Source organism: Polynucleobacter sp. MG-27-Goln-C1, assembly GCF_018881905.1.
Taxonomy (GTDB): domain Bacteria; phylum Pseudomonadota; class Gammaproteobacteria; order Burkholderiales; family Burkholderiaceae; genus Polynucleobacter.
Map to the genome: position 1 here is coordinate 112,774 of NZ_JACVPM010000002.1, position 115,343 is coordinate 228,116.

General features: G+C 47.6%; 101 protein-coding genes (1 of these 101 running past the window's edge). 58 read left to right on the forward strand and 43 right to left on the reverse strand.

Features of this window, described 5'->3' with window-relative positions; all coding sequences use genetic code 11:
* Positions 1-23: 23 nt before the first annotated feature.
* Entirely contained in the window at positions 24-236 is a 213-nt protein-coding gene (gene rpsU / locus ICN14_RS04650) for a 30S ribosomal protein S21 (RefSeq protein WP_011903537.1), read from the reverse strand.
* A 77-nt stretch (positions 237-313) separates the two neighbouring features.
* Between rpsU and tsaD the strand changes: the two genes are divergently transcribed.
* A complete protein-coding gene (gene tsaD / locus ICN14_RS04655) occupies positions 314-1,387 on the forward strand; it encodes a tRNA (adenosine(37)-N6)-threonylcarbamoyltransferase complex transferase subunit TsaD (RefSeq protein ID WP_216225263.1) in 1,074 nt (357 codons plus the stop codon).
* 22 nt (positions 1,388-1,409) lie between these two features.
* On the opposite strand, the gene folE2 is transcribed toward tsaD, so the two are convergent.
* The 4 genes from folE2 to xseB are packed head-to-tail and all read right to left on the reverse strand — an operon-like array spanning position 1,410 to position 5,342.
* The gene (gene folE2 / locus ICN14_RS04660; RefSeq protein ID WP_216225264.1) at positions 1,410-2,237 is read right to left on the reverse strand and encodes a GTP cyclohydrolase FolE2; all 828 of its coding nucleotides are present in this window, start codon (positions 2,235-2,237) and stop codon (positions 1,410-1,412) included.
* A gap of 25 nt (positions 2,238-2,262) precedes the next feature.
* Positions 2,263-4,167, reverse strand: a complete 1,905-nt coding sequence (dxs, locus tag ICN14_RS04665) for a 1-deoxy-D-xylulose-5-phosphate synthase (protein WP_216225266.1) — start codon at positions 4,165-4,167, stop codon at positions 2,263-2,265.
* A 16-nt stretch (positions 4,168-4,183) separates the two neighbouring features.
* On the reverse strand, positions 4,184-5,086 hold the full coding sequence (locus ICN14_RS04670; protein WP_216225269.1) for a polyprenyl synthetase family protein: 903 nt from the start codon (positions 5,084-5,086) through the stop codon (positions 4,184-4,186).
* A 22-nt stretch (positions 5,087-5,108) separates the two neighbouring features.
* Complete coding sequence (gene xseB, locus ICN14_RS04675) at positions 5,109-5,342, reverse strand: exodeoxyribonuclease VII small subunit (RefSeq protein WP_015421852.1); 234 nt, start codon at positions 5,340-5,342, stop codon at positions 5,109-5,111.
* 162 nt (positions 5,343-5,504) lie between these two features.
* On the opposite strand from xseB, the gene ICN14_RS04680 reads away from it, so the two are divergent.
* Both ICN14_RS04680 and ICN14_RS04685 read left to right on the forward strand, forming a co-directional pair.
* A complete protein-coding gene (locus ICN14_RS04680) occupies positions 5,505-6,611 on the forward strand; it encodes an aromatic ring-hydroxylating dioxygenase subunit alpha (RefSeq protein ID WP_216225270.1) in 1,107 nt (368 codons plus the stop codon).
* A 36-nt stretch (positions 6,612-6,647) separates the two neighbouring features.
* Positions 6,648-7,478 carry a sulfurtransferase gene (locus tag ICN14_RS04685; RefSeq protein WP_216225272.1) on the forward strand — a complete coding sequence of 277 codons (831 nt, stop codon included), beginning with the start codon at positions 6,648-6,650 and terminating at the stop codon, positions 7,476-7,478.
* Here the strand turns inward: ICN14_RS04685 and ICN14_RS04690 are convergent.
* Genes ICN14_RS04690 through polA form a run of 3 tightly spaced genes read right to left on the reverse strand, consistent with a single transcriptional unit; the run spans position 7,475 to position 11,995 of the window.
* Positions 7,475-8,248: a ZIP family metal transporter gene (locus tag ICN14_RS04690; protein WP_216225273.1), complete on the reverse strand. Its 774-nt coding sequence runs from the start codon at positions 8,246-8,248 to the stop codon at positions 7,475-7,477. The two genes, ICN14_RS04685 and ICN14_RS04690, sit on opposite strands and share 4 nt — an antisense overlap.
* A gap of 5 nt (positions 8,249-8,253) precedes the next feature.
* Positions 8,254-9,150, reverse strand: coding sequence for a dienelactone hydrolase family protein (locus ICN14_RS04695; protein ID WP_216225275.1), 897 nt, complete (start codon positions 9,148-9,150; stop codon positions 8,254-8,256).
* 16 nt (positions 9,151-9,166) lie between these two features.
* Positions 9,167-11,995, reverse strand: coding sequence for a DNA polymerase I (gene polA / locus ICN14_RS04700; RefSeq protein ID WP_216225277.1), 2,829 nt, complete (start codon positions 11,993-11,995; stop codon positions 9,167-9,169).
* An 81-nt stretch (positions 11,996-12,076) separates the two neighbouring features.
* On the opposite strand from polA, the gene ICN14_RS04705 reads away from it, so the two are divergent.
* Genes ICN14_RS04705 through ICN14_RS04715 form a run of 3 tightly spaced genes read left to right on the forward strand, consistent with a single transcriptional unit; the run spans position 12,077 to position 14,250 of the window.
* Positions 12,077-12,484, forward strand: coding sequence for a hypothetical protein (locus tag ICN14_RS04705; RefSeq protein ID WP_255535969.1), 408 nt, complete (start codon positions 12,077-12,079; stop codon positions 12,482-12,484).
* Between the two features lie 9 nt (positions 12,485-12,493).
* The gene (locus tag ICN14_RS04710) at positions 12,494-13,471 is read left to right on the forward strand and encodes a homoserine kinase (protein ID WP_216225278.1); all 978 of its coding nucleotides are present in this window, start codon (positions 12,494-12,496) and stop codon (positions 13,469-13,471) included.
* A complete protein-coding gene (locus tag ICN14_RS04715) occupies positions 13,468-14,250 on the forward strand; it encodes a BPSS1780 family membrane protein (protein ID WP_216225281.1) in 783 nt (260 codons plus the stop codon). The genes ICN14_RS04710 and ICN14_RS04715 overlap by 4 nt, the downstream gene beginning before the upstream one ends.
* Here ICN14_RS04715 and ICN14_RS04720 read toward each other — a convergent pair.
* Complete coding sequence (locus tag ICN14_RS04720; RefSeq protein ID WP_216225925.1) at positions 14,247-16,634, reverse strand: UvrD-helicase domain-containing protein; 2,388 nt, start codon at positions 16,632-16,634, stop codon at positions 14,247-14,249. The two genes, ICN14_RS04715 and ICN14_RS04720, sit on opposite strands and share 4 nt — an antisense overlap.
* A gap of 24 nt (positions 16,635-16,658) precedes the next feature.
* Here ICN14_RS04720 and ICN14_RS04725 point away from each other — a divergent pair, with 24 nt between their 5' ends.
* Positions 16,659-19,559: a valine--tRNA ligase gene (locus ICN14_RS04725; protein WP_216225283.1), complete on the forward strand. Its 2,901-nt coding sequence runs from the start codon at positions 16,659-16,661 to the stop codon at positions 19,557-19,559.
* 13 nt (positions 19,560-19,572) lie between these two features.
* Entirely contained in the window at positions 19,573-20,463 is an 891-nt protein-coding gene (galU, locus tag ICN14_RS04730; RefSeq protein WP_216225285.1) for a UTP--glucose-1-phosphate uridylyltransferase GalU, read from the forward strand.
* Between the two features lie 75 nt (positions 20,464-20,538).
* Here the strand turns inward: galU and ICN14_RS04735 are convergent, their stop codons facing one another.
* Positions 20,539-20,766: a sulfurtransferase TusA family protein gene (locus ICN14_RS04735; protein ID WP_216225926.1), complete on the reverse strand. Its 228-nt coding sequence runs from the start codon at positions 20,764-20,766 to the stop codon at positions 20,539-20,541.
* An 8-nt stretch (positions 20,767-20,774) separates the two neighbouring features.
* Positions 20,775-23,399: an alanine--tRNA ligase gene (gene alaS, locus ICN14_RS04740; protein ID WP_216225287.1), complete on the reverse strand. Its 2,625-nt coding sequence runs from the start codon at positions 23,397-23,399 to the stop codon at positions 20,775-20,777.
* A gap of 123 nt (positions 23,400-23,522) precedes the next feature.
* Between alaS and ICN14_RS04745 the strand changes: the two genes are divergently transcribed.
* The 3 genes from ICN14_RS04745 (at position 23,523) to ICN14_RS04755 (ending at position 27,360) form a co-directional block, all read left to right on the forward strand.
* Positions 23,523-23,981: a tripartite tricarboxylate transporter TctB family protein gene (locus ICN14_RS04745; RefSeq protein WP_216225289.1), complete on the forward strand. Its 459-nt coding sequence runs from the start codon at positions 23,523-23,525 to the stop codon at positions 23,979-23,981.
* Between the two features lie 19 nt (positions 23,982-24,000).
* Positions 24,001-25,503 (forward strand): tripartite tricarboxylate transporter permease, encoded by a 1,503-nt coding sequence (locus ICN14_RS04750; RefSeq protein ID WP_216225291.1) that lies wholly within the window; start codon positions 24,001-24,003, stop codon positions 25,501-25,503.
* A gap of 84 nt (positions 25,504-25,587) precedes the next feature.
* Positions 25,588-27,360, forward strand: a complete 1,773-nt coding sequence (locus ICN14_RS04755; protein WP_216225293.1) for a glutamine--tRNA ligase/YqeY domain fusion protein — start codon at positions 25,588-25,590, stop codon at positions 27,358-27,360.
* On the opposite strand, the gene ICN14_RS04760 is transcribed toward ICN14_RS04755, so the two are convergent.
* Complete coding sequence (locus tag ICN14_RS04760) at positions 27,341-28,228, reverse strand: SDR family oxidoreductase (protein WP_216225294.1); 888 nt, start codon at positions 28,226-28,228, stop codon at positions 27,341-27,343. The two genes, ICN14_RS04755 and ICN14_RS04760, sit on opposite strands and share 20 nt — an antisense overlap.
* 36 nt (positions 28,229-28,264) lie before the next feature.
* Between ICN14_RS04760 and ICN14_RS04765 the strand changes: the two genes are divergently transcribed.
* On the forward strand, positions 28,265-29,305 hold the full coding sequence (locus tag ICN14_RS04765) for a 2Fe-2S iron-sulfur cluster-binding protein (RefSeq protein ID WP_216225296.1): 1,041 nt from the start codon (positions 28,265-28,267) through the stop codon (positions 29,303-29,305).
* 51 nt (positions 29,306-29,356) lie between these two features.
* Positions 29,357-30,550: an acetylornithine transaminase gene (locus ICN14_RS04770; protein WP_216225298.1), complete on the forward strand. Its 1,194-nt coding sequence runs from the start codon at positions 29,357-29,359 to the stop codon at positions 30,548-30,550.
* Positions 30,551-30,604: 54 nt separating this feature from the next.
* On the opposite strand, the gene ispH is transcribed toward ICN14_RS04770, so the two are convergent.
* Both ispH and ICN14_RS04780 read right to left on the reverse strand, forming a co-directional pair.
* Positions 30,605-31,546, reverse strand: coding sequence for a 4-hydroxy-3-methylbut-2-enyl diphosphate reductase (gene ispH / locus ICN14_RS04775; RefSeq protein ID WP_216225300.1), 942 nt, complete (start codon positions 31,544-31,546; stop codon positions 30,605-30,607).
* Between the two features lie 3 nt (positions 31,547-31,549).
* Positions 31,550-31,996 (reverse strand): peptidylprolyl isomerase, encoded by a 447-nt coding sequence (locus ICN14_RS04780; protein WP_216225302.1) that lies wholly within the window; start codon positions 31,994-31,996, stop codon positions 31,550-31,552.
* Between the two features lie 42 nt (positions 31,997-32,038).
* Here ICN14_RS04780 and radC point away from each other — a divergent pair, with 42 nt between their 5' ends.
* The 3 genes from radC to rpmG all read left to right on the forward strand — a co-directional run bounded on the left by radC (position 32,039) and on the right by rpmG (position 33,279).
* The gene (radC, locus tag ICN14_RS04785; RefSeq protein ID WP_370624824.1) at positions 32,039-32,722 is read left to right on the forward strand and encodes a DNA repair protein RadC; all 684 of its coding nucleotides are present in this window, start codon (positions 32,039-32,041) and stop codon (positions 32,720-32,722) included.
* A gap of 144 nt (positions 32,723-32,866) precedes the next feature.
* Positions 32,867-33,100, forward strand: coding sequence for a 50S ribosomal protein L28 (rpmB, locus tag ICN14_RS04790; RefSeq protein WP_011903570.1), 234 nt, complete (start codon positions 32,867-32,869; stop codon positions 33,098-33,100).
* Positions 33,101-33,111: 11 nt separating this feature from the next.
* Positions 33,112-33,279 carry a 50S ribosomal protein L33 gene (gene rpmG / locus ICN14_RS04795; protein ID WP_015421876.1) on the forward strand — a complete coding sequence of 56 codons (168 nt, stop codon included), beginning with the start codon at positions 33,112-33,114 and terminating at the stop codon, positions 33,277-33,279.
* Positions 33,280-33,357: 78 nt separating this feature from the next.
* Here rpmG and ICN14_RS04800 read toward each other — a convergent pair whose 3' ends face one another.
* The 3 genes from ICN14_RS04800 to purN are packed head-to-tail and all read right to left on the reverse strand — an operon-like array spanning position 33,358 to position 36,795.
* On the reverse strand, positions 33,358-34,551 hold the full coding sequence (locus tag ICN14_RS04800) for an acyl-CoA desaturase (RefSeq protein WP_216225307.1): 1,194 nt from the start codon (positions 34,549-34,551) through the stop codon (positions 33,358-33,360).
* A gap of 28 nt (positions 34,552-34,579) precedes the next feature.
* The gene (locus tag ICN14_RS04805) at positions 34,580-36,169 is read right to left on the reverse strand and encodes an RsmB/NOP family class I SAM-dependent RNA methyltransferase (RefSeq protein WP_216225312.1); all 1,590 of its coding nucleotides are present in this window, start codon (positions 36,167-36,169) and stop codon (positions 34,580-34,582) included.
* Positions 36,166-36,795, reverse strand: coding sequence for a phosphoribosylglycinamide formyltransferase (gene purN, locus ICN14_RS04810; protein WP_216225314.1), 630 nt, complete (start codon positions 36,793-36,795; stop codon positions 36,166-36,168). Before purN ends, ICN14_RS04805 begins: the two co-directional genes overlap by 4 nt.
* 51 nt (positions 36,796-36,846) lie before the next feature.
* On the opposite strand from purN, the gene ICN14_RS04815 reads away from it, so the two are divergent.
* Genes ICN14_RS04815 through dut form a run of 5 tightly spaced genes read left to right on the forward strand, consistent with a single transcriptional unit; the run spans position 36,847 to position 42,896 of the window.
* Positions 36,847-37,797 (forward strand): bifunctional riboflavin kinase/FAD synthetase, encoded by a 951-nt coding sequence (locus ICN14_RS04815; protein ID WP_216225316.1) that lies wholly within the window; start codon positions 36,847-36,849, stop codon positions 37,795-37,797.
* Complete coding sequence (gene ileS / locus ICN14_RS04820) at positions 37,772-40,651, forward strand: isoleucine--tRNA ligase (protein WP_370624825.1); 2,880 nt, start codon at positions 37,772-37,774, stop codon at positions 40,649-40,651. The genes ICN14_RS04815 and ileS overlap by 26 nt, the downstream gene beginning before the upstream one ends.
* Before the next feature lie 29 nt (positions 40,652-40,680).
* Entirely contained in the window at positions 40,681-41,175 is a 495-nt protein-coding gene (lspA, locus tag ICN14_RS04825) for a signal peptidase II (RefSeq protein ID WP_216225318.1), read from the forward strand.
* Positions 41,176-41,184: 9 nt separating this feature from the next.
* Positions 41,185-42,396, forward strand: coding sequence for a bifunctional phosphopantothenoylcysteine decarboxylase/phosphopantothenate--cysteine ligase CoaBC (gene coaBC, locus ICN14_RS04830; protein WP_216225319.1), 1,212 nt, complete (start codon positions 41,185-41,187; stop codon positions 42,394-42,396).
* Between the two features lie 50 nt (positions 42,397-42,446).
* Positions 42,447-42,896 (forward strand): dUTP diphosphatase, encoded by a 450-nt coding sequence (gene dut, locus ICN14_RS04835; RefSeq protein ID WP_216225320.1) that lies wholly within the window; start codon positions 42,447-42,449, stop codon positions 42,894-42,896.
* Here dut and ICN14_RS04840 read toward each other — a convergent pair whose 3' ends face one another.
* The 3 genes from ICN14_RS04840 to clpS all read right to left on the reverse strand — a co-directional run bounded on the left by ICN14_RS04840 (position 42,897) and on the right by clpS (position 46,642).
* Positions 42,897-43,691, reverse strand: coding sequence for a hypothetical protein (locus ICN14_RS04840; RefSeq protein ID WP_216225321.1), 795 nt, complete (start codon positions 43,689-43,691; stop codon positions 42,897-42,899).
* Between the two features lie 291 nt (positions 43,692-43,982).
* A complete protein-coding gene (gene clpA, locus ICN14_RS04845; protein ID WP_216225322.1) occupies positions 43,983-46,289 on the reverse strand; it encodes an ATP-dependent Clp protease ATP-binding subunit ClpA in 2,307 nt (768 codons plus the stop codon).
* Positions 46,286-46,642 (reverse strand): ATP-dependent Clp protease adapter ClpS, encoded by a 357-nt coding sequence (gene clpS / locus ICN14_RS04850; protein ID WP_062310600.1) that lies wholly within the window; start codon positions 46,640-46,642, stop codon positions 46,286-46,288. The genes clpA and clpS overlap by 4 nt, the downstream gene beginning before the upstream one ends.
* Before the next feature lie 275 nt (positions 46,643-46,917).
* On the opposite strand from clpS, the gene ICN14_RS04855 reads away from it, so the two are divergent.
* Positions 46,918-47,121, forward strand: a complete 204-nt coding sequence (locus tag ICN14_RS04855) for a cold-shock protein (protein ID WP_011903586.1) — start codon at positions 46,918-46,920, stop codon at positions 47,119-47,121.
* A gap of 158 nt (positions 47,122-47,279) precedes the next feature.
* On the forward strand, positions 47,280-47,699 hold the full coding sequence (locus ICN14_RS04860) for a DUF192 domain-containing protein (RefSeq protein ID WP_216225927.1): 420 nt from the start codon (positions 47,280-47,282) through the stop codon (positions 47,697-47,699).
* Between the two features lie 93 nt (positions 47,700-47,792).
* Here the strand turns inward: ICN14_RS04860 and ICN14_RS04865 are convergent, their stop codons facing one another.
* Genes ICN14_RS04865 through argF form a run of 3 tightly spaced genes read right to left on the reverse strand, consistent with a single transcriptional unit; the run spans position 47,793 to position 50,367 of the window.
* Entirely contained in the window at positions 47,793-48,098 is a 306-nt protein-coding gene (locus ICN14_RS04865; protein WP_216225323.1) for a pyrimidine/purine nucleoside phosphorylase, read from the reverse strand.
* Positions 48,099-48,143: 45 nt separating this feature from the next.
* On the reverse strand, positions 48,144-49,373 hold the full coding sequence (locus ICN14_RS04870; protein WP_015421890.1) for an argininosuccinate synthase: 1,230 nt from the start codon (positions 49,371-49,373) through the stop codon (positions 48,144-48,146).
* A 46-nt stretch (positions 49,374-49,419) separates the two neighbouring features.
* Entirely contained in the window at positions 49,420-50,367 is a 948-nt protein-coding gene (gene argF, locus ICN14_RS04875) for an ornithine carbamoyltransferase (protein ID WP_216225324.1), read from the reverse strand.
* 153 nt (positions 50,368-50,520) lie between these two features.
* Here argF and ICN14_RS04880 point away from each other — a divergent pair, with 153 nt between their 5' ends.
* Positions 50,521-50,835: a DUF3579 domain-containing protein gene (locus ICN14_RS04880; protein WP_216225326.1), complete on the forward strand. Its 315-nt coding sequence runs from the start codon at positions 50,521-50,523 to the stop codon at positions 50,833-50,835.
* A 75-nt stretch (positions 50,836-50,910) separates the two neighbouring features.
* Here the strand turns inward: ICN14_RS04880 and rpsT are convergent, their stop codons facing one another.
* On the reverse strand, positions 50,911-51,177 hold the full coding sequence (gene rpsT, locus ICN14_RS04885) for a 30S ribosomal protein S20 (RefSeq protein ID WP_015421893.1): 267 nt from the start codon (positions 51,175-51,177) through the stop codon (positions 50,911-50,913).
* 153 nt (positions 51,178-51,330) lie between these two features.
* On the opposite strand from rpsT, the gene murJ reads away from it, so the two are divergent.
* Complete coding sequence (gene murJ / locus ICN14_RS04890) at positions 51,331-52,884, forward strand: murein biosynthesis integral membrane protein MurJ (RefSeq protein WP_216225329.1); 1,554 nt, start codon at positions 51,331-51,333, stop codon at positions 52,882-52,884.
* A 5-nt stretch (positions 52,885-52,889) separates the two neighbouring features.
* Positions 52,890-53,732 carry a SirB1 family protein gene (locus ICN14_RS04895; protein ID WP_216225331.1) on the forward strand — a complete coding sequence of 281 codons (843 nt, stop codon included), beginning with the start codon at positions 52,890-52,892 and terminating at the stop codon, positions 53,730-53,732.
* Between the two features lie 19 nt (positions 53,733-53,751).
* Here ICN14_RS04895 and ICN14_RS04900 read toward each other — a convergent pair whose 3' ends face one another.
* Positions 53,752-54,396 (reverse strand): DedA family protein, encoded by a 645-nt coding sequence (locus tag ICN14_RS04900; protein ID WP_216225928.1) that lies wholly within the window; start codon positions 54,394-54,396, stop codon positions 53,752-53,754.
* 82 nt (positions 54,397-54,478) lie between these two features.
* Here ICN14_RS04900 and miaA point away from each other — a divergent pair, with 82 nt between their 5' ends.
* Positions 54,479-55,483 carry a tRNA (adenosine(37)-N6)-dimethylallyltransferase MiaA gene (miaA, locus tag ICN14_RS04905; RefSeq protein ID WP_216225332.1) on the forward strand — a complete coding sequence of 335 codons (1,005 nt, stop codon included), beginning with the start codon at positions 54,479-54,481 and terminating at the stop codon, positions 55,481-55,483.
* 14 nt (positions 55,484-55,497) lie between these two features.
* Here the strand turns inward: miaA and purM are convergent, their stop codons facing one another.
* Positions 55,498-56,550, reverse strand: coding sequence for a phosphoribosylformylglycinamidine cyclo-ligase (gene purM / locus ICN14_RS04910; protein WP_216225334.1), 1,053 nt, complete (start codon positions 56,548-56,550; stop codon positions 55,498-55,500).
* A gap of 73 nt (positions 56,551-56,623) precedes the next feature.
* On the opposite strand from purM, the gene ICN14_RS04915 reads away from it, so the two are divergent.
* From ICN14_RS04915 to panB, 6 genes are all read left to right on the forward strand, one after another.
* The gene (locus ICN14_RS04915) at positions 56,624-57,613 is read left to right on the forward strand and encodes an AI-2E family transporter (protein WP_216225336.1); all 990 of its coding nucleotides are present in this window, start codon (positions 56,624-56,626) and stop codon (positions 57,611-57,613) included.
* Positions 57,614-57,625: 12 nt separating this feature from the next.
* Entirely contained in the window at positions 57,626-58,384 is a 759-nt protein-coding gene (gene hda, locus ICN14_RS04920; protein WP_216225338.1) for a DnaA regulatory inactivator Hda, read from the forward strand.
* 5 nt (positions 58,385-58,389) lie between these two features.
* The gene (locus ICN14_RS04925; RefSeq protein ID WP_216225341.1) at positions 58,390-59,070 is read left to right on the forward strand and encodes an HAD family phosphatase; all 681 of its coding nucleotides are present in this window, start codon (positions 58,390-58,392) and stop codon (positions 59,068-59,070) included.
* Positions 59,067-60,467: a polynucleotide adenylyltransferase PcnB gene (pcnB, locus tag ICN14_RS04930; protein ID WP_216225346.1), complete on the forward strand. Its 1,401-nt coding sequence runs from the start codon at positions 59,067-59,069 to the stop codon at positions 60,465-60,467. The genes ICN14_RS04925 and pcnB overlap by 4 nt, the downstream gene beginning before the upstream one ends.
* 70 nt (positions 60,468-60,537) lie before the next feature.
* Positions 60,538-61,065 carry a 2-amino-4-hydroxy-6-hydroxymethyldihydropteridine diphosphokinase gene (gene folK / locus ICN14_RS04935; protein ID WP_216225348.1) on the forward strand — a complete coding sequence of 176 codons (528 nt, stop codon included), beginning with the start codon at positions 60,538-60,540 and terminating at the stop codon, positions 61,063-61,065.
* 17 nt (positions 61,066-61,082) lie between these two features.
* Positions 61,083-61,898, forward strand: a complete 816-nt coding sequence (panB, locus tag ICN14_RS04940; RefSeq protein WP_216225350.1) for a 3-methyl-2-oxobutanoate hydroxymethyltransferase — start codon at positions 61,083-61,085, stop codon at positions 61,896-61,898.
* A gap of 14 nt (positions 61,899-61,912) precedes the next feature.
* Here panB and dnaJ read toward each other — a convergent pair whose 3' ends face one another.
* From dnaJ to hrcA, 5 genes are all read right to left on the reverse strand, one after another.
* Entirely contained in the window at positions 61,913-63,043 is a 1,131-nt protein-coding gene (gene dnaJ, locus ICN14_RS04945) for a molecular chaperone DnaJ (protein WP_216225352.1), read from the reverse strand.
* A gap of 99 nt (positions 63,044-63,142) precedes the next feature.
* On the reverse strand, positions 63,143-65,077 hold the full coding sequence (dnaK, locus tag ICN14_RS04950; protein ID WP_216225354.1) for a molecular chaperone DnaK: 1,935 nt from the start codon (positions 65,075-65,077) through the stop codon (positions 63,143-63,145).
* A gap of 174 nt (positions 65,078-65,251) precedes the next feature.
* Positions 65,252-65,812: a nucleotide exchange factor GrpE gene (gene grpE / locus ICN14_RS04955; protein WP_216225355.1), complete on the reverse strand. Its 561-nt coding sequence runs from the start codon at positions 65,810-65,812 to the stop codon at positions 65,252-65,254.
* Positions 65,813-65,894: 82 nt separating this feature from the next.
* Positions 65,895-66,989, reverse strand: coding sequence for a ferrochelatase (hemH, locus tag ICN14_RS04960; RefSeq protein ID WP_216225358.1), 1,095 nt, complete (start codon positions 66,987-66,989; stop codon positions 65,895-65,897).
* Between the two features lie 44 nt (positions 66,990-67,033).
* Positions 67,034-68,056, reverse strand: coding sequence for a heat-inducible transcriptional repressor HrcA (gene hrcA, locus ICN14_RS04965; RefSeq protein ID WP_216225360.1), 1,023 nt, complete (start codon positions 68,054-68,056; stop codon positions 67,034-67,036).
* 37 nt (positions 68,057-68,093) lie between these two features.
* Between hrcA and ICN14_RS04970 the strand changes: the two genes are divergently transcribed.
* Both ICN14_RS04970 and recN read left to right on the forward strand, forming a co-directional pair.
* Entirely contained in the window at positions 68,094-68,999 is a 906-nt protein-coding gene (locus ICN14_RS04970; RefSeq protein WP_216225362.1) for an NAD kinase, read from the forward strand.
* 26 nt (positions 69,000-69,025) lie between these two features.
* Positions 69,026-70,696, forward strand: a complete 1,671-nt coding sequence (recN, locus tag ICN14_RS04975) for a DNA repair protein RecN (protein WP_216225365.1) — start codon at positions 69,026-69,028, stop codon at positions 70,694-70,696.
* 5 nt (positions 70,697-70,701) lie between these two features.
* Here the strand turns inward: recN and glnE are convergent, their stop codons facing one another.
* Positions 70,702-73,518 carry a bifunctional [glutamate--ammonia ligase]-adenylyl-L-tyrosine phosphorylase/[glutamate--ammonia-ligase] adenylyltransferase gene (gene glnE, locus ICN14_RS04980; protein ID WP_216225367.1) on the reverse strand — a complete coding sequence of 939 codons (2,817 nt, stop codon included), beginning with the start codon at positions 73,516-73,518 and terminating at the stop codon, positions 70,702-70,704.
* A gap of 78 nt (positions 73,519-73,596) precedes the next feature.
* Between glnE and ICN14_RS04985 the strand changes: the two genes are divergently transcribed.
* The 4 genes from ICN14_RS04985 to ICN14_RS05000 are packed head-to-tail and all read left to right on the forward strand — an operon-like array spanning position 73,597 to position 81,254.
* Positions 73,597-77,757: a YhdP family protein gene (locus ICN14_RS04985; RefSeq protein WP_216225369.1), complete on the forward strand. Its 4,161-nt coding sequence runs from the start codon at positions 73,597-73,599 to the stop codon at positions 77,755-77,757.
* A 10-nt stretch (positions 77,758-77,767) separates the two neighbouring features.
* Positions 77,768-78,595: a carbon-nitrogen hydrolase family protein gene (locus ICN14_RS04990; RefSeq protein WP_216225371.1), complete on the forward strand. Its 828-nt coding sequence runs from the start codon at positions 77,768-77,770 to the stop codon at positions 78,593-78,595.
* 24 nt (positions 78,596-78,619) lie between these two features.
* Positions 78,620-80,110 carry a metalloprotease TldD gene (gene tldD / locus ICN14_RS04995; RefSeq protein ID WP_255535971.1) on the forward strand — a complete coding sequence of 497 codons (1,491 nt, stop codon included), beginning with the start codon at positions 78,620-78,622 and terminating at the stop codon, positions 80,108-80,110.
* Positions 80,111-80,129: 19 nt separating this feature from the next.
* Positions 80,130-81,254 (forward strand): 3-deoxy-7-phosphoheptulonate synthase, encoded by a 1,125-nt coding sequence (locus ICN14_RS05000; protein WP_216225373.1) that lies wholly within the window; start codon positions 80,130-80,132, stop codon positions 81,252-81,254.
* Positions 81,255-81,305: 51 nt separating this feature from the next.
* Here the strand turns inward: ICN14_RS05000 and ICN14_RS05005 are convergent, their stop codons facing one another.
* Positions 81,306-81,875, reverse strand: coding sequence for a cob(I)yrinic acid a,c-diamide adenosyltransferase (locus ICN14_RS05005; protein WP_216225375.1), 570 nt, complete (start codon positions 81,873-81,875; stop codon positions 81,306-81,308).
* Between the two features lie 27 nt (positions 81,876-81,902).
* Here ICN14_RS05005 and ICN14_RS05010 point away from each other — a divergent pair, with 27 nt between their 5' ends.
* From ICN14_RS05010 to proC, 5 genes are read left to right on the forward strand one after another with little or no spacing between them, the layout of a single operon-like run.
* Positions 81,903-83,408 carry an FAD-linked oxidase C-terminal domain-containing protein gene (locus tag ICN14_RS05010; RefSeq protein WP_370624826.1) on the forward strand — a complete coding sequence of 502 codons (1,506 nt, stop codon included), beginning with the start codon at positions 81,903-81,905 and terminating at the stop codon, positions 83,406-83,408.
* Positions 83,408-84,556: a glycolate oxidase subunit GlcE gene (gene glcE, locus ICN14_RS05015; RefSeq protein WP_216225377.1), complete on the forward strand. Its 1,149-nt coding sequence runs from the start codon at positions 83,408-83,410 to the stop codon at positions 84,554-84,556. The genes ICN14_RS05010 and glcE overlap by 1 nt, the downstream gene beginning before the upstream one ends.
* Positions 84,557-84,564: 8 nt before the next feature.
* A complete protein-coding gene (gene glcF / locus ICN14_RS05020; protein WP_216225378.1) occupies positions 84,565-85,842 on the forward strand; it encodes a glycolate oxidase subunit GlcF in 1,278 nt (425 codons plus the stop codon).
* Entirely contained in the window at positions 85,842-86,567 is a 726-nt protein-coding gene (locus tag ICN14_RS05025; RefSeq protein ID WP_216225380.1) for a YggS family pyridoxal phosphate-dependent enzyme, read from the forward strand. The genes glcF and ICN14_RS05025 overlap by 1 nt, the downstream gene beginning before the upstream one ends.
* Positions 86,564-87,424, forward strand: a complete 861-nt coding sequence (proC, locus tag ICN14_RS05030) for a pyrroline-5-carboxylate reductase (RefSeq protein ID WP_216225382.1) — start codon at positions 86,564-86,566, stop codon at positions 87,422-87,424. Before ICN14_RS05025 ends, proC begins: the two co-directional genes overlap by 4 nt.
* Here proC and ubiA read toward each other — a convergent pair.
* Both ubiA and recG read right to left on the reverse strand, forming a co-directional pair.
* The gene (ubiA, locus tag ICN14_RS05035) at positions 87,421-88,278 is read right to left on the reverse strand and encodes a 4-hydroxybenzoate octaprenyltransferase (RefSeq protein WP_216225384.1); all 858 of its coding nucleotides are present in this window, start codon (positions 88,276-88,278) and stop codon (positions 87,421-87,423) included. The genes proC and ubiA overlap by 4 nt on opposite strands.
* 36 nt (positions 88,279-88,314) lie before the next feature.
* Entirely contained in the window at positions 88,315-90,384 is a 2,070-nt protein-coding gene (recG, locus tag ICN14_RS05040; RefSeq protein WP_216225385.1) for an ATP-dependent DNA helicase RecG, read from the reverse strand.
* A 30-nt stretch (positions 90,385-90,414) separates the two neighbouring features.
* Here recG and queA point away from each other — a divergent pair, with 30 nt between their 5' ends.
* The 5 genes from queA to secF all read left to right on the forward strand — a co-directional run bounded on the left by queA (position 90,415) and on the right by secF (position 95,918).
* The gene (gene queA, locus ICN14_RS05045) at positions 90,415-91,455 is read left to right on the forward strand and encodes a tRNA preQ1(34) S-adenosylmethionine ribosyltransferase-isomerase QueA (protein ID WP_216225387.1); all 1,041 of its coding nucleotides are present in this window, start codon (positions 90,415-90,417) and stop codon (positions 91,453-91,455) included.
* Positions 91,448-92,605 (forward strand): tRNA guanosine(34) transglycosylase Tgt, encoded by a 1,158-nt coding sequence (gene tgt / locus ICN14_RS05050; RefSeq protein WP_216225389.1) that lies wholly within the window; start codon positions 91,448-91,450, stop codon positions 92,603-92,605. The genes queA and tgt overlap by 8 nt, the downstream gene beginning before the upstream one ends.
* Positions 92,606-92,728: 123 nt before the next feature.
* On the forward strand, positions 92,729-93,055 hold the full coding sequence (gene yajC / locus ICN14_RS05055; protein WP_216225392.1) for a preprotein translocase subunit YajC: 327 nt from the start codon (positions 92,729-92,731) through the stop codon (positions 93,053-93,055).
* 25 nt (positions 93,056-93,080) lie between these two features.
* On the forward strand, positions 93,081-94,940 hold the full coding sequence (gene secD, locus ICN14_RS05060) for a protein translocase subunit SecD (protein ID WP_216225394.1): 1,860 nt from the start codon (positions 93,081-93,083) through the stop codon (positions 94,938-94,940).
* A 3-nt stretch (positions 94,941-94,943) separates the two neighbouring features.
* Positions 94,944-95,918 carry a protein translocase subunit SecF gene (gene secF / locus ICN14_RS05065; protein ID WP_216225396.1) on the forward strand — a complete coding sequence of 325 codons (975 nt, stop codon included), beginning with the start codon at positions 94,944-94,946 and terminating at the stop codon, positions 95,916-95,918.
* Between the two features lie 11 nt (positions 95,919-95,929).
* Here secF and ICN14_RS05070 read toward each other — a convergent pair whose 3' ends face one another.
* Together ICN14_RS05070 and purB are read right to left on the reverse strand one after the other, a co-directional pair.
* On the reverse strand, positions 95,930-97,312 hold the full coding sequence (locus ICN14_RS05070; RefSeq protein ID WP_370624813.1) for a 3-deoxy-D-manno-octulosonic acid transferase: 1,383 nt from the start codon (positions 97,310-97,312) through the stop codon (positions 95,930-95,932).
* Positions 97,309-98,688: an adenylosuccinate lyase gene (purB, locus tag ICN14_RS05075; RefSeq protein ID WP_216225398.1), complete on the reverse strand. Its 1,380-nt coding sequence runs from the start codon at positions 98,686-98,688 to the stop codon at positions 97,309-97,311. The genes ICN14_RS05070 and purB overlap by 4 nt, the downstream gene beginning before the upstream one ends.
* Positions 98,689-98,782: 94 nt before the next feature.
* Here purB and ICN14_RS05080 point away from each other — a divergent pair, with 94 nt between their 5' ends.
* Positions 98,783-99,397 (forward strand): glutathione S-transferase N-terminal domain-containing protein, encoded by a 615-nt coding sequence (locus tag ICN14_RS05080; protein ID WP_216225400.1) that lies wholly within the window; start codon positions 98,783-98,785, stop codon positions 99,395-99,397.
* Positions 99,398-99,401: 4 nt separating this feature from the next.
* On the opposite strand, the gene mnmA is transcribed toward ICN14_RS05080, so the two are convergent.
* On the reverse strand, positions 99,402-100,517 hold the full coding sequence (mnmA, locus tag ICN14_RS05085; protein WP_216225932.1) for a tRNA 2-thiouridine(34) synthase MnmA: 1,116 nt from the start codon (positions 100,515-100,517) through the stop codon (positions 99,402-99,404).
* 175 nt (positions 100,518-100,692) lie between these two features.
* Between mnmA and ICN14_RS05090 the strand changes: the two genes are divergently transcribed.
* The 4 genes from ICN14_RS05090 to ICN14_RS05105 all read left to right on the forward strand — a co-directional run bounded on the left by ICN14_RS05090 (position 100,693) and on the right by ICN14_RS05105 (position 104,482).
* Positions 100,693-101,823, forward strand: a complete 1,131-nt coding sequence (locus tag ICN14_RS05090; RefSeq protein WP_216225402.1) for a Re/Si-specific NAD(P)(+) transhydrogenase subunit alpha — start codon at positions 100,693-100,695, stop codon at positions 101,821-101,823.
* Positions 101,824-101,847: 24 nt separating this feature from the next.
* Positions 101,848-102,186, forward strand: a complete 339-nt coding sequence (locus ICN14_RS05095; RefSeq protein ID WP_011903634.1) for a proton-translocating transhydrogenase family protein — start codon at positions 101,848-101,850, stop codon at positions 102,184-102,186.
* A 32-nt stretch (positions 102,187-102,218) separates the two neighbouring features.
* A complete protein-coding gene (locus ICN14_RS05100; RefSeq protein WP_216225404.1) occupies positions 102,219-103,586 on the forward strand; it encodes an NAD(P)(+) transhydrogenase (Re/Si-specific) subunit beta in 1,368 nt (455 codons plus the stop codon).
* A gap of 251 nt (positions 103,587-103,837) precedes the next feature.
* Complete coding sequence (locus ICN14_RS05105) at positions 103,838-104,482, forward strand: hypothetical protein (RefSeq protein WP_216225406.1); 645 nt, start codon at positions 103,838-103,840, stop codon at positions 104,480-104,482.
* Positions 104,483-104,561: 79 nt separating this feature from the next.
* Here the strand turns inward: ICN14_RS05105 and oxlT are convergent, their stop codons facing one another.
* From oxlT to ICN14_RS05130, 5 genes are all read right to left on the reverse strand, one after another.
* Positions 104,562-105,830, reverse strand: a complete 1,269-nt coding sequence (gene oxlT, locus ICN14_RS05110) for an oxalate/formate MFS antiporter (protein ID WP_255535972.1) — start codon at positions 105,828-105,830, stop codon at positions 104,562-104,564.
* A gap of 213 nt (positions 105,831-106,043) precedes the next feature.
* Positions 106,044-107,696, reverse strand: coding sequence for a chaperonin GroEL (groL, locus tag ICN14_RS05115; protein WP_216225408.1), 1,653 nt, complete (start codon positions 107,694-107,696; stop codon positions 106,044-106,046).
* Between the two features lie 26 nt (positions 107,697-107,722).
* Positions 107,723-108,013 carry a co-chaperone GroES gene (locus ICN14_RS05120; RefSeq protein WP_216225410.1) on the reverse strand — a complete coding sequence of 97 codons (291 nt, stop codon included), beginning with the start codon at positions 108,011-108,013 and terminating at the stop codon, positions 107,723-107,725.
* Positions 108,014-108,239: 226 nt separating this feature from the next.
* Positions 108,240-109,381, reverse strand: a protein-coding gene (locus ICN14_RS05125; RefSeq protein WP_173959624.1) for an IS3 family transposase whose coding sequence is annotated in 2 segments (ribosomal slippage) — positions 108,240-109,114 and positions 109,114-109,381 — 1,143 coding nt in all. Because the reading frame shifts where the segments join, the coding sequence is not laid out codon by codon here.
* A gap of 67 nt (positions 109,382-109,448) precedes the next feature.
* The gene (locus ICN14_RS05130) at positions 109,449-110,405 is read right to left on the reverse strand and encodes an ATP-binding protein (protein WP_216225412.1); all 957 of its coding nucleotides are present in this window, start codon (positions 110,403-110,405) and stop codon (positions 109,449-109,451) included.
* Positions 110,406-110,835: 430 nt separating this feature from the next.
* Here ICN14_RS05130 and ICN14_RS05135 point away from each other — a divergent pair, with 430 nt between their 5' ends.
* The 4 genes in view from ICN14_RS05135 to dacB are tightly spaced (at most 48 nt apart) and all read left to right on the forward strand, a layout consistent with a single transcriptional unit that may run on beyond the window.
* Entirely contained in the window at positions 110,836-111,663 is an 828-nt protein-coding gene (locus ICN14_RS05135) for a diguanylate phosphodiesterase (RefSeq protein ID WP_216225413.1), read from the forward strand.
* Positions 111,663-112,286, forward strand: a complete 624-nt coding sequence (locus ICN14_RS05140; protein ID WP_046330786.1) for a response regulator transcription factor — start codon at positions 111,663-111,665, stop codon at positions 112,284-112,286. The genes ICN14_RS05135 and ICN14_RS05140 overlap by 1 nt, the downstream gene beginning before the upstream one ends.
* A gap of 7 nt (positions 112,287-112,293) precedes the next feature.
* Positions 112,294-114,723 carry a response regulator gene (locus ICN14_RS05145; RefSeq protein ID WP_216225414.1) on the forward strand — a complete coding sequence of 810 codons (2,430 nt, stop codon included), beginning with the start codon at positions 112,294-112,296 and terminating at the stop codon, positions 114,721-114,723.
* 48 nt (positions 114,724-114,771) lie between these two features.
* Positions 114,772-115,343 carry the beginning of a D-alanyl-D-alanine carboxypeptidase/D-alanyl-D-alanine-endopeptidase gene (dacB, locus tag ICN14_RS05150; RefSeq protein ID WP_216225415.1) on the forward strand. Its footprint extends 976 nt past the window's final position, so 572 of the gene's 1,548 nt are visible here — the first part of the coding sequence; its start codon is at positions 114,772-114,774; the stop codon falls past the right edge of the window.

The window sequence follows — 115,343 nt, forward strand, 5'->3', positions numbered from 1 at the left end:
GTGAGGAGAGCTTTTAAATTCGATTAGTAAAGCTTTTTAGGCAACATCTGGCTGCGGATACGCTTGTAATGGCGTTTAGCAGCAGCGGCCTTCTTGCGCTTACGTTCAGCCGTTGGCTTCTCGTAGAACTCGCGGGCACGCAAGTCTGTCAAAAGGCCATTCTTTTCAATGGTGCGCTTGAAACGGCGCAATGCCACTTCAAAAGGTTCGTTCTCACGGAGGCGGACTGTAGTCATACTTGTTTAACTCGTATATGCTCGAAAAATATCGAAAAATTAACTGAAACGCGATTCTAGCACGACCAAGCAAAAAAATGATTGTTTTAGGCATAGAAACTTCTTGTGATGAGACCGGGGTGGCCATATATGACACCTCCCCCTGGGAAAACCACGCCCCAGCCCATCAGGGCATCCTAGGGCAGGCCCTGCACTCCCAAATAGCCATGCACCGGGACTATGGGGGCGTTGTACCAGAATTGGCCTCTAGAGACCATATAAGACGGGTTTTACCCCTTTTGGACGACGCTTTGCATGAAGCTGGCCTCAAATTAAAGGATATGGATGCGGTGGCCTATACCCAGGGTCCCGGCTTAGCTGGCGCCCTGCTAGTAGGTAGCGCCTTTGCCAAATCCTTGGCTCAGGGCCTCAATTTACCCTCCATTGGGGTACACCACCTTGAAGGGCACCTACTTTCCCCGCTTTTAGGGGTTTCAGTACCGGAATTCCCGTTTATCGCCCTTTTAGTCTCGGGTGGACATACCCAACTGATGCTGGTGAGCGGAGTTGGCAAATACCAACTTCTAGGCGAAACCTTGGACGACGCTGCTGGCGAAGCCTTCGATAAAACGGCTAAGTTGCTGGGTTTGGACTACCCGGGTGGAGCCGCCATTTCTAAATTGGCAGAAAAAGGCCAATCTGGAAGATTTGACCTGCCCAAGCCAATGTTGCATTCAGGGGATTTGGATTTCTCTTTCTCGGGACTCAAAACGGCAGTCCTGAATCAGGTGAAAAAATTTGAAGCACTGGGCATTACCGATTCCGAAGAAATTGCAACATTTCATGCGGATCTTGCTCGCAGCTTTGTCGATTCCTTGGTGGCGGTGTTAGTCAGCAAGTCAGAAAAGGCGCTGAAGCAAACTGGTTGCAAACATTTAGTGCTCGCTGGTGGTGTGGGTGCCAATTTGCAATTACGCGCAGCTCTGAATGCAAGTGCCAAGAAAAATCGATTTGAAGTGCACTACCCACCAGTTGATCTGTGTACCGATAACGGTGTGATGATTGCTTTTGCTGGTGCACTACGTATGTTGGCAGAAAATAACGGCTCAACTACTTCGGGTGCTTTTGATATCAAACCCCGTTGGGATTTGGCGAGCAATAATCTCGCTTAAGTAAATCTCGTTTTAGTGCTGCTTACTTAGTCAGACTAATTTTAGCGTAGGCGCTGTGATTGTGAATCGACTCAAAGTTCTCAGCCTCAACCACTAAAGACAAAATACGATCATCGCCTTTAAGTTGACCAGCAACATCGCGCACCAAGTCTTCTACAAACTTTGGATTGTCATACGCACGCTCAGTAACCCACTTCTCATCAGGGCGCTTGAGCAAACCCCACAACTCGCTAGAGGCTTGGCTCTCAGCGGCTGCAACCAAATCTTCTACTGTCATCTTGGTTTGTGGATCAAGCTCAACAGACATCGTTACATGTGAGCGTTGATTATGTGCGCCGTACTCAGAAATCTCTTTCGAGCAAGGGCACAAACTCATCACAGGAACTAAGGCGCGGAGGTTTAACTCAACGCCGATTTCGCCAGACGCATTTTGTTTAGCCTTCGCAGTCCAAGTTACCTCGTAATCCATCAAGCTTTCAACACCAGATACGGGAGCAGCTTTTTTTACGAAGTGCGTATAAGTAAATTGAATGCGACCTTCTGTTGCATTGAGTAGCGGCAACATCTCACGCACCATTGCAACTACGGATGCGCTATCAATAGGCTCATTGTGTTTTTGTAAGAGCGCAATGAAACGGGACATATGGGTGCCCTTCACATGCGCAGGCAAAGCTACATCCATTTCAAAATTACCAACAGCCGGCATTACGCCTGTCTGAGTGCGAATACTTAATGGATGACGCAATCCCCGAATCCCAACCTGCTCAATTGGCAAAGCACGCTCATCATGCGAGGATTGAATATCCGGCATGGATTGCGGTTTGAGAAAGGCGGTGTTGATGTCGTTCATGGCTCTATTTTCAAGCAAAAATGACTTATTTGCCTGCAGCCACAGGATTTGCAGCAGTTTTCAGGGGGAAACGCAGGGAAATGGCCTTTGCAATCCCCTCAGAGTCCAGGCCACACTTACTCATCAAGAGTTTGTAATCGCCATGCTCTACGAATTCATCTGGAAGACCTAGTTGCAATAGGGGCTTATTAATACCCATAGCGGAGAGTGCCTCTAAGCAAGCGCTACCAGCACCACCCTGAATCGCACCATCTTCAATCGTCACAAAATAATCATGATCTTGCGCCAAAGATTTAAGAAGCTCCAGATCCAATGGCTTTACAAAGCGCATATTAGCAACTGAAGCATCAATATGTTCGGCCACTTCGAGTGCTGGGTACAGCAAAGTTCCGAAAGCCAAAATTGCTACGCGCTGGCCTGCGGGTGCAGTGGACTTACGGCGCAATTCACCTTTGCCTAATGGCACGGTACGCAATTCTTTTGAAGGAATAGTTCCAACACCAGCACCACGCGGATAACGAACTGCACTTGGGTGAGGCTGATGGAAAGCTGTCGTTAGTAAATCGCGACACTCTGCTTCATCTGCTGGCGTTAATACCAACATATTTGGAATGCAACGCAAGAACGGGATGTCATAGGCACCAGCATGCGTTGCGCCATCTGCGCCGACTAAGCCAGCACGGTCCAATGCAAACAACACTGGAAGATCTTGAATCGCCACATCATGAATCAGTTGATCGTAAGCGCGCTGCAAGAAGGTTGAATAGATCGCCACTACGGGCTTCATCCCTTCACATGCCATACCAGCAGCAAAAGTCACTGCATGTTGTTCTGCAATACCAACGTCGTAATAACGCTTTGGGAAATTCTGCTCAAACTCTACGAGACCAGAGCCCTCGCGCATTGCTGGCGTAATACCAATTAACAATGGATCGGCATGTGCCATATCGCACAGCCACTCACCAAATACTTGAGTAAAGGTTTTAGGGGCAGGAGTGGCGGACTTCTTAACACCCTCTTCTGGGTTGAACTTGCTTGGGCCGTGATACAGAACTGGATCCGCTTCAGCCAACTCATAGCCTTGACCTTTGCGCGTCACGACATGCAAGAACTGTGGGCCACGACCTTCGAGCGCTAAGCGGCGTACGTTTTGCAGCATCGGAATGAGCGCATCTAAATCATGACCATCGATTGGCCCAAAGTAGTTAAAGCCAAACTCTTGAAAAATAGTTGAAGGTGAAACCATGCCCTTGGCGTGATCTTCTAAACGTTTTGCAAACTCACGCAATGGCGGCGCAATGGATAAAACGCTATCAATGCCCTTCTTCGTTGCAGAATAAATATTGCCACTTAATAATCTAGCCAAGTGTCGATTGAGCGCGCCCACTGCTGGCGAGATCGACATATCGTTGTCATTCAGAATCACAACCAATGGCAAGTCGTCATACACGCCGGCATTGTTCATGGCTTCAAACGCCATGCCACCAGTCATCGCGCTATCGCCAATCACAGCAACCGCAACTTGTTTTTCACCTTTGGTTTGAAAGGCACGCGCCATACCCATTGCTGCAGAAATACTTGTTGAGGAGTGCCCAGTGCCAAAGGCATCGTATTCACTTTCAGCGCGACGTGGAAAACCAGATAAGCCGTCAAACTGACGCAGCGTATTCATGCGCTCACGACGACCAGTCAAAATTTTATGTGGATAACTTTGATGACCCACGTCCCAGACGATTCGATCCTGGGGTGTATCGAAGACATAGTGCAGTGCAATCGATAGTTCAACTGTTCCTAAATTAGATGAAAGGTGTCCACCCGTTTTAGAAACAGAATCCAAGACAAACTGACGCAACTCATCTGCGAGCGCAGGAAGCTGCTCGCGGGGAAGTTTTTTTAAATCTGCAGGGGAGTGAATGGAATTTAAAGTCATCAAATCTTCAGTAATCTTATTTGCCTCTATTAACTACTAACAGAGCCAAATCTTTTAGAGCCTGGGCTTTAGGGCCAAAACTCTCTAAGCTAGCAATTGCGGTTTCTTGCAAATCTTTTGCTGCTTTCTGTGCATAGTCTAAACCCATCAAGGTGACATAGGTTGGCTTGTCATTGGCAGCGTCTTTCCCAGCGGTTTTACCCAGGGTTTGACTATCCGAAGTAGCGTCGAGAACATCATCCACAATTTGAAAGGCTAAACCTAAAGCTCCGGAGTAATTTTGGAGATGTTGCATTTGAGCCGAATTAAGCTTGGCAGCAATACCACCCATCTGCACCGAACAAGAAAGCAAAGCGCCTGTTTTCATCGCATGCATTTGCTTTAAGCCACCCAGATCTAACTTCTTGCCCACACTTTCTAAATCAATCGCTTGTCCGCCTGCCATTCCACGCGAACCAGATGCACTGGCCAAAGCACTGATCATGGCCAATCGCGTATCAGCATCACACTGTGCATTTGCCAAAATCTCAAATGCGCGAGTTTGCAATGCATCGCCAACCAATAAAGCAGTCGCCTCATCGAAGGCCTTGTGGACTGTGGGTCGGCCACGACGCAAATCATCATCATCCATGCAAGGCAAATCATCATGCACTAATGAATAGGCGTGAATACATTCGATTGCCACAGCAGCAGAATCTAAAGCTACCTTCTTCTCTTGACTGGAATCATCACTTAACTCACCAGCGGCATAAACCAATAAGGGACGAATGCGTTTACCGCCACCTTGAGCGGCGTAACGCATAGCTTCATGCAAACGCGCAGGATTGGTATCGGCAGCATCAAGCAAATTGTCTAAAGCCGATTCGGTTCGCTGCCCGTGAGCGCGAACCCAATCTTCAAATGAAAGTGCATTGTTCATGAAGGTTTAATTTGCGCGTGACTTACGCTTCAAATACCCGGACCTGCTGCTCAACTTGAGCCAGCATGGCTTGGCAATGCTTTAAGAGCGCCGCACCTCGTTGATAAGCTAAAAGCGTCTCTTCCAGAGAGAATTTGCCTGACTCCATGTCAGAAATCAGCTTTTCTAGCTCTTTTACAGCCTGCTCGTAACGCAAGTTGGGGTCGATTTGAACCTCAAGACCGGGTTTCTGACCCTCAGATTTCTTTGCTGGCATTGGCTTATTTCCTTCAAATTTCTCACAGATGTAGCCCTACATATTAAAGCGAGACGGGGGTCAGATGGGTATAATTCCCTCCTTCCTTTTCAATATCGATCCGTCGATGGTTGGATTGGTAATTCCGCTTAGCTTCGGCTGACGTTTTCGGGGGTGGGGAGAATGACTAATCTGGCTACCGCGCAGCAACTTGCGCCGTCCAACTTACAACTGCCGGTTTCGGCCTATTTTGACGTTGATCTCTATCAGCGTGAAATTGAACTGCTTTTTAAGCAGGGCCCAGGCTATGTTGGTCACGAACTCATGGTTCCTGAGATTGGCTCTTATCAAACCTTAACCTCAGAAAATGAGGGTCGCCTACTGGTTCGTAATGCCCATGGCGTTGAACTTCTTTCCAATGTCTGCCGTCATCGCCAAGCACTCATGCTCAACGGCAAAGGTAAGGCAGACAACATCGTTTGCCCCTTGCATCGCTGGACCTACGATTTAAATGGTCAGCTCATGGGTGCACCCCATTTTGAAAATAAGCCTTGCCTCAACCTAGGCAAGTCACCCTTGCAAAATTGGCAAGGACTCTTATTTGAAGGTCCGCGTGATGTGCGCACCGATCTTGCCAAGCTCGGCGTAGCTGATGATCTTAATTTTGAGGGTTATGTTCTAGATCACGTTGAAGTCCATGAGTGCAATTACAACTGGAAGACTTTTATCGAGGTCTACCTTGAGGACTATCACGTCGTCCCATTTCACCCAGGCTTAGGTAAGTTTGTTTCTTGTGAAGACTTGCGTTGGGAATTCGGTGACTGGCACAGCGTACAAACTGTTGGCATTCATAAAAACCTAGAGAAGCCTGGCTCTCCGGTTTATCAAAAGTGGCATGAAGCGGTATTGCGCCACCACGAGGGTAAGACACCGCGCCATGGCGCTATCTGGCTGACCTACTACCCCAATGTGATGGTGGAATGGTACCCAGGGGTTTTATGCGTTTCGACATTACACCCCATGGGTCCGAATAAAACACGCAATGTGGTTGAGTTTTATTACCCAGAAGAGATCGCTCTTTTTGAGCGTGAGTTTGTAGAGGCAGAGCGTGCAGCCTATATGGAAACTTGTATTGAGGATGATGAGATTGCAGAGCGTATGGATGCTGGTCGCGCCGCCTTGTTAGCACGCGGTCAAAATGAAGTAGGGCCCTATCAAAGCCCGATGGAAGATGGCATGCAGCATTTCCATGAATGGTACCGTCGTGCCATGAACTATCAAGGCGCATAATCCAGTAATACTCATCGCACCCATTAGGAAGCCATCATGACGCCTCTCATTACTGCAAACCAGTTAGAAGAAATCCTCAATAGTGGCGAGAATGTTTTGCTCTGTGATTGCCGCTTTGATTTAGTTGACCCACTAGCAGGTAGAAAGTCTTATTTAGAGGGGCATATTCCGGGCGCACTCTACGTCGATCTAGATCACGATTTATCTGGCGCCAAGACTGGTAAGAATGGTCGCCACCCACTACCAACTCCTGAAGCCTGGGCGCAAACCAAATCCCGCTTAGGAATGGATTCAAAAACTTTGGTGATCGCCTACGACAATCAAGGCTCCGTATATGCCAGTCGCTTGTGGTGGATGCTCAAGGCAACTGGTCATGCCAATGTTCAAGTATTAGATGGCGGCCTAGATGCTTGGAATGGCCCAATAGGCACCCTGCCACGGCAGCCTGAGGCTACAAGTGCTCCTGTGCCAGCGATGCCTTATGTTGGCTTGGTGACGGTAGAAGAGGTTGTTCACAATCTTCAAGCCAAAATCAATGTCATCGTGGATGCTCGTGCAAACGATCGCTTTCATGGTCAGAATGAAACATTAGATCCAGTTGGCGGACACATTCCCAACGCAATCAATTACTGCTTTAGAGAAAATCTCACTGGCAAATCTTTCAAAACCTCGGAGCAGTTGTACAAAGATTTTCATGCTCTCCTGGGATCCACCAAAGCCTCTGAAGTGATTCACCAGTGCGGCTCTGGAGTAACAGCCTGCCACAATTTACTCGCCATGGAGGTCGCTGGACTCAAGGGTTCACGCCTATATGCAGGCAGCTGGAGTGAATGGTGTGCCGATCCAAGCCGGCCAGTGGCGCTTTAATGCAGCAGCGAGAGCAAGATTACAAAACCAACGCCGCAAGCAATCAAAATCGTTTGACGTAAAGACTCAGCCCAATGTGGGCGTCGATGCATTTGCGGAATGAGATCACTCACCGCAATGTAAATAAAGCTACTGGATGCAATCACGAGCAAATATGGCATTGCTGCATGAGCCTTCTCTAAGAAGAAGTAAGCCAGTACGCCGCCCACTACCGCAGACAAACCACAAATGAAGTTGTACACCAAGGCGCGAGTTCGAGAGAATCCCGCATTGAGCAATACGATGAAATCCCCAATCTCCTGAGGAATCTCATGGGCAATGATGGCAATGGCAGTAAAGATACCCACCTGATAATCCGCCATGAATGCGGCAGCAATCAAAACACCATCAACAAAGTTATGTAATCCATCGCCAACCAAAATCATCCAACCGCTACGACCCGCAACTTCAGCATCATGGCCATGGTGATGATCGTGGCCATCCCCTTCATGGTGATGGCTGTGGCGCAGTAATGCAATTTTCTCGAGCAAGAAAAAGCCTAGTAGTCCCGCAAGCAAAGTAGCAAATAGCAACTGAGGGCTCGCGCCCGACATCGTAAATGCCTCAGGTAATGAATGCAGCAAAGCAGTGGCCAGTAAAATACCAACTGACACACTGACCATGCTGTGGACCATCTTTGATAAAAAAGACAAAGAAAAACTTGCGGCAACGAGAACGCTAGCGGTTCCCGCTAGCGCTGTTACCAACAAGATGCTTTGTAATACTGACATGGAAATTATGCAACTCCGTTTTGTTTAAACCAGGCAATGCATTTTTCCCAGCCATCTTTAGCGGGACCTTCGCGATAACTAGCGCGGTAGTCAGCATGGAAAGCATGTGGTGCATCAGGATAGATTTCAAAACGACAGGCTTTGGCCGCTGGATTTTTTGGCGCTGCTTTTGCCAACGCTTCGCGCATTTGCTCAACACTCTCTAAAGAGATGCCAGTATCAGCGCCGCCATATAAGCCCAGCACAGGTGCTTTTAGATCGGCAGCGATATCGACTGGATGACGCGGGTTGCCTTCTGTTTTTTCACCAATGACACGACCGTACCAAGCTACACCCGCCTTAACCTGCGGGAGCGTGGCTGAGAGCCAAGTAATGCGGCCACCCCAGCAAAATCCAGTGACGCCCACTTTTTTCAGATCGCCGCCATTCTTTCCGGCCCAAACTAAGGCCGCTTGCAAATCATTCAGCACTTGCGTGTCCGTAGTAGGAGCAACAATATTTTTCTGAATCTCAGCAATCGTGCCGTAAGTATTCGGATCGCCAGCGCGAGTAAAGAATTCGGGGGCAATCGCCAAGTAACCTAATTTCGCAAAACGACGTGTGACGTCAGCAATGTATTCGTGCACACCAAAAATTTCGCTAGCAACGATCACAATCGGCAAGTTGCCTTTAGCCTTTTCTGGACGAGAAACATAAGCAGGCAGCTGAAAGCTTCCGACTGGAATCATTTGTTCACCAGCTTTAATGCCAGCAAAATCTGTTTCAATCGCTGCGGCCATGACCGGCTCAGAAGCAGCAACAAAGCCAATACCCATAGTTGTTGCGGTAATAGCAGAGGCCTTCATAAAGCCCCTTCTATCGCTAGACACTATTTTTGAATCTTGATCTTTTTTCGCTGTCATTTTCTAGTCTCCTGATTTAGTGTGCTTCTTCCCAATTATCGCCAATCCCAATACCAACTACCAAAGGAACCTTGAGTTCCGCCACCTTGCACATTAAGTCCGGTAGCTTAGCCTGCAAGAGCTCCAGCTCATCCAAGGGTACGTCAAACACCAACTCATCATGCACCTGGAGCAGCATACGGGTCTTAAGCTGCTCCTTTTCTAGCCAGTTTTCGACGGCAACCATAGCTAACTTAATAAGGTCGGCTGCCGTTCCTTGCATTGGTGCATTGATCGCAGCACGCTCTGCGCCTTGGCGGCGAGGGCCATTGGAACCCTTAATTTCTGGCAACCATAGACGTCTGCCAAATACCGTTTCGACATAGCCATTCTCCCTGGCCTCCAAGCGAGTACGTTCCATATATTGAGCAACCCCTGGATAGCGATCAAAGTACTTAGCAATGTAATTTTGAGCCGCTGAACGCTCAATACCCAAGGTACCCGCCAAGCCAAAAGCACTCATGCCATAGATCAAGCCAAAGTTAATCACTTTGGCATAACGGCGCTGCTCTGAAGTAACGCCCTCCAACGGCACTCCAAAAATCTCCGCTGCTGTAGCTTGGTGCACATCTTTACCAGCAGCAAAAGCAGCCAGCAAGTTTTCGTCTTCGGCAATGTGCGCCATGATGCGTAATTCAATTTGTGAGTAGTCGGCTGAGAGCAACTTACATCCTTCAGCTGGAATAAACGCCTCCCGAATACGACGACCTTCTTCCGTACGCACAGGAATATTTTGCAAGTTCGGATCACTAGAAGCCAAGCGCCCCGTCACTGCAGTCGCCTGAGAAAAGCTGGTGTGCACTCGACCCGTCTTAGGGTCAGCCATGCGTGGCAGCTTCTCAATATAAGTCGACATCAATTTAGCGAGACTGCGGTAATCCAAAATACGGGCAGGCAAGGGATAGTCTTCAGCCAGCTTTTGCAAAACTTCTTCATCAGTCGATGGTGCGCCCGATGGCGTTTTTTTAATTACCGGGAGTTCTAGCTGACCAAACAAAATTTCTGCAATCTGTTTGGGAGACTGAATATTGAAAGGTTGTCCTGCAAGCTTATGAATCTCACTCTCCAAAGCCAGCAAACGTTTGCCAACCTCTTGACCCTGCTTAGACAGTAGTCCTGAATCAATCCGAATCCCATTACGCTCCATGATGCCAAGGACACGCATTGCTGGCATCTCAATATTTTCATAAACATACAGCAGGCCTGGGCTCTCCTGGATTTGCGGCCACAGAGCTAAATGCAGACGTAAGGTAATGTCAGCATCTTCCGCGGCGTAATCTGTTGCGATCTTCAGATCGACTTGATCAAAACCAATCTGATGCACACCTTTCCCGCACACCTCTTCATACTTAATGGTCTTCATACCGAGATGTCGCTCGGCCAAGTTATCCATGTTGTGTGGCATATGTGATTCAAGTACGTAAGACTCCAGCATGGTGTCAAACGCAATGCCTTGCAAAGTAATGTCGTAGTTCGCAAAGATATGGCTGTCGTACTTGAGGTTCTGACCCACCTTCAGATGCGAAGTGCCTTCTAACCAAGGCTTCATGCGCGCCAAGACTAATTCGCGACTGAGCTGAGTTTCTCCATTACGGTGCGCTACTGGGATGTAGCAGGCCTCTCCAGGAGTAACGCAAAGCGAGATACCTACTAGCTCTGCAGCCAGCGCATCTAGGCTAGTAGTCTCAGTATCCACCGCCGTAAGGTCAGCGCCTTCAATTTTTTTAATCCAGCGATCTAATGCTGCTTCATCGATAACACATTCATAGTGTTTTGCAATCGCACCCTGCAGATCCGTTGTTTCTTGCGATAAGGCGGTAGTTGCTTCTGTAGCAGTGGGACCAAACTTCTTGGATACAGCCTTTACATTTTCTTCAGCAGTATTTTTGAAGGGACTACCAGCCAAATCAAAACCACTAGCAGCTTCAGGAGCTGCTCCACCCAATTGTTTCTCTACATCACGCAACCACGTCTTAAAGGCGTAGCGTTCAAATAACTCTCTCAAGAGGGGTGCATCTTCTGGTTTTGCATGTAGATCATCTAGACCTGGAAGATGTGGAGATAAATCACAATCCGTTTTGACGGTAATGAGTTGACGTGCCTGTGGGAGCCACTCCAAACTATTACGCAGGTTCTCGCCAACAACGCCTTTTACTTGATCGGCATTCGCCATCAAATTATCTAAATCACCAAACTCAGCCAACCATTTATTTGCTGTTTTAGGACCAGCCTTCGGAACACCAGGTACGTTATCGACCGTGTCACCAATAATGGAAAGGTAATCCACGATGCGCTCGGGAGGTACGCCAAATTTAGCAATCACTCCATCAATGTCCAATTTTTCATCAGTCATCGTATTAATCAAAGTGACGGATGCATTCACCAGCTGAGCTAAATCTTTATCGCCAGTAGAAATAATGGTTTCCCAGCCAGCTTGGGTAGCTTGGCAAGCCAAGGTGCCAATCACGTCGTCAGCCTCAACCCCCGAAACCATCAACACCGGCCAGCCCAAGGCCTTCACCATGGCATGGATCGGCTCAATCTGTTTGACTAAATCCTCCGGCATGGGGGAGCGGTGCGCCTTGTACTCGGAGTACATTTCATCCCGGAAAGTCTTGCCTTTGGCATCAAAAACACAGGCAATATGGTCAGCCTTGAGTTCCGAGCGAGCTCGGCGCATCATATTAACCATCCCATAGATTGCCCCAGTTGGGTCGCCTGCCCCATTTCTGAGGTCTGGCATGGCATGAAAGGCGCGATAGAGGTAGCTAGAGCCGTCTACCAACAAGAGTCTATGTTTAGTCATACCGCAATCGTACAATCTAGTTGCTAACTGCCTACAGATCAGGTTCAAATCCCCCTGAAAAGAGGCCTAAAAAGGTGAAAAATGATGCACGCTCTAACTAACTTACTCCACTCTTCTTTGAGCCAAGCCCTTGTTATTACAAGCTTTTTAGTGGCTTTTGCCTCTTTTGGCCTCAATTTTGCACATGCCCAAAATAATTCTCAAGCGCTGAGCCCATCCGAGCTACAGCGCATTAATAATCAGCCTTTGGCACCAGCAGTCAACGCATCACAAGTGACAAATGCACCTGAAGGTCGTAAACCGAGCTTTCAGCACAAAGAAGCTACGGGCACAGAAGTTACCGAATACAAGGATGCCAATTCACCTACGCAAGTGGATGTGAAGACGCGCTACACCAGCTATGAAATGGCGCCTCCAACAACAGTGATGCCTGGCGTACCAAAAGAAACTGATCTGATCAGCGTACCGAGCATCAGTATCCCTTTTTAATTTCTAGTTATGGCCGTCTTCACCCCTATTGAATTAAGTGATATCTCCGCTTGGATCTCAAATGATTTTGATATTGGGCAGGCCATCGATATTCGCGGCATTCATGGTGGTATTGAGAACTCCAATTTTTTTCTCGACACCGAGAAAGATGGCAAGAAACAAGAATATGTTCTGACTATTTTCGAAAGACTTTCAGCAGAGCAACTTCCGTACTACTTAGAGCTAATGCGCCACTTGGCTGACAAGGGGATTGCAGTACCTAAGCCTCTTGAAAACAAACAGGGGCAAATTCTATTTACTCTTAAAGATAAGCCAGCAGCGATTGTGAGTAAGCTTCCAGGTCTCTCTAGACTGGTGCCCGAAGCAAAGCATTGCGCATTGGTTGGTGAGAACTTGGCAAAGATGCATTTGGCCAGCAGTGACTTTAAGCACACCCAAGAAAATCTACGCAGCCTGTCTTGGTGGCAAAAAACTGTTCCGCAAGTCTTATCCCACCTGAGCGATGCACAAAAAGAATTACTCACAACTGAGCTTGCCACTCAAGAGCAGTTCTTTGCCTCTGCTGCTTATGCATCGCTGCCGCAAGGGGCAAGCCATTGCGACCTCTTTAGAGATAACGTACTGTTTGACCCTCAGGGTGCAAGTGACAGTTCTCAAGACCAGCTGGGTGGCTTCTTCGACTTTTATTTCGCTGGAACAGACAAGTGGTTGTTTGATTTAGCGGTGACAGCAAATGATTGGTGTCTTGCAGAAAACAAACAGGATTTAGATCCTGCTCGCTTCAAGGCGTTGATGGACGCGTATCAATCTGTTCGCCCCTTAAGCAAGGAAGAGCAAGCGAGCTGGCCACTGATGATTCGTGCCGCAGCTCTTCGTTTCTGGATTTCACGCCTGTGGGATTTTTACTTGCCACGTGATGCGCAAATGCTCACACCACATGACCCTCGTCATTTTGAAAATATTCTCTTAAGTCGCAAAGCAATATGAAACTAAACTCCGTCGCCCCAAAAGAGGGTTACACCTGGATACGTCAAGGCATTTGGCTGTTCAAACAAAACCCTTTGGGTTTTTTGATGCTGGTATTCATGTATGTGTTTGTGGCGCAGCTAGCAGTGCTCGTACCAGTGATTGGTGTTTTTGCCGTCCTATTACTGACGCCCACTTTGTCGGTAGGCTTTATGACCGCCTGTCGGCAAGCGATTCAAAAAGAACGTATTCGCCCATCGGTCTATGTCATTGCCCTGCAATCTTCGCCATTAATTCGTAAACGTATTCTGCAATTAGGCTTGGTATACGCGGCACTCATTCTGGCGCTGAGTTTTATCTTAAGCATGTTGGTGGATTTTGAGTTACTAATTCCCCTCATGACGAATGACAAGCCCATCACCCCAGAAGTAGTTCGTCAGATTTATCTGATTCTCTTTTTTGGCGGCCTGCTGTATATCCCGGTAGCGATGTTGATGTGGTTCTCTCCCGTGCTCGTTGCTTGGGCTGATATGCCAGTAGCGCAGGCGCTCTTCTCTAGCGCTATTGCATGCTGGGCAAATCGTGGCGCATTCTTTTTGTATATCGCTATTTGGGGTGCGATCTTAATCGCTATTCCATTAACGATTGGCTCTATCTTTGACGCGCTAGATTTAGGTCAAGCCGCCTCATTTATCATCGCCCCCATTTCCATGGCGGGATTGACAGTGATGCATTGCTCGTTCTTCGCCACTTGGAAAGCGTGCTTTGCTGAAAAAGAATCAGCAACCTTAATTGCTTAGTCTATCGCTGCAAGCTTAGCAATACTGAGCTGCAGCCATTTCACTCCGTGGCGCTTGAAGTTCACTTGAGCGCGCGCGTCGGCATCATTACCCTCTAAGCCAGTCACGCGCCCTTCACCAAATTTGGTATGAAAGACATTCTGTCCGATAGTAAATGGATAGTTGCCACGTGGTGGTGAAGCCATTCGGGTAACAGAAGTTGAGGCAGAGCCTACGCGACCAATTTGCCTTGCAGGTCGCTCACGCTCATTGCCAGAATCAAAGAAGTCATTCGATCCAAACTCGCGCTGACGGGTATAGCCATCCTGCCAAGTTGATCCTGAACGGCCACCGTTTCCACCAGTAGTGCCGCCCCAGCGGGCATCTTTTACTTTTGGCGTAAGCCACTTCAGCGAATCAGATGGCAACTCTTCCAAGAAGCGGGAAGGCATGTTGTAACGCACTTGGCCATGCAACATCCGCGACTGCGTGTGGGAGAGGTAGAGACGCTCCTTGGCCCGAGTAATCGCAACATACATCAAACGACGCTCTTCTTCTAAACCATTCTGTTCATTGATGCTGTTCTCATGCGGGAACAGACCCTCTTCTAAACCAGTAATAAATACGGAGGTGAACTCTAAGCCTTTGGCAGAGTGCACTGTCATCAGCTGAACGGCGTCTTGACCTGCTTGAGCTTGGTTATCACCGGCCTCGAGCGATGCGTGCGAGAGGAATGCCGCTAATGGTGAGACCTCCACTAGGCCAGGGGCATTCTCACCCGGTAGCGTAGCAGCAGTGGCATCTTGGCCATAGCCCTCTTCCGCAATAAATGCGGTCGCAGCGTTAATTAATTCTTGTAAGTTTTCTACGCGATCCTGACCTTCACGCTCTGAGAGGTAGTGCTGAATCAAGCCGCTATGTTGAATAACGAACCCCACTGTCTCCGGCAAAGTATTGTGACGAGTAGCTTCACGCATGTGATCTACCAAGCGTACAAAGCCGCCCAAGGATGCACCCGCTTTACCATCCAGTGTCGATGCAGCCAAATACAAAGAACTGTTTTGAGCGCGGGCTGCATCTTGCACAGCCTCAATCGATCTTGCACCAATGCCGCGTGTCGGGAAATTCACTACACGCGAGAAAGAGGTGTCGTCATTTGGATTCTCTAGAAGACGTAGGTAGGCCAAAGCGTGTTTAATCTCAGCACGCTCGAAGAAGCGCAGTCCACCGTATACGCGATAGGGAATCGCGGCAGAAAACAAGGCGTGCTCGATGATGCGTGACTGGGCATTACTTCTATAGAGCAAGGCAATTTCAGTGCGCTTGATGCCGCTATTTACCAGCGCTTTGATTTCGTCTACGAGCCAAGCAGCTTCTGCGTGATCGCTCGGCGCATCATAGATGCGGACTGGCTCGCCATGACCAGCATCAGTGCGTAAGTTTTTACCCAGGCGATCCGTGTTGTTGGAAATGAGATAGTTTGCGGTATCTAAGATGTGGCCATGTGAGCGATAGTTTTGCTCAAGCTTGACCATCATTGGGTGATATTGCTTTTCATACAGACGCATGTTCTCAACGTCTGCACCACGGAAGGCGTAAATACTTTGATCATCATCGCCCACTGCGAATACCGCGCTACTGCCCATGCCACTGACATTGACGCGACTAACATCATGGCCAGACAGTAATTTGAGCCAGGCGTATTGCAAGGCATTGGTATCCTGGAACTCATCAATCAAGATATGGCGAAAGCGCTCTTGGTAATGCGTCCGAATTGCTTCGTTATGTTTTAGCAATTCATAGCTACGCAATAGGAGTTCAGCAAAGTCGACTACGCCCTCACGTTGGCACTGCTCATCATAGGCTTCGTATAACTGGGCCATCTTGGCCTGAAAGTCATCCCCCACAGATAACTCTTTGGCACGCTGACCACGCTCTTTGGCGTGTGCAATGAAGTATTGCAACTGCTTAGGTGGGTATTTCTCATCATCAACCTTTAAGCCTTTTAAAAGGCGCTTAATAGCGGATAACTGATCTTGGGTGTCCAAAATCTGAAAAGTGGATGGCAAACCAGCCTCTTTGTGATGCGCACGCAGCAAACGGTTACAAAGACCGTGAAAAGTGCCAATCCACATACCCCGAGTATTGATGGGCAACATGGCACTTAAGCGCAACATCATCTCTTTAGCGGCCTTATTCGTGAAGGTCACCGCCAGGACGCCAATCGGCGAAACCTGACCCGTTTGGATCAACCAGGCTATACGGGTCGTGAGGACGCGGGTTTTTCCGCTACCAGCGCCAGCCAAAATCAGGGCTGACTGGGCCTGGCCATTTTCATTTACTGGCGGGAGGGTCACTGCCTCGCGTTGTTCTGGATTAAGGTTTGCGAGTAGGTCTGAGTACATCGCCCCAATTATAATTTGCCTCATATGCCAAATGCTTCGAATACCCCTAATTCACCCAACCCCCCATTAACTAGTTCTTTAGACGAACTAGCCAAATCCTACGAACCCGCCCCAATTGAAGCTTATTGGGGTCCGGAATGGGAACGCCGAGGCATTGCCGACGCCACCCTAGATGAGGGTAAGGGAGATTTCTCGATTCAGTTGCCGCCACCGAATGTGACGGGCACCCTGCACATGGGTCACGCCTTTAATCAAACCATCATGGATGGCTTGGTGCGTCATGCCCGTATGTCTGGCAAAAATACCTTGTGGGTTCCAGGCACAGACCATGCTGGCATCGCCACACAAATTGTCGTTGAGCGCCAACTCGATGCACAGAAAGTTTCTCGTCACGATTTAGGTCGTGAGAAATTCTTAGAAAAAGTCTGGGAGTGGAAAGAAACTTCCGGCAACACCATCACACGTCAAATTCGTCGCCTAGGCGCTTCGATTGATTGGGGTAAAGAATATTTCACGATGGACAGCAAGATGTCCAAAGCGGTTGTCGAAGTATTTGTTCGTTTACATGAGCAAGGTTTAATTTACCGCGGCAAACGTTTAGTGAACTGGGATCCGGTTTTAGGAACCGCCGTCTCGGATTTAGAAGTAGTGAGCGAAGAAGAAGATGGCTCGATGTGGCACATCCGCTATCCATTAGCAGATGGCTCCGGACACCTGACCGTTGCCACCACTCGCCCGGAGACCTTATTGGGCGACGTTGCCGTCATGGTCAACCCAGAAGACGAGCGCTACAAACACCTCATTGGCAAGTCAGTACAACTGCCCCTATGCAATCGCGAGATTCCAATTATTGCGGACGACTATGTTGATTTAGCTTTTGGTACTGGCGTGGTTAAAGTGACGCCTGCGCATGACTTCAACGACTACGCCGTTGGACAACGCCACCAATTACCTCTCATTAATATTTTGACTCTCGATGCCAAGATTAATGAAAATGCACCTGCTACTTATCAAGGCCTTGAGCGTTTTGCTGCACGCAAACAAATCGTTACTGATTTAGATGCTGCCGGTTTACTAGAAAAAGTACAGCCGCATAAATTGATGGTGCCACGTGGTGATCGCACTCAAACCATCATTGAGCCAATGCTCACTGACCAATGGTTTGTTGCAGTATCCAAGCCAAGTCCTGATAACAAATATCAACCGGGCTCATCTATCGCTGGTGCCGCATTGGATGCCGTTACCAAAGGTGATATCAAGCTCGTTCCAGAAAATTGGATCAGCACTTATACCCAGTGGTTAGAGAACATTCAGGACTGGTGCATCTCTCGTCAACTCTGGTGGGGTCATCAAATCCCCGCCTGGTATGGCGATGATGGTCAGATCTTTGTAGCCCGCTCTGAAGATGAAGCTAAAGCTAAGGCTGTTGCTGCCGGTTATAACGGGGAGTTGAATCGCGATCCTGACGTATTGGATACCTGGTTTAGCTCAGCGCTTGTGCCATTTAGCTCACTAGGCTGGCCAGAAGAAACACCTGCCCTCAATCACTTCCTACCATCCTCAGTACTGGTAACCGGCTTTGACATCATCTTCTTCTGGGTAGCCAGAATGGTCATGATGACTTGTCATTTCACTGGCAAGGTTCCGTTCAATACTGTTTACGTACACGGCTTAGTTCGTGATGCCGAAGGTCAGAAGATGAGTAAGTCCAAAGGAAACACTTTGGATCCAATCGACCTCATTGATGGTATCAAGATTGAAGACTTAGTTGCGAAGCGCACCACTGGCCTGATGAATCCAAAGCAGGCTGAAAGCATTGGCAAGAAAACCAAGAAAGAATTTCCGGAGGGTATCCCTGCGTTTGGTACCGATGCCCTGCGCTTTACCTTTGCCTCACTCGCATCACTGGGTCGCAACATTAACTTTGATCAGAAACGCTGCGAGGGTTATCGCAACTTCTGTAACAAGCTATGGAATGCCACTCGCTTTGTTCTCATGAACTGTCCTGGCAAGGATGAAGAAAATGGTTTTGCGCCGTGTGACAACCAATGCGGGCCAGAAGGTTACTTAGATTTTTCTGAGGCTGATAAATGGATTGTTTCTTTATTGCAAAGAACGGAAGCTGATGTTGCCAAGGGCTTCCAGAACTATCGCTTTGACAATATTGCCACCAGTATTTATCAATTTGTTTGGGATGAGTATTGCGATTGGTACTTAGAATTAGCAAAGGTTCAATTGCAGACTGGTACTCCTGCACAGCAACGAGCCACTCGTCGCACACTACTACGCGTTTTAGAAACGATCTTGCGCATGGCGCATCCACTGATTCCATTTATCACTGAAACTCTCTGGCAAACCGTCGGGCCTAAAGTGGGTAAAGAGTTGGTTAAGCAAGATAAGCAAACGATTGCTCTGCAACCATATCCCGTTGCTCAGCTCGATAAGGTTGATGAGCAAAGCGAAGCTTGGGTTGCCCAAATTAAATCCATTGTGGATGCTTGCCGTAACCTACGCGGCGAGATGCAAGTTTCACCTGCACTCAAAGTGCCCCTCTGGGTTAGTGGACCGCAAGATTTCCTGAAACAGGCAAGCCCTTACTTAACTGCATTAGCAAAGCTTTCAGAAGTCAAAATCTACAGTGATGAGTCCGCTTTGGAGAAAGATGCCCCAGGCGCACCGATGGCCTTAGTTGGCAATATCAAGCTACTACTCAAGATTGAAGTCGACGTAGCAGCCGAAAGAATTCGTCTAGGCAAGGAAATTGAGCGCTTGGCCAATGAAATCACTAAAGCACGCAGCAAACTTGGCAATGAAAGCTTTGTGGCTCGCGCTCCAGAAGAGGTGGTTGCCCAAGAGAAACAGCGTCTTGCCGGCTTTGAGCAAAACCATGAGAAGCTTGTTGCACAATTAGAACGTCTTAAATAAGAACGGATTCTCCATGCCATTACATTTCAGCTCCAAAAAGGTAACGAAGGCTGTATTTCCGGTTGCGGGATTTGGCACACGTTTTTTGCCAGCTACTAAAGCAAGTCCGAAAGAAATGCTCAATGTTGTGGATAAACCGCTCATTCAATATGCGGTTGATGAAGCCATTGCCGCCGGCATTACTGAACTCATTTTTGTTACTGGCCGCAGCAAACGCGCAATTGAAGATCACTTTGATAAGGCCTATGAATTAGAAGCAGCTCTTGAGGCCAAAAATAAACAAGACCTCCTGCATCTCGTGCGTAGCGTCAAACCAGATAATGTTGATTGCGTATATATCCGACAATCCGAACCATTGGGTTTAGGGCATGCTGTTTTATGCGCTGAGAAACTAGTGGGTGACGAACCTTTTGCAATCATTTTGGCGGACGATCTTTTGGATGGGTATCCTCCAGTGCTTTCGCAAATGCTAAAAGTTCATGAAGAGCAAAATGGCTCAGTGCTGGCTGTTGAGAAAATTGATCCCTCCAGAAGCGGCTCCTATGGAGTTGTCTCAGGAAATGAGGTCAGCAAAGGGATCTATCGCCTCGATGGCATCGTTGAAAAGCCAAAACCAGCTGATGCCCCTTCTAATCTCGCAGTTGTAGGACGCTATGTGCTTTCATCAAAGATCTTTGATCACATTCGCAATGTAAAACCTGGTGCTGGCGGAGAAATTCAGCTCACCGATGCTATTGCCGCCTTACTCAAGGAAGAGCCTGTATTTGCATATGAATACGATGGTGTACGTTATGACTGCGGCAGCAAACTGGGCTACCTCAAAGCATCAGTAGACTTTGCTTTGCGTCACCAAGAAGTTGGTGAAGAATTTGCTGAGTACCTCAAAAGCTGGTCTCTAAAATAATCCCGTGAACTAAAAGTAAAAAAGGCAGAAATCACTTTCTGCCTTTTTCTTTGCTACTGAGAGCTCCAGCGCGTCTTATCTTCTCTTGAGGAAGAAAACCAGTACATCACCCTCTGTAGAGCTCGATAGCAATTCGTTACCAGTCTGCTTTGCAAATGCAGGAAAGTCATGGGCTGCACCGGAATCCGTTGCCTTCACTTTGAGCACTTCGCCAGACTGCATTGTGGCTAAAGCTTTCTTGGTACGCAAAATTGGGAGCGGGCAGTTCATGCCAATGGCATCTACCTCGAGATTGAATTCGATAGCATCACTCACTTAGAGGCCACCCAATCTTTCACACCAGCTAAGGCCGCGCCCAACTTACTTGGGTCTGTACCGCCAGCCATCGCCATTTCTGGCTTGCCGCCACCTTTACCACCCACTTGCTGAGCAACAAAGTTCACTAAGTCGCCTGCCTTTACTTTGGCAATCGAATCCGCAGTCACGCCAGCAATCAAACTCACCTTATCGCCCTGCACAGAAGCCAAGACAATGGCGGCTGTTTTCAACTTCGCCTTCAAAGCATCCATGGTTTCGCGAAGAACTTGCGCATCCGCACCATCCAAGCGCGCTGCCAACACCTTAAGACCATTGACATCGATTGCTTGTGTAGCCAATTCATCACCCTGGCTGGCAGCGAGTTTGGAATTCACTTTATCCAACTCACGCTCTGCCTGACGCAAACTTTCTTGTAACTGAGCAACACGATTCACCAAATCACCCGGATGGGTTTTGAGAATCGTCGCCGCTTCATTAATCTTGTCTTCCAAGCCTTGCAGAAAGTTCAATGCATTTCTACCGGTAACCGCCTCAACGCGACGGATACCAGCTGCAACACCGCCCTCAGAAACAATCTTTAAGCTACCGATGTCGCCAGTACGGCCAACGTGGGTTCCACCACATAACTCCTTAGAGCTACCGATTTCAAGCACCCGAACTTCATCACCATACTTCTCACCAAAGAGCATCATGGCACCCGTCTTTTGTGCGTCATCCAAAGACATGACTTTTCCGGAAGTCGCAGTATTAGCCAAAATCTCGGCATTCACAATATCTTCTATCCGACGAATTTCTTGTGCAGTAATAGGTGCGTTGTGAGTAAAGTCAAAACGGGTTTTACTGGCATCAACCAAAGATCCCTTTTGCTGTACGTGGTCGCCCAATACTTCACGCAATGCTTTATGCAAAATATGCGTAGCGCTATGGTTGCGCATTGTTTCAGTTCTTTGCTCAATATCCACCAAGGCGTTGATTGCATCGCCTACTTTGAGCTCACCCTCTTGTACTTCACCTTGATGACCAAAAACATCCGCCTGAATCTTGAAAGTATCTTCAACTGCAAAACGTACTGCTTCATTACGCAACTCACCCTTATCGCCAACCTGTCCACCAGACTCAGCATAGAAAGGGGTGTTATCTAAAACGATCACTGCAGCATCACCAGCTTTGACAGACTGCACAGCAGAGCCATCAACATAGAGCGCAGTTACTTTGGCGCCATCATGTTTCAAGGTGTCGTAGCCGTGGAACTGAGTTGGTTTGCCGGAATACTCTAAGCCTTGAGCCACCTTGAACTTACCAGCCGCTCTTGCTTGATCGCGCTGCTTTTGCATTGCCAAATCAAAGCCTTCAGCATCCACCGTGACATCGCGCTCGCGGCACACGTCCGCAGTCAAGTCCAAAGGAAAGCCAAAGGTATCGTGCAAACGGAAAGCGGTTTCACCATCCACCGTCTTGGCACCACCAGCAAGCGCGCCCTCCAAAATTTCCATGCCGTTAGCAATGGTCTGAAAGAAGCGCTCTTCTTCCTGCTTAATCACTTCACTGACTTTATCTTTTTCTGCCTGCAACTCTGGATAAGCCTGACCCATCTCTTTTACAAGAGCGGGCACGAGTTGATAGAAGAACGGTTTGCGTGCGCCCAATTTGTAGCCATGACGAATTGCACGGCGTGTGATGCGACGTAGAACATAGCCACGACCAGCATTACCCGGAATAACACCGTCCACCACAATAAAACTACAGGCGCGAATATGGTCTGCAATGACTTTAAGTGATGGACTTGTTGGATCGCAATTCTCACCACCGGCCGCATCAACAGCTTCCTTAGCCGCTTTGAGCAAATTAACAAAGAGATCAATCTCATAGTTAGAGTGCACGTGCTGCAGAACTGCGGCAATACGCTCAAGACCCATGCCAGTATCTACGCTAGGCTTAGGCAAAGGATGCATATTGCCCGCTTCGTCGCGATTGAACTGCATGAATACGTTATTCCAAATCTCGATGTAGCGATCACCATCTTCATCGGGACTTCCCGGAGGGCCGCCCGCAATGTGAGGACCATGGTCGTAGAAGATTTCAGTACAAGGACCGCATGGGCCTGTATCACCCATCATCCAGAAATTATCTGAAGCGTAACGAGCGCCCTTGTTATCGCCGATGCGAATAATGCGTTCCGCTGGAATACCAATTTGCTTGTTCCAAATTTCATAAGCCTCATCGTCTTCCGCATAGACGGTGACGAGCAGCTTTTCTTCTGGCAACTTAAATACTTCTGTTAATAAGCCCCAGGCAAACTGAATGGCATCTTTTTTAAAGTAATCCCCAAAGGAGAAGTTACCCAACATTTCAAAGAAGGTGTGATGACGGGCTGTATAGCCGACGTTATCCAAGTCATTGTGTTTACCGCCGGCACGAATGCATTTCTGAGCGCTGGTAGCACGGTTATAGGGGCGCTTATCAAAGCCTAAAAAGACGTCCTTAAACTGATTCATACCCGCATTGGTAAATAACAGGGTTGGGTCGTCTCCAGGCACCACAGGGCTGGAAGGGACAATTTGGTGGCCTTTTTGGGCGAAGTAGTCCAGGTACGCCTGGCGAATTTGGGAGACTTTCATGCGAATAATTATCGCATTGGCACTAGTCAGGGGCAAACCCTAGGCAAAGCTCCTCAATCCTGCCTTACAATCCCGTAACATCAATAAATAGATCGGCCTTTAAGTCGATATAAGGAGCTCAACTTGAAAATTCGCAATCAACGGGATTTTGGCGCTGGAATCATGTACATGGTTATCGGCCTATTCTTTACCATAGTAGCTACCCATTACCCAATGGGTACGGCGGCCAAAATGGGTCCAGGCTATTTCCCATTCTTCCTCGGCATTCTGATGTCACTTTTAGGCTTACTGGTGCTAGTAAAGTCCTTAAGAGCGACCGCCACAATTGAAAGCATCCCTAAATTCAATTGGCGCATCATTGGCTTAATTACCGGCTCAGTAGTCCTTTACGGCATCCTCTTACCAACCATGGGCTTTGTTGTAGCAGTATTTGTACTGGTATTTATGTCTGCGAGCGCAAGCCATGAGTTTCACTGGAAGGGCACATTAATTAATGCCACCTTCTTGGTTGCATTTACCTATTCAGTGTTTGTAGTAGGACTGAAGCTTCAGTTCCCATTACTGCCTTTCTTTCTTCAATAACAAACCGGGATACTGAAAAATGGACTTATTTGCTAATTTAGCTCTCGGTTTCGATACCGCCTTTACCCTCCAAAACCTACTGTATTGCTTAATTGGTTGCGTTTTGGGTACTTTGATTGGTGTTTTGCCAGGCCTAGGCCCAATCGCGACAATTGCGATGTTGTTGCCAGCGACCTATGCATTGCCTCCAATTGCTGCTTTGATCATGTTGGCTGGTATTTACTACGGCTCCCAGTACGGTGGCTCTACAACTGCAATTTTGCTCAATATCCCAGGGGAAACGTCCTCGGTGGTGACGGCGATCGATGGATATCAAATGGCCAGAAATGGTCGAGCGGGCGTAGCTCTCTTTACTGCCGGCATGGGCTCCTTCTTTGCTGGTTGCGTGGCTACATTGGTTTTGGCTGCTTTTGCTGCCCCACTCTCTCAGCTAGCCTTTAAGTTTGGTCCCGCCGAATATTTCTCCCTAATGGTTTTAGGGTTAATTGGTGCGGTCGTTCTGGCCTCAGGCTCTTTGATCAAGGCGATCGGCATGATCATTCTTGGCCTATTAATGGGCTTGATTGGTACCGATGTGAACTCTGGTGTCTCCCGCTACGCTTTTGACATCCCTGAATTAAGTGACGGCATTGGTTTCGTAGCCGTAGCGATGGGTGTTTTCGGCTTTGCTGAAATCATGGGTAACCTTGAGAAAAAAGGCGAGGATGAGGGCTTCTTGAATAAGATGACCACGATGATCCCAACCAAGCAAGATGTAAAACGCATGATCCCATCAATCTTGCGTGGCACAACAATTGGCTCCATTCTGGGGATCTTGCCAGGCGGCGGCGCTGCTTTGGCAGCCTTTGGTGCTTACTCAGTTGAAAAGAAATCATCTAAATACAGCCATGAGTTTGGTAAAGGTGCGATCGAGGGTGTAGCAGGTCCTGAGGCAGCAAACAATGCTGCAGCTCAAACCTCTTTCATTCCATTGCTCACTTTGGGTATTCCACCAAACGCTGTGATGGCTTTGATGGTTGGTGCGATGACGATTCATAACATTCAGCCAGGCCCACAAGTGATGACCAGCAACCCAGCTTTGTTCTGGGGTCTGATCGCATCCATGTGGATTGGTAACGTGATGTTGATTCTCTTGAACTTGCCACTCATTGGTATTTGGGTAAAGCTCCTGAAGATTCCTTATCGCTTTATGTATCCAGCCATTTTGGTCTTCTGCTGTATCGGCGTGTACACCGTGAATAACACTGTGTTTGACGTATACATTACTGCTGCTTTCGGCATTATTGGCTACCTCTTCTTCAAACTCGGTTGCGAACCTCCTCCATTGCTGCTCGGCTTCGTGCTCGGACCAATGATGGAAGAGAACTTCCGTCGCGCCCTATTGTTGTCACGTGGTGATTTCACAACCTTCGTAACCCGCCCACTCTCCTTAGGATTGCTCATCGCAGCAGCCCTCTTGGTCGTGATCGTGGCTCTGCCTGCGGTTAAGAAAACCCGTGAAGAGGCTTTCGTAGAAGATTAATTCTCGAATGCTTCCCAGAATCGAGCCCGCAGCAGTTTGCGGGCTTTTTTCTTTATAGGCAGGGCTTTTCTCTACAATGGGCGCATGTCCCAAGATAGCAAACCCTCTAAATCGCCTGCCGGCACAGTTGCTGAGCCCTCCAACTTTTTGCGCCAGATCATCGATCATGACTTGGCGAGTGGCGCCTACCAAAACCGAAGCGATCGCAGCGGCCAAGCTATCCCCTCCATCATTACGCGTTTTCCACCAGAGCCCAATGGCTATCTCCATATTGGTCACGCCAAAAGTATCTGCCTGAACTTTGGCTTAGCTGCTGATTACAACAATCAAGCGGGTGGTGCACGTTGCAATATGCGCTTGGATGACACTAACCCAGTTAAAGAAGATATTGAGTACGCCGATAGTATTTTGGACGCCGTTAAATGGCTGGGATTTGATTGGGGCACACACCTTTATCACGCAAGTGATTACTTTGACCAACTCTATGAGTTTGCAGAAATTCTGATTCAGAATGGCAAAGCGTATGTGGATAGTCAAAGTGCGGATGACATTCACACCAATCGCGGCAACTTTGGCCAAGTTGGAAAAAATAGTCCGTACCGCGATCGCACGCCCGATGAGAACCTGGCTTTATTCCGCGAGATGCGTGATGGCAAATTCAAAGACGGTGAACATGTTCTGCGACTGAAGATTGATATGGCGCATCCGAATATTGTGATGCGAGATCCCGTGGTCTATCGTATTCGTCACACTGATCACCACCGCACTGGTAGCAAGTGGTGCATCTATCCTTTATACGATTTCACGCACTGTATTTCTGATGCATTGGAAAATGTTTCACACTCCATCTGCACATTGGAGTTTGAAAATAATCGCCCGCTCTACGACTGGATCGTAGCCTCACTGGCAGAACTAGGGATCTTCAAAAATCCCGTTCCACATCAATATGAGTTTGCTCGCCTCAACCTAACTTACACCATCACCAGCAAGCGCAAGTTACTGCAATTGGTAGAAGAAAAGCATGTTGATGGCTGGGATGATCCGCGGATGCCGACCATCGTAGGTATCCGACGTAGAGGTTACACACCAGAGAGTATTCGCCTGTTCTGTGAGCGCATTGGTGTATCTAAAGCAGATAGTTGGATTGATATGAGCACTCTGGATCAAGCCCTACGGGATGATCTAGAGGCCAAGGCCCCACGGGCCACAGCGGTCCTTAAGCCACTCAAACTCGTGATTGAAAACTTTGATGCATCTGCGAGCGAGCCTTGCTCAGCTCCGCGTCATCCACAACATCCCGAGTGGGGCAATCGCGAGTTTCATTTCACAAAAGAATTGTGGATTGAAGAAGATGATTTTATGAAGGAGCCTGTTAAGGGATTCTTTAGACTATATCCACCGATTGGCGATCAACCTGGTGGACGCGTACGCTTACGTCATGGCTTTGTGATTGAGTGCACCGGCTTTGAAGTGGATGCCAATGGCAATGTGATTCAAGTTAATGCAACTCACTTTCCCGACAGTAAGAGCGGCACTCCCGGCTCAAATAATTACAAGGTGAAGGGCAACATTCATTGGGTTAGCGCGGCAGAAGCTGTGCCAGCACAAGTGCGTCTCTATGATCACTTATTTAATGACCCACATCCAGATAGCGGCGATAAAAATTTCCTTGATGCGATCAATCCAAACTCCAAGCAAACGATTACTGCGTACTTAGAGCCCTGCATGAAAGATGCTAAAGCAGAAGATCGTTTTCAGTTTGAGCGTCACGGTTACTTTGTTGCGGACCAAAGCGACTCTAAACCAGGTCAACCGGTATTTAATCGTACGGTCGGACTTAAGGATTCTTGGAAATAGTTTTCAGAAACTCTGCGACGCTGGGATAGCGTAGCGGGGTTTTTAATTCTGCTAGTCGCGTATTCGTTACGCGTCGCGACTCCCGCATAAAAGACCACAGCATCGGGGATACGATTTTCTCTAACTGCTCAGCTGGCAATCTTGGTGGTCGATCCAAACCAAACGCATCAGCCACTTCATCAAAGTAATCACCCATCTTGGTTTCACCGCCGTCACAGGCATTGATGACACGCTGTGGTTTGCCGTGATAGACGGCAGCACAAATCAATCTCGCCAAATCATCGCTCTGAATATGGTTTGAGTAGGCATCCTCAGTTGCAATTAAGGCAGGCGTTCCTGCCTGAATGCGCTCAACTGGCAATCGGTCAAAGGCATAGATGCCTGGCACACGCAGAATGGTAAGGACTACGCCGTGAGAAGGGGCCCAAAGACCTAGGCAATTTTCTGCATCCACCCGACGCTTGGCTCGCTCGCTTTGGGGGTTCACGGGCGTTACTTCACCCACCCTCCCGCCTGCATGATCCCCGTACACACCGGTGGTGCTCACATAAATCAAGCGCCCAACAGTATTGGAGCCTTGGGATAAAATTCGCAAGAGGTTGCGAGTTCGGCAATCACGATGACCTGTATTTTGGGGTGGTGCCAAGTGGATAACGGTTTGCGCTAATCCACTTAAGCGCCACAAGCTATCGGGCTTATCCAGATCCCCCAAAATCGGAATCGCGCCAACCGCTCTCAACTCCTGAAAACGTGCTTTCTGGGAAGTTAGGGCATATACGCGATGACTTCGGGCAAGCTGCTTAGCAACACGTAGGCCAATGTCACCGCAGCCGACGATCAGGATTCGAGGTTTACCAAAAGATTGCATAGGTCACATCGTAACGATTTATTGAAAGGAATGAGAGTGTCTTACCAAGTCACGCTCAAGACGAGCGGCAAACAATTTACCGTCCAGAAGGATGAAACCCTGCTGGAAGCAGCGCTACAACAGGGCATCACGCTTCCCTATGGCTGTAAAAATGGCGCCTGCGGTTCTTGCAAAGGCAAGGTTCTAGAAGGTCAAGTGGAGCATGGCCAACATAGCGCTGCCGCCTTAAGCCCTGCTGATGAAGCTACTGGAGGCACCTTGTTTTGCTGCGCCCACCCTAAATCAGACCTTCTCATTGAGGCTCGTGAAGTTCAAGGCGCTGGCGATATCGCTATTCGCAAGGTTCCCTGTCGTGTGAATGCCATTACAAAGCCGAGTGCTGATGTGGCGATTCTGAAATTGCAATTGCCAGCTGCCGAGCGCTTTCAATTTCTGGCTGGGCAATATTTAGAGTTCTTGCTCAAAGATGGGCAACGTCGCGCTTATTCCATTGCTAATGCCCCTGATCAAGATGGCCCTCTCGAGCTACATATTCGCCATTTACCAGGCGGACTCTTTACTGATTTTGTTTTTGGCGCAAAAGATCCAGCACTGAAAGAAAAAGATATCCTGCGTTTTGAAGGGCCTTTAGGCAGCTTCTTCCTCAGGGAAGATTCCAAGAAACCCATTATTTTTGTTGCGGCAGGCACTGGTTTTGCACCTATCAAGTCCATCGTTGAGCAAATGCAGCTTAAAAAGATTCATCGCCCTATTTATCTGTATTGGGGTGGACGTCGTCCCAGCGACCTCTACCTCGATGAACTCTGTCAGTCCTGGGCTAAGGAAATTCCTGACTTCAAGTTCATCCCAGTTATTTCTGATGCCCTTCCAGAGGATCAATGGACTGGACGCACAGGCTTTGTCCATCAAGCAGTAATGTCTGACCATCCCGATATGAGCCCTTACCAGGTCTATGCCTGTGGCGCCCCCGTCATGGTCAATGCAGCCCGCCATGACTTTTCATCTCAGTGCAAGCTGCCTGAGGACGAATTCTTTGCGGACTCCTTTACCAGCGCAGCGGATCTCGCCACAAACTAACTTACTAAGCGTGATAATAGAAACCTCATTTGATCTCACTTTGCACACGATATGAATAAGCCAGCCCAATCCGTAGATGCCCATTCAGTGATGTTTATTACCCCACGCCCAGAAGTTGTGATGGTTGAGGGTAAAGGCTCGTGGCTCACCGATAACAATGGCAAGCGTTATTTAGACTTCTTGCAAGGTTGGGCAGTGAACTGTCTCGGTCACAGCAATCCAGGCATGATTGAAGCGCTCAATGCACAGGCTAAGAAGCTCATTAATCCGAGTCCAGCCTTTTATAACGAGCCGATGATTGGCTTATCTAATCTACTGACCAATAACAGCTGCTTTAACAAAGTGTTTTTTGCTAATAGCGGCGCCGAGGCAAATGAAGGCGCTATCAAGCTGGCACGCAAATGGGGTCAACTCAATAAGTCTGGCGCCTTTGAAATTATTACCTTTGATCATAGCTTTCATGGTCGTACTTTAGCAACGATGAGTGCATCTGGTAAGCCAGGCTGGGACACGATGTTTGCTCCACAAGTTCCAGGCTTTCTGAAAGCAGATTTAAATGATTTGGACTCCGTTAAAAAACTGGTGACCGATAAAACGGTTGCGGTGATGCTCGAGCCAGTACAGGGCGAAGGCGGCGTAATCCCTGTCACCAAAGAATTTATGCAAAGCCTGCGTAAGTTCACTACAGAAAATAATATTTTGTTGATCGTGGATGAAGTGCAGGCTGGCTGTGGTCGAACTGGAAAACTGTTTGCTTATCAACATTACGGCATCGAACCAGACATCATGACCCTGGGCAAAGGCATTGGTGGTGGTGTTCCTTTGGCAGCCCTGATGGCTACTGATGCTGTGGCTTGTTTTGTTCCTGGCGACCAAGGTGGCACCTATAACGGCAACCCACTCATGACTGCAGTAGGCATCAGCGTCATCGAGCAATTACTCGCACCAGGATTTTTGGATGCAGTCCGCGCAAAAGGTGAATTGCTCAGCAAAGAATTACTTTCTATCTCAGCAGAATTTAATCTGAATGGTGAGCGTGGCGAAGGACTATTGCGTGCACTGATGTTGAGCAGTGATATTGGCGGCAAGCTGGTTGAGCTAGCTCGCGATAGAGTTCCAGAGGGATTGCTAATTAACTCACCAAGACCCAATCTGTTGCGCTTCATGCCAGCACTGAATGTTTCTGATGATGAAATCCGCCAGATGTGCAACATCTTGAGAGAGTTACTCAAGCAAGTTGTTTAGAAGTATTTAGGCGGGATGTAATAAAGGAGCCTTGGGCTCCTTTATTTTTTATCACTAGCCAACTAAATTCTTTGGTAACGAGAATGTAACGTCTTCGACAACACCCTCTAGATTACGAATGCTGCGTGGACCGAATTCTTGAATCTTTTCCACAATCGCAAGCGCGAGACTTTCAGGGGCAGATGCGCCCGCAGTAAGGCCTACTCGCTTCTTACCCTCAAACCATTGGGCTTCAAGTTGCTCTGGCGCATCGACCATGTAAGCCGGTACTCCCAGTTTTTCAGCTAATTCACGCAAGCGATTCGAGTTCGAACTTGCCTTACTACCCACCACAATAACTACCTCAACCTGAGGTGCCATAAATTTCACAGCATCCTGGCGGTTTTGAGTGGCGTAACAAATATCTTGTTTACGTGGCTGAACAATATTTGGAAATTTTTGAGTTAAGGCGTCGACGATTTCTTTTGTCTCATCTACGGAGAGTGTGGTTTGCGTTACAAAAGCAATTTTTTCATTCTCAGCAAAAGGCAGCTTAGCAACATCGGCTACTTTTTCAATCAAATGAACGCCTTCCTTTACCTGCCCCATCGTGCCTTCAACTTCGGGATGTCCAGCATGGCCAATCATCAAGACCGTGAAACCATCCTTGCACATCTTCACGACCTCAAGATGCACCTTAGTCACCAAGGGGCAAGTAGCGTCATATACCTGCAATCCACGTGCCTCAGCATCCTTGCGCACCTCTTGAGAAACACCATGTGCACTAAACACGACGATGCCGCCCTTAGGAACCTCATGCAATTCATCAACAAACACGGCACCCTTTTCACGCAGTTCATTTACAACATAGGCATTGTGAACAATTTCATGACGCACATAAATCGGCGCACCAAAGCGTGTCAGGGCTTCATTAACAATATTGATTGCCCGATCAACACCCGCGCAAAAGCCGCGAGGTTGCGCCATCAATATTTCTGCTGGGGCTTGATTGCTCATTCGTTAGAGAATCGCAATGACTTCTGCTTCGAAGGTGATAGGCCTTCCAGCAAGCGGGTGATTGAAATCAAACCAAGCACCCTCTTCGTTAATCGATTGCAATACACCAGCATACTGCGCGCCACCAGGCGCATTAAATTCAATCACGTCGCCGGGATTAAATTCCACATCATCATCGCGACCTTCTTTGAGCGCACCCAAAGAAACCCACTGAATTAATTCTTCCTTGCGCTCTCCAAAACTTTCTTCAGGCGGCAACAAGGCGCTTTTCTTTTCACCCACAGCCAATCCGATCAACACCTTTTCAAAACAAGGCGCAAATTGTCCAGAACCCATCAGCACCGTCGCAGGGCGATCGATAAAAGTATTGATGTAATCATCCCCGCTAGGCAAAGTCAGCCGATAGTTAAGAGTCAAGAAGGAGTTGGGCAAAACCGTAAGCTTAGTCATAAGGTAATTGTATCTAGGCCCGACCCCAGCGTGCACTCACCCATCACGGATTGGCCAAAAATGGATCAACCCCGGGAGAAACTCCGCTCCCTCGGGGCGGCGGCACTGAGCGATGCTGAGCTGCTTGCGATCTTTCTACGCGTTGGCGTCAAAGGGAAATCTGCGGTGGCCTTGGCTGAGGATCTTCTTCACCATTTCGGCAATTTGCCGCGCTTACTGTCCTGCACCCCAGAAGAATTAACCCAGATTCATGGCATGGGTATTTCTAAGTGGTCACAAATTCAAGCCGCATATGAACTCGTGAAGCGTAGCCTTGAGGAAACGCTTTCCCAGGACTCCGTTTTCTCATCGCCAGGGTATGTCAAAGAGTTCTTGCAGGCCCGATTTGGGCGTCTGCCACATGAAGTCTTCCTTTGTCTGCACCTTGACTCCCGTCTGCACCTAATCGAGTGCCAGGAGCTCTTTAGAGGCTCCCTGACCCACACGGCCGTCTACCCCCGAGAAATCCTCAAGGAGGCCCTCGCAAGGAATGCCAGCGCCCTCATCGTGGCCCATAACCACCCAAGCGGAAACCCACTTCCCAGCGTGGCCGACCAGGAATTAACCAAGATGCTGTCTAAAGCCTTGCAAATGGTGGATATTCCCCTGCTGGATCATTGCATTGTTAGTGAGAGCGGTTTTTTCTCATTTTCAGATGCAGGTCTTATGAAAAATGACTTTAATTAGAAGTAATCACTAACTTAATAGGCAATTTTCACCAGTATCAGTAGCTAGATAGCCAAATCCCCAAAACTAAAGCGAAATAGGGGTAGCTCAAAGTACTCGGAGACTGATACAATCTTCTTTTTTCGCAATTAATGGAGTTATGTCATGGCAAAAGTTTGCCAAGTCACTGGGAAGAAGCCGATGGTTGGCAACAATGTATCCCATGCAAACAATAAAACGAAGCGTCGCTTTTTGCCGAATTTGCAAAATCGTCGTTTCTGGGTTGAATCTGAAAACCGTTGGATTAGCTTGCGCTTAACCAATGCTGGTTTGCGCGTTATCGACAAGAACGGCATTGATGCTGTGTTGTCTGATCTCCGTGCACGTGGCGAAATTTAAGGAGCGCACAAATGGCTAAAGGCGGCAGAGAAAAAATCAAATTAGAGTCATCAGCTGGTACTGGTCACTTCTATACAACTTCAAAAAATAAGCGTACAAAGCCTGAGAAAATGGAGATCATGAAATTCGATCCAACCATTCGCAAGCACGTTGCTTACAAAGAAACAAAGCTCAAGTAATTTATCGATTCGATATTTATTTACAGCAAATAAAAAACCCGCTACTTCAGCGGGTTTTTTATTGCCTAGGTTTTTCTCTTAAGCGTAGCGACGCAATCTTAAAGAGAAGTCGCGCAAACTCGATAGACCACTCTCTTCTGCACGCTGACACCAGGCATGCAGTTGAGAAACCAATTGATCACCCGTGGCATTAGAGCGACTCCAGATCGCCTGCAAATCGCGACGCATCTCAATCATCTTTCTTAGCTGCGCATTCGTTGCCATCAGCTCTTCCAGTTTCATTTTTTCATCCGCAGTCAAACGAGATTCGTCCTTACCTAGCCAGGCACGTGCGTCTTTTAAGTGAGCAGCCAAAACTTGCATATGCTGAACTTCATTGTTAAAGAAGGTGCTCAGCGTCTTGCTATAGCGAGCCATGATTTCATAACGATTAGCAATGATGGCTTCGAGCGTACCTTGATCGGCAGGACGTAAGTCGCTTAGCACTGGCTTTGGAGAAGTCTTCTTCACCTTGGCTAAGCCTACTGCACTCATCATCTGAATGTACATCCAACCAATATCAAACTCGTACCACTTGCTAGAGAGCTTAGCGCTCGTAGCAAAGGTGTGATGGTTGTTATGTAGCTCTTCACCACCAATCAAAATTCCCCAAGGAAAAATGTTTCTTGAGGCATCCTCGAAATCGTAATTACGATAACCCCAGTAGTGACCAATGCCATTAATAATTCCAGCAGCAGTAATCGGAATCCACAGCATCTGTACTGCCCACACTGTTAAACCAATTGCGCCGAACAAGAACACATCGATGATCAACATCAAGGCAACACCTTGCCAGGAAAACTTGGAATAGATGTTGTGCTCAAGCCAATCATCTGGCGTGCCATGACCAAACTTATCTAAGGTCTCTTGATTACGCGATTCTTTTTTATACAACTCAGCGCCGCGAGAAAGTACGGTATTGATACCCAGAACTTGCGGGCTATGTGGATCATCCACAGTCTCACACTTGGCATGGTGCTTACGATGAATCGCAGCCCACTCTTTAGTCACCATACCCGTTGTCAGCCATAGCCAAAAGCGGAAAAAATGCGACATGATGGGATGCAACTCCAAAGCGCGGTGCGCCTGGCAGCGATGCAAAAAGATGGTGACACTAGCAATAGTGATGTGGGTAACAACCAGCGTAAAAACGAGGATCTGCCACCAAGCCCAATCTAAGTAGCCATTAGCCAGCCAACCGAGAAATGCATCAAAACCTGAAACTGTATTCAAAAGGGTATCCCCGAAGAGGTCTAAACCCTTATTTTAGTTCTTTAACGGCTTTCTTGCTTTTGACTTTTACCGACTTTTCGTCATCTTTATCGACAGTTACTGCAGAAACAGCTGCTTTTTTCTGAAAAACAGCCCCAAAGAAGCCATCTGTGCCATGAATATGGGGCCACAACTGCCACCAAGGGTTATCAGGACTACATCCTAAAGGCATTTTATCCTTTGGAAACAATGGCTTAAGAACTTCAGCTGCAGGAACTGCCTCAAAATTAGGGTGCTTTGCCAAGAAATCTTCTGCAATTTGCTGGTTTTCTTGTGGCAATAGGCTGCAGGTGGCATAAACCAAGCGACCACCTGGTTTGAGCAAACGACTTGCCGAAGCCAAGATATTCATCTGCTTTTGATTGAGCTCCAGAACACCCTCTGGGGTCTGACGCCATTTGAGATCGGGGTTGCGACGCAAGGTACCCATACCGCTACAAGGAGCATCCACTAAAACACGGTCAATCTTGCCAGCTAAACGCTTGATCTTGGCATCATTCTCGCTATCAATCCATACGGGGTGGACGTTAGAGAGGCCGCTACGGGCTTGTCGTGGCTTCAAATTGGCCAAGCGACGCTCTGATGTATCTAGGGCGTACAAGCGGCCTGTGGAGCGCATGATGGCTCCAATCGCCAAAGTCTTACCGCCCGCACCTGCACAAAAGTCCACCACCATCTCACCACGTTTAGGGGCGAGCAAATAAGCCAGCAGCTGACTGCCTTCATCTTGAACCTCAAACATCCCCGCTTTAAAACCAACCGTATTTTGCAAAGCAGGCTTGCCCATGATGCGCACGCCATCAGGAGCATAAGGAGTTGGAATTGCTTGATAGCGACCACCGAGAGCATTCATCTCTACAAGCAATTGCTCGCGAGTTGTCTTCATGGTGTTCGCACGCAAATCCAAAAGCGCTGGATGCATGAGTGATTTAGCTAACTCTTCACGAGATTCTTCGCCAGGATATTTTCCAAAAGCATCCCACAACCACTCAGGTAAATTATTCCGAACTAAGGGATTAAGTGCCGATGGATCGACCGTTGCAAAACGTTGCAACCACTCGTATTCGCCTGTCTTCAATACGTGGGCCAAGTCAGCAATCGCACTCTCAGCACGGTTAGCAGAACCTAAGCCGCCTTCAGACAAAGCAGACAGCAAACCCAATAGGGCTAAGCGTCTAGCCTGTGATCCCTCACCACTGGAAGCGAACTGTGAGAACTCATTTTTACGACGCAAGATAGCAAAAGCACTCTCAGCAATTAAGGCGCGATCACGATTACCTAGTTGCGGCTCAGAGCGGAAATACCGACTCACAACACGATCAGCGGGCTGCTCAAAGTTCAACAACTCTGGAAGCAAGCGCTCTAAATGAATTGCATGCTGAGGCAAAGCCTTGGCATTGGAAAAGTTCTTTTGGCCTTCGGGCGCAATGATGTTACCGCTCGCATTACGACGCTCTGGGCGACGCAATGGATCTTTGGATTTAGCGGCGTAACTTTTTTGTGGGCCTAAGCGTGATCCAGATCTGGACCCGGATTTACTACTAGCGCTAGCTCCGCGGGATGAACGTTCTTTACTCATAATTTTATTAATTGCGACTCCGGTGGTTGAACCTGAACTTGATTACCTTCTATTCGCAATCGTCCATCTAGGAACCATTTTACGGCCCGCGGGTAAATCTGATGCTCAGCAGCCAAAACTCGTGCCGCCAAACTATCCGCATCATCGCCCGGAAGCACTGGAACTGAGGCTTGGCAGATGATGGGGCCCTCGTCCACGCCCTCGGTCACAAAGTGCACGCTGGCTCCATGTTCGGCTACGCCAGCCTCCAAAGCCCGCTCGTGGGTATGCAAACCCGGGAAGGCTGGAAGCAAGGCGGGGTGAATATTGATGAGTCGGCCCTCAAAATGACGAATAAAGCCGGGGGTCAAAATGCGCATAAAACCCGCTAGAACGACCAAATCCGCCCCTAATTCATCGATTTTCTCGATTAGGGCAGCATCAAAGGACTCACGCGTGGCATGCTCTTTGTGCTCAATAGCAAAGGCAGGAATGCCCTGGGAGCGAGCAAAATCAAGGCCCTTAGCTGCAGAGTGATTAGCGATCACCCCCGCAAAAGTGACGGGCCACTGCTCTTTTTGAGCTGTTTTGACGATGGCCTCGAAATTGGATCCGCGGCCTGAGATTAAGGTGACGATAGATGGCATGCCCACAATATAATTGATGGTTACCCCGAAAGCGACCCTGAAAGCGATTTAGTGAACGTATTCCGTGGCCCTACCCAGTTTTCTGCAGGACCAGCTTGTGCCTTAACCATCGGTAATTTCGATGGCGTGCACAGGGGTCATCGCGCCCTGCTCAAACAACTGAAGGATGGTGCCCAAGAACGTGGCTTAGTTAGCTGTGTGATGACTTTCGAGCCACACCCTAAAGAATTCTTCTCCCCAGAACAAGCGCCCCCACGGATTCTGAATTTGCGTGACAAGCTTGCTGCGTTTGCGGACATTGGTATTGATCGCGTAGTGGTGGAGCATTTCAATTCAGCATTCGCTCGCCTCACTCCAGAAGAGTTTGTTTCTGAAATCATTGTTAAACAACTCAACGCCAAATGGATTTTGATTGGGGATGATTTTTGCTATGGTGCAAAACGCACTGGCAACTTTGCAAGCCTCAAAGCAGCTGGTGAAAAATTTGGTTTTGAAGTTTCTAGTATTCACACTGTGGAAGAAGATGGCGAAAGAATTTCCAGCTCAGCATTACGCAATGCGTTGGCCAATGGGGATATGGATCAAGCCACCAAATTATTAGGACGTCCTTACGGTATCTCTGGTCACGTGATTCATGGTCAAAAATTAGGGCGTACCTTGGGCTTCCCAACATTGAACTTGGCGGTAGCCAATCACCTGCATCATCGTAAGCCTGCATGCTCCGGCATCTACACCGCACAAGTATTGGGGCTTGGAGATAAGCCCCTTCCGGCTGTAGCCAGTCTTGGTGTAAGACCAACAGTCGAAGACGAGGGTCGCGTTCTCCTAGAGACACACATCTTTGATTACAACGCCGATGTCTACGGCAAAATTATTACCGTTGAACTCTTAGAAAAAATTCGTGACGAGGCGAAGTACTCCGCCCTCGAAACCCTTACCAAAGCGATTGCATCTGATGCAGCGCATGCCAGAAATTATTTCCAGAAAAAATCTTATGTCTGAAAAAGAAAACTCTTACCCCGTCAATCTTCTAGAGACGTCGTTCCCTATGCGGGGAGACCTACCAAAGCGTGAGCCCCAATGGGTTGCTCAATGGCAGAAAAATAAACTCTACGAAAAGATTCGTGCGGCGCATGCCAATCAACCGAAGTTCATCTTGCATGATGGCCCCCCATATGCAAACGGTGATATTCATATTGGTCATGCGGTAAATAAGATCCTCAAGGACATGATTGTGAAGTCCCGCTGGTTAATGGGTTTTGACTCTGCATATGTCCCGGGCTGGGATTGCCATGGTATGCCGATTGAGATTCAGATTGAAAAACAGTTTGGCAAGAATCTCCCAACAGCAGAAGTACAGGCTAAGGCGCGCGCCTATGCGCAAGTGCAGGTAGATAAACAAAAGATCGACTTTGAGCGCTTAGGCGTTTTAGGTGACTGGAACAACCCCTACCTCACCATGAACTTTCGTAATGAAGCTGATGAAATTCGTGCGCTTGGGAAGATCTGGGAAAAGGGTTATGTCTTCCGCGGTCTAAAACCAGTCAACTGGTGTTTTGATTGCGGCTCTGCATTGGCTGAAGCTGAAGTGGAGTACCAAGATAAGACCGATCCAACAGTAGATGTTGGTTTTGCATTTGATGATGCACAGCGTCCACAGCTCGCAAAAGCTTTTGGCCTAACCGAGATTCCGGCCAAGCCTGGAATGATTGTGATTTGGACAACAACCCCTTGGACTATCCCATCTAACCAAGCGCTCAATGTGCATCCTGAGCTCAGCTACGCTTTGGTAGACACTGGCGATAAATTACTAATCCTGGCAGAAGACCGCGTAAAAACTTGCTTAGAAGATTTTGGTCTTGAAGGCAAAGTGATTGGCGCTTGCTTGGGTAGTCAACTAGCCAACATCTCTTTCTGGCATCCGCTCGCTCCATTGCATGAGGGATACAAACGCCTCTCACCAATCTATCCTGCTGAATACGTCACCTTAGATACTGGTACTGGCGTAGTGCACTCTGCACCTGCCTATGGCGAGGAAGACTTTAAGTCTTGCAAAGCAAACAAACTAGCTGATAAAGATATTTTGAATCCAGTCATGGGTAATGGTGTCTACGCATCCTGGTTGCCACTCTTTGCCAATGAATACATCTGGAAAGCTAATCCGAAGATTGTGGAAGCCATGCGTGAGGCAGGAAGCCTCTTGCGAGACAAGACCTATACCCACTCTTACATGCATTGCTGGCGCCACAAGTCGCCGATTATTTATCGCGCAACCTCACAGTGGTTTGCGAGCATGGACAAGAAACCATCTGACGGCAGCGCAAGTTTGCGCGAGACTGCTTTAGCAGGTATCGAGAACACCGAGTTCTTCCCAGCCTGGGGTAAGCAGCGCTTAGACAGCATGATTGCTAACCGCCCAGACTGGACCTTGTCACGCCAGCGCCAATGGGGTGTCCCAATGGCTTTCTTTGTTCACAAAGAAAGTGGTGAGCCACATCCACGAACAGTGGAGTTGCTCGAAGAAATCGCTAAGCGTGTTGAAAAAGAAGGTATTGAAGCTTGGCAAAAACTCGAAGTAGCGGAACTGCTTGGTGAAGAGGCTGCTCAATACGAAAAGAATCGCGACACCTTGGATGTTTGGTTCGATTCTGGCACTACGCATTGGCACGTTATTCGTGGCTCACACCGCAATGAACTTTATCGCCCAGAAGCCGAGAATGCAGATGGTCGTTTGGCTGACTTGTATCTTGAGGGTTCAGACCAACACCGCGGCTGGTTCCACTCCTCTTTACTCACTGGCGCCATGCTTGATGGCAAGCCGCCATATAAAGCACTCCTAACGCATGGCTTTACCGTTGATGGCCAAGGCCGCAAGATGAGTAAGTCTGTGGGTAACGTGATTGCTCCACAGCAAGTTGCCGATAAGTTGGGTGCGGAGATTATTCGTCTCTGGGTTGCATCTACCGACTACTCCGGTGAGATGACCATCTCTGATGAGATTCTGAAACGTGTTGTAGAAAGTTATCGCCGTATTCGCAATACATTGCGTTTCTTGCTGGCTAACCTCTCTGACTTTGATCCAAGCAAGCATACGATGCCTGCAAGTGAATGGCTGGAGATTGATCGCTATGCTGTTGCACTCGCCAATCAGTTACAGCAAGATGTACAAGCGCACTACAAGGCTTATGAGTTCCAGCCAGCTGTAGCACGCATGCTCACTTTCTGTTCAGAAGATTTGGGTGGCTTCTATTTAGATATTCTGAAAGACCGTCTCTACACGAGCGCACCGGATTCGAAAGAGCGTCGTGCAGCACAGAACGCTCTTTTCCATATCACCCGCAACTTACTGAAGTGGCTTGCTCCTTTCTTGTCGTTTACCGCCGAGGAAGCTTGGTTGTCATTCCCGCATAGTGCGGATGAGAAGTTAAGTGAATCCATCTTCATGGAAGAGTTCGGCACTTTCCCAGAAATTGCCCAAGCTACTGAACTTCTAGCCAAATGGAATCGTGTACGTGAAATTCGTTCCGAAGTGACTAAAGCAATTGAGATTGAACGTGAAGCAGGTAACGTAGGTTCATCACTTCAAGCGGAGCTCACCATTAAAGTAGGTGATGTCGATTTCGCAATTCTACATTCCCTAGAAGATGACTTGCGCTTTGTGACCATCACCTCCAGCGCTAATCTCGAACTCAGCAATGCAGGTCTTGAAGTACTCGTTCGTGGCAGCCAATATAAGAAATGTGGTCGTTGCTGGCATCACACTGCCGATGTTGGCGCCAATGCTGAACATCCAGAGTTATGTGGTCGCTGCATTAGCAATCTCTTTGGTGATGGCGAATCACGCTTGTTTGCGTAAACAAAAGATACGCAGACCAATCAAGACCTATGAACGCAAACTTATCATTTCTCCGTTATCTAGCGATTGCAATTGTTACGCTATTGCTAGACCAGTTGAGCAAATGGTCTGCCTTAAGTAATTTGCAGTTAGGTGTGCCTGAACCTGTTTTGCCATTTATGAACTGGCTCCTATTATTTAATCCAGGAGCTGCATTTTCCTTTTTAGCGCAGGGCTCTGGTTGGCAACGCTGGTTCTTTACCGGTCTTGGCTTAGCAGCCTCCGCTTATATCCTTTGGCTACTGCGCAAGAGCTTAGGCGACAAAATGCTCTGCTGGGCCCTCAGCCTCATTCTGGGTGGCGCACTAGGTAATGTCCTCGATCGCATCATGTATGGCGCTGTAGTAGACTTTATTGACCTGCATTACGCTAATTGGCATTGGCCGGCATTCAATATTGCCGATAGCGCTATATGTATCGGTGCAGCCCTCATCATTTGGGGTGAGCTACGCAAGTCATTTGGCAAAACCTCCCAATCCCTTTAAGCTGGCGCCATGCAATCACTTTTAAATAAGAAAATCGTCCTCGGCATCTCCGGTGGCATTGCAGCCTATAAGTCTGCCGAGCTAGCGCGCCAATTGATGCAAGAAGGTGCGAGCGTACAAGTGGTGATGACAGAAGCCGCTCAACAATTTGTAACGCCAGTTACCATGCAGGCGCTCACAGGTAACCCGGTATATACCAGCCAGTGGGATAGCAGTATTGCTAACAATATGGCTCATATTGAACTCTCTAGAGCGGCAGACGCGATTTTGATTGCACCGGCAAGCGCGGATCTCATGGCCAAACTCTCTCTCGGCTTGGCAGATGACTTACTCTCCACTCTTTGCCTAGCAAGAGATTGCCCCCTGTTACTAGCTCCCGCTATGAATAAGCAGATGTGGGAACACGCAGCAACACAAAGAAGCGCGGAGCGACTCGTCGCGGATAAAGTCACATTACTCGGTCCCGCAAGTGGCTTTCAGGCATGTGGCGAAGTGGGCTACGGACGCATGCTCGAGCCCGCTGAAATTACAGAACAACTCATCGCCTTCTTTCAGAAGAAACCATTAGTAGGCAAGCGCGTACTCATTACTGCCGGCCCTACCTTTGAAGCGATTGATCCCGTGCGCGGCATCACTAACCGCAGCTCAGGCAAGATGGGCTTTGCGATCGCACGTGCAGCAGTTGAAGCTGGTGCAGAAGTTCACCTTGTTGCTGGACCTTGTGATTTAGATACCCCACTAGTTGCAACCGGAAAAATTACTCGTACTAACGTAGTCAGCGCCAAAGAAATGCATGCAGCTACCATGCAATCCTCTGACTGCGATATCTTCTTTGCGGTGGCTGCAGTGGCTGACTGGGGTATTGCGAAGCCAGCGAAAGAAAAGATTAAACGCCAAGGTAAGCAAGCTCCAAGTTTAGAGTTTGTGGCCAACCCAGACATCCTTGCCGATATGGCCAAAACGGTCAAGACCAAAGGCGGTAAAGCGCATCCCTATTGCGTTGGCTTTGCAGCTGAATCCACCGACCTCCAAAAACATTCTGAAGAGAAGCGTAAGCGCAAAGGCATTCCGATGGTCGTCGGGAACATCGGCCCAGATACTTTTGGTAGCGATCTCAACCAACTCCTCATCATTGATGAGAGCGGTATCAAGAAAATTGCTAAAGCTGAAAAGCTACAACTTGCACGTCAGCTGATTCAGATAGTCGCTAAAAAAATCTAGTCTCACCCAAATCTCATTCCAATTATTTTTATCCCGCTTTAGGAAATTCTATGCAACAACTTCAAGTCAAAATTCTCGATGAGCGTATGCGCGATCAACTGCCTGCATATGGGACCCCTGGTAGCGCTGGATTAGATCTGCGCGCCTGCATTGATGAGGCTATTGAAATTGCGCCAGGACAAACAGTCCTTGTACCAACTGGATTAGCAATTTATGTTGAAGACCCACGCTATGCGGCATTCATCCTCCCACGCTCTGGCCTAGGCCATAAGCATGGCATCGTCCTCGGAAATCTAGTGGGTTTAATTGACTCTGACTACCAAGGCCAACTGATGGTGAGCACTTGGAATCGCGGATCTACCGCATTCAAACTCGAACCGATGGAGCGCCTAGCTCAGCTGGTAGTAATGCCAGTCCAACAAGTAGAACTCAAAGTCGTAGAGGAGTTCATAGAGAGTAGTCGCGGGGCTGGTGGCTTTGGTAGCACTGGCAGGGCTTAATCATCTATTAATGATGGCGCGCGGAAGCGTTCCTCGAGTATCAATGATCGTTTTATACCCGGTAACTGGATCAACAGTCTCCGTGTAGGCACCCAATCGGTTGGCTGACGCAAGCTGCTGAGGTTTTTCATATTGAGTAGATTGAGCCTTCTGTAAATCCCTCTCTTGCTGTTGGCGCAACCTAATGCAACTAGGCGCTGCCGCAGAATACTTGCTGGTACATTTAATCGCTAAAGCATCTTCATGCATACCCGCCTGATCAAATGATCTCGCCGCCTCAAAGGTCATACATTCAGTTGCCTCCCAGGATGAGCCGGCACTAAAACCAAAGAGCACTGCAGTACCTCCAATCGATGTAGATCCCATGCATGGAGCAGTGGGGTGATTGGCCGGAGAAAAGGCTGTAGCAACAGGAATCTTAGGGGCAACATAGGTTGATGTGATGGTTGTATTCCCTGACGTATTACCTTGGGAGCTTGAGGCACCGGAAGTAGTATTGCCAACCGATCCGCCAGCTGAGGTGGAGGCGCCCGTTGTTAAATTACCTACAGATCCGCCGGCACCACCAGCCGATGTTGACGCTCCTGTTGTAAGGTTACCAACCGATCCACCAGCACCGCCGGCTGAAGTGGAGGCGCCCGTAGATAGACTACCCACGCTTGAAACGGAATTACTCAGAGGGCTACTAGTAACAGCGCCACCGGTAGTGCCACCGGTAGTGTCGACTGTAATTTGCGCATAAGGCTTGCTAAACACGAGTGCGATCAAACTTGCCAGTGCAAGTTTTTTTAACATATAAGAATTTTCTGTGGGGGTGAGACCTACTCTAATTCGCTAGAGAGGACGACTGTTACGCGAGGTTGAAAAGCCCAGTGCTGTAACAGTTATCAGCCTTGGATTGCCCTCAAGATACTCTCTAAGTGCAACAATAGATACAACTCATTGATAAAGGCAATCTAGATGCCTGAATGATGGGTTAATGGGTGATTTAGAGAGTAAAAATAGTTATGTCAGATCATTATAAAAAGCAAAAACCACCCGAAGGTGGCCTTTGCTGACCAATCAATGCATCACAGGTAGAAGCGTTTAAATTTCCTCAACTGGTGCTACATCAGCTTTTGGTCTCTTACCCGGAATCACTGGGGCATCAAACTGCAACTGAACTTTGCCATCACTATCAATGTCAACGTCAACATGACCACCTTGCGCCAATTTTCCAAAAAGTAGTTCATCAGCCAAGGCTTTACGCACCGTATCTTGAATGATGCGTTGCATTGGTCTTGCACCCATGAGTGGATCAAAGCCATGTTTAGCTAAATGTGCACGTAATGCCGGGCTAAATGTGGCGTCTACCTTCTTCTCGTGGAGTTGCTCTTCTAGCTGCATTAAGAACTTATCCACCACGCGCATGATGATGGTCTCATCAAGTGCTTTGAAGGAAACAATCGCATCCAAACGGTTACGGAACTCTGGCGTAAAGAACTTCTTAATGTCCGCCATCTCATCGCCAGACTCACGCGCATTGGTGAAGCCGATTGTGGACTTCTGCATCGCTTCTGCGCCAGCATTCGTGGTCATGATGATGATCACATTACGGAAGTCAGTCTTGCGACCATTGTTATCCGTAAGAGTGCCGTGATCCATTACTTGCAAGAGAATATTGAAAATATCTGGATGAGCCTTTTCAATCTCATCGAGCAAGAGAACGCAATGTGGCTTCTTATTGACGGCCTCAGTTAGCAATCCACCTTGATCAAAGCCTACATACCCCGGAGGCGCACCGATTAAGCGGCTAACTGCATGACGCTCCATATACTCAGACATATCAAAGCGGAGAAGCTCAATACCCAAGATGTAAGCAAGCTGTTTAGCAACCTCAGTCTTACCCACACCAGTTGGGCCAGAGAATAAGAATGATCCAATTGGTCTATCAATCTTGCCAAGACCAGCACGAGTCATCTTAATAGCGCTCGCCAATGCCTCAATTGCAGGATCTTGACCGAACACCACACTCTTAATATCGCGATCTAATGTTTGCAGCTTGCTACGATCGTCCACAGTTACAGACTGTGGCGGTATGCGAGCAATCTTCGCAACGATCTCTTCAATTTCTGGGCGGCCAATGGTTTTCTTCTGCTTAGACTTCGGCAGAATGCGTTGTGCAGCGCCAGCCTCATCAATCACATCAATCGCCTTATCAGGCAGATGGCGATCATTGATGTAGCGCGAAGATAGTTCAGCCGCAGCTACCAAAGCGGCGGAAGCGTATTTAACGCCGTGATGCTCTTCGAAGCGTGACTTCAAACCACGCAAGATTTGCACTGTCTGATCGACGGTTGGCTCAACTACATCAACCTTCTGGAAGCGGCGTGAGAGCGCTGCATCTTTTTCGAAAATGCCGCGGTACTCAGTAAAGGTAGTTGCACCAATACATTTGAGCTGACCATTTGATAGTGCAGGCTTTAGCAAATTGCTCGCATCCAAGGTGCCGCCCGATGCAGCGCCTGCACCGATCAAGGTATGGATCTCATCAATAAATAAAACGCCATGTGCGCTGTCTTTTAAAGACTTAAGCACACTCTTTAAGCGTTGCTCAAAATCTCCACGATACTTAGTGCCCGCCAATAGCGCGCCCATGTCCAATGAATAGACCGTGGCATCAGCCAAGATCTCAGGGACATCGCCTTTCACAATTCTCCAGGCTAGGCCTTCAGCAATTGCAGTCTTACCCACACCAGCCTCACCTACCAATAACGGATTATTTTTACGGCGACGGCACAGCACCTGAATCACACGCTCAACCTCACTATCGCGCCCAATCAGCGGATCAATCTTGCCCTGTTTGGCCAAGACATTAAGGTTCTGGGTATATTGCTCTAAAGGACTCTCTTTGCCACCGGACGATGCATCTTCTGTTTCTTGGGCAGCCTCAGCAGGCTTCACGCTCTCGGTTTGATCTTTGCGTACACCGTGACTAATAAAGTTCACTACATCCAAACGAGTTACACCTTGCTGTTGCAAGAAGTACACCGCATGCGAATCTTTTTCACCAAAGATAGCTACGAGCACATTAGCACCGGTAACTTCTTTCTTACCATTTGAGGTGGATTGCACATGCATGATAGCGCGTTGAATCACACGCTGAAAACCTAAGGTTGGCTGCGTATCCACTTCATCATTGCCGGGGACAACGGGTGTGTTGTCATTAATAAAGTTTTTAAGTTGCGCACGCAGCTCAGCAATATTGACAGCGCAAGCTTTTAAAACCTCAACTGCGGTTGCGTTATCTAGCAATGCGGCAAGCAAATGCTCGACCGTAATAAATTCATGTCTTGATGCTCGTGCGTCAACAAACGCCATGTGCAAACTGACTTCTAGTTCCTGGGCAATCATGCTTCCTCCATAGTGCACTGTAGTGGGTGACCCGCTTCGCGGGATAGCTCGATAACTTGATGCACTTTTGTTGCTGCAACATCCCGTGTAAATACACCGCAAATGCCTTTGCCAACTAAATGAACCTGCAACATGATCCGTGTAGCTGTCTCATGATCTTTATTAAAATACTCCTGAATAACCATCACCACAAATTCCATTGGCGTGTAATCGTCATTCAATAGTAAAACTTTATACATCGAAGGCGCTTTTAGTTTCTCGGCCTGCTTTTCGAGAAGAATGGTGTCTTCGATGTGGGGGTTGTTTGGATTGCCAACCGTGGGATTTTTCGTTGTACGACTCATGAGAAACATTCTAAACACAGATATAAAAATTTGGATTTGAGGGCTTTGTTGCAAAAAACCATCAAGAAAGGGCTCTTAACCCCATATTGGGGCATTTTTCGATAAAAAAAGGGGGCTTTATAAGTAACTATCTTTGCCCTACCCCTTGACACCCCACCATAAAGGGCAAACAATCAGGGGGTAGGCTTTATTTAAGGTCCTATTTAGGCGTGTTGTAGAGCGAGACTGATTAAAAAGTATTCACCCTCATCACGGTTGTTTTAAGTTTATGTAATGGAGTTCGCATGGCGACCGGAATTGTTAAGTGGTTCAATGATGCAAAAGGTTTTGGCTTTATCAAACCTGATGATGGTGAAGAAGAGTTGTTTGCGCATTTCAGCGCAATCACAATGCCTGGGTTCAAAACCCTCAAGGAAAACCAAAAGGTAACGTTTGACATTACCCAAGGCCCTAAAGGCAAACAAGCTACTAATATCCAAGCAGCTTAATCTGCTTTAGATCATTATTAAAAACCCAGGACTTGTTCCTGGGTTTTTTTTCGCCTGTGTTTTCTGGGTTTACCAGCCCTGCCTTAGAATTAACCCCACTCACACCAATCACTTAAAACACCATGCGTTTACCTAAGATTAAGCAATTCATTTTTTCAATGGCAGCGATTGTCGGCATATTTTCAAGCGCCACCTTTGCACAGCAGAATATTGGCTTGCCTATGATTGAACTCAAGACTGGAATCTACCGCATTCAGGCAGAGCTAGCGGATACGCCCAAGGCCCGTGAAGTTGGGCTCATGAATCGCACGAGTATGCCCACTAACTCCGGCATGCTTTTTATCTTCGAGCAAAAGGCAGGGCATTGCTTTTGGATGAACAACACCAAGATTCCTTTATCGATTGCTTTCATTGCTGATGACGGCAAGATTGTGAATATCGAAGAGATGCAGGCTGAGACTACCAACAACCACTGCCCTAAGGCGGCAGTACGCTATGCACTAGAGATGAATAAACAGTGGTTCTCTGAGAGGGTCATCGTGCCTGGTACATTCATTCAAGGGCTACCCAAGAAATAAGAGACTTCTTGTAGCTATAAAACAAAAATGCAGACCGAGGTCTGCATTTTTTTTTGGATACAAGAGAAATTCTTCTCTTGCTTGCTCGCTTACTTATTCAAAGTGGCAAACATAGTGCACTGGAGACTCAGCGCGAATGATGAAATAACCACCCTTTTCCACTTCCCAGCTTTGACCAGCCGTGAACTCCACTTCTGGAGCGCCGTTGATGCTAACAAAGGCATTGCCATCAACCACTTCCATGATTTCTTTAGTGCTGAGGTCAAAACGTAAAGTGCTCGGCAATACAACGCCAACTGACTTGCGAATGCCGTTTGGCAAAGTCACGGTATGGGATACGCACTTACCATCGAAAAATACATTGGCTTTTTTGCCTACAGAAACTTGATCAAATTGCATCTTTATTCTTTCTAATCTGAATTACTGCTTAGTTATTTATCTAAATTATTTTGCACGCTTACGTCTTGCAGTTTCAGCAATTCGCATACGCAAAGCATTGAGCTTAATGAATCCACCAGCATCAGCTTGGTTATAGGCGCCACCGTCATCATCAAATGTGGCGATAGTCTGATCAAACAGCGTGTTTGCTGAATCACGTGAAATCACCGAGACAGATCCTTTGTAGAGCTTCAGGCGCACAACACCATTGACCATCTGTTGTGTGTGATCAATCAAGGTTTGTAATGCGAGGCGCTCTGGCGCCCACCATAAACCGTTGTAGATCAAGCTAGCGTAACGTGGCATCAAGTCATCCTTGAGGTGAGCTACTTCACGATCCAAGGTAATACTCTCAATACCGCGGTGTGCCTTCAATAAGATTGTGCCGCCAGGGGTTTCATAGCAGCCACGGCTCTTCATGCCTACGAAGCGGTTCTCAACTAAGTCAAGACGACCAATGCCATGCATTCCACCGATACGATTGAGCTCAGCCAACAACTCGTGCGGCTTGTAAGTCTTGCCATTGATTGCCACTGGATCACCAGCGCGGAATTCAATTTCAATAATTTCTGGGGCGTCGGGAGCTTTCTCAGGAGACACCGTCCAACGCCACATAGATTCTTCTGCTTCAGCATTTGGGTTCTCGAGATGACGACCTTCGTAACTGATATGTAACAAGTTGGCATCCATAGAATATGGTGAGCCGCCTTGCTTATGTTTCATCTCGACTGGGATGCCATGCTTTTCTGCATAGGCCATCAATTTTTCACGAGAGAGCAAATCCCATTCACGCCATGGAGCGATTACTTTGATTCCCGGCTCAAGTGCGTAGTAACCCAGCTCAAAACGCACCTGGTCATTACCTTTACCAGTGGCACCGTGAGAAACAGAGTCCGCACCAGTCTGACGAGCAATTTCAATTTGACGTTTAGCAATCAATGGACGTGCGATAGAAGTACCTAAAAGATACTCACCTTCGTAAATCGTATTAGCGCGGAACATGGGGAATACAAAGTCACGTACAAACTCTTCACGCAAGTCATCGATAAAAATATTTTCTGGCTTGATGCCAAACTGGAGTGCTTTAGCACGTGCTGGCTCAAGCTCTTCACCCTGACCTAAATCAGCAGTAAAGGTAACGATCTCACATTGATACGTATCTTGAAGCCACTTCAAGATCACGCTAGTGTCAAGACCACCGGAATACGCTAGAACTACTTTTTTAATATCAGACATGATTTCTTTTCAATTAAAAATGAACCAAAACAAATTACTTAAACAATTAATCCAGACGGCCACAGAGTAAATACTCCATCAAAGCCTTTTGAACATGCAAACGGTTTTCAGCCTCTTCCCAAACAATGCTTTGAGGGCCATCAATCACTTCTGCAGAAACCTCTTCACCTCGATGTGCTGGCAAGCAATGCATAAACAAAGCATCTGGCTTAGCCAAAGACATCAACTCTCCATCCACCATCCAGTCTTTAAAAGCAGCCATACGAGAAGTATTTTCATCCTCATAGCCCATGCTGGTCCATACATCAGTAGTCACCAAGTCAGCACCTTTGCAGGCGTCTTTTGGATCAGCGCAAATTGTCAGATGCTTTAACGCTTTCTCAGTCAATCTAGAGTCATCTAGCTGATAACCGCCGGGAGCAGAGAAACGTATTTGAAAGTCCAAGCACTCCGCCGCCTGAATCCAGGTGTAAGCCATATTGTTGGCATCACCCACCCAAGCAACTGTTTTACCTTGGATCGGACCGCGTGCCTCTACAAAGGTAAAGATATCGGCCAATACTTGGCAAGGATGGTATTCATTAGTTAGGCCATTGATCACAGGCACGCGAGAATTGGCAGCAAAGCGCTCAATAATCTCTTGGCCAAAAGTGCGGATCATGATGATGTCAGTCATCCTGGAAATCACCTGCGCAGCGTCCTCTACAGGCTCGCCACGACCCAACTGGGTGTCACGGGTGTTCAGGTATACGGCATGCCCGCCAAGCTGGTGTATGCCCGCTTCAAACGAAAGGCGAGTTCGAGTCGAATGCTTCTCAAAGATCATCGCCAGAGTGCGGTCGTGCAAAGGATGCCAAGTCTCATAACTTTTGAACTTGGTCTTAAGCCAAGCAGAGCGCTTCAGGAGATAGTCGTACTCTTCGCGCGTCAGGTCAGCAAACTGCAAGTAATGCTTAACCTGGCCAGGCACTTGAGGCTTTGCCAAAGATGTCATTGTTGAGCTTTCTACTAGAGTTTTAGCTTGCATTTTTTGTTTGGAGCATCGAACTGCACGAAAATAGTTCCTAAACTCATCTTAAGGCCTTCGCAGACTGTTAAGCTTGAGGGCTGAGCAATACTGATTCCTTACAACGATTTCTACGCCAACTTGAACCACAAAAAGCTTTTTATTCAAGGCATTACAACTTCTGGCAAACCTTTTCGCCCCAGCGACTGGGCCGAACGTCTTTGCGGAGTGATGGCTACTTTTCGCCCGCCAGGCGATGCTGGCGACCCCCGCTTCACTTACTCGCCTTATGTCAGGCCAGTGGTTATTGCACAAGTGAAATGCGTTGTTATTGATACCAGACTAAGAGACCTTGATCCGAGAGCACTCGACTTTGTCATGAACTTTGCCAAAGACAACAGCCTACCAATCGAAGAAGCCTGTGAATTCGAACCGAATTCACGATCCCAGTCCTAAAAACAAAAACCCGCTCTGATAAGGAGCGGGCTTAGACTCTGATTTCTCTAGAGTCTGCCTAAAACTATAAAAGTCTTACGCTGCCATTGCCTTGATAGCTGCAGACAAACGTGACTTCTGACGTGATGCAGTATTTTTGTGAGCAATCTTTTTATCAGCAATCTTGTCGATTGTTGACTGAGTTGCTGCGAACACTTTAGCTGCAGCAGCCTTGTCGCCAGTTTCAATTGCTTTGCGAACTGCCTTAATGGAAGTGCGAAGCTTTGAACGCAAACTGGAGTTGTGTTCATTCTGTTTTACTGCCTGCCGTGCGCGTTTACGCGCTTGTGCGGTATTGGCCATCTTTAAACCTTGCTATATAAAAATTACAAAATACGATTAACTGAAAATCTGCGTGGGTTCGCCAAATTTGTAAGCTGACTCACCAAAACCCAAGATTTTACATTAAAGGACTAAAAAAGCCCAGTCGCTTGATAAATAGGGGAAAATTAGCCCATGAATCTGCTTTCTGCTGCCGCCAAGGTCAGTTCCCTCACAATGCTCTCCAGGATCACCGGACTTCTCCGGGAGACCCTGATTGCCCGTAGTTTTGGGGCTTCAGAGTGGACGGATGCCTTTAATGTGGCCTTCAGACTGCCTAATTTGCTTCGTCGACTCTTTGCCGAGGGGGCCTTTTCTCAGGCATTTGTCCCTATTTTGGGGGAAATCTCGAGCCAAGGGGACGTAAAACAGTCCCAAATCCTCGTAAATGCGGTTGCCACGCTCTTATTTTGGGCTTTACTACTCACGGTACTCCTGGGGGTTATTGGCGCCCCTCTGCTGATTCTGGCGATTGCTACAGGCTTTGAGGGCGGTCCAGCCTACGAGGCAAGCGTAGTCATGACCCGGATCATGTTTCCCTATATCGGCCTCATTTCCATGGTTTCCCTGTCAGCTGGGATCCTCAATACTTTTGGCCGCTTTGCCATTCCAGCCTTTACTCCGGTTTTACTAAATTTAGCCCTCATCGGGAGCGCCATCTTTTTGGCACCCCATCTGGAGCAACCAATTTACGCTCTGAGCATCGGCGTACTCTTGGGCGGCTTCTTGCAGCTCGCCATTCAGGTTCCAGCGCTATCCCGTCTCGGCTTATTACCTAAAGTAGGTCTCTTGCCTGGCGCCATCAAAGCAGCCATTAAAAATCCAGATGCAAGACGCGTCATGAAATTAATGGTCCCTGCGGTGTTTGCAGTTTCTGTTGCCCAGATCTCTCTCATCATCAATACCAATATTGCCTCTCGCTTACAAGCCGGTAGTGTGTCCTGGTTGTCTTATGCAGATCGCCTGATGGAATTTCCGACAGCCCTTTTAGGTGTGGCTCTAGGAACAGTTTTGCTGCCAAGCCTGAGTAAGGCAAATGCAAAAAATGATTTAGTACATGCTGGTGAACTTCTCATTTGGGGATTGCAACTCACCTTTTTGCTAGCCGCTCCTTGCGCAATTGCTCTCTTTATTTTTGGTGAGCCACTGGCAGCAGTGCTGTATCACTACGGCAAGTTCAATGCCTTGGACGTCTTAATGACGCAGCGAGCATTGGCGGCCTATGGTGTTGGACTCATTGGCCTTATCTTGGTGAAGATCTTGGCTCCCGGCTTTTACTCACGGCAAGATATCCGCACGCCCGTAAAGATTGGCTTACTGGTCTTGGTAGCAACCCAATTAGCCAATTTAGTTTTTGTTCCTTGGTTGGGGCATGCCGGTCTAGCACTCTCCGTTGGAACTGGCGCCTGCCTGAACGCGATGCTGCTGTGGGTAGGCCTGCATCGACGCGGCGCCCTTCCTAGTGCTGCGTGGCTTAAATATCTAGGGCAGTTATTGCTAGCCTTAATTCCTTTTGCATTCCTGCTGTATTACGCAGCCTCCGCGCATGATTGGATAGCGCTTCAATCTACCCCCTGGACTCGTGTGGGGTTAGTGGCTGCCTGGCTAGCTGCTGCTGCAGTGGTTTATTTTGCCGCTTTAGGTCTTGTCGGCATTCGCTGGCAAAAATTCCTGCGTCATGCAAAATAGCTTTTATGCCAACACAACAACTCGACTATTTCACATCCCTCGTTGCTGAAGACGAGCACTTCCCCCTAACCGAGGCGACGGTAGCAGTTGCACAGCATGCCTACCCTGACCTCGATGTTCAAGGAGTGCTAGATCAGATCGATCAGTGGGGCAACAAACTGAAGCAACGCATTACTCCAGATACGCCACCCATTCAGCGCCTGCAATTACTCAAACATTTCTTTTATAACGAATTGGGATTTGGCCCCAACCCGAATGACTTCTACGCACCTGAGAATTCTTATCTGCATCAGATCATTGAGAATCGCCGTGGTATTCCGATTTCGCTAGCCATCCTGATGATGGAATTGGGTCAACAAATTGGTTTGAATATTCGTGGAGTGTCTTTCCCGAATCACTTCATGATGCGCATCTCCTTGCAGCAAGGTGAAATCATCATGGATCCCTTGAATGGTGAATCCCTTTCAAAAAATCAATTGCAAGAGATGCTCGACCCCTACCTTGATGCCAAAGGCTATCGCGGTGAGCTCAGTCTGCCACTTAATATCTTCTTGAGAGCCTCCAGCCCTCGAGAAATCCTCTCGCGCTTTATGAGAAATCTCAAAATGATTTACTCGGAAGATGAGCGCTGGGAGCGGCTACTGGGCATTCAAGAGCGCCTAGTCATTTTGTTGCCAGATTCAGCTGAGGAGGTTCGTGATCGCGGCTTGATCTTTGCGCAACTAGAGTACGTTCGTCCTGCGATAGCGGATCTGCATCACTACTTAAGCGAAATGCCTGGCGCAGAAGACGTGGCGGATATTCGTGAGCATATCGCTACGCTAGAGAGTCAAACCAAGCTGCATTAAGCAGCCGTATTGAGCGATCCTATTTCTGTTTACGTTGAAATATTTTGTATAGTGCGGCCAGCACGATTGGAATAGCTGCCGCACCAATACCAATCAATACGATCACATTCAGATTTTGACGAATGATGGGGATATTGCCAAAGAAGTAACCGGCAACGACCAAACCAAAAACCCACAAGAGTGCGCCAGTCACATTGAATAACTGGAAGCGAGAAAAATTCATTGCTGAAACACCAGCAACAAAAGGTGCAAAGGTACGAATGATCGGTAGAAAGCGGGCCACGATAATCGTCTTACCGCCATGCTTCTCATAAAAAGAATGTGTCTTACGCAAAGCCGCCTGATCAATCCAGCGAGACTGACTACTAAAAATTCTTTCGCCAATCCAGCGGCCAATAAAGTAGTTCACAGTATTGCCAGCAATCGCCGCGATTAACAATCCAATGCAAAGAGTCCAGAGATTGAAATGCTCAGTAGCGCAATAAGCTCCGGCAATAAACAATAATGAATCGCCAGGCAAGAATGGGGCAACTACTAAACCAGTCTCAGCAAAGACAATGGCAAAGAGCAGGCCATAAGCCCAATAACCGTATTGCTGAATCACCACGTCTAAATGACGATCAATGTGCAAAAGCAAATCACCTAACTGCAATAAGGTATCGATCAAATCGTGCTCCAAGTATTAGTTGCAAGGATATTAACAGGCTAGCAATACCGATTGCGGCATTTCATTCCTATAATGCAGTATGCAAACTGAACTTCACATTCAGCCTACGCATCCATCTGTTCAGCCACCCATACTGTGTATTGTTGGCCCCACAGGCGCAGGCAAAACCTATCTCGCAATGGCATTGGCAGAGCATGCTAAATCTATTGGTCAGACCGTAGAATTAATCAGTATGGACTCCGCCTTGGTATATCGCGGATTAGACATTGGTAGCGCCAAACCAACAAAAACAGAACAAGCATCAGTTCAACACCACTTAATTGATATTTTGGATCCCACTGAATCCTACTCAGCAGCGCGCTTCGCAAACGATGCCAAGCGTCTGTGTGAGGAAATTCGAGGGCGCGGAAATATTCCTGTAGTAGTAGGCGGCACGATGCTGTATTGGCGCGCATGGGCCTATGGCCTATCCTCTCTCCCACCAGCAGATCCAGAGATCCGCGCCCGCCTCGATGAGCAAGGCAAAGCGATTGGCTGGCCTGCGATGCATTCTGAACTAACGAAGGTAGACCCAGTTACCGCCGCACGCTTACAACCCAATGACTCTCAACGCGTGCAACGTGCTTTAGAGGTTTATGAAATTACCGGCAGACCTATGTCAGAGCTGTTGGCAGATTCGCCAAGCGAAGATGGCCGAGAAGGTTCATCCATTCCGGAGTGGATTGACCTGATCTCACTAGAGCCAAGTGATCGCTCTCGCCTACATCAGAACTTAGAAAAAAGATTTGATGAAATGCTCACCGGGGGATTATTAGAGGAAGTTGAATTACTCAGAAAGAATCCAGATCTGCATGGCGATCTGCCTGCTATTCGTTCTGTTGGGTATAGACAGGTCTGGGAATATTTATCTGGTGAAGTAGATCAAGCTGAAATGCGCTACAAAGCACTGGCCGCGACTAGGCAGCTTGGTAAACGACAGTTAACTTGGTTGCGCGCAATTGCCGGAAGAAAAACATTTGACCCCTTCAACCCAGAAGAGTTGAATGCGGCCCTGGAGTACTGCAAGCAAAGCCTAAATCAATAGGCTTTTACCGAGTATTAAATAACGATTGTTTGTGGTGCACCAGTAGGACGCTCTACAACCTCGCCTACTGTCCAAGCATGTAAACCTTCTGCCTTGAGTGATTGGATTGCAAGATCCGCTTGATCAGCAGACACAATCACCACCATGCCAATACCGCAGTTAAATACGCGCACCATTTCTGCATCTGCTACGCCACCCTTCATTTGCAACCAACGGAAGAGCTCTGGCATTTGCCAGCTATCGCGATGCAATACAGCTTGCGTATTTTCTGGGAGTACGCGTGGCACGTTGTCCACTAAGCCGCCACCAGTAATATGCGCCATGCCCTTCACATTGATCTCTCCGATCAACTTGAGCAACTGCTTCACATAAATTTGCGTAGGAGCCATCACTACATCACCCAAAGAGCGGCCACCCAAATCATCGCTTGGCTTAGCGCCTGCACGCTCAATAATTTTACGAACCAATGAATAGCCATTGGAATGTGCGCCGCTCGAAGCAATTGCCAAAACGATATCGCCAGGAGCAATCGTTGCGCCAGTAATAATTTTGGATTTTTCAACTGCGCCAACAGCAAAGCCAGCTAAGTCATATTCACCTGGAGGGTACATGCCAGGCATCTCGGCTGTTTCGCCACCAATCAATGCGCAACCAGACAACTCACAACCCTTAGCAATTCCGCCAACTACAGTAGCGGCAGTATCTACAGTGAGCTTGCCGCAGGCAAAGTAATCCAAGAAAAAGAGGGGTTCAGCACCCTGAACCAAAATATCGTTCACACTCATCGCCACCAAATCCTGGCCGATCGTATCGTGACGATTCCATTCAAAGGCTAATCTGAGTTTTGTACCAACGCCGTCAGTCCCAGATACCAGTACTGGCTCTTTATAGCTTTTTGGTACCTCAAACAGGGCGCCAAAGCCACCAATCCCAGCCAACACGCCCTCACGCATGGTTTTCTTGGCCAAAGGCTTGATGCGATCCACCAAATCATCCCCAGCGTCGATATCGACACCAGCGTCACGGTAGGAAAGGCCTTTTGAGGAAGAATTGGTAGATGAGTTCATGGCAGAGATAGAAGATTAGTAAAAAACACTACTTGGTCGGTAGAATCACTGAATTCTAGAGGATTCGAGCGCGATGGCTGAAATTTTTATCCCTTTTCTGACTGCATTTATTCTGGCTTACGCCCTACGCCCAGTTTGCCTATGGCTTGAGAGGCATCGCCTACCCCGCGCAGCCGCCGCTGGGATTGCCATGGTTATTGGCCTAGGGGTGTGTTTTTTGATCTTGAGCCTGTTTATTAACCTCCTCAAAACTGAAATTCCCCTCATAAAGGCTCAGTTTCCAATTTGGATTCAAAACACCCAAGCCTGGCTTGAGCCCAAATTGAATGATTTTCATATTAATGTGGATTGGGGCACCCTCAAGTCGACCGCTACCCAAAAAATTACTACACACCTCAATGACAACTCCGACGCGCTGATGACTTCCACGCTGGAAACAGTATTCATGTCAGGCAGCTCAGTTGTTACAGGATTCGTTAATGCAGTGCTGACGCTATTTGTCATGTTTTATCTATTAATCGACTGGGACCATTTTTTCAAACTAGTCAAATCGATCGTTCCAGCTCGTGCGCAAGAAACTGTTCATCACCTCGCAATGCATGCTGATGGTTTGCTCTCCCAATACCTCAGGGGCATGCTCATCGTCATATCGATCATGTCCGTTTTCTACAGTGTTGGATTGAGCATCATTGGAGTTAAAGGAGCTGTAGCCTTAGGAGTCTTTACTGCCATCATGATTGTGATTCCTTATATCGGCATCACCATAGGCTTCACACTAGCAGTTCTGGCAGCCCTTTTGCAGTTTGGTCCTGGCGGTGCAATTATTGGTGTCTTGGTGCTATATGGACTAGGTCAATTCATTGAAGGCTTCTTCCTCACGCCACGCCTTGTCGGCGAGAGGATTGGCTTACATCCCGTCGCCGTTCTCTTTGCCTTGTTGTTTTTTGGAAAATTATTTGGCTTCTTTGGCGTACTACTGGCATTGCCAATCAGCGCAGTGAGCTTAGTGCTTCTGCAATATGGCTGGTCGCGATATACCCAAAGCCCCTGGTATCAAAAGTAAATTTTTGTAGCAATGCATAGTTCCTCACTACCAAAACAGTTTGCGCTCGATATTGGCCATACCCCCAAACCTAGCTTAAGTAATTTTTTAGCCGGCGAGAATATGGCGCTGCACTCCACCTTGCTGGCTTTAACTAAGTCTTGGGAAATGAATGTCCCAAGAGATGCTAGCGAGAATCCTCTAAATCAACGCTGGATCTATTGGTGGGGGCCAGAAGGCTCTGGTCGCACCCACTTGCTTAGCGCTATTGGTGACGCCGCCCAGCAATTGGGCTTGGAATATTTCCCACTCACCCCCAGTGAGCCAGTTTCCTGGGTGCGCTTGGAAGACAAGCTCCCCACTCTCTGTGCAAGCGATAAACCCTCTGTAATCACTGTGGATGACGTAGATCGACTGGATGAGCGCTTGGTGGCGTCCTTATTTCGCATTCTGAACGCGATTCAGGGCAGCAAAGCTGTGCATATTTTTATATCAGGCAACGCAGCCCCAGGCGCTTTAAGGCTCAGAGAGGACCTTCGTACCCGTTTGGGGTGGGGTTTGATCTTTCAAACTCACCTTTTGGGCGATGATGAGAAAATAGAAGCCTTACAACAAGCAGCGCAAGCGCGCGGCTTGGTTTTATCGCCAGATGTATTGCCTTGGCTGTTAAATCGCTTTTACCGCGATATGCCCAATCTCATGGCCTTGATTGATGCTTTGGATGCTTATTCACTGGAAACAAAACGTGCTGTTACCTTGCCTCTGGTTAGAGAGCTCCTACAGCCCAAATAATATTAATGACTCAATTAGCACTGTTCGACTTAGATCACACATTACTCCCCTGCGATAGCGATTACGAATGGGGTCAGTTCTTAGCACGCATTGGCGTAGTGGATAGCAAATACTATGCACAGCAAAATGAACGCTTCTATCAAGATTACAAAGATGGCAAGCTCAATATTCAGGAGTTCTTGCGTTTTGCTTTGAAACCACTCTCGGAACATTCTCGCGCACAGCTCAAAGAATGGCATGACGCCTTTATGCAAGAAGTAATCACTGGTCAGCTACGTCAACAAGCGTTTGATTTAGTAAAACGCCACCAAGATGCTGGCGATCTTTGCTGTGTAGTGACTGCAACCAACAGCTTTGTTACTCGCCCAATCGTAGAAAGTTTTGGCATCAAACATCTCGTAGCGACTGAACCCGCCACCGCGGGAGACAACCCGCTCGCCGATTTCACTGGCGAAGTTAAAGGCATCCCGAGTTTTCGGGAAGGCAAGATTCAACGGGTGCATGATTGGCTTGCTACACAAAATCTCGCATTAGACCAATTGCCACAAAGTTATTTTTATTCAGACTCTATGAATGATTTACCTCTCCTGGAAAAAGTCAGCAACCCGGTTGCTACTAATCCAGATGTTCGCCTACGTGATGAAGCCTTAAAACGTCACTGGCCCATACTTGAACTGTTTGCATGATTACCAAATTTATTAAACGTATTTTGCGTCGCGACCCAATGGTCCGACATACTGCAGCCCATACCTCAGGCGCACCGAAACGAATCCCCAAAAAATCTCACCGCATTGACCCACATTTGCTATCCAAAAATGCGGTGAAGGTGACCCAAACATTGCAGCAAGCTGGCTATGATGCTTTTATTGTCGGCGGCGCAGTACGAGATTTAGCTTTAGGTATTGGCCCCAAGGATTTCGATGTGGCAACCAATGCCACGCCCGAGCAAGTACAAAGGTTGTTCCGTAAAGCACGCCTGATTGGTCGTCGCTTTCAGATTGTGCACGTGACTTTCTTTGGCAAAGGACAACCTGAAATCATTGAGGTCTCGACCTTCAGAGCCTTACTGGAAAACGCTGGCGAACACGTAGCCGAAAATGGCCGCATCCTGCGCGATAACGTCTGGGGCAGCCAACATGAAGACGCTGCCCGCAGGGATTTCAGCATTAATGCGATGTACTACGATCCAGCTACAGAGACCGTGCTTGACTATCACGGCGGCATGGCCGACATGCAGAAGAAGACCCTGCGCATGATTGGTGATCCAGCTAAGCGCTATCGTGAAGATCCAATTCGTATGTTGCGAGCTGTTCGTTTTGCCGCAAAGACCGGCTTTACTTTAGATGCAGCAACGCGCGCACCCATCGCTAAATTAGGTAAGTTGATTCATGATGTGCCATCCGCTCGCCTCTTTGATGAAATCCTCAAGCTACTCATGTCGGGTTACTCATGGGCTGCGATTCAAGGCTTGAAGGATGCAGGACTGCATCACGGTCTACTGCCCTTGCTTGATCACATCTTAGATAAAAGCGCAGATTCAAAAGAAGCAAATGATTTTGTTCGTATTGCTCTCGCGAATACCGACCAACGTATTCAATCTGGCAAAAGTGTTTCTGCAGGATTTTTGTTTGCCACTTTACTGTGGCCAGACCTGCTGAGTAACTGGAAAAAGAATATTGCCAAAGGGGTTTCCAATATTCCCGCGCTGCATGATGCGATGGATGAAACCATTGCAAGCCAAAGTAGTGGCATGGTGATTCAACGTCGTTTCGAAAGCGACATGCGAGAAATCTGGTCTATGCAGCCCCGCTTTGAAAAGCGTGTTGGACGCTACCCTTATCGCCTGATTGAATCCCCGCGCTTTAGAGCAGGCTACGACTTTATGTTGTTGCGCTGCGCCACCGGCGAGAAAAGCCCATCCCTAGGTCAATGGTGGACTGACTTCATCGCTACTGATCCAGCAGGCCAGGAAGCCTTGATGGCTAGCGTCAAAAATGAGGCCGGCAATACTGCCTCACCCACAAAACGACGTCGTCGTAGAAAAGCCAAAGTAGCCACGCCCACTGAAGGTGCAGCAGACTAAGCAGACTTGAGAAAAATTCAGTAAAGTAGATTCGGTAGTTTCGTGTGGTTTTCTCTCGTTTGGAATGAGTATGGCTCGAGCTTTTATTGGATTTGGTGGAAATATCGGTGACACGCGTCAGCTCATTACTGACGCGATTGTGTGCCTTGCGCAGCGCTGTGAACTCCAAATCCTGGCCAAAAGCTGTTTCTATCAAAGTGCGCCTTTCCAAGCTACTGGTGGCGACTACATCAATGCAGTCATTGAAATTGAAACGCAATTAAGCCCTTATGGCTTATTACACGTTTGCCAAGCAGTTGAACAAGAATTTGGTCGTGAGCGCCCTTACGCCAATGCACCCCGCACGATTGATCTGGATATTCTGGCATTTGAGGGTGTATCGCAAACAGATACCGAACTCACCATTCCTCACCCCAGAATCATTGAGCGCTCTTTTGTCCTCCTACCCTTACTGGAAATTGCCCCGGATTTCTTTTTACCCAACTGGGGCGAACTTAAGACTTATTTACCCAATGTAGCGGATCAGCGCATAGAAAAACTGCCTTGCCGCAACTGTAATTGCGGTGAAAAAGACGTTTATAGCCAATCAGCACATTAATTCATTAAACTCACGCCATGGGTTACTTACAGGGCGAAAAGCCAATTACGATTTCTAAAATCCTCACCATGTGTGCTGAGGGTGAAAAAATTGCCATGTTGACGGCATATGATTCAACAATGTCAGCCTTATTAAATCGCTGCGGAGTGGAAACCATTCTAATTGGGGACTCCCTGGGTAATGTGATCCAAGGCCACTCCAGCACAACACCCGTAACCGTTGAGCAAGTGGCGTATCACACCGAATGTGTGGCCCGCGCCAACTCTCACGCCTTTATCATTGCCGACCTTCCTTTTGCTAGCTACGGCGATCCTGTTCAAGCGCTAGATTCAGCAGCAGAACTCATGCGTGCTGGTGCCGATATGGTCAAGCTTGAGGGTGGTGATTGGCAAATCGACATCATTCAGTATTTAGTAGAACGTAGCGTTCCTGTTTGTGCGCACTTGGGTTTATTGCCGCAGTCCGTTCACATTCTGGGTGGCTATAAGGTTCAAGGTAAATCTAAAGATGCAGCAAGCTTGATGCTCGAACAAGCGATTGCTTGCGAGCAAGCTGGTGCGCAAATGATTGTGCTCGAAGCAATTCCATCTTCATTGGGCAAGCTGATTACCGAGTCGCTTTCCATTCCCACAATTGGAATTGGCGCAGGGGGAGATTGCTCCGGTCAAGTATTGGTTCTGCAAGATATGCTGGGCATCAGCCCTGGAAAGCCACCAAAGTTTGTTAAAAACTTTTTAGATGGTCATGCCTCTATTGAGGCAGCAGTCAAAGCCTATATTCGAGAAGTGAAATCCGGAAAATTTCCCGGGCCCGAACACGGCTTTGCTGGATAAGCTTTAGCTTCTAGTTAACTAAAGAAACTCTTCACACCATCAAACCAACCCTTTTGATGTGGGTTGTGTTTGTCACCACCAGACTTCAAGCTGTCATCAAACTTTTGCAGTAATTTTTTCTGCTCATCAGTTAGCTTTACTGGAGTCTCAACGGCAATATGTACAAAGAGATCGCCGACCATTGTGGATCGCAAACCTTTGATGCCCTTGTTACGCAAACGGAATGTTTTGCCAGTCTGCGTTCCCTCAGGAATCGGAAACTCGACGCGCCCTGAAAGCGTTGGCACCTCAATGTCGCCACCAATCGTCGCGGTTGCAAAAGAGATCGGCATTTGTACATGCAGGTCACTGCCATCGCGCTCAAATACTTTATGGGGCTTAACTCTGACTTCTACGTAAAGATCGCCAGATGGTCCGCCATTCAAACCTGGCTCGCCGTTACCAACGGATCGCACTCGCATGCCATCATCAATACCCGCAGGAATTTTGATTTCGAGTGTTTTTTGTTCTTTATGTTTACCGCTACCATGGCAAGTTTTGCATGGCTTAGGAATGTACTCACCAGTACCGCGGCACTTGGGGCAAGTTTGTTGCATTGAGAAGAAGCCCTGCTGGACACGAACTTGGCCATGACCATCGCAAGTAGTACATCTTTCAGCTTTGCTACCAGGCTCTGCGCCAGTACCGTGACATGGCTTGCAGTCACTCCAGCTTGGCACCCGAATTTGAGTGGTGTAACCCTCGGCAGCTTGCTCAAGAGTGATTTCCATGTTGTAACGTAAATCGGCGCCTTTATAAACCTGTGGTCCTGACTGACGTCCACCACCTTGGCCGAAGATATCACCGAAGATATCGCCGAAGGCATCTGCAAAGCCACCGCCACCAAATCCACCGCCGCCGAAGCCGCTGGATTGGTCCACGCCTGCATGACCATACTGATCATAAGCAGCGCGCTTGTTTGGATCAGTGAGGGTTTCGTAAGCTTCTTTAACTTCTTTAAATTGCGCTTCCGCTGTTTTGCTATCGGGATTGCGATCGGGGTGATGCTTCATCGCCATTTTCCGATAAGCCTTTTTTAGCTCCTCATCGCTGGCACCTTTCGCAACACCAAGCACTTCGTAATAATCGCGTTTACTTTTAGGCACAAAATTCCTCTCAACAACCTGAATGACACAAGTCGGCACGAGGCCGACTTGTTATTTAAGTACTTCTAAACTACGTTACATGGCTTTCAATATAGAGGATTACTTCTTGTCATCCACTTCTTTGAAATCCGCATCCACTACGTCAGCATCCGGAGCAGCAGCTTGCGCGCCACCAGGAGCTGCGCCAGGAGCGGCACCACCAGCTTTAGCTTGTTCAGCAGCCATGGCTTTTTCGCCTAACTTCTGACTAGCTTTACCCAAAGCCTCAGTCTTAGCTTCAATAGCAGCTTTATCACTACCCTTGATTGCCTCATCCAATTCTTTCAAGGCAGCTTCGATCGCTTCTTTCTCAGAAGCTTCTAAAGCGGAGCCATGCTCTTCCAAGGCTTTCTTGGTTGAGTGAGCTAATGCATCAGCAGTATTACGCGCTGTTACTAGCTCCAATGCTTTCTTATCTTCATCGGCATTCGCTTCAGCATCTTTCACCATGCGCAAAATTTCTTCTTCAGTCAAACCAGAGTTAGCCTTAATGGTGATCTTGTTCTCTTTGCCCGTTGTTTTGTCTTTTGCAGTTACGTGCAAAATACCGTTGGCATCAATATCAAAGGTCACTTCAATTTGTGGCATACCGCGTTGTGCTGGAGCAATGCCTTCCAAATTAAACTCACCGAGTAATTTGTTGGCAGCAGCCATCTCACGCTCACCCTGGAAACACTTAATCGTTACAGCAGGCTGGTTGTCTTCCGCTGTGGAGTACACCTGTGAATGCTTGGTAGGGATAGTCGTGTTCTTCGGAATCATCTTGGTCATTACACCGCCCAAGGTTTCGATACCCAATGACAATGGGGTTACGTCCAAGAGCAACACGTCTTTACGATCACCAGACAATACGGAGCCCTGAATCGCGGCACCAACAGCAACTGCTTCGTCAGGGTTCACGTCTTTGCGTGGCTCTTTGCCGAAAATCTCTTTTACCTTGTCCTGAACTGCGGGCATACGAGTTTGACCGCCAACCAAAATCACGTCATCGATGTCAGCCGCATTTACGCCAGCGTCTTTAATTGCAGTTAAGCAAGGGCCAGCTGTTCGGCTGATCAACTCTTCTACTAAAGACTCCAACTTAGCGCGAGTTAACTTCAAATTCAAATGCTTAGGACCGCCTGCATCAGCAGTCACGTATGGCAAATTGATTTCAGTTTGTTGTGCAGATGACAGCTCGATCTTGGCTTTTTCAGCAGCGTCTTTTAAACGTTGCAATGCCAATACGTCTTTGCTCAAATCTACGCCTTGTTCTTTCTTGAACTCAGCAATGATCCAATCAATGATACGTTGGTCAAAGTCCTCACCACCCAAGAAGGTGTCGCCGTTAGTGGAGAGCACTTCGAACTGCTTCTCACCATCTACGTTAGCAATTTCAATGATGGACACGTCGAATGTACCGCCACCCAAGTCATACACGGCGATCTTACGATCCACTTTGTCTTGCTTGTCCAAACCGAATGCCAATGCAGCGGCAGTTGGCTCGTTAATGATGCGCTTCACATCTAAACCAGCAATACGGCCAGCATCTTTAGTTGCTTGACGTTGGCTGTCGTTGAAGTAAGCGGGAACAGTAATCACTGCCTCAGTTACTTCTTCGCCGAGATAGTCTTCGGCTGTCTTTTTCATTTTGCGCAGAATTTCTGCTGACACTTGTTGTGGCGCCATTTTTTTGTCACGCGCTTCAACCCAAGCATCACCGTTGTCCGCTTGAACAATCTTGTAAGGCATCAAGCCGATATCTTTTTGCACTTCAGCATCAGTAAATTTGCGACCCATCAAACGCTTCACTGCGTAGATGGTGTTTTTAGGGTTAGTAACTGATTGGCGTTTTGCAGGCGCGCCAACCAAGACTTCGCCGTCTTCAACGTAAGCAATGATGGATGGAGTTGTGCGGCCGCCTTCTGCGTTCTCGACAACTTTAGGTGCATTGTTTTCAACAACGGAAACGCACGAGTTTGTGGTTCCTAAGTCAATTCCGATAATCTTTCCCATAATGGCTCCAAAAAATTAAGTTATGTGTAATTTCGTAAAACTGCGAATAAATCGATATTCAATAAATGGGGTCAAAAAGAGAGAATTCAAGGGCTAAAAATGCAAAAAAGGCAGATTTCTGCCTTTTTATCCCGCTTTTTGATGAAAAACCCCTAATTTAGGGATTTAAATGGCTTATTTGGGTGCGCTCACGGTTACCAAAGCTGGGCGCAAAATGCGATCGGCGATGGAATAACCCCTCTGAAGCACTGAAACCACGGTATTAGCCTCCTGGTCCGAGGGCACTGAAGCGATAGCTTGGTGGTGGTGGGGGTCAAACTTGTCACCCACAGCAGGGTTAATCTCCGTCATGCGACCTTTTTCAAAGGCGGAGAGCAACTGCTTTAGGGTGATCTCCAAACCTTCTTTAAAGGCTTTAGCATCCACCGCCTCTGCGTTCAAGGCTGCGTACAAGCTATCTGTTACTGGCACGAGATGCTCGGCAAAACTCTCAATCGCAAACTTATGCGCCTTAGAAACATCCTCGGCAGCACGGCGACGAATATTTTCACCTTCGGCTTTTGCGCGAAGATAGTTATCTTGCATCTCTGTTAGTTTTTGATTCAACTCAGCAATCTCTTGCTCAGGCGTCTTTGCTTCAGCCTCTATAGGAGCTGTATCGGCACTCCCATCAGCCTGAGGATCGACGGCAATATTTTCCTGCTCAGGAGATGGATTTTGGTTTTCTTGGGTCATAGGTGCAAATTCACTTTTCTATCAGAATGGCTACTTCTCAACAATATGGGGCCGATTAATGCAATTTCAAGTGCGACTGAGTTTAAGCAATCTTGGCTTTAGCCAGCTCTGCGAGGCGATCACGTTCCCGCAGTACCGCATCGGACTCCACACCCAAGCTCCAGCCCGATAAATGCTGCTGGGCAATTTCGTACATCGCATCGATCCATTTTGGATTGCTATTGAGGCAAGGAATATAACGGTAATCTTTACCGCCATGCTCCAAGAAGATCTCGCGTGCTTCCATGGCAATTTCTTCTAGAGTCTCCAAGCAATCCGCTGGAAAGCCTGGGCAAAAAATATCTACTCGCTTGCAACCCTCTTTTCCCAACTTTTCAATTGTTGGGGCTGTATAGGGCTTGAGCCACTCGGCTTTACCAAAGCGAGATTGGAAGGTAACTAAATATTGTCCAGGTTCTAGACCCAAAGATTCACCAAGTAGGCGACCGGTTTTTAAGCACTCACAATGATAGGGGTCACCCTTCATTAAATTGCGCCTAGGCAAACCATGGAAAGACATGACAAGACGGTGACCAGCAGTGAAATCTGGGCGGCCATCCTTATCCCATGCAGTTAATACCTGGTCACGCAGCGCGGTAATGTAAGCAGGGCTATCGTGATAGTGCTTTACCAGACGTAGCTCAGGTTGATTGCGCCAAGTTCCAAGAACACGAAATACTTCATCAAAGCTGGAAGCAGTCGTTGTCGCTGAATACTGTGGATATAGAGGCAATAACAAAAGACGCTCCATACCCTGAGCCTGCAAGGCTTCCAGGGCTTGCTGCGTTGAGGGTTCACCATAACGCATAGCTAAATCTACCAGCACTACTTCACCATGATTAGCGAATTTCTCACCCAACTCTTTTGCTTGCAGGCGTGAGTAATGCATTAATGGCGAACCTAGTTTTGGCAACCAAATAGAAGCGTATTTCTTTGCAGAAGCACCACTACGAATCGGCAAAATAATGCCGTTCAAAATACACCACCAAATAATGCGAGGGATTTCTACAACGCGTGGATCGGATAAAAATTCCTTGAGATAAGCCCTGACTGCTTTAGCAGTTGGTGCGGAAGGAGTACCTAAGTTCAGTAATAGCACTGCTGTCTTAGAGGGGCGTAGGTGAGGATTTTGATTCAAGGAAGATCCGTCTTAATTAAAGAGAATTAAAAATGAGATTGCTATCAAGATCCCACGGGGGAACTCAATGCGCCTGATAACAATTTAGAAGTAATGTCGACAATCGGAATTACCCGATCGTATGCCATACGAGTTGGGCCAATCACGCCGAGGGTTCCAACGATCTGACCATCCACACTATAGGGCGCACTGATGACTGCGAGATCTTCATAAGGTAGTAAATCACTTTCACCGCCAATAAAGATCTGAATACCATCCGCATGACTAGATACATCTAACAACTGCATGAGTACCGACTTCTGCTCCAGCATGTCAAACATCTTGCGCAGCTTATCTAAATTGGTACTGAGGTCGCCGACATTGAGCAAACGACGCTCGCCTGATAGCAGCATATCCCCTTGCCCCATGCCGTAATCGCTGACGCCACTGTGGAGTGCCAAGGCCATCAAGCCGGAAATATCACTGCGTAAGTTATCGAGATCAGAAGCTAGATGTGCCCGCACTTGGGCAAAGCTCTTACCCGCGAACTGCATATTGATGTAATTGCCAGCCTCTACCAACTGGCTTGGCGTGTAGTCTTGTGTAGTGGGGAGGATGCGGTTTTGAACATCGCCCTCCGGAGTCACCATGATGAGCAGTATCTTGCCTTCGCCAAGCCGCAAGAACTCGATGTGCTTGAACACTTGCGCCCGCTTAGGTGTCATCACGACCCCAGCGAAATGGGTCAAATTGGACAAAATTTGCGCAGCAGAGTTCATTACCCTTTGCGGGGAATCCGGCAAAAGGCCTTTTTCCATCTCACGGGTGGCAATTTCTTCTAAGGGGCGGACGGTCACCATCGTATCTACAAAGAGGCGGTAGCCCCTTGGGGTTGGAATGCGACCGGCAGAAGTATGAGGACTAGTCACCAGGCCCATTTCCTCTAAATCCGCCATGACATTGCGAATCGTGGCCGCAGAAAGATCCAATCCCGAGAATCGAGATAGGGTGCGTGAGCCAATAGGCTGCCCCTCTTCGATATAGCGCTCGATGAGGGTTTTCAGTAAGGCGCGGGAACGATCATCCATAGTGGAAGGGATTTTATGCGTATGGTTTAATCGTTATATGTTAAGCCCATCCCCAAATTCCAGCAAAAAGGCATTTAGCCGGGTTGCGCTCGTCGGCAAATATCAGGCTGACGGCATGCAAGAGCGTCTTAAGGACCTCGCCACCCTTCTGGCCGAGCAGGGCTGTGAGGTCTATGTCGAGAGCGCTACTGCAAGCCATTTGGGGCTGACCGCCTATCCAGTCAAAAAAGTCGAGGAGTTTTCGGGCGCCATCGATCTAGCAGTCGTTTTGGGAGGTGATGGCACGATGCTTGGCATTGGACGTCAATTAGCTGGTAGTAACGTACCCTTAGTTGGCATCAATATGGGTCGCTTGGGCTACATGACCGACATCCCTATTCAAAACGTTCAAACCGTCTTGCCGCAAATTATTGCCGGTGAATACGAAGCTGACACTAGAACACTGCTTGATGCAGTTGTGATGCGCAATGGCAAAGAGATTAATCAAGCCCTCGCTCTCAACGATGTCGTAGTCAATCGCTCCGGAATTTCCGGAATGGTCGAGCTTGCAGTGCGCGTTAATGGCTCATTTATGTATAACCAACGCTCCGATGGTTTGATTGTGTCGACCCCTACCGGCTCAACCGCTTACGCCCTGTCAGCCGGCGGCCCCATCCTGCATCCGCGGGTAGCAGGAATTCTGTTGGCACCGATTGCCCCACATTCTTTATCCAATCGCCCCATCGTATTGCCGCAAGATATTGTGGTGAGCATCGAGGTGGTGGATGGCAGAGAAGTGATTGTGAACTTTGATATGCAATCCCAAACCAACTTGCAATCGGGTGACACTATTGAAGTCAGTCAATCTAAAAAAACAATCACCCTACTTCACCCTCGCAGCCATAGTGACTACAAAACCTTGCGAGAAAAGTTACACTGGAATGAGTATCCATCGACATTCTGATGTCGAATTTTTCGGTACGCTAAGGCATGCTTCAAACACTATCGCTTCGCGACTTTGTCATTGTTGACCAGTTAGAGTTAGATCTTTCCTCAGGTTTCACGGTCCTCACCGGTGAAACGGGTGCCGGTAAATCCATTCTTTTAGATGCACTCAGCCTCGTATTGGGTGAGCGCGCAGATAGTAGCCAAATTCGCGAAGGCTGTAACCGCGCAGAAATTAGCGCCCTCTTTAGAATTGATCCACAGCAAATTAACCACTTCACTCAATGGCTTGATGAACAAGGCTTTCCACTTGAAGATGAAGGGCAAAGCCTGCTCCTCAAAAGAACTGTAGAGGTAAATGGTCGCAGCCGCGCTTTCATTAATGGCAGCGTAGCAACCTTGGCACAGCTTCGTGAAGCGGGCGATCAGCTGGTAGATATTCACGGGCAACATGCACATCAACTATTACTTAAAGGTGGCGCGCAACGTGAGCTATTAGATCGTCATGCGAATCACATGGATCTGGTTGCCGAGGTCTTTCAATTATTTAAAACTCTTAATGAATCCCGCCGTAGGCTAGAGCAAGCTGAAAATGCCGGCCAAGATATTGAACGCGAGCGTGAGCGTTTAGAGTGGCAATTAGAAGAACTCAGCGAACTTTCTCCGCAAGAGGGAGAGTGGATAGCCATTCAAAGCGAGCATGCTCGACTAGCCAATGGTGCAAAAATTATTAGCGGCTGCCAGGAGGCAATTGATTTTCTAAGTGATGCAGATAACTCGGTAGAGTCCACCCTCTCTAAAGTCAGCGCCAATATGAGTGCACTAGCAGAACATGACTCCGCACTCAGCGATATCAGTCAAGCCTTAGAGTCGGCACAAATTCAGATAGATGAAGCGGTGCATAGTCTCAATCGCTATTTACAAAAACTCGATTTAGATCCCGCACGTCTTAGTGAAGTCGAAGAGCGCATGCAGGCCCTCCATGGCGCTGCCAGAAAATATCGCACTGAAGCAGATGACTTGCCAAAACTACTTCTCGAGACCACCGAACGTTTAGAAGCATTAACAGCCTCTCAAAATATAGAAGCCTTACGTGAGAAAGTGAAACAAGAAGAGTTAGCCTATCTCAAGCAAGCAAAGCAACTCTCCCAAAAACGGAACAAAGCTGCACTCGACTTGGGTAAGCAAGTTACCACCGCAATGCAAGATCTATCGATGGCAGGCGGACAGCTAGAAATTGCTTTGCTACCCCTATCTGAAGGTAGTGCCCAAGGTCTCGAGCAAATTGAATTTCTGGTTGCCGGTCACGCTGGCAGCACCCCACGCTCATTGGCAAAAGTGGCATCCGGAGGAGAATTGGCTCGTATTAGCTTAGCTATTAGCGTGATCACTAGCAAAGCATCATTCACACCCACACTCATATTTGATGAGGTTGACGCTGGTATTGGCGGGGCTGTTGCAGAGACGGTTGGGAAATTACTACGTCAACTTGGCGAATCACATCAAATCCTCTGTGTAACTCACTTGCCACAAGTAGCAGCACAAGGTAATCATCACTTGAAGGTAAGCAAATCTCAGGCAGGCGATAAAACCTTGTCCCAAGTCATGCCACTTGGAAGGTCTGAGCGCGTAGAAGAGGTTGCTCGTATGCTCGGCGGTGCAACGATTACTGATACTACGCGTCGCCATGCTCGAGAACTACTAGAGCAACACTAAGCTTTTCAAGCATCCGAGGGCGCAAGAAATATTTCTTGCCATAAGGTCAGTACCACTTCTCTTGCTTGAACTAAATCAGACTCAAGCCCCAAATCCACCCGCGTCTTTTCTGCACCGTCCAAACGCAAACGGTGTTGTCGAGCTCGGAGCAGACGATAGGCATTGCCCACCTCTTGAGCTGTTGAGAGCTGAATCAAGCCCACCTCTCCTGCAATCCGCAGTAAGGCAATATTGCCCAAGTTAGCAATAAGCTGTGGATGAGTGCTTGAAAATGCCAAGACCAAAAATTGCACGATAAATTCAATATCCACCATGCCACCTGCATCATGCTTTAAATCAAAATCAGGAGTAGGGTTTGGATGTCCAGCATGAACCTTGCGACGCATTTCTAAAATCTCATGGCGCAGCTGATCAACATCACGCTTCTGACTTAAAACTTCAAAACGTACATCATCAAAGAACTCTCCAACGTGCTTACTTCCAGCAGAGAACCTCGCACGCGTTAGAGCTTGATGTTCCCAAACCCAAGCAGCATTGTCACCCTCACGCAACTGGTATTTCTTAAACGCATCAGCATTCGTCACCAAAAATCCTGCAGAACCATTTGGACGAAGGCGTGTATCGATTTCAAACAAGCTGCCAGCTGATGTGTAAGCAGTTAACCAATTGATCATCCGCTTAGCAAGTAAGGCGTAAATTTCTTGAGCCGAAAAATCTGCCTCTTCGGATTGGTATAAAAAAACCAAGTCCAAGTCAGAGGCATATCCCAGCTCTTTACCACCCAACTTTCCATAGGAGATCACCGCAAATGGCACGGCCGCATCGAGAGGCAATTCAAACTTCTTGGCAACGCTTGGCCATACACGCTCAAAAGTAGTCTGCAATATTAAGTCAGCCAAAGCGGACAAATGATCACTGACCTTTTCTACAGAAAGCTCATGATCGACACCAATGCCCAAATCCGCCAACAAAGTAATGAAGGTCTCAGTGTGATGGGTGATGCGCAAAATATCCATAGCCTGCTCCGAGCCATCACCCTCAGCCATTACGTCATCGAGACGCATATCTAGCGTTGCTTTAACTTCTTGCCAATATTGCTCTGGATGCTCAATCAGCGCCTTCTCAGTTCGTGAGTTGAGCAAGTAATCCAAGAGATGAGGATGTCTAGTTAAATACTCTGCACCCCATTTAGACGCCTTGAGCAAAGCCAATACATTGGATAGTGCCTGCGGATACTCTGAAAGAATTGACAAATAAGCACTGCGTCGTGCAACTGCCTCTAATAAATCAAAAAAGCGAAGCAAAGTCTGATCTGCACTAATCCCAACGGGTTGATCTGCTTGCAAGCTATCCGCAGCTTTACGAATCAGGTTATTAAAAATGATTCTACTTTTCTCTGGCAACTGTCTCTGCTTGGAACTATCAGCCCATGCCAACCAACGAGCTGCAGACTCTGGAAACATCGTACTATCGGGTTCCCAGCCAGCCGGCAAGCTTGTATTGTCAAGACGCGCAGCATCATCAAGTACAAATGCTTTTTCAAAGTACTGAGCTACTGCAGCTTGGTATTTATCGAGTGCAGATAAGAAAGAGGACCGCTCTTGAGTTTGATCAGGACCAACCATGCTCGCTGCCAAGCGAGCATGAGCGCTCTCATCTTCAGGTAAATAATGCGTCTGCTGATCCTCCCATACCTGAATCCGATGCTCTAAGCGACGCAAGTACACATAAGCTGACTTCAGATCATCCACTTCATTAACCGGCAAAATTCCTTGCTGCTTTACCAGGTCCAATACTTCTAGAGTAGGTCGAATGCGAAAACGTGGGTCAGTGCCGCCACGCATCAACTGAAACATTTGCGCCAAGAACTCAATTTCACGGATACCACCACGGCCTAGCTTAATGTCTCTGGATCGGCCATGATGATTGGATGAGCGCTTCTCAGCTTCATGCTGTATCTGGGCATGTAATTCACGGATGGATGCAATCACGCCATAGTCCAAATGACGGCGATAGACAAAGGGACGAATCAGCTGATCGAGCTCGCGCTCACAATAAGCAAAGGCGGGCGATTCGGGCAATGGTGCAATCAACCTGCCCTTAATCCAGGCATAGCGCTCCCACTCCCTACCTTGCACCAATAAGTATTCCTCAAGCATGTCGAGACTACAAACCAAAGGACCTGAATCTCCATTTGGCCTCAGGCGCATGTCCACACGAAATACAAAGCCGTTTGCGTCATGCTCTGCCATAAGCTTAATTAAACGTTTACCCATACGAGTAAACCACTCGTGATAAGACAAGCTTTTGGGTCCGCCCTGAGTGTCACCTTCGTGTTCGTACAAAAAAATAAGGTCAATATCAGAGGAGAGATTAAGTTCTAGTCCACCTAACTTGCCCATACCCACCACCATCAAGGGCATCTCTGAGTTAGTGACCGAGCTCCATGGAATACCAAAACGACGCTGCAGATCTTCGCGAATATAAGCAATGGAGAGTGCTATTGCCTCCTCGGCAAAATGACTCAATGCGTGAGTCACTTCCCTGAGATCGGCCATACCGTTGAGGTCTCGGAAGGCAATCCAGAGCATGAGGCGCTGCCTCGCTAACCTCAGATCCGCCATAAATTGAGCCTCATCCTGTTCCGGAAGGGCTAAAGCATCCTGACAAGGGCTCAATAAACCCCGAATACCCGGAACATCGACTTTAAGGGCCGCCTGAGACTGGAGCCAATCCACCCATTCAGGGCGAGAATTAAGCCAGCGTTGAGCATAACTGGAGTGCTGCTTTAAAAATTCAATTTGGGCGGCAAAATCGGTCATTTCTCCATCTTAATCCGACTCTAGACTCAAACTGCAGAAGCTTGGAGATCACCCGAGGGCTGACGGATAATAGAGGCCATGCTTCGAAATATTATCCGGACTCGCCTGCAGAGCGTGCTTCAAAAACGTCCGCCAGGTTCTGGCGGTCTTTGGCGCAAGCGTGCCCTCATTCTTGCAGGTGTCACCGTAGCTTTTTTTGTTCTTGGCCATCTTGGGGTGCGTTTTGTTTTGTGGCCTCAGATCGAAAAATCAAAACCATCCTTAGAGCGCTTAATGAGCGCTCGCTTAGGCGCCCAGGTCACGATGGATGCAGTGCAAGTTTCCTGGACCGGAATTCGTCCGAGCTTTGTGATTGAGGGATTGCGCTTTAACAATGCAAACACCACCACTCCACCCTTATTTATTCAAAATATCAACGGACAACTGAGTTGGCTATCGTTTTATCACCTAGCCCCTTACTTTCACGAGATCACATTTGATCAGGTTCAGCTGTATGCCCAACGAGATGCCAAAGGCGTAGTCTCAATTGCCGGAATTCCAATTCTTAAGAGTGCCGATAATTTTGCAGCTGGGAACTGGTTGCTTTCTCAAAATGACATTCAAATAAATAATGCGAAAATTTTCTGGGAAGACCAGCAAAGTCGAAAGCTCAAGACATCCATTGACATTCAAAATCTTCATCTAAGTAATGGCATTCGCAGTCATGAAGGCCAACTAGTTGCACAAACACCTTGGAGCCCAAGCCCAATCAAAATCCAGGCCGACTTTGTGCATCACATTGCTGGACAGGCAGGTGATTGGCAGGACTGGATTGGAAGTTTTTCATGGGATCTTGCCGAACTCAACCTCAGTCAGATTTCCAAAGACCTTAGTCTTCCGCAATATGACATGGCTGGCAAACTCAACTCCAAAGGCAGTTTGAAGCTTGATGGAGGAAGGGCCAATGGCGGACAAATGTCCCTAACAGCTGATCAGCTTAGAGTGCAACTAAACAAAGGTGAGGACCCCCTTGAGTTTGGGAGACTAGAGACCGATCTTGTGCAAGACACGGATGGCGGCCTCAACTCCATCACAACAAAAACCTTGTCATGGCGCAATATCGACAGCCCCGCTACCGCTCCACTTGATAAATTAAGCCCGATTACTTTCCGCTGGCGCCCACCAAAAAATGGTGGTGAGATTAAAGAGTTCGGCTTCTCATCACCCAAAATACAAGTGGAAGATATTGCACTCTTCGCACTCAATCTTCCGCTCCCGAAAAAGATTCATCAGTGGATCAAAATTTCTGAAGCAGATGGTGAGCTACAGAATTTGGATATGAATTGGTCTGAGAGCCAATCTGCCCTATCGGCCTTACCAATACCCGGCAATTGGTTTACCTCCAACAAGCTTGATTTCACTGTCAGCGCAAAGCTTAATGACATTAGCTTTACCGGGGTAAATAAATCAATGCCCTCAGCTTCACATTTGTCCGGCAACTTAGTCAGCAATCAGAAGCAAGGTAACTTTACGCTTGACTCCAGCAATCTTGAGTTGGAGATGGATGATTTTTTATCAGCCTCTGAAATTCAACTGGATCGCGCAAAAGGTGAACTTAGTTGGTCCAAGCAAAAAGGTGGCTGGCTCATCAATGCTAAGAAAATGCAGCTAAGCAACCCTGAAATTACAACCAATTTTGATCTCAGTTATCTCATTGGCGGACCTAAGCAGCCCGATCAAATGACGCTGGACATGGAGTTTGTTAAAGCTAACATCGCGACAGCCCATCGCTATCTGCCGGTCAATATTGATAAAGATACTAGGCAGTTTCTTAGTAAAGCATTTGAGGCGGGAGATATTCAGAATGGCTCCCTCCACATTAAGGGAGACCCCAATCTGGTTCCCTTCCCCGCAGGAACAGTTGGTGAACTTACCCTTCATCTCCCCATTTCAAAAGCAATCTACAAACCAGCGCCCTTGCTGCCAAAAAGCCAGGGGGTTTGGCAAGCTTTTACCAATGTCAGCGGTAATATTGACATTAAGCAAGCAAGCCTGAATGTTGGAATTGATAAAGCCAACTACAAAAAAGTGACTCTTACGAATGTCAAATCACAAATTCCTAATCTGAGCGCCAAAAATCTAACTGCATTGATCAATGGCTCGGTTGAAGGTGATGGCTCCGAAATACTGGAATACCTATTTACATCCCCAGTAGGTGTTCAGCAAGCCAATTTAGCCAAGAACCTCACTTTAAAAGGTCCAGTTAGCCTAGGCCTTGATTTAAAGATTCCCTTATCTGGAAGCGATGATGTCAATTTCGATGCAAAAATTATTCTCCCAGGAAATCAAGCGCAATGGGGAGAGGTTCCGCCGCTAGAAAATTTGAAGGGCAAAATAAGAATCACTGAAGTCAATCCGGAATTTGACAATGTCACTGCAAACTTTTTGGGTGGTGCCTTTAAAATTTCAAGCGCGCCCTCTACAGCAGGAAATTCCAGCTTCAGCATTGGCGGCGACATCAACGCTGGCTTTATTAAAGATTATGTTTCAGGCAATTTAAAATCTCGCGCCCATCCGGCACTGCTTTCAGCAATGAGCGGATCAGCAAAATATGAAGGCCTGATCAACTTTAATAAAGCCGGAAGTCAAACCAATCTGAAATTTGATTTGCGTAATTGGGCAAGCTCTGCTCCCGCTCCCGCTAAGAAAATAGCCGGAACCCCCATGTTCGGTGAATTCAACTTAAAAACTTACCCAGCAGGTAAAAGCAATCCCATCCATGCAGATTGGTCTGGAAAATTAGGGGATCAATATTTCATTCAAGGCAATCTGAATTCCGCCAATGATGTAAAAAATGCATTAGGCGTTGGATCTTTAGCGCCATTGCCACAACAAGGCACTTCGCTTCACTTAGCAAGCAATGAACTAGACCTCGATCAGTGGATAGAGTTTTTGGGCGCCGGAAAGAATAAGGTTGAGGCGAAAAAAACAGATGCCCCAGAAGAAGATATTCAAATCTCAGCACAGGTTAAAAAATTAATTGCTCTAGATCGAGATTGGGTCGACGTCAATTTACAGTCACAGAAAAAAAATTCGGTCTGGCAACTACGCCTCAATTCCCCTCAAATTGCTGGTCAAGCGCAATGGCACCCTATTAGCAGCGATCATCCTAGCGGATTGATTGCTGGGAGACTTGCGCGCCTGAAGCTGCCAGATCAACGCACACCCGCAGACCAATCTTCTAAAGAGAATGCTCCGCAAAAATCAGCAAGCCTTAAGACCCCCATAAGTCCAAATGCTATCCCCAGCCTAGATTTAACAATCGATGACTTGAGTTGGACTAAGGCAAAACTGGGCACAGTAAAGATTAAATCTAGAACCAGTCAGGACCTCCTGAAGGTCGAGTCTATTCAGATTAATAACCCACAAGGCAATTCAACAATTAAAGGCCAATGGAGTGCGCGCAATCAAAACGCTGCCGAGCAGAGCTCTGTGACCGTTGATATGAATATCAAAGATGCGGGCCAAATCATTACCCACTGGAGCAGTGAGAAGCCCGTGGAAGGCGGCGAAGGAACACTCAACGCGTCGCTCTCATGGTCCGGCCCACTCTTTGCACCAGCCTATGATTCATTGGCTGGTGATGTCAGCATCAACCTAACCAAAGGTCGCCTACTCGAAGTCAATACTGATGGAGCAAAGTTACTAGACGTTCTGAGTCTGCAAAGTTTATTTAGATTTGCCACTTTTGACTTAAAGGGTAGCCTGGGTAACTTGGCAACTAAAGGTACGCCTTTTAACTCGATCAATAGCAACTTTGAGATCGCGAAGGGAATTGCACAAACCAAGCAATTCACAATGATTCTGGATCAAGCGCGTGTAGCCATGACTGGTCAAATTAATATTCCAGAACAAACACAAGATCTTCGCGTTACCATCTTCCCAACAATTGATGCCACCGCTGGTTCACTAGCGGCATTTGCGATCAACCCTATCCTCGGCCTAGGAGCGGTAGTGGGTCAGTACCTCATTACCAATCAAATTAATCGCACATTACAAACGGATTACTTGATTCAGGGCTCTTGGGATAATCCGGAGGTGATTCCGCTTGATCAAAAGGGTCAACCACTTGATGCGAAGACGCTAGATACGATTCGCTCTAAAAATCTTTTAAAAGAGCAAACAAAACCTAGCTTACCCAATTCTGCGCCCGCAAGTCCACCAATAAACCAAAGTCTTTCTACCCAAATGCCAGGCTAAGCACATCAACATGCCAAGAAACTCTTCTGAACTCAGCATAGCCTCGATACAAATGGTATCGACCCCAAGCCTCAGTGAGAATCTTGAAGTTGCTGCACGCTTAACTAAAGCAGCCGCGGATAGCGGGGCTCACCTTGCTGTTCTCCCGGAATATTTTTGTTTGATGGGTTTGAAAGATACTGATAAGGTGGATGCGAGAGAAGCTGCAGGATCAGGCCCAATTCAAGAGCGCCTTGCAGCGATGGCACAAGAAAATAATATATTCCTCGTTGCTGGCACCATTCCCCTGGAGGCAAAAGAGTCAAACAAAGTTCTCAATACCTCCTTGGTATTTGATCCTCAAGGCAAGCAAATCGCTCGATACGACAAAATTCATTTGTTTGGCTTTCAGACTGCAACTGAGCGTTACGAGGAATCTGAAACGATTGCTGCAGGCAGTCAACCAGGTCAGTTTGCAATCAAGCTCAATGAAGTGGACTGGCGTTTTGGTTTAAGCATATGTTACGACCTACGTTTTCCAGAGCTCTATCGCTCCCTTGGGCAAGTCGATTGCCACATCATTCCTGCTGCGTTTACCTACACTACCGGCAAAGATCATTGGGAAATTCTGCTGCGCGCACGCGCTATTGAAAACCAATGCTATGTCCTAGCTTCAGCCCAAGGCGGCATTCATCTTAATCAGCGCCGCACCTGGGGTGAGAGCATGCTCATTGATCCTTGGGGGGAGATATTGAGTAAGCTTCCCGAAGGCGAGGGCTTTATTCAAGGCACGCTCAGCAAAGATAAATTAAACGAGGTACGCTCTAAGCTACCCGCACTAAAACACCGCAAGCTTTAATACAGAAAGTTCAGCTAAATCAAGATGAGAGCACCAGAAGCATTATTTCCGAGCGATTGGACTAAACCCAAGAAGCAGGCTGACCTTCTTAAGCTGGCTAAATCCATTCTGCTTGAACCAACCGGCCTTTCTGAGCAAGATTTGCATCACACCTTCGGCAATATGTTTACGCACCAGCTCGACGATGCTGACCTTTACTTCCAACATACCCGCAGTGAGAGCTGGAGTCTTGAGGAAGGCATTGTGAAATCCGGTAGTTTCAGTATTGATCAAGGCGTTGGTGTCCGTGCGATTTATGGCGATAAAACTGCCTTTGCCTATTCCGATGAAATTAATTTAGAGGCCCTCAACAAGGCAGCTAAATCCACTAGAGTGATTGGGCCTCAAGGCGGGACACGTGCTGTTGCGAGCAAAATATTTACGCCCGTTTCCAACGGACTCTACTCAGATATAAATCCCCTGGACTCACTCGCGCCACAAGAAAAAATTGCTTTACTAGAAGGTATTGAGCGTCGTGCAAAAGCCCGTGATCCCCGCATCATTCAGGTGATGGCTAGCCTAGCTGGCGAGTTTGATGTGGTGCTCGTAGTTCGAGCTGATGGCCTACTGGCTGCCGACGTACGTCCACTAGTGCGAGTATCAGTACATGTGATTGCAGAGCAAAATGGTCGTCGAGAATCTGGATCTTCGGGCGGGGGCGCTCGTCATGATTACCACTACTTCAACAACGAACTCATTAATCAATATGTTGATGAAGCTGTTGATGGTGCGCTGATTAATCTAGACTCTCGCCCTGCTCCTGCCGGCCCAATGACCGTAGTCATGGGGCCCGGATGGCCTGGAGTGTTACTACATGAAGCCGTAGGTCATGGCCTTGAAGGTGACTTTAATCGCAAGGGTTCATCTGCTTTTGCTGGCTGTATCGGACAGCGCGTTGCGGCTAAGGGTGTCACAGTAGTTGATGATGGGACGCTATCCGGTCGCCGTGGTTCACTCAATATCGATGATGAGGGAACGCCTACACAGTGCACAACTCTCATTGAAGACGGCATTTTGAAGGGTTACATTCAAGATAGTCTCAATGCCAGACTCATGAATATGCCGCTCACCGGCAATGGACGGCGCGAGAGTTTTGCTTCCCTACCAATGCCGCGCATGACAAATACCTACATGCTGGCTGGCAAGGATGATCCCCAAGAAATCGTAGCCAGCATCAAACGCGGTCTCTATGCGGTGAACTTTGGAGGCGGCCAAGTCGACATTACTAGCGGTAAATTCGTGTTTTCAGCTTCAGAAGCCTATTGGGTAGAAAACGGCAAAATTCAATATCCGGTTAAAGGTGCCACCATCATTGGTAGCGGTCCGGAGTCCCTAAAACAGGTCTCCATGATCGGAAATGACCTGAAATTAGACGGCGGCATTGGGGTTTGCGGCAAAGAAGGTCAAAGCGTCCCCGTGGGTGTTGGGCAGCCCACTTTACGTATCGACAGCCTGACTGTCGGAGGAACCGCTTAATACGGCTTAAAATAGCCGTATGAGCCAACAAAATACTAATCCCGCAAACTGGTACGCTGCCGTCGACAAAACGTCAGACACGGATGATCAACGCATTCACAACATTACTGTTCTGCCACCACCAGAACATTTAATTCGCTTCTTCCCAATCTCGGGAACACCTACCGAAGCACTCATTAGCAAGACACGTAAAAAGATTCGCGACATCATTCACGGAAAAGATGATCGCCTTCTCGTCATCATCGGACCTTGCTCGATTCATGATCCACGCGCGGCACTAGAGTATTGCCAACGACTGCTTGCTGAGCGCGATCGCTTTGCTGGTGAACTCGAAATTGTGATGCGCGTCTATTTTGAAAAGCCACGGACTACTGTTGGTTGGAAGGGTTTGATTAACGACCCATACTTAGATGAGAGCTATCGCATTGAAGAAGGTTTGCGAATTGCCCGTCAAGTGTTGATGGAAATTAATCGCCTTGGTATGCCTGCAGGCAGTGAATTCTTGGATGTGATTTCTCCGCAATACATTGCTGACCTGATTTCTTGGGGCGCCATCGGAGCACGTACAACAGAAAGTCAAGTTCACCGTGAACTTGCTTCAGGCCTGTCTGCACCAATCGGATTTAAGAATGGCACCGACGGCAATATTAAGATTGCTACCGATGCAATTCAAGCAGCTAGCCGCCCACACCATTTCTTATCAGTACACAAAAATGGTCAGGTTTCTATTGTGGAAACTAAAGGCAATAAAGACTGTCACGTTATTTTGCGCGGTGGTAAAGAGCCTAACTATGAAGCGCAATATGTTCAAGCAGCCTGCTCTGAGCTAGAAGCAGCCAAGCTTCCAGCCAGTTTGATGGTTGACTTGTCGCATGCAAACTCTAGCAAAAAACATGAGCGTCAAATTGTGGTAGCAGAAAATATTGCCGAGCAAATTGAATCTGGCTCACATCAAATTTTCGGCGTAATGATTGAGAGCCACCTGAATGATGGCGCTCAGAAGTTTTCGCCTGGAAAGGATGATCCGAGTAAGTTGGAGTATGGCAAAAGTATTACTGATGCCTGCATTAACTGGGAAGACTCAGTTAATGTATTGCAACGCTTAGCTTTGGCCGTAAAGAATCGCAGAAAAGCGAAGAAATAAAAAGCTGTGAAATAAAGCGATGCTGCTTTATTGAATCAAAAAGAGACTAATTTATTTAGTCTCTTTTTTTTCGTGCTTCCAAAGAACGTCTTGACCACCAGCCGCACGATTGAGTACACGCGCCAATACAAACAAGAGATCGGACAAGCGATTGACGTATTGACGGGGTGAGTCATACAGAGGCTCTTCCCAACCTAAACGCACAATCGAACGTTCGGCACGCCGGCAAACTGTTCGGCATACGTGAGCCTGAGCGGCAGCACGCGTTCCACCCGGGAGAATAAATTCAGTTAAAGGGGGCAAAGTGGCATTGTATTTTTCAAGCCAAACATCTAACTGAGCGACATGCTCTGGTTTGAGCAAGGTGTAATTGGGAATGCAAAGCTCGCCACCCAAATCAAATAAATCATGCTGCACTTGCAAAAATAAAGCTTTTAACTCTTCAGCCAGACTCTCAGGGATCGATTCCGTCATCAAAACACCGATTTCGGAGTTCAATTCATCCACGTCTCCCATGGCGCAGATCCGCAAATGATCCTTTTCTACTCGGCTACCATCGCCAAGCCCGGTCATACCTGCATCACCAGTTCTGGTGGCTATTTTTGAAAGTCGATTTCCCATAAAACTAATTATAGGTAAATGGCTAAAATGATTCCTATGAATATGGTGACCCCACCCCCCGAGCTCGCGGCTATTACCGCCCTTCAATCCAAATTGGTATCGGCCCTGCGCCCCATCCTCCCGGAGCATGCTTTGCTATGGGAGCCTGAGGACACGATTCCCTACGAATGTGACGGCTTAGCAGCCTATCGACGCATGCCGCTGGCAGTTGCCCTTCCAGAGACTGAGGAGCAGGTTGCTCAGATTTTGAAGATTTGCTTTGAGATGCAAGTCCCCATCGTCCCACGCGGGTCTGGTACGGGCCTATCTGGTGGTGCTATGCCAATTTCTCAGGGTTTAGTGCTCTCACTAGCTAAGCTCAAAAAGATCGTCAGTATTGATCCTTTCACCAGAACTGCGGTGGTGCAACCAGGTGTACGGAATTTAGCCATTTCCGAAGCAGTTGCCCATCTTGGCCTCTATTACGCTCCAGATCCATCATCACAGATTGCCTGCTCTATTGGCGGCAATGTAAATGAAAACTCTGGTGGTGTGCACTGCCTCAAATATGGACTCACGCTTCACAACGTATTAAAAGTTCGTGGCATTTTGATGAACGGCGAGATTGTGGAATTTGGCAGTCTTGCTCCAGACTCCCCGGGACTTGATTTATTAGCAATCGTGATGGGTAGCGAAGGAATGCTTGCAGTAGTCACTGAAGTTACGGTGAAGCTCATTGCTAAGCCAAAATTGGCACGCGTCATCATGGCCAGTTTTGACGATATTGAAAAAGGTGCAGATGCAGTTGCTGCCATCATTGCCGCCGGCATTATTCCCGCCGGCTTAGAAATGATGGATAAAGCCACCACTCGTGCAGTAGAAGAATTTGTTCACGCAGGGTATGACCTTGAAGCTGAGACCATTCTCCTGTGCGAGTCAGATGGAACGCCTGAAGAGGTGGCAGAAGAAATTGAGCGCATGACTAAAGTACTGGAACTAGCTGGCGCTAGTGGTATTCAGATTTCTCAAAATGAAGCTGAGCGCTTGAAGTTTTGGAGCGGGCGCAAGAATGCCTTCCCTGCAGCAGGACGCTTAGCACCTGATTACTACTGCATGGATGGGACAATCCCACGCAGAAATATTGGTACTCTACTAAGACGCATTCAGGGCATGGAAAAGAAATATGGTCTTGCCTGCTTGAACGTATTTCATGCGGGTGATGGCAATATGCACCCACTCATTTTATTTAATGGTGCTGACCAAGAAGAGTGGCACCGTGCCGAAGAGTTTGGCACTGAAATTTTAGAAGCCTGTGTTGAGCTCGATGGCACGATTACTGGTGAGCATGGTGTTGGCATTGAAAAGATTAACTCCATGTGTGTTCAATTCGGCGAAGGTGAACGTGAATCTTTCTGGGGCGTTAAAGCCGCATTTGACCCAGAAAAACTCCTCAACCCCGATAAAGCCATACCGACTTTAAATCGCTGCGCTGAATATGGTCGTATGCGCATTAGTGGCGGCAACTTACCGCATCCAGAGTTGGAGCGCTTTTAATGTCTACAGCCAACAATATGCACATTGATTTATTTCGCGAACAGATTCTGGCGGCAGCTAAAAATAAAACACCTCTATCAATTGAAGGTGGTGGCACGAAGTCTTGGTATGGCAATGCCAATTCCTATGCCAAGTTAGATACCCGTCCTTACTCTGGCATCTTGGAGTACCAGCCTGAAGAGTTGGTGATTACGGCTTGTGCCGGTACACCTTTAAAGGAAATTGAAGCAGCTCTGGCTGAGAAGAATCAAGTGCTGGCTTTTGAACCACCCCACTTTGGTGATGCCGCTACTTTTGGTGGTGCCATTGCCGCAGGCCTAGCAGGGCCAGGCCGAATTAGCGTTGGCAATTTACGTGACTTTGTTCTTGGTGCACGCATTCTGGATGGCAAAGGCCAAGATTTATCTTTTGGTGGCAAGGTTATGAAGAACGTAGCTGGATATGATGTTTCACGCTTGCTGCCAGGGTCCATGGGAACTTTGTCGCTATTGCTCGAGGCCTCCGTAAAGGTACTGCCACGACCAGCCGCCACAACATCTCTTCGCTGCAACATCACTCAAGCACGCGCACTGCAACTTTTAAATGAATGGGCGGGACAACCTCTGCCACTATCAGCTAGCTGCTGGATAGGAAGCCCAAAAGGTGGCGATGGTGAACTCACTATTCGTTTAGCTGGAGCAGCTGCAGCAGTAAAAGCCGCGATACCTTTGATGGGCGCAGCAGTCAATGCAACAGAATTAGATCCTCAAGTTGCTTCAGAATTTTGGGCTGCTTTGCGCGAACAGCAACTCCCTGTTTTCTCAAAACTCAGCAGTGATGAGACTTTGTATCGTTTGGCGCTTCCTGCTGCCTGCGGACCGCTGACTCTTGAGCATACGAGTGGCGATATTGCTTTGGAATGGCATGGTCAACAACGTTGGTTTGCTGCACCCAGTGATGATGCTAGCTTTGCATCTATTAAAGCTTTAGCTACTGCCAATGGTGGACATGCCACTCGCTTTAAACAGGGAAGCAATGTTGATTTAAATAAACAACGCTTTACCCTTCTGAGTGAGCAAGCACACTCAACTGCTTTAGAGGCAGTACAAGCACGCCTAAGAGCCGCCTTTGATCCAGCAGGCGTATTTGCTACTTCACGCCTTCCTTAATTCTCTATATGCAAACTCAACTCGCCCCCCAATTCGCCAATACCCCAGAAGGTATAGAGGCCGCCAGAATTCTTGGAAAATGCGTGCACTGTGGCTTCTGCACTGCCACTTGCCCTACGTATCAAATTCTGGGCGATGAACTCGATGGGCCACGTGGTCGCATCTACTTAATCAAACAGATTGCAGAAGGCCAAGTCCCGACTGAAAAAACACGCATGCATTTAGATCGCTGCCTGACTTGCCGCAATTGTGAAAGCACTTGCCCAAGTGGCGTGCAATATGGCAACTTAGTCGATATCGGCCGCAAGTGGGCAGAAGAAAATACCCCTGAGCGCCCCATTGGTCAACGACTCACGCGCTGGGCACTTAAGGAAGGTTTAACTAGCCCGAAGTTATTTAATTCAGCAATGGCAATTGGTCGCTTAGTTCGCCCACTCATGCCCACCGGTATCCAACGCAAGATTCCGGAAGCAAAAAGTAAAGCCCTATCAAGCACTACCGATCCTTACGCTAGGCCACAAGCAAGTCACTCTCGCAAGATGCTTTTGCTCGAGGGATGCGTCCAACCAGGCATGTTGCCGAACATAAACTCAGCCACCGCACGCGTTTTAGATGCGCTCAAGATTCAGTTGATTAGCGCGCCCAATGCTACCTGCTGTGGCGCATTGCGTTACCACCTAAATGATCAAGCTGGTGGCCTAGATAACGCCAAGCAAAATATTGATGCCTGGTGGCCTCAAGTTGAGCAAGGTGTAGAAGCCATTGTGATGACCGCCTCTGGTTGTGGTGTCATGGTCAAAGACTATGGGCACTTATTTGCAAATGATCCGCAATATGCTGCTAAAGCAAAAAAGATCTCCGATCTCACCAAAGATATTTCAGAAATCTTGCCAGCACTTGAGGGTGAACTTATTTCTCTTGTAGGATCAGATCCAAAGCCTGGCGTGGTATATCACCCGCCCTGCACACTACAACATGGCCAACAAATTCGAGGCAAGGTTGAAGGTCTTTTGACTAGTATCGGGATTGGCGTTCGACTCTGTGCTGATAGCCATCTGTGCTGCGGCTCAGCGGGAACTTATTCGGTTACTCAACCAGAGCTATCAGAGCAATTGCGCAAAAATAAACTTGCGCACCTAAATGCCGCTTGTGAAGAATCGGGTGCCGAGGTGATTGTTTCTGGAAATATTGGTTGCATCACTCATCTTCAGCAAGATGACACTCCTGTGCTGCATTGGATCGAGATTGTTGATCAGCTCGTTAGTCAACCAGGCCGAACTAAATAATGAGTCAAGTTACTGCCAACCTGATGTTGGTAAAGCAAAGACTGGAGTTGGCAGCGTTGGCAGCCAAACGTGAGCCTGAAGATATTCAACTACTTGCGGTAAGCAAAACCTTTCCTCCTACGGCAGTCGAGGAGGCAATGCATGCCGGGCAAACCGCTTTTGGCGAGAACTACGTACAAGAAGGTGTTGAGAAAATTCAGTGGCTGGCCAAATTGCGTCCTTGGCTGGAGTGGCACTTCATTGGCCCACTGCAAAGCAATAAGACACGCGATGTCGCAGAACACTTTGATTGGGTTCACAGTATCGATAGACTGAAAATTGCTGAACGTCTATCTAGCCAGCGCGGAGAGTTTCCAGACTTAGGCGACTTGCAAGTGTGTATTCAAATCAATGTAAGCGCAGAAGATTCCAAAAGTGGTATCGCTCTTGATGAAGTAGAGGTGCTCTGCGATGCAGTCGCCAAATTGCCCAATCTTGTTCTTCGCGGACTCATGGCCATCCCTGCGCCCAGCGAAGATGTGGGACAACAACGCCAAGCCTTTGCGGCAGTCAGAGAGTGTTTTGCTGGGATTAAAGCAAAGCATAGTCATGATCTTGGGTATGATTTCTTTGACACCCTCTCCATGGGAATGTCGGATGATATGGAAGCGGCTATTGCTGAAGGTAGCACCATGGTACGTATAGGAAGCGCCATTTTTGGGAAGCGCGATAAGATAAAAGTATGAGCACACAACAAACAAACCAACATGCCCACATCACCTTTATTGGTGGTGGCAATATGGGTCGCGCATTAATTAGTGGATTACTCGCTAATGGTTTTGAAGCCAATCAACTCTCTGTAGTCGAGGCTAACGCCAGCACTGGCCTGCAATTACATCAAGATTTTGGTGTGCAGATTATTGGCGCCTTAGACCAAATCGCCTTTGATTTTTCTAAGAACAATGTCGTAGTGATGGCTATCAAGCCTCAGGATTTCAATGTAGTTGCAAAATCCCTGAGTGCCAAGCTCAAACATGCAACAGCACCTGGCCCGTTGATCCTCAGCATTGCTGCAGGTATCCGCCTTAAAGACATGAGTCGCTGGCTTGACCACGAGCGTTGCGTTCGCGCTATGCCAAATACCCCCGCCCTCATTGGTAAAGGCATTACCGGCTTATTTGCAGATGCTGCAGTCAATACATCCGATCGCGCCCTAGCTGAAACTATTTGCAACGCAGTTGGGCAGGCGGTCTGGGTCCATGAAGAAAAGCTGATGGATGCTGTGACCGCAGTATCTGGAAGTGGTCCTGCCTATGTTTTTGCTTTCTTAGAAGCCATGCAATCAAGCGGCGAGAAGCTTGGGCTTGATGCGACTACCGCTCGCAAACTAGCCTACGCCACTTTGGAAGGGGCCACACAGCTTGCCCATAACTCCGACGAGCATGCGGGCGTATTGCGCGAGCGAGTTACCTCAAAGGGCGGTACAACCGCTGCTGCACTCGATATGCTGAAGCAACTTGATTGGCATGGCGCACTGGAAAAAGCGATTGATGCTGCCAGTCAACGTGGCAAAGCCATGGGTGATGAACTAGGCAAGAGCTAAAAGCGAGCCAGGCCCAATAGGATTCCTAGAAATAGGAATCCACCCAGCCAGTTGTTGTGACGAAATGCTTTAAAGCATTCTTCGCGCTTGCGAGTAGAAACCAATTTGAGGTGATATACAGCGCAAGCTAGAGCCAAGCACCAACCCACCCAAAAGTAGTTGCTGAGGTTTGCCAACTGCGCAACCCAAACCTGACTCAGAAACAGCACACCGTAGCTCAGGGCAATTGCGATCACATCAAAGCGGCCAAATGTGATGGCTGAGGTTCTCAAACCTAAACGTAAATCATCATCACGATCAACCATGGCATAAGCGGTGTCATAGGCGATAGCCCAGAAGATATTACCAATAAATAAAATCCAAGCTTCTGCTGGTATGAAATCCAACACTGCGGCATACGCCATCGGAATCCCAAAGCCAAAGGCAATGCCAAGTACTGCCTGCGGAATAGCAAAAAAGCGCTTGGTAAAGGGATAGAGAACCGCAACTGCCAACGCAAAGAAAGAAAGTTCTTTGGTGAGTGCATTTAAAGGTTGAATCAGTAGGAAGGCCATTAGCGCAAGAGTGCCAGCTACCAGCAAGGCCTCTTTTCCAGAAATCTTGCCACTGGTAATGGGGCGATCTTTAGTTCTCAAGACATGGCGATCAAAATCTTGATCTGCGTAGTCATTGATGGCGCAGCCCGCGCTACGCATTAGAAACGTTCCCAAGGTAAAAATAATCAGGAGATGCCATTCAGGAAAGCCACCGCTCGCTAGCCAAAGCGCCCACAAAGTTGGCCACAATAACAATAGCGTTCCAATTGGCTTATCCAAACGGATCAAGTAGGCGTAAGCAACAATACGATCATGCATCAGAGAAAAGCTCTTTCCATATTCATAGCTAAATTATCAAGCCTTTAAAAATTCTGTGCGAGATCCAAGCCAACGCTCAAGATGTCTTTCCACTAGATCACTATGTTCGGCTAGCAAACGCTCTGCTGCAGTTTGCGCTAACTCAATCAGCCAGGCATCGTGCTGAAGATCTACAAATCGTAACATCGCATCGCCTGATTGCTTTGCCCCCAGCAACTCACCGGGACCACGTAGCGATAAGTCGCGTTCTGCAATCACAAATCCGTCTGAAGTTTCTCGTAAGGTTTGTAAGCGCTCTTTAGCCGCCAAAGATAAGGGCTCTGCATACATCAAGATGCAAACTGAATCTGCTGAACCGCGCCCTACGCGTCCCCGCAACTGATGAATCTGCGCATAACCAAAACGTTCCGCATGCTCGATCACCATCAGTGCTGCGTTGGGCACATCAACCCCAACCTCAATCACAGTGGTTGCAACTAAGAGCTGGATTTCATTGGCTTTAAAGGCTGCCATTACCGCAGCCTTCTCTTCACTCTTTAAGCGGCCATGCACTAAACCCACTTTGAAATTAGGCAACGCTTGCGTGAGCTGCTCAAAACTTTCAACGGCTGTTTGTAATTGCAATACCTCAGACTCTTCAATCAAAGGACAAACCCAATAGGCTTGCAATCCCTTAGTAAGCCAGTCATGTAGACCACCAATCACCTCATCTCTTCGTGCCGCCTTCACCACCTTAGTAGCAATAGGTTTACGCCCTGGAGGTAATTCATCAATGACAGAGACATCCAGGTCAGCGTAATAGGTCATCGCCAAGGTCCGAGGAATCGGGGTAGCCGACATCATTAATTGGTGACAATAAAATAATTCAGAACCAACCCGTTGCTGAATTTCTAAACGCTGCCTGACTCCAAAGCGATGTTGCTCATCAATCACTGCTAGACCCAACTTAGCAAAACTCACCTTATCCTGAATAAGGGCATGAGTACCAATAATGAGTTGAGCTTCACCGCTCTCAATGATTTCTTGTGCAAGTCTTTTTTCCTTGGCTTTCAAACTGCCAGAGAGCCACGCAATCTGCACCCCCAAAGGCTCAAACCACTCCTGCATTTTGAGATAGTGCTGCTCCGCCAGAATTTCCGTAGGCGCCATGATGGCGGCCTGATAGCCATGATCCATTGCACGCGCAGCAGCCAATGCCGCAATCACTGTTTTTCCGCTACCCACATCACCTTGCAATAAGCGATTCATTGGGAAGTTATTGGATAGATCAAGTCCAATCTCAGACCAAACACGAGCTTGAGCACCAGTGAGCTTGAACGGCAGTACTTTCAGTAAGCCATCTTCAATACTGGTAGTTTTTTGTGCTTCATTCTCAAAGCTAGGGGCGCGTCTTTCCCTTCGAATAGCATGGGCCCGCTTTAAAGAAATCTGCTGTGCGAGCAATTCTTCAAACTGCACACGGCGCCAAGCAGGATGAGTGCGCTCAAGTAATGACTGGGTATTGGCATCAGCAGGTGGCTTGTGCAAATAGGTGATTGCATCTTGCAGTGGCGGCCAATCATTACTTGGCAAAATTTCCGCCATGAGTTTGGTCGGCAAAAATTCTGCCAAGCTCTCTTTGAGGCTGGCGTCTTGCAGAGCCTTTAACACCGCCTTACGAATAATGGTTTGTGAGAGACCAGCGCTGGCTGGATATACCGGCGTTAAGCTAGCCGACAAGGGCGCTTCTGGCACAACAGCGCGGACGGTAGGATGCACCATCTCTGCGCCTTGATAGCCGTCCCGGACCTCTCCTCGCACCCGCACATGAGCGCCCACGGCCATTTGCTTTTGTTGGCTCGGGTAGAAGTTGAGGAATCGGAGCTGCAGCGAAGCAGTGTCATCCTCAATCGTGACTAAGAGCTGCCTTCTAGGCCGAAATGTGACCTGATTGCGAATCACAATGCCCTGGGTCTGGATGGAATGAAATCTTCCCAGCGCCAAAGCTTCCTCGATAGTGAAGAGCTCAGTCTCATCCTCGTAACGAGCGGGCAAGTGCAAAGCAAGTGCCATAGGGCTGTTTAAACCCATCTTTTCGAGTGCAGTTGGCGGTCGCTTAGTCGTCATCGTTAAAATCCAATACCTGATGGTAATGCTATGCAACTTTCCGACTTCAATTACGACCTCCCGCCCGAACTAATTGCCCAGCACCCCCTGGCCAATAGAACGGATAGCCGCCTCTTAGAGCTGAATGTAGAGGGGGGTAATGCCGCCCAATTGATCGATCGGCAGTTCCCCGACATTCTTAACCTTATCAAGCCTGGGGATTTACTCGTCTTTAATGACACCAAGGTCATACCCGCGCGCCTGCACGGCAAGAAGGAGACTGGCGGGAACGTTGAACTCCTGATTGAGCGTATCAGCGGAGATCAGCAGGCCTGGGTACAAATTCGAGCCTCCAAGGTTCCCAAGACGGGCAGCATTGTTCATGTGCATAACAAAGCAGGTGAAACCTTTCCCGTGGAAATGATTGGCTATGACGGCCGATTCTATGAAGTACGCTTCCCCGAGAATGTATTTGATTTACTTGAGCGCTTTGGCGAATTGCCACTACCCCCGTACATTGAACATCAGCCAGATCAAGAAGACGCTAATCGCTACCAAACCGTCGTCGCTAAAAATCCTGGCGCTGTCGCAGCTCCTACGGCAGGATTGCACTTTGACGAAGCTATTCTCAAGAAGCTCAATGAACTCGGGGTTCAGCAGGCTACCGTTACCCTTCATGTGGGCGCAGGTACTTTTACGCCGGTTCGCGAAGAAGACCTCAGCAAACACAAAATGCATTACGAGTGGTTTTCGGTTCCCGCAGAAACTATTGAAGCAATTGAGACTACTCACAAAGCAGGTGGCAGAGTCATTGCAGTCGGGACAACTAGCCTGCGTGCCCTAGAGAGTCAAGCTCAAAGCCAACAAGCCAGCGGCGAAACGAATTTATTCATTACGCCTGGCTACACATTTAAAACTGTGGATTGCTTGCTTACAAACTTTCATCTGCCAAAATCAACCTTATTAATGTTGGTGAGCGCCTTTGCCGGTGTAGACAATATCCGCAATGCCTATCAACATGCCATTCAAAATGAATATCGCTTTTTTAGCTACGGCGATGCGATGTTCTTAACTAGACAAGCTCATGACTAAACCCGTTCACTTCAATATCTTGGCACGCGACTCTGCGAGCCCTGCACGTCTTGGCCAGCTTGACCTTCCTCACGGTAGCGTACAAACACCGATCTTTATGCCGGTGGGAACTTATGGCACCGTGAAGGCGATGACCCCTCGGGATTTACATGAAGCTAAAGCTCAAATTATTTTGGGCAACACCTTTCATCTGTGGCTACGACCTGGTTTAGATGTCATTAAAAAACATGGCGGCTTACACCGCTTCATGGGCTGGGATAAGCCCATCCTTACTGACTCAGGTGGCTTTCAGGTCTTTAGCTTGGGAGCGCTGAGAAAAATTTCCGAAGAAGGTGTGACCTTTGCCTCCCCGATCAATGGCGATAAATTATTCATGTCGCCAGAAGTGTCGATGGAAATACAGGCGGTTCTCAATAGTGATATCGCCATGCAGTTTGATGAGTGCACCCCTTACGAAGTCAAAGGCCAAGCAACTTCAGAAAAAACTGCACGCGCTTCACTAGAAATGTCCTTACGTTGGGGCGATCGCTCCTTAAAACGCTTTCGCGAGCTCGAGACAGGCAATGGCCTTTTTGGCATCGTACAAGGTGGCATGTTTGGGAATTTGCGGGAATTTTCCTTAGATGCCGTCAGCCAACAGGGTTTTGATGGCATTGCCATCGGAGGCCTCTCCGTTGGCGAACCCAAACCCGAGTTTGAGCGCATTCTGAATTTCACAGCCCCCAAGCTGCCAGAGCATATGCCCCATTACTTAATGGGGGTTGGAACGCCTGAAGATCTGATGCTGGGCGTTAGCCTGGGGATCGATATGTTTGATTGTGTGATGCCGACTCGCAATGCCCGCAATGGCTGGCTGTTTACGCGCTTTGGCGACCTCAAACTGCGTAATTCAGGCTACAAGGATGATGATCGCCCTGTTGACCCTACCTGTGCCTGCTATACCTGCCAAAACTTCACTAGATCCTACTTAAACCACCTCCAAAAGGCGAATGAGATCCTCGGATCGCAGCTCAATACGATCCACAATCTCTCTTACTACCTCCAGCTGATGGAGGAGGTCAGAGAATCCCTCTCTAAAGACCGTTTTAGCGCCTATCGCGAGGAATTTCATCGGAATCGTCAACGCGGCGTAGAGCCCGGACAGGATTAATAGCCCCAGGGCAGTAAATCAGCCCTCAAAGCCCCATACAGTTTAGAATTGCGGGTTTACGGCTTAGCTCTAAAAAGCCTAAAACTGAAGCAGTTTCCAATTGGTAATTAATGGAGGTTTTGTATGTGGATTAGTAACGCTTTTGCCCAGGCTCCAGCCGCGGGTGCAGATTCCGGTGGCTTGATGAGCTTCCTTCCCCTTGTTTTGATGTTTGCAGTTTTGTACTTCATCATGATTCGCCCACAAATGAAGCGTCAAAAAGAAACTAAAGCAATGCTTGAGTCTTTATCTGTTGGCGACGAAGTAGTGACTGTTGGCGGCATTATCGGCAAAGTAACTGCATTGAAAGATCAAGTTGTTACTGTTGAAATTTCTGCTGGCACCGAAGTGCAGATGCAAAAAGGCGCCATCACAACAGTATTGCCAAAAGGCTCACTGAAGTCTGCTTAATACGTTTGTTTAAAAGTATCTCAATATGAATCGCTACCCTCTCTGGAAATACATAGTCATCCTATTTGCTTTATTAATCGGAGGACTATATTCATTGCCCAATTTCTACGGAGAGGCTCCAGCGGTTCAAGTCTCGTCCGCCAAGCCAACCATCAAGGTTGATTTGGCGACACAGTCTCGAGTCGAAAAGATTCTGACTGATGACAACATTAGCAACACTGGCATCTTCTTTGAATCTACAGGCAATGTAGGTTCGATCAAAATTCGTTTTAACAATACTGATATCCAATTGCGTGCACGCGACTTACTGCAACAAAAATTAAATATCGATCAAAACGAACCTAATTTCACAGTTGCATTAAATCTACTCTCGAACACACCAAGTTGGTTGAATGCACTTCATGCATTACCAATGCCGCTTGGTCTTGATTTACGTGGCGGTGTTTATTTTTTACTGCAAGTAGATATGAAAGGTGCGGTTCAAAAGAAGGTGACTTCTTTAGCAACCGATATCCGCAGCCAGTTACGCGACAAATCGATTCGCCAGCAAGGTATTGAGCGCGGCCCAGACTCCATCACTTTGACTTTCGGAAGTACTGAGGATGCTGAAAAGGCACGCTCTGTATTGATGACTAGCCAACCTGAACTCATTTGGCAAATTAAACCAACCGGCCTATCTCCTAAGTTAGTTGGGGAATTTAAACCGACTGCCTTGAAAGAAATTCAAGATAACGCAGTAAAACAAAATATTGTAACGCTGAATAAGCGTGTAAATGAATTGGCCGTTAAAGAGCCGGTCATTCAGCAGCAAGGCGCGGAACGTATTGTTGTTCAGTTGCCAGGCGTGCAAGATACTGCGCGCGCCAAAGACATTATCGGTCGTACTGCAACTCTTGAATCCAGACTAGCTGACCCAATCGTTTCCTCGATTGCTATTGGCGAGACTCCACCTCCAGGCATGGATGTTTTCCGCTTTGGCGAAACTCGCCAAGGTGTATTCAAAAAATCCGTCATCTTCAGTGGTGATCGCATTACCGATGCAAGCGCTGGCTTTGATCAAAACCAACGCCCTGCCGTCAATATCTCTTTAGATGCCGCTGGTGGTCGCGTGATGCAAGAAGTAACCCGCGAGAACATCGGTAAACCAATGGGCATGATCTTGTTTGAAAAAGGCAAAGGCGAGGTTCTCACGATTGCTACGATTCAAAGTGAGTTTGGCTCTAAGTTTCAGATTACTGGCCAAGCAACTACTGAAAGTGCAAATGACTTAGCGCTGCTGTTACGCGCAGGCTCATTAGCAGCTCCAATGGAAATCATTGAAGAGCGCACAATTGGACCAAGCCTTGGTGCAGAAAATATTGAAAAGGGCTTCAAATCCCTCATCATTGGTTTTGCCGCTATCTCCGTATTCATGATTGCCTACTACCTCTTGTTTGGCACCTTCTCAGTGGTAGCTCTGGCAGTGAACTTGCTACTCTTAATTTCCGTATTGTCGATGTTGCAAGCCACCCTGACTCTGCCAGGTATCGCTGCGATGGCTTTGGCACTCGGTATGGCGATTGACTCCAACGTCTTGATTAACGAACGTATTCGTGAGGAGCTGCGCAATGGCGCTGCCCCACAAACGGCGATCGCTGTTGGCTTTGATAAAGCTTGGGCAACCATCTTAGATTCAAACGTCACCACCTTAATTGCAGGTCTTGCATTACTCGCATTTGGCTCCGGCCCAATCAAAGGCTTTGCGGTAGTCCATTGCCTTGGTATTTTGACTTCAATGTTTTCAGCAGTCTTTTTCTCACGTGGCCTGGTTAACCTCTGGTACGGCAGAGGTAAAAAAGTTCAGAAACTCGCTATCGGCCAAGTTTGGCGTCCACAGGAGAAATAAGTCATGGAATTTTTCCGGATTAAAAAAGATATTCCCTTTATGCGCCATGCATTGGCGCTCAATGCGGTTTCTCTAGTTACCTTTTTAGCCGCTGTTTTCTTCCTCTGGCATAACGGACTTCATTTATCAATTGAGTTCACTGGCGGTACGGTAATGGAGGTTTCTTACCCCCAAACTGCCCCCTTGGATTCCATTAGATCAAATGTAGAAAAGTTAGGTTACGCCGATACTCAGATTCAGAACTTTGGTAGCTCGCGTGATGTGATGATTCGCCTGCCACTACAAAAAGATGCTGAAGGGAAAATGATTTCCTCTGCGGATCAAAGTGCAGCAGTGATGAAGGCCCTTGAACCAGCAACTTCCGGCGTGAAGCTACAACGTGTTGAGTTCGTTGGTCCACAGGTTGGGCGTGAGCTAGCAATCGATGGATTGATGGCGCTGCTATTCGTAGTCATCGGCATCGTGGTCTACCTTTCCTTCCGCTTTGAGTGGAAATTTGCCGTTGCCGGCATCATCGCGAACTTGCATGACATTGTGATTATTCTTGGCTTCTTTGCCTTCTTCCAATGGGAGTTCTCACTCTCCGTATTGGCGGCGGTACTGGCTGTATTGGGTTACTCAGTAAACGAGTCTGTGGTGATCTTTGACCGAATTCGCGAAAACTTCCGCAAGTACCGCAAGATGAATACCCGCGAGATTATTGACAATGCGATTACCAGCACAATCAGCCGCACCGTGATTACTCACGGCAGTACTGAAATGATGGTTTTAGCTATGTTGATTTTTGGTGGCCCTACCCTCTTCTACTTTGCCTTGGCACTCACCATCGGTATCTTGTTCGGTATCTACTCTTCAGTATTCGTAGCAGCAGCTCTAGCAATGTGGCTTGGAGTGACGCGTGAGGATTTAGTTAAAGGTGAACGTAAACCTGAAGATACAACCCGCAATGATGACCCAAACTTTGGGGCACAGGTTTAAGCTTTAATTACTTAGTTAAGTGTGAAATTCTGATGCTCAAGGGCGGCTAATATTTTCTTAGTCGCACCTTGATGCTCAATCGAGTAGGCCGTTGCAGCACTCGACATCTTTGCCAGCTCGGCAGTATTCAATAGCAATTCTTTTAAAGCTTCCGTAAGGGCAATTGGCTCACTCAATAGCAGTTCGCCATTGATACGTTTTGCAGCACCCATCTCTATTGCATCCAATGCAGCCTGCTGGAAGTTGTAGGTATGCTCACCGAGTAATACGGGGCAGCCAGCAGCACAAGCTTCAATCAGATTCTGGCCGCCAAAGGGAAGTAGGCTGCCACCCATCACTACCAAATCAGCAGCGCTGTAATACATGGGCATCTCACCCATCGAGTCACCGAGAATGACATCTATCTCTGCATCACTTTTTGGCGTTTCCAGCCATTCTGTGCGACGTCGAAACTTCAAACCAATATCATGAATTTGATTGGCCACTTCTGAAAAACGCTCAGGATGACGGGGTACTAAGCAAAGTAATGGGGCAACATCAAATGCATTGCTAAGAAGTAAATCCTTCCAGGCCTTCAGAATGACTTCCTCTTCACCGTCCCGAGTGCTCGCAGCACAGACCATAAAGCGCTGTTTGGCATGTAACTCTTGCTTCCAAGATTTACCTTGCTGAGCTAGGCTTGGATCAAGCGGTACATCAAACTTGAGGTTGCCAACAATCTCCACTTTTTTGACATCAAGACTGCGATAGCGGTCAGCATCAAATTGCGTTTGAGCCAAGATACCTGCAAACGCCTGAAATAAAGATTTACCGGCCTTACCAAATCGATTCACTCGACGAGCACTTCGCTCGGATAGACGTGCATTCACTAAAAATAAGGGTAGGCCGATTTCCGCGCAATAGAACACCACAGTTGGCCAAGCTTCAGTCTCCATAAACAAACCGAATTTGGGTTTGAATGCACGAATGAAGTTGGCTACAGACCAACAAAGGTCATAAGGTGAATAGACTTGGCGTAGCTGGCCAGCGGCAATGGCTTTTGCAAATAAAGCAGCGCCAGTGCGACGGCCATTGAGTGTCATATGGGTCAGCAGAACGGTTTCACCTTGCTCCAGATAAGCCTCTACCAGAGGCTGAGCAGCCCTAGTCTCACCAACGGATACCGCATGAATCCACACCGAACCTTGGGTAATGGATTTGCCATAAGAAAAACCTAAGCGCTCGGAGAAATGGCTTAAATATTCAGATGAGTGGCGTGTACGCCAAGCCAGACGAATAAATGCGAATGGCAAGAGTAGATGCCAAAGCAATTGATAAACAGCAAACCAGAACTTGGGGCGGGCACCGTATTGCGAATCCTGCGGTGCGCGTCCAAGGTTTGGAGTCAAACTCACTTTTTTAGACGTTCGGTCAATTCGACCGCCTTGCCTAAATAAGAAGATGGAGTCATCTCAAGCAAAAGAGTTTTTGCATCATCCGGGATCTTCAATCCACGAATGAAAGTCTGCAAATCAGCTTGGTTAATACCTTTGCCGCGAGTCAACTCTTTAAGCTGCTCATACGGGTTCTCAATGCCATAACGACGCATGACGGTTTGCACTGGCTCTGCCAATACTTCCCAGCACTCGTCTAAGTCAGCAGCAATCGCCGCATGATTTACTTCCAACTTACCCAAACCACGCAAGGCGCTGTCATAAGCTAAAACGCTATGACCAAAGGCTGGGCCGAGGTTACGCAATACTGTTGAATCAGTCAGATCACGCTGCCAACGAGAAATCGGCAACTTCTCAGCTAGGTGACGCAATAAAGCATTAGCTACGCCCAGGTTACCTTCAGAATTTTCAAAGTCGATTGGGTTCACCTTATGCGGCATAGTTGAAGATCCAATCTCGCCTGCTTTAGTGCGCTGCTTAAAGTAACCAATCGAAATATAAGCCCAGAAATCACGGTCCATATCCAACAAGATTGTGTTGGCACGAGCAATCGCATCGAACAACTCAGCCATACCATCGTGCGGTTCAATCTGAATCGTGTAGGGATTAAATGTAAGGCCTAAGCGCTTCTCAACTACATTTTTAGAAAAGTTTTCCCAATCAAAATTCGGGTAAGCAGATAAATGCGCGTTGTAATTACCAACTGCACCATTCATTTTTCCTAAGAGTGGGACTGCAGCAATCGTTGCAATCGCACGCTCTAAACGTTTGGCAATGTTTGCCAACTCTTTACCCAATGTACTTGGGGAGGCTGGCTGACCATGAGTGCGAGATAACAAGGGAACCTTAGCATTCTCAATCGCCAAATCCGTTAATACAGAAAGTACTTTTCTGAGTTGCGGTAACAGCACTTCGTCACGCGCCCCACGCAACATCAAACCATGCGAGGTATTGTTGATATCTTCAGAGGTACAAGCGAAGTGAATAAATTCACTGGCCTTCAATAAGTCTGGGCGACCAGCTACTTTTTCTTTTAAGAAATATTCAACTGCTTTGACATCATGGTTGGTAACTGCTTCGATATCCTTAATGCGTTGAGCATCCGCATCTGAGAAGTTTTCTGGCAAGGATAATAAAAACGCTTCATCGGCCGCACTAATTTTTGGAACATCTGGCAAACCTGCGGCAGCCAAAGCTAAGAGCCAATGGATCTCCACAAACACCCGCTGACGCATAAATGCAGCCTCGGATAACCAAGGGCGCAAGGCATCTAGTTTTCCTGCATAACGGCCATCTAAAGGGGAAAGTGCATTAAGGGTAGAAATCGGCTGACTCACGAATATTGCCTTTACATTGAATGTGTCAATAAAGCCTGATTTTAATCGTTCTTGAAGGCAACCCAATTTGGCTGGGATGGCTATACTAAGTCACATGAAACTCATCGGATCCCTCACTAGCCCCTACGTACGCAAGGTACGCATTGTTTTCTTGGAAAAAAAGGTTGATATAGACCTAGAACTCGAGAATGTCTGGGCCGCAGACACCAAAATTGCCCATAACAATCCTTTGGGCAAGATTCCTTGCTTGATTTTGGATGATGGCGAGGCTATTTATGACTCTCGGGTGATTGCTGAGTATGCAGACACCCTCAGCCCTGTCAGCAAGCTTATTCCAACGGGTAGTCGGGAACGCGCTTCGGTTAAAACCTGGGAAGCCGTAGCTGATGGGGTCGAGGATGCCGGTATTTTGGCCCGCTTAGAAGTGACTTTGCGCCCTCCAGAGCAGCAAAGTCCAGACTGGCTTACACGCCAAATGGGCAAAATTGACGCCGCTTTGGCCCAAATGTCCCGTGAATTGGGTGAAAACGCCTGGTGCCATGGAAATCAGATGACTTTGGCTGATATTGCAGTGGGTTGTGCGCTGGGTTATATGCTCTTCCGCTTCCCTAATGTCGCCTGGCAAGCGCAATACCCCAACCTGGATGCCTTGTATCAAAAGTTAATGCAAAGACCTTCCTTTGCTGAAACAGCGCCTCCAGCAGCATAAATTCTTAGGCGGAAATAATTCCGCCGCCTAAGCAAATGTCACCGTCGTACAAAACGGCAGACTGGCCGGGGGTGACTGCCCACTGAGCTTCTGGGAAAGCTAGCTCAAAACTGAGAGACCCTTCCAATCCCGCGGCAAGTGAGCATGCAGAGTCTGCTTGGCGATAACGGGTTTTTGCTGAATATTGCCCTGGCGCAGGAGCCGTGCCCGCAACCCAACTAGCATCAATTGCAGATAGCTGATTAGCTAGTAGCCATGGGTGCTCATGGCCTTGGGCAACATATAGGGTGTTGTGAACAACATCTTTGCGTGCAACATACCAAGCATCGCCATTACCATCTTGACTACCACCTAGGCCAATGCCTTTACGCTGCCCTAGGGTAAAGAAGGCAAGCCCCATATGCTCTCCAACCGTTTTACCTTCAGGGGTTTTGATGGGTCCTGGAGTGCGTGGCAAGTAGCGGTTTAAGAATTCTCGGAAAGGGCGCTCGCCAATAAAACAAATTCCCGTGGAATCCTTTTTACGCGCATTGTGTAAACCAATTTGCTCGGCAATCTTACGCACTTCCGTTTTCGGAATCTCCCCCAAAGGGAAAAGAACATTCGCCAATTGGCTTTGGGTTAAGCGGTGCAGGAAGTAACTTTGATCTTTGCTGGCGTCCAATGCTTTTAATAATTGCACTTGACCGCCATCATGTCGAACCCGCGCATAGTGGCCCGTGGCGATGGCATCTGCCCCCAAACTCATGGCGTGATCTAAAAAGGCTTTGAACTTAATTTCTGCATTACATAAAACATCGGGGTTTGGGGTCCTTCCGGCAGCATATTCGCGCAAGAACTCGGCAAAAACACGCTCGCGGTACTCAGCAGCAAAATTGACCGCCTCGACATCAATACCGATCAGATCCGCCACAGACACCACATCCAACCAATCCTGGCGTGCCGAGCAGTATTCATCACTGTCATCGTCTTCCCAGTTTTTCATGAAAAGGCCAATTACTTCATAGCCTTGCTGTTTGAGCATCCAGGCTGCAACAGACGAATCCACCCCTCCAGACATGCCAACAACGACTTTGGATGGTTTTGAGGCTGGTATTGCGGAAGAATTGAGCGGGATCATCAAAAAATGCGAGAATTCAATATAAGCTGAAAACCCCATTGTAGAAGTCTTCCTTCAAACTTACCAAGATTCGAAGGAATGCCAAACGAATGGTGATCAGTGTAAATAGATAGGTAGTTTTTTGCCTATTTAACTAAAATAGATTTTTCGAAAAATTTGCATTTGGAGACATGCCATGCGCATAGGCGTACCGCTGGAAGTTAGACCCGGGGAAACTCGCGTTGCCGCCACACCAGAAACCGTTAAGAAGCTAGTTGGCCAAGGCCACACAGTCGTTATTCAAAAGGATGCGGGTGTTAAAGCCAGCCAGCCAGATTCTGCGTATGAAGCAGTAGGCGCAACCATTGGAAGCGCAGCTGACGCTTTTGGGGCGGAGATCGTTCTCAAGGTGCGCGCACCTGAAGCTACAGAGCTCAAGCAAATTAAATCTGGCAGCGTGCTCATTGGCATGCTCGATCCATTTGATAACGACAATATTGCTGCAATGGCTGCACAAGGCGTAACTGCATTCTCATTGGAAGCTGCCCCACGCACTACTCGCGCGCAAAACATGGACGTCCTCTCTTCACAAGCCAACATCGCTGGCTACAAAGCAGTGATGCTCGGCGCTAATGAATATCAACGTTTTATGCCAATGCTCATGACTGCAGCAGGAACAGTCAAAGCAGCGCGCGTACTTATCTTGGGTGCTGGTGTTGCCGGCCTACAAGCTATTGCAACTGCTAAGCGTTTAGGTGCCGTCATCGAAGCATCTGATGTGCGCCCTGCCGCCAAAGAACAAATTGAATCTCTCGGCGCCAAGTTTGTTGACGTGCCTTATGAAACAGATGAAGAGCGTGAAATCGCTCAAGGTGTTGGTGGTTATGCCCGTCCAATGCCAGAAGCATGGATGAAGCGTCAAGCAGCCTTGGTTGCAGAGCGCGCTCAACAAGCTGACATCGTGATTACCACCGCTTTAATTCCAGGTCGTAAACCGCCAGTCTTATTGCACAGCGATACCGTTGCCAATATGAAACCAGGCTCTATCGTGATCGACTTAGCGGCTGGTCGTGGCGATAACGGTTCAGGTAACTGTCCTTTGACAGAAGCAGACAAGATTGTTGAAAAGAATGGCGTGAAGATCATTGGCTATACCAACCTCGCGAGCATGGTGGCTGCAGATGCCTCTGCCTTGTACGCACGCAACTTACTTGATTTCATGAAGCTCATTGTTGATGCAGAAGCGAAGTTAGTTATCCCAACAGATGATGACATCGTTACCGCCTGCCTCATGTGTCGTGATGGCCAAGCCGTCCGTAAAAACTAATAAAGAAATTTCAAAGGAAACATCATGGATCTCGCTGCATTTCAAAGCATCCTTACAGTCCAAAACATCACTGTGTTTGTATTGGCCATTTTTGTTGGCTACCACGTTGTTTGGAATGTGACACCTGCACTTCACACTCCACTCATGGCGGTTACTAATGCTATTTCTGGAATCATTATTGTTGGCGCCCTACTTCAAACCGAAGTAATTGGCGGCGATGAGATCACCCTCACCAGCATCATTGGTGCAGTGGCAGTCTTCTTAGCATCAATCAATATTTTTGGTGGCTTTATGGTCACCCGTCGCATGCTTGAAATGTTCAAGAAAAAAGCCCCTAAGGCTGATGCGGCTGGAACTAAATAAAACTAGAACAAGATCTTATAGAGACCACAATAATGTTAAACATAACCGCGATTTCCTATCTCATCTCATCGGTGCTCTTTATCCTCGCCCTGCGTGGATTGTCATCACCAACAACCTCACGTCAAGGCAATACCTTTGGCATGATCGGCATGTTACTTGCCGTGATCACCACTTTCTTGATTCCCGACTTTAAGCCAGTCTTCTCATTGATTATTGGTGCAATTGTTGGTGGCGCCATCATTGGTACGCTCGCAGCTAAGCGCGTACAGATGACCAAGATGCCTGAGCTCGTAGCGCTCATGCACTCCTTTGTTGGTTTGTCAGCCGTATTGATTGCGATTGCAGCGGTATACAACCCTGCCCATGACCACACTGGCGCGCAAAAGATTGAGCTGTTTATTGGCGCATTTATTGGCGCGATTACCTTTACGGCTTCTGTCATTGCATTCGGAAAACTCTCCGGCAAGGTGAGCGGCAAACCTGTGACTTTTGCTGGCCAACATTTGCTCAATCTCATCCTTGCGATTGGTATGGTTTCAGGTGGTGTCATGTACTTCATGACAGGTAGCCATGAAGCATTCTTGGTAATGTGTGCGATTGCATTGGTATTGGGTGTGACTTTGATTATCCCAATCGGTGGTGCAGATATGCCCGTTGTTGTATCCATGCTCAACAGCTACTCAGGTTGGGCGGCTGCAGGTATTGGTTTCACATTAAACAATCCGGTATTGATTATTGCGGGTGCTTGCGTAGGTTCTTCTGGCGCGATTCTGTCTTACATCATGTGTAAGGCAATGAACCGTTCCATCTTGGCAGTATTGCTTGGTGGCTTTGGCGCCGAAGCTGCTGCTGGCGGCGCTGATGATGGCGGTCCAAAGAACTACAAAACTGGCTCCCCAGAAGATGCGGCTTTCCTCATGGAGAATGCGGACACTGTTGTGATTGTTCCTGGCTACGGCTTGGCTGTTGCCCGCGCTCAACACGCTCTGAAAGAATTGGCAGAGAAGCTGACTCATCATGGCGTGACCGTAAAGTACGCAATTCACCCAGTGGCAGGCCGTATGCCTGGTCACATGAACGTACTCTTGGCCGAAGCTGAAGTTCCATACGATCAAGTATTTGAAATGGAAGACATCAATAGTGATTTTGGTCAGGTTGATGTAGTGCTAGTACTTGGTGCAAACGATGTGGTGAACCCTGCTGCTCGTACACCAGGCAGCCCAATCTTCGGTATGCCAATTTTGGAAGCGTTCAAAGCCAAGACCATCATCGTGAACAAGCGTTCGATGGCCGCAGGTTATGCTGGTCTTGATAATGAACTCTTCTATATGGACAAAACCATGATGGTCTTCGGTGATGCGAAGAAAGTTGTGGAAGATATGGTGAAGTCAGTAAGTTAAGCAGTACACAAGCATCCATCCCAATAAAAAGCCGCCTTCGGGCGGTTTTTTATTACACTAAACATACTGCTTAAATTGGCAATTCCACTTTACGAGAGACTGCTATGCATAGTTTTATGGAAAATCACCTCAACCTGGTTCCATTTGCCCCTCTGATATTTTTTGTCTCAATTCTGATATTTCTATTGATAGGATGGCTCTATGGAAGATACCAAGTCCGCCGCTCGGATAAGGTGGTAATTAGAGATTCATTGGCAACAGCTATTTTTGGGCTATCGGCATTGGTACTCGGCTTTACTTTTTCAAGTGCAACTGATCACTTCGATAATCGGGTGAGCTTAACGCATCAGCAGTCCTATGCTCTTAATCAGATTGAACAATCGAGTGAGTATCTCAATCCAACAGATCGCGTCATAGTCAAAACCACCTTAAATCAAATTCTTTCCCTAAGAATGTCTAAGTATGAAAACATCAAAACATTTGATGATCTTGATGCCAATAATGATGCCTTAACTAAGGCTTTGAATACTCTTAATAAAGATATCAATCAAGCGATTTCGCGCGCCCCAGCGAGTACTAAGGATTTGGCCAACAACATCTTGAAACCTCAACTCACAAATCTCCTGGATGTTTTCCAGCAAGGGATTCTCAATGGAAAACGTCATCCCCCACCAATTATTGAGCGATTTCTATTTGCCCTGCTCTCAATAGGAGCCTTATTAAGCGGTTACTCGATGGCAGTCAAAAAGGAAGAGGATTGGTTTCTAACAGTACTTTATTTAGGCTTAATGGGGCTTGCACTGTACGTAATTTTTGCCCTGGAATTCCCACATCTTTTACTAGATCCACAGATGATGAATGCAGATTTTTTAAAACTTCAGAAAGCCTGGCAGTAATCTACTCGGAATCATCTTGCTATTTGCAAAAAGGGCTGCCATTGGCAGCCCTTTAACATTGCGAGGATTTTTGCTACTACTAAGCTACCTGAGCCTTTAGATACTTTGCGCGCATTGGACGCAATACAAAGAAGGCAAGAAGCGCTGCGCTTGCATCTAGAGCAATCATGATTGCAAACACAGGGATCCAACTCTCAGTAACGCCATGGATATAAGCTGCAATTGGGCCGCCGATAATAGAGCCCACCCCTTGTGCCATATACAAGAAACCATAGTTAGTCGTTGCATGTTTCTGACCAAAAGTATCTGTCAAGGTTGATGGGAATAAAGAGAAAATCTCGCCCCAGCCAAAGAACACAATACCTGACAAAATCACAAACATCACAGGGTCAGAACGTGTCATTACCCAGAAAAACATTGCTACTGCCTCAAGACCGAATGCAATAGTCATGGTGTATTCGCGTCCGATTTTGTCTGATACCCAGCCAAATAAGGGGCGTGTTAAGCCATTGGTTACACGGTCAATAGTTAAAGCCAAGGGCAACGCGGCCATACCAAAAACCATTGCGCCAGTAATTCCAAAATCTTTCGCAAATGCACCCATCTGAGAAATCACCATCAAACCTGATGTGGACATCATCGACATCATCAAGAACATCAACCAAAAAACTGGAGTCTTGAGCATTGCTTTAGGAGTAACTCCTGAAGCGGCCGCCTCAATCTGACCCGCAGTCTGGACGCGATCAGCATGAGGTACGCGAATGCCTTGAGCAGCTAGCAAGCCTACAGCGCCAATAATGTATCCAAAGAAAGTTAATGTGCCTTGTAAGCCAGTTTCAGTAAGGCTAGTGGCAATTGGAAAGGTTGTTAAGAGCGCACCGATGCCGTATCCAGCGGCAACCATGCCTACTGCAAAGCCACGGTTATTTGGAAACCAACGAACCATGAGGCCTACAACGCCAATGTAAACAATACCGGTACCCAGACCACCGAGCACACCATAAGTAATGTAAAGATTGGAAACTGTTGTGAGGTTTGCTGATAGAACCCAGCTTAAACCAGTGAGAATCGTTCCAATGGACAGCAAAAGACGAGGCCCAAACTTATCAACCAAATATCCCTGAAAAGGTGAGAAGAAAGTTTGCAACACAATCAAAATCGAAAAAGTAACCTGCAACTCAGTCAGAGTCACACCAAGCTGGCCCATGATGGGCTTGGTAAATAGCGCCCAAACATACTGGGGGCTTGAAATCGACATCATGCAAATGACGCCAAGGGCAAGCTGCACCCATTTGGACTTCAGGGGGTTAGTGCTAGCAGGTGCTGCACTCATTGTTGTTGTACTCATACTTGTCTCCTTATTCGAACTACTGGAATTTCTAAAAAATAAACTTAGAAATTCATTGTGTTCTTGGAGACTAGAAAGATTTACGATCAGATCACCCCTTTGGTGCAGTCCGCATGATATTGATGCACCCTCTAGCACCAATAAAAAACGCCCGGTCTTTTGAACCAGGCGTTTTAGTTTCTACAGCTTGATAGCTGAGGAAATATACGGCTATTACATCATGCCGCCCATTCCACCCATACCACCCATGCCGCCCATATCAGGCATGCCACCACCAGCGGAATCATCCTTTGGTGCTTCGCAGATTGCGCAATCAGTAGTCAACAATAAGGCTGCAACAGAAGCCGCATTAACCAATGCTGTTTTTGTTACCTTAGTTGGATCGATCACGCCTTGAGCTACGAGGTCGCCGTATTCACCAGTTGCTGCGTTGTAACCGTTGTTGCCCTTGCTGGCCAACACTGCATTAACAACTACGCTGGCTTCATCGCCTGCGTTAGAAACGATGATACGAATTGGCTCTTCCATAGCGCGCAATACGATGTTGATACCAGCGTCTTGGTCAGCGTTATCGCCTTTCAAGCCCTTGATACCTTGCATCGCGCGTAACAAAGCTACGCCACCGCCAGGAACAATACCTTCTTCAACCGCTGCACGAGTTGCGTGCAATGCATCATCTACGCGGTCTTTCTTTTCTTTCATTTCAACTTCAGTAGCAGCGCCAACACGAATCACTGCAACACCGCCTGCCAACTTGGCAACGCGCTCTTGCAATTTCTCTTTGTCGTAGTCACTAGTAGCTTCTTCGATCTGAACGCGAACATTCTTCACGCGCGCTTCGATTGCTTTAGCATCGCCAGCACCGTCAATAATGATGGTGTTTTCTTTGCCCACTTCGATACGCTTCGCTTGACCCAAGTGCTCAAGAGTTGTTTTCTCGAGTGTCAGGCCGATTTCTTCAGCGATCACAGTACCGCCAGTCAAAATCGCGATGTCTTCCAACATCGCTTTACGACGATCACCAAAACCTGGAGCCTTAACAGCACAAGTTTTAATGATCCCGCGAATGTTATTTACAACTAAAGTTGCCAAGGCTTCGCCTTCAACATCTTCTGCAATGATCAACAATGGACGGCCAGACTTCGCTACTTGCTCGAGTACTGGGAGCAAATCACGGATGTTGCTAACCTTCTTGTCAAACAAGAGAACATATGGTGTTTCCAGTATGGCAACTTGCTTTTCAGGCTGATTGATGAAGTATGGGGAAAGGTAGCCGCGGTCAAACTGCATACCCTCAACCACTTCAAGCTCATCTTCCAATGACTTGCCATCTTCAACAGTAATCACACCTTCTTTGCCTACTTTTTCCATGGCTTCAGCGATACGCTGACCAATGCTGTAGTCGCTGTTAGCTGAAATAGAGCCAACTTGAGCGATTTCTTTAGTAGTTGTGCAAGGCTTGCTGATTTTCTTGAGTTCTTCGATTGCCGCTGCAACCGCTTTATCAATGCCGCGCTTCAAGTCCATTGGGTTGTGACCTGAAACTACATATTTCATGCCTTCGCGAACGATAGACTGAGCCAACACAGTAGCTGTAGTTGTACCGTCACCAGCGATGTCATTGGTTTTGGAAGCAACTTCCTTCACCATCTGAGCACCCATGTTCTGGAGCTTGTCTTTGAGTTCGATTTCTTTTGCTACGGATACACCATCCTTAGTGATGGTTGGGCCGCCAAATGAACGCTCGATAACCACATTGCGACCTTTTGGTCCCAAAGTTGTTTTTACTGCGTTCGCAAGAATATTTACGCCTTCTACCATCTTGGTACGGGCGTTATCTCCAAATACGACGTCTTTTGCTGCCATGATTGAATTCCTCTCTTAAGTACTAATTACTTCTGTACAACAGCCATGATGTCGTCTTCACGCATTACGAGTAACTCGTCAGCGCCGACTTTTACTGTTTGACCTGCATATTTGCCAAATAACACGCGATCGCCAACTTTGACGTCCGGTGCATTCAACTTGCCGCTGTCATCACGCTTGCCTGGGCCAACTGCTAATACTTCGCCTTGATCTGGCTTTTCAGCAGCAGCATCCGGAATGATGATTCCAGAGGCAGTTTTTGATTCTTGATCTAAACGTTTAACGATAACGCGATCATGTAAAGGACGCAGATTCATTCCTTCTCCTATGTTAGTAAGTGTTAACTAATTAAAAAACTAATATAAATCAATGTGTTGCAATCTCTTAACACGAAGGCAACAAGCTTTTCAGCTGAATAAGCCTGTTTTAGCACTCGCGTGTAGGGAGTGCTGATTATATAGGTCTGATTCCAGGGATTTCAAGGGCAAATTTGAACTGCTGTCAATTTAGGTCCACTACCAAAGAGAGTTTTTCTATAGTAAATCATTGCAGCAACATGGGTTGATTTTGTATTATTTGGGGTACTTGGGTTTGGGGTGCTGGTGGTCTGTAACCTAAAGCGCTATGCGGCCTGACATGGTTGTAATGCTTAACCCACTCCCCCACGATGATCTGGGCTTCTTTTAAGCTATAGAAGATCTCCCCATCCAAAAGATTGTCTCTAAAGGTGCCGTTAAAGCTTTCACAAAAGCCATTCTCCCAAGGGCTGCCCGGTTCAATGTAGGCTGTCTTTACTCCAATGCCAGATAACCAACTACGCAGCTCTTTAGCAATAAATTCTGGGCCATTATCACTTCGGATGTGCTCGGGGATGCCGTGAGTAATCATGGCGTTGGCCAGTTGTTCAATCACTTGGATTGAGCCAATTCGTCTAGCGCAGTGGATCGTTAAACACTTTCTACTGAACTCATCAATCATGGTCAGCATCCGGATCTTGCCACCATAAGCGTCCCTGATAAAGACAAAGTCATAACTCCAAACATGATTGGTATGAGTAGCTCGCAACCTCATACAGCTGCCATCGTTAAACCAGAGTCTGCCTCTAGGAGGTTGCTTTTGTGGGATCTTTAGGCCTTCTTGCCGCCAGATGCGAGCAACCTTGGCGGTAGTCGCTTGCCCCCAACCAGCGTTACGCATCATGCCCGCAATAAATCTATAACCGTAACGGCCATAGGTGCTGGCCATGCGGATGACTTCGGCTCTAAGGGGCTCTTCGTCATCTCTAGGCAATGGCATATAGCGATACGCTGCTCTAGATAGCCCCACTAAACTGCAGGCAGTCCGCTCAGAGATAGAATGCTGGTCCATGAGCAGCTGCGCTGCATTTTTACGCCTAGTAGGGCTTAGAAGTTTCCCTTAATGACTTCCTTAAGCATGACTTCTCGTAGCGATAAGTCCGCTACGAGCTTCTTGAGTCGGGTATTTTCCAGTTCTAGATCTTTGTACTTACGAGCTTGATCGACCTTCATGCCGCCATAAATCTTGCGCCAACGATAGTAGCTTTGCTCTACCGTTCCCACTTCTTTACAGGCCTGGGCTAGGGTTTTGCCGTTCGTTGTCAGGACATCGATTTGACGCAATAAGGTGACGATTTGCTCGGGTTTAAGACGTTGGCCTTTTGCCATATTTAGCACTCCTTTAAGGTGAAGATTATCAAAAATCCTCTCTTCTGGAGTGGTACTAAAAATCAAGTCAGTTCACCTTAGATCTTGTGAAATCAAGCCCTTCACCAATATCATCAATTACAATCATTGGGCAGTCACCTGGCTTTAAAGATCTCCCCAACATGAGTGATTGTGCCCACAAAATATTTGCGTTAATTTGAATTGCTAATGCAAGAACACGAAACATGCCCTGAGACATTTCACCTTGAGTGGTAAAACAATTAAGCTCCACTTCTTTTACTGCTAACTGAGTAGGTGGCAGCCCAATAACAATTCCAGTAGGAATAACAGTCAAAACAATATCGCTGCAGTTATAGCCGACAGCCGATAAGTCAGACAAGATCAATTGCCTATATTCATCACCAAATCGTTCTAGAGTTTTTTTAAAAACATGTGCTGGATTATCTGAGAAATTACTCATAGAGAATCTATCGGTAGTTACATAGGGATTCTCATAAGCCGTAACGTTATTCCTTCCAAAATCTGACCCAAATCTATATACGCATAAACTAGATCCCCATTTAAATAGTTGGTCAAAATATGGATGTTGAATTTCATCTCTTCTTACAACGGCCATTAATTGATCTTCGGGAACCTTGTATTTAACTTTTTCAGTGTTCTTCCTATTTAATACAAAGCCACTACCATCCCTGGCCCTACTCATTATTTGAGTTTTCCCAACTCTGAATTGCTCACGAACAATTAGTTGATCTTTGACCTCTAGCTCATAGAGCTGCAATTCTTTTGCTTCGCCCTTCATTCTCTCGAACTCCACCACCCAAGAACCGCTGTTATATCTTGGAAGCAGCTTTCCGGAAACCAATTGGGATAGGTTGCCGATTAGATTAACTAAACGAGATTTTCCGCTTGAATTCTTTCCAACAATCAAATTAATTTGACCCAACTCCAGATCATCAATCTGCCATGTTTGAGATCCTGCCGGACCAAGAGCCCTCTCTTGATAGGATATTTTTTTTAAAAACATATATATATTAGGTCTGACTTATGTGGGTTTTATGGTCAAAACTATAACTGGAACGCCGTTCCCAGTCTATATCAATATAGGGCGGTTCCAGTGCACTTATGGTGCAGCATTCTTTCAATTTATTAGCTGTATATACGCCCAACTATTCAAAAAAATATGAATTAAGGATTCAATTTTTGAGGTCGCACGGCAAAATCTCAATTTAAGCTTCAGAAAATCAACAAACTCCCAAGTTAGACTGCGAAAAGCCTCCAAATTAGCATTTCGGTACTCTTCCTAAGTCATTGAATTTAATAGAATCTACAGTACCAACTTAAATTGCGAACGATAGCAGGCAAGTAGGTAGATTCCTACACATAAATAAGCCTTAAGCCCTTACCGCTCCAATCCGTCCTGCCTAGACTGGCTATTCAATGATTGGAGAATGCTGATGAGCCCGAAATCCCGGCTGTACACGCTTGTAAAGGCTTGGAAGAACAAACCCTTCCAAGAAGTGCGCGATGCCTGCGGCCAGCCTTGGCTTGGTCTTAGCGGCGAAGCGCTCGAAGAACACCAATCCTGGTCCCAGCGACAAGCGATTAGTAACGAACCCATCTTTAATAGCCAAGGAACTAAGCTGACGAGCTCTTTATTTAGACCATTACTGACTGCTTCCGACACCCAGATCCTCAGACTATTCATGGAGGGTTTGGACGCTGTTACGTATTGGTACCGTAGCGGTCGCTTCATTCCAGGCATCCTGCCCATGCCAGCGCAACACTTGGCATCCAGCAACTTCATAGATGCTTTAAGCGACCTGATTCTGAACTCGAGACTCCCTGTCGGCCTCGTGAGCTTGGGAGTGCACAAACTTAATGAGGCTGACTCCATGGATTCGTGCATGGAAGGCTTATTGCGCATGCGCCGCCTTGGGGTCTTAATTCATGCTATCGATTTTTGTGGGACCAACTCACAAATTCAATGGATTGAACAAATGGAACCAGAAGGAATTCATATTGAGATGGGGCAATTTCGAGCCGATGGCTTACCAAGCGAAATGATTTCTCTTGGCCAGAAATTTCATTCTGAAATCTATGCCAGCAACATCACACTGGTGAAGGATTTAGAAAATGTCATGGCAATCGGAGCACACCACAGCTATGGCGGACTGATGATGCCGCCAGTAAGCCGACATCAAATGCTACACATCAGCGATAGCCGTATCGCTAAGGCCATTTTTTCGCTGCACCCTCATAAAAACCTAAACGGAGACAAGTAATGAGAAAACGCGTGATGTTGGTAGATGACCATCCAGCTATGCTGATGGCATTAAAAAGTATGTTGCAGGATCAATTGCTTTTTGAGATAGCGGGACAGGCTCAGCATGGTGAGGAGTGTCTACGCTCAATCAAAGAAGTTAATCCGAATATGGTGATTCTGGATTTAGATATGCCCAAGACGGACGGCTTTGATGTCATCCGCCGGATTGGCTTGATGCATCCAGAAGTTCGCATTTTGGTGTTATCTAGCCTAGATGAAGCAGTCTATGGAGGAAGAGTGCGATCCCTAGGTGCGCATGGCTTTGTCAATAAGACAGCTGGGGCTGATGTTATTTTGGCTGCATGCGTTGCTATCTCACAGGGATATACCTTCTTTACACATGGGAAGAACGGCAATACCTCCTTAAGCGATAACGATAAGTTGGCATTGATATCTGATCGCGAGCTACAGGTCATGAAGTATCTCGGCAAAGGTAATACCAACCAGCAGATATCGGACTTACTGCACATTAGTAATAAGACGGTGGCAACCTACAAGACCAGAGTCTTTGACAAACTAGGCATTAACAATATTGCTGACTTAATCTTGTTCTGCCGCATGAACAACATCATCGAAAGCTAAAGTCGGTATGCATCGATTCATCTTGAAAAAAGTATTTTCTCTCTGCTGTATCTATGGAGGTCTAGTGCATGCCGGGCCTTTTAGTACAGCAGAGCAATTATGGATCGATGCCCATCCAATCGTACGATTTAGTATTCACGAAAAATATGCACCTTATCTTGCCGAATCCAATCAGCGTGAAAGTGCAGGGCCATTTAAAGCGCTATTGTCAAAAATTGAAGAATGTACTCGACAGCAATATGTGCCGGTATGGAGAAAATCAGACCCGGAAGGTTTGAAGCAGCTCAGCAAAGGCGAGGTAGATTTCATCATTGATCCACCAAGCATTGATGATCACGTATTGCAATTCGGCTCCCTATCAGAAGCGATCTTCTGGGGACATGATGCCGTTGTCACTAAAACATCAAACAAGCTAGAAGCGCCCAATCTAAAGGTCGCCTACTTTGATCGAGGCTTTGAGCACGCACCCTCTGGTATTGATGGCCGCAGTCAAAACAAAGAAATACTGTCTCCTAAAGACTTAATTCAATCACTCATTCAAAGCGATATCGAGGCTATAGTTATGCCCATTCGCTTAGCGCGTCAACTAATACAAGAAACCCGAAATTCTGATTTAAAAGTAGATGGCCTATACAACCGGGATCCCTTCGCATATCGCTGGTTAATATCTGATCAAGATGCTCCCTTACATGACGTATTGAGTCACTTTCTCGATGACTTAGACCCGATTGCATCACGCCAACTCTTTTCATTAGGAAGCGAATCGGGGCCAAGATCAACCATGCTGCCCTGGCTAGGCGCCCTACTATTCTTCATTGTTGGTGGGGCGATGTTTTACCAACTCCAAAGAAAATATTTTCATCAGAAGCAAGCTACCGTTGAATTACTGCGCTCTAAGGAGTTGGCTGAAAAAGCAAATGCAGCTAAGTCTGCTTTTCTGGCAACCATGAGCCACGAAATTCGTACGCCGATGAATGCCATTCTCGGAGTGCAAGAACTTCTCCTCGGCAGTGCGCAGTTTCCCAAAAAAGATAAGTCACTATTGAAGAGTGCTCAAGCGTCGGCTGAATCTCTTTTGGGCATGCTCAATCAAGTATTGGATATTTCTAAGATTGAAGCTGGCAAGCTCACTCTCAATCTAGAACCTTGCAATCCACATCAATTAATTATGGATATTCATGCGGCGTTTTCAACGGTAGCCAAGAAACAGGGGCTAATACTCCACACTTCGATTGATCCCAGAATCGCTGAAGTCCTCATGGTTGATTCTCTACGCCTGCGCCAAATTCTTCAGAATTTACTCAGCAATGCAATTAAATTTACCGCTGAGGGTGAGGTGTACTTTTCTATTACCGTACTTGCTGATGATCATGCGGGCCAACTACTTGAGTTCAGAGTGATTGATACCGGGGTAGGCATGGGCAGCGAGCAAATTAAATTGGCTCTGCAGGCCTTTGAGCAACTGCCTGCCACTCAAGAGTCATATTTATCGGAGCAAGAGAGAGGTACAGGCCTTGGACTGACCATCACCAATCATCTGGTGAACTCTATGAACAGCCATCTCTACTTTGAGAGTGCTCCAGGCTTTGGAAGCAATGTCCATTTTGCAGTAGCCTTTCCAAGAACCAGTGTTGCCGCCCCACAGGCTGCTGGCTTTGACTCGTTTGGACCATCATCCAAGAGCTTGGTCTCAAAAAGCCCGGGCCGAAAAAATTGGAGTATTCATGCCTTAGTAGTTGAAGATCATCCAGCGAGCCGCCAAATACTGTCCCTGCAATTAGAAGCGCTCGGCATCAATACTTGCGTTTGTGAGAATGCCACCGTTGCACTGGAATTATTGAAAGATCATCATTTTGATCTCATGCTCACAGATCAATCCATGCCTGGCATGCAAGGTTCTGAATTAGCAAAACAAATCCGATCCCTAGGCAACCGTGAATTGATCATCATTGGCGTCACAGCAGACATTTATGCACTAGACTCGCGCCATCAATTTTTATCATCCGGCATGAATGGTGTACTCATCAAACCACTCAGCTTAAGCGCCCTTGAGAATGAACTCATGCGCTACTTTGAATCTAGTCAAGACCGCATCAACACTGATGAGGTTTATTCGTTTGATGCTTTTTCTAGTCTCATCAAAGACAATCCCCACCAAATCATTGTGATTTTGGAGGAGATTGAAAAGGTGCATCTAGATACCCTGGATCAATTAGCCTCCGACAATAATCAAACCCCAATTGATGAGGAGCAATTTCAAAGTCTGGTTCATAAAGTCAAGGGTGGGGCACAGCTATTGCAGGCTAATGCATTTATCCATGCCTGTGAATCACTTGAGGTTGCCGGGCCACTCTCAGAGCGCATTGAACGATTCATCATCCTTCTTGAAGAACAAAACCAAATTATTGAGGCTTACAGGAAAAGGCAGCAGCGGTAATTTAGGGCAGTCATAGGGCAAGGAGCCCTAAGGTTTATCCTATGGGGAATGCGTACCCAATATTTCCTGTCTCCTGCATTTAGTCTATTGGCTTGCTTACTACTGACAAGCCAAGCCTATGCTGCCGACCTAGCCTCCCAAGAGACTGCTTTGCAGTACATCCCTAAGGCTGTCTCCGCAAGTCTTGAAAAGAGTCAGATTCCCAAAGAGGCTATCAGCATCTCAGTGGTGGAAATTGAACCAGGTCGACAAGGAAAAGTGACGGCAAAAAATGAAGTAGATTGGCGCTCTAAACAAGCAATGAACCCTGCTTCTACTATGAAGCTGGTCACCACCCTCACTGGTTTGGATGTATTGGGGCCTCAATATCGCTGGCGCACGAATATCTATACCGATGGGCTTATTCGTCAGGGCACCCTCAAAGGCAATCTGTATTTGCAAGGTACCGGCGATCCAAAGCTAGTCCCCGAAGAATTCGCCAAAATGATGAAGGCCCTACAAAATCTGGGCATTCAGAAAATTGATGGCAATCTAATCTTTGATAGAAGTGCCTATGCTCCTAATGTCATGGAGCACAACACCATCGACGGCGAGTCTCTGCGCGCGTATAACGTGCCACC

Bases quoted from the DNA above. Each gene is read 5' to 3' on its own strand.
- rpsU (WP_011903537.1), bottom strand. From the start codon at position 236: ATGACTACAGTCCGCCTCCGTGAGAACGAACCTTTTGAAGTGGCATTG.
- dxs (WP_216225266.1), bottom strand. From the start codon at position 4,167: ATGACTTTAAATTCCATTCACTCCCCTGCAGATTTAAAAAAACTTCCC.
- mnmA (WP_216225932.1), bottom strand. From the start codon at position 100,517: ATGATCCCGCTCAATTCTTCCGCAATACCAGCCTCAAAACCATCCAAA.
- ICN14_RS04840 (WP_216225321.1), bottom strand. From the start codon at position 43,691: ATGTTAAAAAAACTTGCACTGGCAAGTTTGATCGCACTCGTGTTTAGC.
- ICN14_RS04690 (WP_216225273.1), bottom strand. From the start codon at position 8,248: ATGTCAGTATTACAAAGCATCTTGTTGGTAACAGCGCTAGCGGGAACC.
- murJ (WP_216225329.1), top strand. From the start codon at position 51,331: ATGAATCTGCTTTCTGCTGCCGCCAAGGTCAGTTCCCTCACAATGCTC.
- ICN14_RS04870 (WP_015421890.1), bottom strand. From the start codon at position 49,373: ATGTCTGATATTAAAAAAGTAGTTCTAGCGTATTCCGGTGGTCTTGAC.
- ICN14_RS04865 (WP_216225323.1), bottom strand. From the start codon at position 48,098: ATGCAATTTGATCAAGTTTCTGTAGGCAAAAAAGCCAATGTATTTTTC.
- ICN14_RS04915 (WP_216225336.1), top strand. From the start codon at position 56,624: ATGGCTGAAATTTTTATCCCTTTTCTGACTGCATTTATTCTGGCTTAC.
- ICN14_RS04805 (WP_216225312.1), bottom strand. From the start codon at position 36,169: ATGAGTAAAGAACGTTCATCCCGCGGAGCTAGCGCTAGTAGTAAATCC.
- ICN14_RS04760 (WP_216225294.1), bottom strand. From the start codon at position 28,228: ATGCAATCTTTTGGTAAACCTCGAATCCTGATCGTCGGCTGCGGTGAC.
- recG (WP_216225385.1), bottom strand. From the start codon at position 90,384: ATGACGACTAAGCGACCGCCAACTGCACTCGAAAAGATGGGTTTAAAC.
- oxlT (WP_255535972.1), bottom strand. From the start codon at position 105,830: ATGAGTACAACAACAATGAGTGCAGCACCTGCTAGCACTAACCCCCTG.
- proC (WP_216225382.1), top strand. From the start codon at position 86,564: ATGAGCACACAACAAACAAACCAACATGCCCACATCACCTTTATTGGT.
- grpE (WP_216225355.1), bottom strand. From the start codon at position 65,812: ATGACCCAAGAAAACCAAAATCCATCTCCTGAGCAGGAAAATATTGCC.
- hda (WP_216225338.1), top strand. From the start codon at position 57,626: ATGCATAGTTCCTCACTACCAAAACAGTTTGCGCTCGATATTGGCCAT.
- ubiA (WP_216225384.1), bottom strand. From the start codon at position 88,278: ATGCATGATCGTATTGTTGCTTACGCCTACTTGATCCGTTTGGATAAG.
- ICN14_RS05010 (WP_370624826.1), top strand. From the start codon at position 81,903: ATGATTCCTATGAATATGGTGACCCCACCCCCCGAGCTCGCGGCTATT.
- glcF (WP_216225378.1), top strand. From the start codon at position 84,565: ATGCAAACTCAACTCGCCCCCCAATTCGCCAATACCCCAGAAGGTATA.
- rpmB (WP_011903570.1), top strand. From the start codon at position 32,867: ATGGCAAAAGTTTGCCAAGTCACTGGGAAGAAGCCGATGGTTGGCAAC.
- ICN14_RS05130 (WP_216225412.1), bottom strand. From the start codon at position 110,405: ATGTTTTTAAAAAAAATATCCTATCAAGAGAGGGCTCTTGGTCCGGCA.
- dnaK (WP_216225354.1), bottom strand. From the start codon at position 65,077: ATGGGAAAGATTATCGGAATTGACTTAGGAACCACAAACTCGTGCGTT.
- ICN14_RS05090 (WP_216225402.1), top strand. From the start codon at position 100,693: ATGCGCATAGGCGTACCGCTGGAAGTTAGACCCGGGGAAACTCGCGTT.
- miaA (WP_216225332.1), top strand. From the start codon at position 54,479: ATGCAAACTGAACTTCACATTCAGCCTACGCATCCATCTGTTCAGCCA.
- ICN14_RS05005 (WP_216225375.1), bottom strand. From the start codon at position 81,875: ATGGGAAATCGACTTTCAAAAATAGCCACCAGAACTGGTGATGCAGGT.
- ICN14_RS04705 (WP_255535969.1), top strand. From the start codon at position 12,077: ATGATGCACGCTCTAACTAACTTACTCCACTCTTCTTTGAGCCAAGCC.
- clpA (WP_216225322.1), bottom strand. From the start codon at position 46,289: ATGATTGCCCAGGAACTAGAAGTCAGTTTGCACATGGCGTTTGTTGAC.
- ICN14_RS04710 (WP_216225278.1), top strand. From the start codon at position 12,494: ATGGCCGTCTTCACCCCTATTGAATTAAGTGATATCTCCGCTTGGATC.
- tsaD (WP_216225263.1), top strand. From the start codon at position 314: ATGATTGTTTTAGGCATAGAAACTTCTTGTGATGAGACCGGGGTGGCC.
- ICN14_RS05145 (WP_216225414.1), top strand. From the start codon at position 112,294: ATGCATCGATTCATCTTGAAAAAAGTATTTTCTCTCTGCTGTATCTAT.
- ICN14_RS05120 (WP_216225410.1), bottom strand. From the start codon at position 108,013: ATGAATCTGCGTCCTTTACATGATCGCGTTATCGTTAAACGTTTAGAT.
- coaBC (WP_216225319.1), top strand. From the start codon at position 41,185: ATGCAATCACTTTTAAATAAGAAAATCGTCCTCGGCATCTCCGGTGGC.
- glnE (WP_216225367.1), bottom strand. From the start codon at position 73,518: ATGACCGATTTTGCCGCCCAAATTGAATTTTTAAAGCAGCACTCCAGT.
- pcnB (WP_216225346.1), top strand. From the start codon at position 59,067: ATGATTACCAAATTTATTAAACGTATTTTGCGTCGCGACCCAATGGTC.
- clpS (WP_062310600.1), bottom strand. From the start codon at position 46,642: ATGTTTCTCATGAGTCGTACAACGAAAAATCCCACGGTTGGCAATCCA.
- folE2 (WP_216225264.1), bottom strand. From the start codon at position 2,237: ATGAACGACATCAACACCGCCTTTCTCAAACCGCAATCCATGCCGGAT.
- folK (WP_216225348.1), top strand. From the start codon at position 60,538: ATGGCTCGAGCTTTTATTGGATTTGGTGGAAATATCGGTGACACGCGT.
- ICN14_RS04670 (WP_216225269.1), bottom strand. From the start codon at position 5,086: ATGAACAATGCACTTTCATTTGAAGATTGGGTTCGCGCTCACGGGCAG.
- ICN14_RS04720 (WP_216225925.1), bottom strand. From the start codon at position 16,634: ATGTACTCAGACCTACTCGCAAACCTTAATCCAGAACAACGCGAGGCA.
- ICN14_RS05140 (WP_046330786.1), top strand. From the start codon at position 111,663: ATGAGAAAACGCGTGATGTTGGTAGATGACCATCCAGCTATGCTGATG.
- rpmG (WP_015421876.1), top strand. From the start codon at position 33,112: ATGGCTAAAGGCGGCAGAGAAAAAATCAAATTAGAGTCATCAGCTGGT.
- recN (WP_216225365.1), top strand. From the start codon at position 69,026: ATGCTTCAAACACTATCGCTTCGCGACTTTGTCATTGTTGACCAGTTA.
- polA (WP_216225277.1), bottom strand. From the start codon at position 11,995: ATGACTAAACATAGACTCTTGTTGGTAGACGGCTCTAGCTACCTCTAT.
- argF (WP_216225324.1), bottom strand. From the start codon at position 50,367: ATGACATCTTTGGCAAAGCCTCAAGTGCCTGGCCAGGTTAAGCATTAC.
- alaS (WP_216225287.1), bottom strand. From the start codon at position 23,399: ATGAAAGTCTCCCAAATTCGCCAGGCGTACCTGGACTACTTCGCCCAA.
- ICN14_RS04680 (WP_216225270.1), top strand. From the start codon at position 5,505: ATGACTAATCTGGCTACCGCGCAGCAACTTGCGCCGTCCAACTTACAA.
- ICN14_RS04860 (WP_216225927.1), top strand. From the start codon at position 47,280: ATGGCAGCGATTGTCGGCATATTTTCAAGCGCCACCTTTGCACAGCAG.
- ICN14_RS04770 (WP_216225298.1), top strand. From the start codon at position 29,357: ATGAATAAGCCAGCCCAATCCGTAGATGCCCATTCAGTGATGTTTATT.
- secF (WP_216225396.1), top strand. From the start codon at position 94,944: ATGGAATTTTTCCGGATTAAAAAAGATATTCCCTTTATGCGCCATGCA.
- ICN14_RS04750 (WP_216225291.1), top strand. From the start codon at position 24,001: ATGGACTTATTTGCTAATTTAGCTCTCGGTTTCGATACCGCCTTTACC.
- ICN14_RS04725 (WP_216225283.1), top strand. From the start codon at position 16,659: ATGCCAAATGCTTCGAATACCCCTAATTCACCCAACCCCCCATTAACT.
- yajC (WP_216225392.1), top strand. From the start codon at position 92,729: ATGTGGATTAGTAACGCTTTTGCCCAGGCTCCAGCCGCGGGTGCAGAT.
- glcE (WP_216225377.1), top strand. From the start codon at position 83,408: ATGTCTACAGCCAACAATATGCACATTGATTTATTTCGCGAACAGATT.
- groL (WP_216225408.1), bottom strand. From the start codon at position 107,696: ATGGCAGCAAAAGACGTCGTATTTGGAGATAACGCCCGTACCAAGATG.
- purM (WP_216225334.1), bottom strand. From the start codon at position 56,550: ATGAACTCATCTACCAATTCTTCCTCAAAAGGCCTTTCCTACCGTGAC.
- ICN14_RS04970 (WP_216225362.1), top strand. From the start codon at position 68,094: ATGTTAAGCCCATCCCCAAATTCCAGCAAAAAGGCATTTAGCCGGGTT.
- ICN14_RS05080 (WP_216225400.1), top strand. From the start codon at position 98,783: ATGAAACTCATCGGATCCCTCACTAGCCCCTACGTACGCAAGGTACGC.
- tldD (WP_255535971.1), top strand. From the start codon at position 78,620: ATGAGAGCACCAGAAGCATTATTTCCGAGCGATTGGACTAAACCCAAG.
- ICN14_RS04895 (WP_216225331.1), top strand. From the start codon at position 52,890: ATGCCAACACAACAACTCGACTATTTCACATCCCTCGTTGCTGAAGAC.
- xseB (WP_015421852.1), bottom strand. From the start codon at position 5,342: ATGCCAGCAAAGAAATCTGAGGGTCAGAAACCCGGTCTTGAGGTTCAA.
- ICN14_RS04780 (WP_216225302.1), bottom strand. From the start codon at position 31,996: ATGACTAAGCTTACGGTTTTGCCCAACTCCTTCTTGACTCTTAACTAT.
- hrcA (WP_216225360.1), bottom strand. From the start codon at position 68,056: ATGGATGATCGTTCCCGCGCCTTACTGAAAACCCTCATCGAGCGCTAT.
- ICN14_RS04925 (WP_216225341.1), top strand. From the start codon at position 58,390: ATGACTCAATTAGCACTGTTCGACTTAGATCACACATTACTCCCCTGC.
- purN (WP_216225314.1), bottom strand. From the start codon at position 36,795: ATGCCATCTATCGTCACCTTAATCTCAGGCCGCGGATCCAATTTCGAG.
- ICN14_RS05095 (WP_011903634.1), top strand. From the start codon at position 101,848: ATGGATCTCGCTGCATTTCAAAGCATCCTTACAGTCCAAAACATCACT.
- ICN14_RS04855 (WP_011903586.1), top strand. From the start codon at position 46,918: ATGGCGACCGGAATTGTTAAGTGGTTCAATGATGCAAAAGGTTTTGGC.
- ICN14_RS04695 (WP_216225275.1), bottom strand. From the start codon at position 9,150: ATGACAGCGAAAAAAGATCAAGATTCAAAAATAGTGTCTAGCGATAGA.
- dut (WP_216225320.1), top strand. From the start codon at position 42,447: ATGCAACAACTTCAAGTCAAAATTCTCGATGAGCGTATGCGCGATCAA.
- ICN14_RS05100 (WP_216225404.1), top strand. From the start codon at position 102,219: ATGTTAAACATAACCGCGATTTCCTATCTCATCTCATCGGTGCTCTTT.
- ispH (WP_216225300.1), bottom strand. From the start codon at position 31,546: ATGAGCAATCAAGCCCCAGCAGAAATATTGATGGCGCAACCTCGCGGC.
- lspA (WP_216225318.1), top strand. From the start codon at position 40,681: ATGAACGCAAACTTATCATTTCTCCGTTATCTAGCGATTGCAATTGTT.
- ICN14_RS04755 (WP_216225293.1), top strand. From the start codon at position 25,588: ATGTCCCAAGATAGCAAACCCTCTAAATCGCCTGCCGGCACAGTTGCT.
- tgt (WP_216225389.1), top strand. From the start codon at position 91,448: ATGACTAAACCCGTTCACTTCAATATCTTGGCACGCGACTCTGCGAGC.
- panB (WP_216225350.1), top strand. From the start codon at position 61,083: ATGGGTTACTTACAGGGCGAAAAGCCAATTACGATTTCTAAAATCCTC.
- queA (WP_216225387.1), top strand. From the start codon at position 90,415: ATGCAACTTTCCGACTTCAATTACGACCTCCCGCCCGAACTAATTGCC.
- ICN14_RS04685 (WP_216225272.1), top strand. From the start codon at position 6,648: ATGACGCCTCTCATTACTGCAAACCAGTTAGAAGAAATCCTCAATAGT.
- ICN14_RS04715 (WP_216225281.1), top strand. From the start codon at position 13,468: ATGAAACTAAACTCCGTCGCCCCAAAAGAGGGTTACACCTGGATACGT.
- ICN14_RS04990 (WP_216225371.1), top strand. From the start codon at position 77,768: ATGCCAAGAAACTCTTCTGAACTCAGCATAGCCTCGATACAAATGGTA.
- rpsT (WP_015421893.1), bottom strand. From the start codon at position 51,177: ATGGCCAATACCGCACAAGCGCGTAAACGCGCACGGCAGGCAGTAAAA.
- ICN14_RS05025 (WP_216225380.1), top strand. From the start codon at position 85,842: ATGAGTCAAGTTACTGCCAACCTGATGTTGGTAAAGCAAAGACTGGAG.
- ICN14_RS04985 (WP_216225369.1), top strand. From the start codon at position 73,597: ATGCTTCGAAATATTATCCGGACTCGCCTGCAGAGCGTGCTTCAAAAA.
- ICN14_RS05135 (WP_216225413.1), top strand. From the start codon at position 110,836: ATGAGCCCGAAATCCCGGCTGTACACGCTTGTAAAGGCTTGGAAGAAC.
- galU (WP_216225285.1), top strand. From the start codon at position 19,573: ATGCCATTACATTTCAGCTCCAAAAAGGTAACGAAGGCTGTATTTCCG.
- ICN14_RS05000 (WP_216225373.1), top strand. From the start codon at position 80,130: ATGAGCCAACAAAATACTAATCCCGCAAACTGGTACGCTGCCGTCGAC.
- secD (WP_216225394.1), top strand. From the start codon at position 93,081: ATGAATCGCTACCCTCTCTGGAAATACATAGTCATCCTATTTGCTTTA.